Source organism: Azomonas macrocytogenes (assembly GCF_014191985.1).
GTDB lineage: Bacteria > Pseudomonadota > Gammaproteobacteria > Pseudomonadales > Pseudomonadaceae > Azomonas > Azomonas macrocytogenes.
In genome coordinates this window covers 228,037-342,678 of sequence record NZ_JACHXI010000001.1, presented here as the reverse complement: position 1 = coordinate 342,678, position 114,642 = coordinate 228,037, and the positions used below count along the sequence as shown (strand labels likewise).

Here is a 114,642-nt window from a genome sequence, read left to right as displayed (position 1 = left end):
TTGATCCCCTCGAGAACACCGTCGTGGATACAGGCAATGTCAGTCGACACAGCACGCTGCACAGCCTTTACCTTGATCATCGCCTGTGGCTGCATGGCTGGCTCAGGCGCCGGCTCGGCTGCTCCTACAATGCCGACGACCTGACCCAGGATACCTTCGTCAAGGCCATGAGCGCCCGGGACCTGCTCCAGCTCGACGAGCCGCGGGCCTTCCTGACCACCATCGCCAAACGGTTGCTGTTCAACCACTATCGCCGCCAGGATATCGAGCGGGCCTACCTGCAAACCCTGGCGAGCCTCCCCGAAGCGCATCTGCCCAGCGAGGAAACCCGCGCCATCGCGCTGGAAACCCTGATGGAACTGGCCCAGGCACTGGAAGACCTGCCGGCTCCGGTCAGGCAGGCGTTCCTCTATGCCCAACTCGACGGCCTGCCGTATGCGGAAATCGCCAGGCGTCTCGATATATCTCTTGCCACTGTCAAGCGCCATATCGTCAGGGCGGCCCAGCATTGCTATTTCGGCGAACTGTCCGCCGGGGTGGTGGAATAATGACCAATCCTGTTTCCGAACACATTGCCCGGCAGGCCATACAGTGGCTCATCGAGCTACAGACCGACGCCGACGAGGAGCAGAGGCGCAACTGGCAACGTTGGCGCGAAGCCGATCCCGAACACGAGCGTGCCTGGCAGCGCATCGAAAGCGTCAACCAGCGATTGCGCGGACTTTCGCCACAGGCGACCCGCATCGCGCTCGCCAGCCGGTCGCCACAAGGGCGGCGGCAGGTGTTGAAACTGCTGGGCCTGATTGCCATTGCCGCACCGACTGGCTGGCTGGGCTATCGGCAGGCACGGCCCTGGCTGGCCGACTATCGAACTGCGCTCGGCGAGCATCGGAATATCACGCTGATCGATGGCAGCGAACTGAGCCTGAATACCGACAGCGCGGTGGATGTGACCTTCGAGGCCGGGTTGCGCCTGCTCAGGCTGGTGCGTGGCGAAATCCAGTTGCAAGTGGCGGCCCGCGACCAACCCTTCCTGATCGATACCACCCAGGGTCGGCTGCTCACCAAACAGGCCCATTTCAACCTGCGCCAATACCCCGATCACTGCCAGCTCAGCGTATTGGCCGGAACGGTGCAGGTGCGCTGTGCCGCACACCCGGAACGGCAGGCGAGTATCACGGCCGGGCAGCAGATGCGTTTCGCTGCCCACCAACTCGGGGCGCCGCAGCCGTTCGAGGCGAGCCTGACTGCCTGGCGCAGGGGGATGCTGGTTGCCGTCAACATGCGTCTGGCGGACTTTCTCGATGAACTGGGCCGCTACCATCGCGGCTGGCTGGAATGCGACCCCCGCGTCGCTGACTTGAGACTGTCCGGCACTTATCCTTTGGCTAACAGCCAAGCGATCATCAAACTGTTGGAAAGCACGCTGCCAGTCGCGATAAGCTGGCGCACCCGCTACTGGGTGAAAATTTTGCCGAAACAGGCTTAATGATAATTTTTTAGATTAGCATGAGCTTTTTTACTGCCCCGCGTGACATGGAAAGTAGAACCCACTTTCCCAGAGATAAGTCATGCCATTTGCTCCAGCCTTCAGACTCAATCCTTTCAGTTCTACCCTGATCCTCAGTGCCGCCATTGCCCTGGCTCACCTCCCGGTGGCCATGGCTCAAGGCGCATCAAGCTCATCTGTCAGTGCTCGCCAAGTCTATGTGATCGAGCCTGGTCCGCTGGAAACCACTCTTTACCAATTCGGTCAGCAGGCGGGCGTGCTAATTGCCTTCGCTCCAGAACTTGTAGCAAGGCGACAAAGCCCCGGGTTGCACGGTGAGTACAGTAACCAGGAAGGACTTGACCAGTTACTCGCTGGCAGTGGCTTACAAGCTGTAAGCCAAGACGAAGGTTTTATCCTGCAACGAGAACCTGCAGCCGGCTCAACAACAGCCACGACTGCTGTCGAGTTGGAAACAGCGGTGGTCGGTGATTGGCTTGGCGAAGGCGAACAGCAAGATGTTTTCAATCACCCCGGCGCACGAGATGTAGTACGCCGCGAACAATTCGAACGTTTCGGTGCCAGTAGCGCACGAGAAGTCCTGAATCGTATTCCCGGTGTTAATGCGCCGGAAAACAATGGCACTGGCAGTCACGATATGGCACTCAACTTCGGTATCCGTGGGCTCAACCCACGTCTGGCGGCCCGTTCGACCGTACTCATGGACGGCATCCCGGTACCTTTCGCCCCCTACGGTCAACCACAGCTCTCCCTGGCTCCTATTTCGATAGGCAACATGGACGCCGTAGATGTGGTACGAGGTGGTGGTGCCGTCCGCTACGGTCCGCAGAACGTTGGAGGCATCGTCAACTTCGTAACCCGTGCAATTCCAGACGAATTTACCGCCAAGGGCAGCGTACAGACCGAGATCAGTCCGGATTCCAACCAGAATGGCTTTAAGAAAACAGCCAATATGCTGATTGGTGGAACCTCCGATAACGGCTTGGGCGGCGCCATTCTTTATTCGGGTGTACGCGGTAGCGACTATCGCAAGCATAGCGATACTCGTATAGACGATGTGATCTTTAAAGGCCGTTACCAGATAAACGATGCTCATACACTGCGCGGTATCGTCCAATATTACGACGGCGAGGCGGATATGCCGGGTGGTTTGAGCAAAAAAGCCTTTGATCGCAACCCTTATCAATCGACTCGTCCGGTCGATGAATTCTGGGGGCGGCGAACTTTGGCCGGCTTGTCTTATGACTATGCTAAAGAGGCCAGTAAGTTCACGATCAATACTTTCTTCACCCGAACGTTGCGCAGTGGCTATCTGGATCAAGGCAGTTTCGTGTCTCTGTCGCCACGCTATTACTGGGTACGTGGTATCGAAACCCGTTTTCCCAAGGGTTCGCTCTGGGCAATAGCTGGCATGAGTTGGGTATCGGCCATCGCTTTATCAGCGAAGCATCCCATGAACTGCGTTATCGTGAAGGTATTGGTAAGGGCATGCCCACCACTGGTAGCCGTAATGACCGCGATACTCGCGGCTATACTCACGCCAATGCCTTCTTCATCGATGACCGTATCGATATCGGTAAATGGACATTCACGCCTGGCTTACGTCTGGAACGCATTCGCTCCAACCAAACCAATGAGCTCACCGGTGAGAAATATAATGCGAACTACAACACTTCCCTGCCCGCGCTCAATATCCTTTATCACTTCAACGACAGTTTGAACCTGTATTTCAATACCGAAGAATCCTTTGGCTCGGTCCAGTACAGCCAGATGCCCAACCGAGCGATGGTCAACAAGATTGGACCGGAAAAGGCACGAACCTGGGAAGTCGGGGCCCGTTATGACGACGGTGTGCTGAAAGCCGAATTGGGTACCTTTCTAATCAACTTTGACAAGCAATATGAAAGCAATCAGACCAACAACAGCGTTATCGCTCGAGGCAAAACACGTCATCGCGGCGTCGAAGGCAGTTTTTCCTACGAATTGGGTGAGTTCAATCCAGTTCTCACCGGCTTAAATTTTCATGCCAACTACGCTTTTGTCGATGCCACCATTCGTGAAAACGGGCCAAACAAAGGCAACCGCGTACCTTTCTCGTCTCGCCACAAAGGTACGTTAGGCCTTGGCTATACCCATAGCAGAGTGAGGCTTGATCTGGACAGCACTTTTCAGTCCAGCCAGTACGCTGATAACGAAAATACCGATCCAGGAAGTGCCGACGGTAGTACGGGCCGCATTCCTGGTCATGTCACCTGGAACGGTAGGGCTGCCTATAAGTTCGGTCCTGGAGACAACGACCTGAGTGTTGCGGTCGGGGTAAAGAACCTATTCGATACCGATTATTACACCCGTTCCTACGACGATAACAACAAGGGTAAATACCTTGGTCAGCCACGCACCGTCTATTTCCAGGCATCGATGGGGTTTTGATGAACTAGGAAGTGAACAAGGATTGTTAGTGCCGTCAGCTAATTCACTGAGGTAACCCCCCGGCTCCGTGGAAGGCTCAGCAAGGTTGGACCATTCCGATAGTCAACTTCACTCGCGCGGTATTTGGCGTTTGATTTTGATTGATAGCAGGCCCCTTTGAGAGGCCTGCTATCGTAACGCTCCGGTTTTTCCGGAAGGTACTTACCCAATGAACTGACGAGGTGCTCGGGTGGAGCCCATATGTTGGTGGCTTGGGTGCCGTTACCTATAAAGACGAACGAACGCGGAAAAGGCGCCATCCCTTTACGACTTTTTTACATGACCGCCCCATCACAAGACCGAACTCAATCTTGGGTCTGGAATACCGCCTCCGGCGTCGCTGCATCCACCAGGCGGTGCGCCCAGTTCGTAGGGTAGAAAACCCGCGTAGCGGTTTTCTACCGGGGAGGTCCGGGCCATTTGCTGCCGGTTCGTTCGGTGGACAAGCCTTCGGCGTTGTCCACCCTACGCCGGGGGAAATCCGCATCGCAGCTTTTCACAAGTAACAGGTGCATCTCGAAGATATTGAAAGGTATGGAGTTGGTATCCAAGTTCAGCCCGTTCACCAGCGCGCGGCTCGCTGCCGGTCGCCGGGCTTGGCGTCGATCCAGGCGCTGCCGCCATCACGGCGGTGCACTTTCTTCCACAGCGGAATCCGCGATTTCAGCGCGTCCATGAGGAATTCGCAGGCGGCGAAGGCTTCGGCGCGGTGGGCGCTGCTGATGCCGACCCAGACGATCGGCTGGCCCAGTTCGATCCGCCCGACGCGATGTACCAGCAGGGCCTGGTCTAGCGTCCAGCGTTGCCGCGCCTCGTCGACCAGCGCCCGCATGGCCTGTTCGGTCATGCCGGGGTAGTGCTCCAGTTCCAGGGCCACTACGTCGCCGTCGTCGCGCACGGTGCCGCAGAAGGTCACCGCCGCGCCGATGCGGCCGTCCGGGCTGTCGAGTCGCTGTTGCAGGGCGTTGAGGTCGAGCGGTTCGCGTTGCAGGTGGATCATTTCAGCCTCCGGTCACCAGGGGGAAGAAGGCCACTTCGCGGGCGCCGTCGAGCGGGGTGCCGTCGTGGGCCAGTTCCTGGTCGACGGCGCTCATGCGGGCATAGCTGGCGAAGGCCTGCTGCCATTGGGGGGATTGCGCCATCAGTTGCCGGCGCAGGTCGGCGAGGGTCTGGCCGGGGCTGGCCGGCCAGTCCAGTTCGGCGGTTCCCAGGGCGTCCCTGAGGGCGGCGAAAAACAGGATCTTCATCGTCGGGTACTCCGGAAAGTGTCTATGCCTGACGCTGGATAATGCCGCTGGCGGCTTATCCAGCGTCAGGCATCGGTGGAAAACGCTGCGCGGGTTTTCCACCCTACGTGGGGTGTCGGGTGGGGTAGGGTGGACAACGCCGAAGGCTTGTCCACCGAACAGAGGCTGTGAGGCAGAGGTTTTCGGTCCATTTCAGTCGGTCTGGCTGGTCAGCGCCGGGTGTCGCCAGTGGCCGGTCTTGCCGCCGAGCTTTTCGCACACCCGCAACTGTTCGATGGTCATGGCCGGGTCGACCGCCTTGCACATGTCGTACAGCGTCAGGGCGGCCACGGTGGCGGCGGTCAGGGCTTCCATTTCCACCCCGGTCTTGCCCTCAAGGCGGCAGCGGGCCTGGATGTGCACGCGCCGGTGTTGCGGCTCGGCGGTCAGTTCGACCTGCACCTGGTCGAGCATCAGCGGGTGGCAGAGGGGGATCAGTTCGGCGGTGCGCTTGGCGGCCTGGATGCCGGCGATGCGGGCGACGGTGAACACGTCACCCTTTTCGAAGCCGCCGTCCAGGATCCGCTGCAGCGTCTCGGCCTGCATGTGTACCCAGGCTTCGGCCACGGCTTGCCGGCGGCTGGCGGCCTTGTCGCCGACGTCCACCATGCGCGCCTTGCCCTGGGCGTCGAGGTGAGTGAGGGTCATCGGGCCTCCCGGGAGGGGCACGGGGCGGCCGGCGCCAGATGCGGAACGAAGTTGCAGGGTTTGGTGCGGGCATCCAACTGGTTGGCGATGATTTCGTCCCAGCCGGTTTGGCAGGCGTTGTTACTGCCCGGCAGGCAGAGGATCAGGGTGCCGTTGGCGAAGCCGGCCAGGGCCCGGCTTTGCAAGGTGGAGGGGCCGACCTGGGTGAGGGAGACCTGGCGGAACAGTTCGCCGAAGCCTTCGATGTGCTTGTCGAACAGCACGCCCAGCGCCTCCGGGGTGCTGTCGCGGCCGGAGAAGCCGGTGCCGCCGGTGCTGATGACGACCTGGATGGACGGGTCGGCGATCCAGGCCGAGACCCGCGCGCGCAGGCGGTAGACGTCGTCCTTTTCGATGGCGCGGGTGGCCAGTGTGTGGCCGGCTTCGGTCAGCCGGGCCACCAGCAGGTCGCCGGAGCTGTCGGTTTCCGGCGTGCGGGTGTCGGAAACGGTCAGCACGGCGATGGCCAGTGGCACGAAGTTCTGGGTGGCATGGGATGACATCAGGCTTCTCCTCGGTTCAGGCGACGAGCCAGGGCCAGGCAGTGCTGGTACTGCTCGGGGGTATTGGTGTTGAGTAGGCGCTCCGGTTGCGCGCAGGGTAGCTCATGGCTATCCAGCCGTTGCAGCAGGGCACGCAGGTTGCGGTTGCGTGGCTGCGGATCGGCCAGTAGCTGCTCCAGTAGTTCGGGCAGGTCGGCGCGTGCGGGAATCCGGCAGGGCAGCACATGCTCCTGATAACAGCAGGCGCCGGGCTGTTCGGCAAGGGCTTGCAGCAGTTCGGTGCCCAGCAGCGGCATGTCCACCGGGCAGACCAGCAGGGCCTGGCCTGGAGCCTGGCGGGCGGCGGCGAGGATGCCGGCCAGCGGGCCGAGGCCGGGCCGATGGTCCGGGCAGCCGGCGCTGCCGGCATGCAGCACCTGCCGGCAGCCGGCCGCGCGCAGGCAGTCGGCCATGTGCTGCCGCAGGGGCGTGCCGAACCAGTCGAGATCGGCTTTGTCCCGCCCCATGCGGCTGGACGCGCCGCCAGTCAGCAGTACGCCGATCACATTAGGGCGTGTCATCAATTGCCACCCCGTTGCGACGGAGCCGTATTTTGCGCAGGGCAAGGCGTGAGGAGAGACGTTTGGTCATTCCAAATGAACGACGAGCAACGCAGCACTGCGCAAAATACGGCCCGTCCCTTCGGGTTGCGCCTGAAAACGGACCATGCCGCGTTGCAGTCCTTGGCAATAGAACCACTATTGCCTGCGGACTGCGCCTTGCCTGGCCCGTTTTCAGGCGGCAACGCAATCGGGAGGGCAATTGATAACACGCCCTAGCCCCCGATCGCCGCGAAGTGGCGGTTGCCGCCGCTCTGTTCGGCCAGCAGCGGGTGGTGTTCGCCTTTGTTTTCGAGCAGGCGCTGCAGGCGCGCGCAGAGTTCGTCCTGCTGGTCGTCGTGCTGGAGCAGGTCGCGCAGGCTGTAGCCCTGTTCGGTGAACAGGCACAGGTGCAGGTCGCCACGGGCCGAGACGCGCAGGCGGTTGCAACTGGCGCAGAAGTGGGAGGCATAGGGCAGGATGAAACCGATGCGCCCGGCATAGTCCGGATGACGGAACTCCCGCGCCGGACCGGCGTCCTCCTTGCGCTCCAGCTCTTCCCAGCCCTGCTGGACCAGTTGCCGCAGCCAGGTTTCGCCGCGCAGGTGGTGGCGCTGGTAGTAGTCGGCGTTATCGTTGGTGCGCATCAGTTCGATGAAGCGCAGGGTCAGCGGCCGCTCGCGCAGCCAGTGCAGGAAGGCGGGCAGTTCGCGGTCGTTCTGCCCGCGGATCAGCACCGCATTGACTTTCAGCCGCCAGTTGTCGGCAAGGGCCTGGTCGATGTCCTGGAGGATTTGCTGCAACCGGTCGTGGCCGGTGATCAGGGCGAAATTGCCGGGTGTCAGGCTGTCGACGGACACATTGATCTGATCCAGGCCAGCCTCGCGCCAAGACTCCAGGTGTCGGCCCAGTTTCAGCCCGTTGGTGGTGACGGCGACGGTTTCGATGCCCGGCAGCTGCTTGCCGCGCCGGATGATCTCCGGCAGGTCCCGGCGCAGTGTCGGCTCGCCGCCGGTCAGGCGCAGCTTGCGGGTGCCCAGGCGGGCGAAGGCCGCGACCAGCCGGACCGCCTCGGCGGTGTCGAGGAAGCTGTCGTCATGGGTACGCTGGTAACCGTCCGGCAGGCAGTAGTCGCAGCGCATGTTGCAGACGTCGGTCAGGGACAGCCGTAGATAACGGAACTGCCGACCCCAGTTATCGTGAAGAATCAAGCGTAGCTCCTTTCCAGGGTCGGAGGCGGGGCGGTTGTCCGCCGCCGCCCGAAAAAACCAGCGATTCGGACGGTTGTCAGGCGATCCGGGCGCTTTGATGAGGTTCCAGGACTACTGCGATGCTTTTCGAGGTCGGCGTGTTGCTGTAATCGCCAACGCTGGTCAGCGGTACCAGTGGGTTAGTTTCCGGGTAGTAGGCGGCGACGTTGCCGGCCGGGATGCTGTAGGGCACCAGTTTGAAGCCGTCGACGCGACGCTCCTGGCCGTCGTTCCAGACCGAGCGGATGCTCACTTCCTGACCCTCGCTGAACCCCAGGCGCTCCAGGTCGGCGGGGTTGATGAAGACCACCTTGCGTTCGTTCTTGATACCGCGATAGCGGTCGTTCAGGCCGTAGATGGTGGTGTTGTATTGATCGTGGGAGCGCAGGGTCTGCATGATCAGCGTGGCATCGGTCAGGTGCTCGGCTGCGGCATCGTGGAGGATGTGCCGGGGCAGCTCATGGCTATGCATGATCGCCTTGCTGGCCGGAGTGTTCCAGCGGTGCTCGCGGGCGCTGTTGCCGAGGTAGAAGCCGCCGGGCTGGGCGATCTGCTGGTTGAAATCGGTAAAGCCGGGAATCACTTCGGCGATCAGGTCGCGGATGCGATCGTAATCCTCGATCAACTCCATCCAGTTCACCGGGTGGTTGCCCAGGGTCGCCTTGGCCATGCCGGCGATGATCGCCGGTTCCGAGCGCATTTCCAGGGAGAGCGGCTCCAGCACGCCGCTGGAGGCGTGCACCATGCTGAAAGAGTCCTCGACCGTTACGTGTTGCGAGCCAGTGGCCTGCATGTCGATGTCGGTGCGGCCCAGGCAGGGCAGGATCAGCGCGTTCTTGCCGGTGACCAGGTGCGAGCGGTTCAGCTTGGTGCTGATCTGCACGGTGAGGTCGCAATTGCGCAGCGCTTGCTCGGTAGCGGGGGTATCGGGTGTCGCTGCGGCGAAGTTGCCGCCGAGGCCGATGAAGACCCGACTTTTGCCTTCCAGCATGGCGTGGATCGCCGGCACCACCGCATGGCCGTGGTTGCGCGGCGGCTCGAAGCCGAAGCGTTCGGCGAGCTTGTCCAGCAGGGCAGCGGCGGGTTTCTCGTTGATCCCCATGGTACGGTCGCCCTGCACGTTGCTGTGGCCGCGCACCGGGCAGGCGCCGGCGCCGGGCTTGCCGAGGTTGCCGCGCAGCAGCAGCAGGTTGACGATCTCGTGGACGGTGGGCACGGAGTGCTTGTGCTGGGTGACGCCCATCGCCCAGGTGCAGATCACGCTGTCGGCCTTGGCATAGACTTGGGCGGCACTGACGATTTCCTCGCGGGTGAGGCCGGACTGTTCGAGGATCTTTTCCCAGGAGGTGGCTTTCACCTGGGCAAGGTAGTCGTCCATGCCCTGGGTGTGTTCGGCGATGAAGGCATGGTCGAACACCTGTTCGCCACGTTGCTGGGCTTCTTCCTCGAGTGCGATCAGCACCTTGACGATGCCGCGCACCGCCGCCATGTCGCCGCCGAGCTTGGGGGTGAAGTAGGCGGTGTTGAGCGGGGTGAAGCCGTTGGTCAGCATCTCCAGCGGGTTCTGCGGGTGCTGGAAGCGCTCCAGGCCACGCTCTTTGAGGGTGTTGAAGCAGAGCACCTGCTTGCCGTGCTTGATCACGTCGCGCAGGGTGTCGAGCATGCGCGGGTGGTTGGTGCCGGGGTTCTGGCCGAACACGAACACTGCGTCGGCTTGTTCGAAGTCGTCGATGGAGACGGTGCCCTTGCCGATGCCGATGCTGCTGATCAAGCCGTAGCCGCTCGCTTCATGGCACATGTTGGAACAGTCGGGAAAGTTGTTGGTACCGTAGGCGCGGGCGAACAACTGATAAAGGAAGGCCGCTTCGTTGCTGGCGCGTCCCGAAGTGTAGAACTCCACCTGGTCGGGCGAATCGAGCCCGCGCAGGGTCTCGCCGATCAGCGCGAAGGCGTCGTCCCAGGCGATCGGTTCGTAGTGATCGGTATTCGGGTTGTAGCGCATCGGTTCGGTGAGGCGACCTTGGTATTCCAGGAAGTAGTCGCTCTGCGCGTAGAGCGCGCTGACGCTGTGCTTGGCGAAGAAGGCCGCATCCACGGTGCGGCCGGTGGCTTCCCAGTTGACCGCCTTGGCGCCGTTCTCGCAAAAACGCACCATGCCAGGCTTGTGCTGCTCGCCCCAGGCGCAGCCCGGGCAGTCGAAGCCGTGCGGCTGGTTGGTGTTGAGCAGAGTGCGGACGTTGCGGGTGGCGTTGCCGCTGCTCAGCCAGAAGTGCTGGGTCGATTTGAGCGCGCCCCAGCCGCCCGCCGGGCCGTCGTAGGGTTTGTAGTAGGCGTCGGTTGCGTGTTTTTCGCTCATGGGGTCTCCTTGTGCGCGCAGGGCGCCGTGTCGAGCGCGGCGCCGGCGTAGAGGCGTGGTCCGCTGTGTCTGGGCAGGTGGATCAGGTTCAGGCCTTGCCGGCGCGCCAGTTGCACGGCCAGCACGCTCGGCGAGGCGAGATGGATCAGGGTCGAGAGGCCGGCGCGCAGTGCCTTCTGGATCAGTTCGGTGCTGCAGCGGCTGCTCATCACGGCGGCATGGCCGCGCAGGTCGCGCCGTGCCCGCAGGCTCGCGCCGATCAGTTTGTCCAGCGCGTTGTGCCGGCCGATATCCTCGCGGCAGGCCAACAATTGGCCGTCGGGGTCCAGCAGCGCCGCCGCATGGATCGCCCCGGCCTGGCCACCGAGTGTTTGTTGGCTGAACAGGTAGTCGCGCAGCGGTTCAAGCTGGCTGAGTGGCGGCGGCGGGCTGGCCTCCAGTCTGGGCAGTGGCGGCATCGCCTCGTCGAGCGATTCGATGCCGCAGATACCGCAGCCGGTGGCGCCCTGGCGGCGCTTGCGGGTTTGCTTGAGGCTGTCCAGCACACGGGGACTGAGGTGGATGTCGGCGGCAAGCGCGGTGGCCGCAGATGTATCCAGATGGCAGGAAAGGGGCGCTGCCTCGATGGACCAGTCGCGGATCTCATCGGCGCTGTTTATCACGCCTTCGCTCAGGGAGAAGCCGAACAGGAAGTCTTCCAGATCCCGGGGGGTCACCATCATCACGGCGTGACCGAGGCCGTTGTAGCTGATCGCCAGCGGCATCTCTTCGATCAGTTGGGCACTGGCCTGCTGCCGGGTATGCATGTCCAGATAGTCGCTGCTTGCCATTCCGTCATAGTGCAAGGTTTCGCTTGGTTCTGCGGTGGCTGGTGGAATATTGATTGAGATCATGGACAGACTTGGCTGAATGCTATAGGGCTCTTGCAGTAAAGCCTAAGTCCTGCCTGTGCTGTGCGTCCAATCGCCAGTGTTGATCCGGTGATCGACGCTATCTATGAAGGGTGCGAGGTGTCACTCGGAAAATATCGAGCAGAAGACATCCGGCAGGACCTGTGTCTTGAAGTTTTGCGCATTGATCCACTGCTCGGCTTGCTGCATCAGGGCGCGGGTCAGGGGGTTGAGCTCGCTGCTGCGGCAGATCAGCGCCAGTGGTAATTGGTTCAAGGCGACCGCGAGTGGTTCGACGCGGAGTTGGTCGAACAGGGGAGAGGTAGGGGCTGGCAGGGGGATGAGCGTGCAGCACAATCCGGTGTTTACGCACTCAATGAGGTGGTCGACGGCGTCGGATTCGATCACTGGCTGTAGTACAACACCATGCGCCGCGGCACTGCTGTCGATCCCCTGGCGGAAACGCATCGATGTGCTCAGCAGTCCCAGTGGCACCTCGGCGATACGATTCCAGTCGAGTGGGCCGTCACCCTCGGTAAACTCGAACAGTGCCGGATGGTAAAGCAGGCCGATGGCGGGACTGCCCAATGGCAGGATGCGGCAGCGGTCGGTCTCGATCTGCGGCAGGTAGGTGAGCCCCACATCGAGGGTGTTGTTGTCGATCCGTTCGAGAATACTGCCGGAGCTCAGTGCATGCAGTTGATAGCGCACCTGCGGCGCTTGTTCACGCAGCAGTTTGAGCAGCGGCAGCAGGCAGACATGGCTGAGTGGCACCATGCCGATGCGCAAGGTGCCGACCAGTGTGCCCTTGAGGCGATTGGCCTCGGTTTTCATCCCGTCGTAGGCGTTGACCACCTGGCGCGCCCAGGCCAGCAGGCGCTTGCCTTCGGGCGTGAAGCCCTCGAAGCGCTGGTTGCGCAGCACCAGCGGCACGCCCAGCTCTTCTTCAAGGCGCTTGAGGCGCATTGACAGAGTCGGCTGGGTTACATGACAGGCATCGGCCGCATGGCTGAAGTGACCGTAGTGATCGAGTGCGCAGAGAAACTGTAGTTGTTTGATATCCATGCTTCTTGCCCGATTTGGCCAGTTTCAGCGCGCCATGCTAGCCATACCCTGTTTTGCTCCAGGTTCTGTAGGGATGGCCGATGCGGCAGGTTGTTGCCCTGAAACGCCCGATACCCCGGCGAGCGGGGTATCGGGCGTAGCGGCGAGTATCGCTTATTTGTTTCGTTTATGCGCTTTGGCTTTCGCCTGCGTTGACAGATGAGGTCAAGGATGTTTCATGTGGTGGGATTGACAAAGGGCTCTTGTGGTGCAGCGCGGTGGTTGCCGTGGTGATGGCTGCCGTGGCGGCGCTGGCCTGTGGTTTATAGGCCAGGTAATACGCGAGGCCGACGAACAGGGCACCGCCTGCGGCATTGCCGAGAAACACGGAGACAAAGTTGGGCAGATATTGGCTCCAGGTTACCGCGCCGGCAAAGATTGCGGCCGGAACGACAAACATATTGGCGACGACGTGCTGGAAACCGATCGCGACGAACGCCATTACCGGGAACCAGATACCGAGAACCTTGCCGGCAACATCCTTGCTGGCGTAGCCGAGCCATACGCCCAGGCAGACCAGCCAGTTACAGCCGATACCGGAAATGAACGCATGCATGAAGCTGTCGTTGACCTTGGCCTGTGCGATGCCGACGGTCTTGGCCAGGAAGGCGCCTTCGGTCAGGCCCAGGACATGACCGAAGAAGTAGGCCACGGCAATGGCGCCGGCGAAGTTGGCGAGCGTGATCACTCCCCAGTTTCGGATCACGGCGCCAACGACGATGCGGCGGGCAAACAGGGCCATCGGCAAGGTCATCATGTTGCCGGTCAGTAGTTCACCGCCGGCGATGATCGTCAGGATCAGACCGACCGGAAACACCGCAGCGCCAAGAAAGGCCGAGAACGAACCCCATTCGGTGGGTAAGGTGCCAATGACGCGAATATCGAGTAGAAAGCCGATGGCAATGAATGCGCCAGCCAGGAAGCCCAGGATGAGCATCGGCAGGAGGAGCATGCGGCTTTTCTTCTCGCCTGCACTAATGGCCAGTTCGGCAATTTCGGGTGGAGAGTAAAGGGACATGGGCGTCGATCCAGAAGATGAAGTGTTGATCGGGGTCATGGACAAATTTTTCTGAATTCTATATGGCACTTGTGGTCAAGCCTAAGTGCAGCCTGCGCTGCATGTCCAATCGCCAGTGTTGATCTGGTAATCGATGCCGTCTATGGGCGTGCTGGCCATCATCCGGAAGCTGTTTTCAGATAACCGGTTTCTCTGCAGCAGAGATTTTTGCAGGGCCTTGGCGGCGCATTATCGAGCCAAGCCAAGCCAACCTCCCGTGAGTCCTCTTTCCAGTTCCAGACAATGCGTAGCGCAATCTCCTCTGGCGTGGATGCCTGTCCGATTGCCCTTTTTGAATTTCACTATCGACAGCGGGTTTAAAAACATGGCGCTTTTTATGATAAAACCACGCACCTGTTTCTCTGCTTGACTATGACTGGCAACACATCTGGAGCGGTATGACAGATTTTGATGCAGCGCTCTATCAAACACCGTTGCTAGGTGTCGTCGCTTACAGTGGCACCGGCAAAACCACCCTGATCGAGGGGCTGTTGCCATTGCTGGTACAAAAAGGCTTGAGAGTAGCGGTCATCAAACATGCTCATCATCAGTTCGATGTCGATACGGCGGGCAAGGACAGCTACCGTTTCCGCCAGGCGGGAGCCGCCCCGACCATCGTTGCGTCGCAACACCGTTTTGCCGTCATGATGGAAACCCCAGGGCAACATGACTTGAATCTGTCCGTCTTGATCGAGTATGCGCTGTTGTCGGCGCCAGACATGATCCTGATCGAGGGATTCAAGTCGTGGCCCTTGCCCAAGCTTGAACTTCATCGCCCGGTTCTCGGACATCCACTTCACGCCAGGGCGGATGGCTGGATTCGAGCCGTGGCTTCGAATGAGGACATTGAGCTTCCGCCGGATGTGGAGCGTTTGCCGCTGGATGATCTGGAGGTTCTTTCGCGCTGGGTGTCAGCCTGGCCGGCTCGCTGGGAGAATATGCGGCACAGCCCTCGGTCCTGTGGGGACTTGAACGCCGATACTTCCACGTAATGAGCGGGTTTGCCAGGATAGGGCGGGCAGGGTTGCAACGCTGAGCGTGGCTTTGAGCGGGGAAACCGGAATGCACATGTGCACTCCGGTTTGAGGATGGCTCCGCGGCCTGGACTCAAATAGAAGGGTAAGCACCTGTTTTCAAATGAAATTTTTCCGATTTCTAAAATCTTTATCCCTACGGTTATCCTAATTAAGCCCTGATTCTATGCGAACTCTTTGGATCCCCATGAGCACGGCAGTTGCGTCCGTCCCGTCTACCGATCAGTGCAGTAGTTCGTTCCTCGTGATCACTGTGTCCGTCCGAAACGGACTTTAGTTGGGTAGTTTAGGTATTGAGAAAGACGTCCTGAATTTCGACAGGTTTTGATTCGTAGTTTGCATTCCTACCGGCCAATCAATGGCATTGATGCTGACCATCTTTTGCATCCGGCTTGACCGATACTCGTAGAGAAGGTGATCGGCAGTGAGCAACCCGGACTGGTCAGTCGTGACAGGCAGCAATCGGCCCAAAAGCAGTCAGTCGGTCTAGTCTCGGCTTGTGATAGTCGCGCATGAGCGAGTAGTCGTGCGCATTGATCGTCAGCTTGATCTAATTGTGCAGGATTTTGCCGGTAATAGCCCGAAACGTTGGCGTTTCACGCTCGCAGTGGCCACACGCAGTGTCAACGGTCTGGGGATTATTAGGACGATCCGAACAGCGTTTTATGCGAAAGGCTCATTGAGCGGCGTGAAGCTGGAATACAAGTCCTCCCCTTCGGGAGGCTTGCAAATTTGAGAGTTGCTACAGAGTCGGGCTGACTCTAAATAACGGCGGTTGATTCTTGTATTGACATATCGGTAAATCTCGATGTGATCAGGTTATGGAATTGATCGAAATATTCAAAGCCCTCTCAAACCCTACACGCCTTGAAATCTTGAAAGGCTTGAAGGACCCCGTAAAGAACTTCCCTCCGCAGGATGAAGGTGACGTTCTCACGGTGGGGGTCTGCGTCAGTAGTATTCAAGAAGGTATCGGGCTGTCGCAGTCAACGGTGTCTGGTTATCTGCAACTCTGCAACGAGTGGGCTTGGTCGAAGTCAGGCGCATCGGTCAGTGGACCTACTACAAGCGCAATGAAGCAACCATCAGTGCGCTTGCCGAGATCATAGGGAAAGGTCTGTAATTTTTTTACTGCATTATATCGATATATCCCGATATCCATTTTTGTCGATACGAGGATTTTTAATGAAAGCGATAATGCTTAAATCATTTGGCGGCCCGGAATCGTTCGAACTCTGCGACGTGCCCAAGCCAGTGCCGCGTGCGGGACAAGTCCTGGTGCGAGTACACGCAACCTCCATCAACCCCTTGGATTATCAGGTTCGACGTGGCGATTATCCCGACTTGGTGCAACTGCCGGCCATTACCGGACACGACGTATCGGGCGTTATCGAAGAAGTTGGACCGGGTGTGACGACCTTCGCTCCGGGAGACGAAGTCTGGTACACCCCGCAAATATTTGACGGACCAGGAAGTTATGCCGAGTACCACGTTGCTGCCGAAAGCATTATCGGGAAGAAGCCTCCGGCGCTGAGCCATCTCGAGGCGGCCAGCCTGACCCTGGTTGGCGGGACAGCGTGGGAAGCATTGGTCGTGCGTGCGGCGCTCAGAGTGGGGGAGAGCATCCTGGTGCATGGCGGCGCGGGAGGCGTCGGTCATGTGGCGATCCAGTTGGCAAAAGCCATGGGCGCCAGGGTGTTCACCACCGTGCGCGAAGCAAACTTCGAGTTCGCACGGAGTCTGGGTGCCGATGTGGTCATCGACTACAAGAAAGAGGATTACGTCGACGCCATCCTGCGGGAAACCGGTGGCCACGGCGTCGATGTGGTGTTCGACACCATCGGCGGCAACACATTGTCGCGTAGCGCCGACGCGCTCGCACAACTTGGTCGCGTGGTCTCGATTGTGGACATTGCCCAGCCACAAAACCTCGTGCAGGCCTGGGGTAAGAACGCCAGTTATCACTTCGTTTTCACCAGACAGAACCGCGGCAAGCTTGATGAACTGAGCGCATTGGTAGCGCGCGGTCAGCTGCGGCCACATGTTGGCGCGGTCTACTCGCTTGCCGACATTGCGCTCGCCCATGCCCGGTTGGAGAGTCCCAACAATGGCATTCAAGGAAAAATCGCGATTGCAGTCGAGCCATCGCTCATCTCGTAAGTGCGTACTTTTAACCGTTTAAGTCATATCAGAGGAGTGCGCGACATAAGGGTAATCCCTTTTATCGAACTGATCTTTATCCCAAACTCTACCCTTAAAATTGCTAGCACCCACCAGAATTCGACAGAACGCCAAAACGAAAAAACCCGCCAGAAGGCGGGTTTTTCGGGGGTTTCAGAGATTTTGGAAGCCTTCTCTGGAACCTTGTCTGGCTCCGCGACCTGGACTCGAACCAGGGACCCAGTGATTAACAGTCACTTGCTCTACCGACTGAGCTATCGCGGAACAGCGGACGGTATCCTACTGTTTCTTAAACGGAAGTCAACCCTTGTCGACCAAGAACCTGAACGATGGCATCGGTAACGTAGTCCAGGTTCCGAGTGTTGAGCGCTGCCGCGCAGATACGTCCGGTACCGACGATATAGACGCCGTAATCGTTACGTAGTTGATCCACCTGATCGATATTGAGGCCTGAAAACGAGAACATGCCGCGTTGGCGGCTGACAAAGCTGAAATCCTGCTGCACGCCCTTGGCAGCCAGCTGCCTGACCATTTCGAGGCGTATACGGTGAATGCGCTGGCGCATCTCGGCCAGTTCGACTTCCCAGATTGCTCTCAGCTCAGAGCTGTTGAGTACGCTGGAGACGATACTGGCACCATGGATTGGTGGGTTGGAATAATTGGTGCGGATCACGCGTTTGATTTGCGAAAGTACCCGGGCGGACTCGTCGCGATTCTGGGTTACCAGAGAGATCGCGCCGACCCGCTCGCCATACAGCGAGAAGGATTTGGAGAATGAGCTGGAAATCACGAAGCTCATGCCTGACTCGGCAAATAGCCGGACGGCGAGGGCATCTTCTTCGATACCGTCACCAAAGCCCTGGTAGGCGATGTCCACGAAGGGAACATGATCCCGGGCCTTGAGCACATCGATGATCTTTTTCCAGTCCTCCGGGGCCAGGTCGACACCGGTCGGGTTGTGGCAACAGGCATGTAGCACGACGATCGAGCGCGGCGGGAGCTCGTTCAGATCGGCGAGCATGCCGGTTCGGTCGACATCGTGGCTGCTGGCGTCATAGTAGCGATAGTTTTTTACCGGATAGCCGGCGGATTGGAACAGGGCGCGATGATTTTCCCAACTGGGGTCGCTGATGGCGACAGTCGCATCCGGCAACAGGCGCTTGAGAAAATCGGCACCGACCTTGAGTGCACCGGTACCACCCAGGGATTGTGCGGTGACCACTCGTCCTTCTTCGAGCAGGGAAGAGTTCTGGCCGAATAACAATTTCTGCACAACGGTAGAATAGGCAGCGATACCATCGACTGGTAGATAGCCGCGTGGTGCCTGGATTTCGAGACGGGATTTCTCGACATCGGCTACCGCGCGCAGTAGAGGAATCCGCCCCTCCTCGTTGTAGTACACGCCTACCCCAAGATTGACCTTGTTCGGCCGGGGGTCGGCGTTGAAGGCTTCGGTCAGGCCCAGGATCGGGTCGCGGGGCGCCATTTCGACAGCAGAAAACAAACTCATGATAAGAGCTCGGAGTTGAAGAAGGGAGTGAGTGGTGCATCACCCTTGCTTGATCGGATATCAGGGCGATGTGCAAATGGTCGGCAGTATAACGGCCATATCCGGTTACTGCGATAATGCCGGAGTTCATTTGTGGGCATTCGGTCCGGAACTTTGGTATGAGATTCCCGGCAGGGAATGAAACCATCGAGCTGCCATCTGGCGCGCCGGCTTGAAATCCACAGGCGAAATTTCATGTAGTAGCTGTTTTACGCTGCTCCGTCTTTTCCGAGCGCCGAAAACTCAAGAGGTTGATATGTCCGAATTCCAACTGATCACGCGTTTCGCACCAGCCGGCGATCAACCGGAAGCCATTCGCCAGATGGTCGAAGGGCTCGAGGCAGGTCTCTCTCACCAGACCCTGCTGGGGGTAACCGGTTCGGGCAAGACCTTCAGCATCGCCAATGTCATTTCCCGGATGCAGCGGCCGACCCTGGTGCTGGCACCGAACAAGACCCTGGCCGCGCAGCTCTACGGCGAGTTCAAATCGTTCTTTCCGCACAACGCGGTGGAGTACTTCGTTTCCTACTACGACTACTACCAGCCGGAAGCCTATGTACCGTCCTCGGATACCTACATCGAGAAAGACGCCTCGATCAACGATCACATTGAACAGATGCGCCTCTCGGCGACCAAGGCACTGATGGAGCGCCCGGATGCGATCATCGTCGCCACCGTTTCCTCCATCTATGGCCTGGGCGATCCGGCCAGCTACCTGAAGATGGTCCTGCACCTGGATCGCGGCGACCGCATCGACCAGCGTGCCTTGTTGCGCCGCCTGGCGGAGTTGCAGTACACCCGCAACGATATGGATTTCGCCCGCGCCAGCTTCCGCGTGCGCGGTGATGTGATCGACATCTATCCGGCCGAATCCGAACTGGAAGCGATCCGCGTCGAGTTGTTCGACGACGAGGTGGAAAACATTGCTGCCTTCGATCCGCTGACCGGCGAGGTGATTCGCAAGTTGCCGCGCTTCACCTTCTATCCTAAAAGCCACTACGTGACGCCACGGGAGACGATCCTGGAGGCCATCGAGCAGATCAAGGCAGAGCTGCGAGAACGTCTGGAGAGCCTGCGCGCAAAGGGTAAATTGCTGGAGGCACAGCGGCTGGAGCAGCGCACGCGTTTCGATCTGGAAATGATGCTAGAGCTGGGTTACTGCAACGGTATCGAGAACTACTCCCGCTATCTTTCCGGTCGGGCACCAGGCCTGCCGCCACCGACGCTCTACGACTACTTGCCAGCCCAGGCGCTGCTGGTGATCGACGAATCTCATGTCACCGTGCCGCAGATAGGTGCCATGTACAAGGGTGACCGATCGCGCAAGGAAACCCTGGTGGAATATGGCTTTCGCTTGCCCTCAGCACTGGACAACCGGCCGATGCGCTTTGAGGAGTGGGAGGCGGTCGTCCCGCAAACCATTTTTGTTTCCGCGACACCCGGCCCTTACGAGGCTGAGCATGCTGGCCGAGTGATCGAGCAGGTAGTCCGACCGACCGGCCTGGTCGATCCACAGATCGAAGTGCGCCCGGCCAGGACTCAGGTAGACGATCTGCTATCGGAAATCCACAAACGTGTCGCCGTTGCAGAACGGGTGCTGGTGACCACACTGACCAAGCGCATGGCCGAGGATCTGACCGATTATCTGAGCGACCACGATGTGCGGGTGCGTTACCTGCATTCGGATATCGACACCGTCGAGCGAGTCGAGATCATTCGCGATTTGCGTACGGGGGCCTTTGATGTGTTGGTGGGCATCAACCTGCTGCGCGAGGGGTTGGATATGCCCGAAGTATCGTTGGTGGCGATCCTCGATGCTGATAAAGAAGGTTTTCTGCGTTCCGAACGTTCGCTGATTCAGACTATCGGCCGTGCCGCCCGCAACCTCAACGGCCGGGCGATTCTCTATGCCGATGACATCACCGGTTCGATGCGGCGTGCTATCGACGAAACAGAGCGGCGGCGTACCAGGCAACTGGCTTTCAACCAGGAACATGGCATCGTGCCGCGCGGCGTAAAGAAGGATATCCGCGATATTCTCGAAGGAGCCATCGCGCCCGGTTCGCGCAGCGGCAAGCGCAAGGCACAGGCCAAGGCGGCGGAAGAAGCTGGCAAGTACGCCCAGGAGCTGCGTTCGTCCAGCGAAATTACCAAACGCATCCGGGTGCTGGAGGAAAAAATGCTGGAACTAGCCCGCGACCTGGAATTCGAAGCCGCCGCGCAGGTACGCGACCAGATACAGGCATTGCGCGGACGGTTATTGGAGGTATGAAAAAGCAGCGGACTACAGGTTTTAGGTAAAACAAGCGGGAAAAGCTTGACAGGGCAAAGCATACAGCTTGGTGTACCATCCCGCCTTTCGTTTCAGTCGTTTCGAGATTCCCGATGACCACCGTTCGTACCCGCATTGCTCCGTCTCCCACCGGTGATCCGCACGTCGGCACTGCTTATATAGCGTTGTTCAATCTGTGTTTTGCCCGCCTGCATGGTGGTCAGTTCATCCTGCGCATCGAAGATACTGACCAGTTGCGCTCGACTCGCGAGTCGGAGCAGCAGATTTTCGATGCCTTGCGCTGGCTGGGCCTGGAATGGGATGAGGGGCCGGATGTGGGTGGTCCGCATGGCCCCTATCGGCAGAGCGAGCGTGGCGATATCTATAAGAAGTATTCGGACGAACTGGTTACCAAAGGCCATGCGTTTCCCTGTTTCTGTTCTGCCGAGCGCCTGGAGCGGATGCGTGCGCAACAGATGGCCAAGAAGGAAACGCCGCGCTACGACGGACATTGCATGCATCTTGCGCCCGACGAGGCGCTGCGCCGTATCGCTGCCGGTGAGTCGTATGTGACGCGTATGAAAGTGCCGAGCGAAGGTATCTGCGTGGTACCGGACATGCTGCGTGGCGACGTAGAGATTCCCTGGGATCGCATGGACATGCAGGTGTTGATGAAGGCCGACGGCCTGCCCACCTATTTTCTTGCCAACGTGGTTGACGACCACCTGATGGGTATCACCCATGTGCTGCGTGGTGAAGAGTGGCTGCCCTCGGCACCCAAGCTGATCAAACTCTACGAGTATTTCGGCTGGGAGCAGCCTGCCCTGTGCTATATGCCGCTACTGCGCAACCCAGACAAGAGCAAGCTCTCCAAGCGCAAAAACCCCACCTCCATCACTTTTTACCAGCGCATGGGGTTTTTGCCCGAGGCGATGCTGAATTATCTGGGGCGCATGGGCTGGTCCATGCCGGACGAGCGGGAAAAATTTACCCTCCGAGAGATGATCGAGCACTTCGATATCCAGCGCGTATCGCTGGGCGGACCGATCTTCGATATGGAAAAGCTGTCCTGGCTCAATGGTCAATGGATTCGGGAATTGAGTGTCGATGCTTTCGCAACGCAAGTGCAAAAGTGGGCGCTCAATCACGAATATCTGATGAAAATTACGCCACATGTGCAGGGTAGGGTAGAGACTTTCAGCCAGATCGAGCCTCTAGCCGGATTCTTCTTTCGTGGAGCGCTCGATCTCGATCCGGCGTTATTCGTTCACAAGAAACTGGATGCAGATCAGGTTCGGCAGTTGCTGCAATTGATTCTGTGGAAGCTGGAAGCCTTGCGCCAGTGGGAAAAAGATCGCATCACTGGCTGCATCCAAAGCGTATCCGAGCATTTGGGACTCAAACTGCGCGATGCCATGCCTTTGATGTTCGCTGCGATTACCGGTCAGGCGAGTTCGGTATCGGTTTTGGATGCCATGGAGATCCTAGGCCCGGATCTGACCCGTTTCCGCCTGCGCCAAGCGCTTGAGTTGCTGGGTGGGGCTTCCAAGAAAGAAACCAATGAATGGGAAAAGCTGCTGGCTTCGATAGCGTAGGAAACTTTTTTCGACTGTTTGGGGGGGGCAAGCGCACCCTGATAAGATGAGGTTGGCATGGTGCTGTGTCGTTTGTTTGGTGCAGCCAAGCCTCTCCCCGCGCCTTGCTTTGCGCCAGAACGGGTCCCGTCGCAACGTGGAAACGGCGGATGACTGGCTCTGGCCTCGATACGAATTTTGACTACCGCCTAAGTCTTTGTTCTTGAGTTGAAAAGCTAGGTGAGTAAGGAATAATTCTATTGACAGTACCAAGGCTCGCCCATAATATGCGCCCCGTCCTTGAGATGGGGCTATAGCTCAGCTGGGAGAGCGCTTGCATGGCATGCAAGAGGTCGACGGTTCGATCCCGTCTAGCTCCACCAATCTCGTGACATATGCCTGTATTCAGCATTATGTTGAATAGGCGTGTGCAGAAGGGTTTGCGTCCCCTTCGTCTAGTGGCCTAGGACACCGCCCTTTCACGGCGGTAACAGGGGTTCGAGTCCCCTAGGGGACGCCAGTTTGAAGTCACAGCAGTTCGTCTGTGCCGTCGCGAGACGCAAAATCGGGGCTATAGCTCAGCTGGGAGAGCGCTTGCATGGCATGCAAGAGGTCGACGGTTCGATCCCGTCTAGCTCCACCAATTCCACGATAGGTCAGTCGCTGTACTGGCCTTTTCCTTCGAAGGTCATGTCCCCTTCGTCTAGTGGCCTAGGACACCGCCCTTTCACGGCGGTAACAGGGGTTCGAGTCCCCTAGGGGACGCCAGTTTTACCCGCTTTGGGTATCAAAGGGTTGCTCATCTGGAGCAACCCTTTTTGTTATTCAGACTTGTGTTGAATCGTCCACCTGTCCGCATGGATACTGAGTAATCAGCTGTCAAACTACCAATTGACTTGTTTGGCTGGTTGAATGGGGCGAGACGAAAGCGGGCCAGTTTCGAATCATCACCCTGCTTTCCCCGATGTAAAACGCCATCGAGCAACTAGCCAGGCACCAGCCAATTGGCGAGGGAGGTTTCCTATGCTTTGGGACAGGCCCGACCCCTTCACTATCGATGTCCAGGTCGAAAGCGAGCACATCGATAGTTTGGGGCATGTCAACAATGTGATTTATGTAACTTGGCTGGAGCGTTGTGCCTGGATGCATTCCTCCAGTCTGGGCCTGGATATCCGCGATTATCGTTTCCTGGACCGGGCCATGGCGGTTCTACGCCATGAAATCGATTACTTGGCCAGCGCCTACCTGGGTGATCGCTTGAAGCTGGCGACCTGGATCGTCGATTCGGACCGGCGCTTGAAAATGCGGCGCCAGTTCCAACTGGTCAGGCCGAGGGATGGTATTACCTTGCTGCGTGCCTTGACGACGTTTGTTTGCATCGAATTGTCCAGTGGCAAACCGAAGCGCATGCCCCCTGAGTTCATTCAGGGGTATGGCAAGGCTTTGGTTATGCCTTCATCAGATTGATGGAGGCTTTTGTGATCGATAGTGACTCTGAATCGATCGAAACCGGGCTTTATTGTCATGGCTTTTGCTAGATATCAGCCTTTGCGATACTTTCTCTCGTTTTCAGGTATTTTGCCTGGCAGGTGGCGTAGACTTTCTTATTGGGGTAGCGCTTGACCGCGGATTCCATGGTCTGCATGCTTGCGCCGCCTCGGATGTGCTCAGGCAGGCCTGTGCAATGCGTAAATGGTTGCCATGGAGTTTTCGGCTGGCCGGCCTGTTCAGCTGTCGCTGGCGATTTGATTGGCTCTGCGAATAATGCCGCAAAAAAGGATCTGCCATGGCTGCGTACGACATACTCATTGCTGATGATCACCCGCTGTTCAGAAGCGCCTTGCACCAAGCCTTGACGCTGGGATTCGGTTCAAACATGCACCTGGTCGAGGCGGCCAGCATTGCCGAGCTGGAGAGTCGCCTGAATGAGCGCTCGGACTGGGATTTGGTGCTGCTGGATCTGAACATGCCTGGCGCTTACGGTTTTTCCGGTCTGGTTCTACTGCGTGGCCAGTATCCTCATCTTCCCGTAGTGATGATTTCCGCTCAGGAGGAGCCAGCCGTGGTTTCGCGTGCGCGCGAATTCGGTGCCAGTGGATTCATTCCTAAATCCAGCCCCTTGGAAACCATTCAGGAGGCTGTGCGTAGCGTGCTCGACGGTGATCTATGGTGGCCGACGAAGATTCTCGAAACAGCGCAGATTACCGATGAAGTGAAAGCTGTCACGGCTGGTCTCTCCAGTCTTACCCCGCAGCAATTCCGTGTTCTGACGATGGTCTGCGATGGCCTGCTGAATAAACAGATCGCTTATGAGTTGAATGTCTCGGAAGCGACTATCAAGGCTCACGTTACAGCGATTTTCCGCAAGCTTGGTGTTCGTACCCGTACCCAGGCGGCATTGCTGCTGCAGCAGATGGAGTCTATTCCTTCTTGAGTATTCTTCTCGCAGTGCTGGCGGCCGCAGGATTTCGGCGCTACGCCTGACGCCAGCGGTCATGTTCTGGCATTGTTCCGCAAATTCGTCTTCGTGGACGATCCAGGGCCGTTTCGCAAAGCTGCTCAGGATGCTTCTGCTCTGATGACCGCCTGCGACAGGAGTAGATATTCGATGGTGCGGGAAAGGTTTTTCTGCCAGATGACGGCACCTAATATCTGCAGTTACCTGCGAGGAAATACATATTCATATGACAGATAAGTCATATCTTTATTAGCTGATTTAGAGATAAGTTTAGCGGCTGTAGAATCCTGTGCGGCACTGTCATCTGCCAGACACGAATCAACGAGGAAACACTTGCATGAGCAATCTGAACGTCGAGCGAGTGCTCAGCGTGCATCATTGGAACGACACGCTGTTCAGCTTCAAGACGACCCGCAATCAAAGTCTGCGTTTCGAGAATGGCCAGTTCGTGATGATCGGGTTGGAAGTCGATGGAAAACCCCTAATGCGTGCCTACAGCATCGCCAGCCCCAACTACGAAGAGCACCTGGAGTTCTTCAGTATCAAGGTGCCGAATGGTCCGCTGACTTCACGTCTGCAGCATCTGAAGGAAGGCGATGAGCTGAAAGTCAGCCGCAAGCCCACTGGGACCCTGATTCTGGGTGATCTCCTGCCTGGCAAGCATCTCTATCTGCTCAGTACCGGAACTGGCCTGGCGCCGTTCATGAGTCTGATTCAGGATCCGGATGTCTACGAGCGTTTCGAAAAAGTGGTCCTGATCCATGGTGTTCGCTATGTGAGCGAAGTGGCCTATCGCGATTTCATCACTCAGCATCTGCCGGAAAACGAATTCTTCGGTGAAGCGGTACGGGAAAAATTGATTTATTATCCGACGGTTACTCGTGAGCCCTTCGAAAACCAGGGGCGTTTGACCGATCTGATGCGCAGCGGCAAGCTGTTCGACGATATCGGACTGCCGCCAATCAATTCGCAGGACGATCGCGCCATGATTTGCGGCAGCCCGAGCATGTTGGACGAAACCAGCGAAGTGCTCGACGGCTTTGGCCTGAAGGTTTCGCCGCGCATGGGCGAGCCTGGTGATTATCTGATCGAGCGCGCCTTCGTCGAAAAATAAGGCCTGCACTGCAAGCCGGAAATGTCGGACGCCAAGCAACCGCTAGGCAAAGTCAGGAAGAGATGAGCACTTGTGATGCGAGGTCTCTTTCTTCCTGTCTCCTATTGTGTGGCAGCTACAAATAACCCGAACAGCACTTCTTGAATTTCAGGCCGCTACCACAAGGGCATGCATCATTACGCCCGGTTTTTAGTGGCACGGTCGGGTCGATGAAATACCAGCGGCCGTCGTTCTGTACGAACGAAGAGCGTTCATGATGTACCTGAGTTCCGTTATGGTCGTGCCAGCGGGCAGTAAAGACGATCAAGGCATGCTCGGGTTTGCCGCCGAATACCTGGCTGTCCTCGATTTCCAGCCCCAGCCAGGTGCTTGCCGTGCTCCACTGACGTATCGACTCCAGATCCAGTCCCGACTGTTGGGCGGGGAGAGTGGTTTCTTTCAGATAATCGATCAACCCAAGCACATAAGCGCTATAGCGTGAGCGCATCAAGCTCTCGGCACAGGGTGCGGGTTGTCCTGAGTGATAACGGCCGCAACATTGATCCAGCAGGTTGGTACTGCCGCATGGGCAACTGGGAGATGTATGGGGCATCGTTACCACCAGAATTTTCCGAACAAATGGGGATTGGCCCAGAATTTAGCGTTCAGCCAGTCAGGCACCTGCTTGTAGTCGAGTAAATCATAAGTGAACAACGTGAGTACCTGTCCGTCACGCTGGAAACGCTGGTTTACCTTCAGGGCTAGGGCATAGAAATCGGTCAGCTGCCAGTCTGCCGCCTGCAGGTCGATAAGTACGGCCAGGCGATTAGCGTTGAGATTGCGCAAGCCTCCCAGTAATTCCAGACCGGTGCGTTTGGGCAGGTGTTCCAGGCAATCTGCGATGATGGCCATGTCGTAGCGCTGCCCGGCCAGTGCTTGCGGAAGCGGTGCGCCTTCGGCCTGGTCGAGATGGCAGGCATGGGACTGGCAGTAGGCTTCGAGCGCAGGAAGGCTGCTGCTTCCGACACTTAGCAGGCGTACCGGTGCGTGGTGTTCAAGCAAAGCCGCCAAGGCTTGTTGCGGGGATTGTAAACTGTCTGTCACTCGCGAATCCTCGTTTTGGGATGGAGAGACTAACGCGGAGCGATTGGTTGGCCTAGTGGTCTCTGTAAGGCGTCAAGGAGCGCAACGCGCTGGCTGGCTTTGTCGGTATCCGCTTTACCATCATCGGTTGTACTGGTCGCCCGGGCTCTGCTACTTACAATCAGCAGCTTGCCAAACGTCGGGTTGATTACCTGGCCCTTGCCTGCGCCTTGCGCAGCAGTATGTTGCGGCTGATCGGCGCAGTTGAAAGCCAGTTGTTGACAGGTAACATGATCGAGCTCGCTGAACCTTTGCCTCAAAGTTGATGTGCAGTGTTTGTTGAAAGCCCTGGACGTATCAGAAATACGGTCTTGCCGCCGCCAGGGCGACTGTCAATAAGCCGAGCGACAGATTGACGCCTACCAGATGGCGAATCCTGCCAAGGATATTGCCTCCATTCGGCCAGTCCTCGCTGTTTACTGCCTGTTCGAGCCGTGGAAATAGCTGCAGTGCTATTCTCAAAAACACTGCCAGCATCATCAGATAGAGTCCAGCCATGATGTGTACGTAACCTGGTGCACCGACGAATCCGGCAAAACGCATATGCCAGATTCCCATGCCGCTCATCGGTAAGACCAACACTGCGAGCCAGACCCATAGAAAAAATCGGCGAAAGACGGTCACCCATAGCTTCAGGCGTTCTGGTGGCTGCAGTATGGCGGCGGCACTGGGGCGCAGCACCATCCAGGCGAAGAACATACCACCAACCCAGAGCATTGCTGCCAATACGTGGAGGCTGTAGAGCAGAGAGTAAAGTGTCATGGAAAGGGAAATCTCTTCTGTCGGCTGAAAGGGCTCGCGGTATGATAGCGCCTTCTGTGCGACACGATTAGCTCGTGTTGTGCTTGGTTGGTAGCTGGCCTGTCCACCAAAATCCTTTTTAATCAAAGGGTTGAACGGCGACAAACAGCATATTAATGATACAGTCAGAGCCGTATGGCTACTTTATTGACCCGCTTGCGGGGGTGCGAAACTTCCGTTTACGGGAGAGGTACGCCTCAAAAAATGACCAGAAATGGTCAAGTTATGATCAATATCCTGTTAAGGATCGGTCTCTCACGAAGAGATTGTGTAACAAAATATTACGCGCCCTGAGGGTTCCAGTCCCTCAGGGACGCCAAAACCTTCAGGTCTGATCCTACAGACCCACACCGACCCCAAAAGGGCCGGGTTCTTTCCTGTATCCAATTATCCAATCAGGCACCAGAGCGGTAGCTCTGGACCGCATTGCTCAACCTCGCTGATACAGGAGGTACCGAGCCTGGCGTGTACCCGCCAGTTCACTAAGTCGGCATGCAATCGGGGCCAACCCGGCTGTGTGAAGCCCGACCAACAATGCTCCTCTCCGTAAGGACTACCTAACCCGGTAACGGATAAGGTATCGCCGCCGAGTTGCACGGAGGCAGAGGAGCTAGTGACCCAACCCGCATGGCTAACCTAGGTGAACCATCGTCTGAACCCTCGTAACTATCGACGGGCCTACGGCAACTATTGGCCCCAGCCAAACTGGCAAAGTAGTCGGTTATTACAGTGGAAGGTCGTAATACGGTACCAAACGACTACCGGGGGAGAGATGGAGCCTAAACGGGGAATCGATGCGATCCGGGGAACGTGGCAACCCCGACCACCCGCCAGACTAGCGTCATCGGTCTGGCAGGCGAACCGCAAGGAACGCTGAGGGGTGTGGGGGATGGGAGGAGGTAAGAAGCGAATGACTGCCTGTAATGGGCGGTATACCGGCTGAAACATGACTGGCAGGGGCAACCCTGGCTGACGTACCTCTGGTCTACCGGCGCAACGAAACTGCTGATTCCAGCAAGAGAAAACTAAAACCCGAAGGGTGGATGACCCTTCGGGGAGCAATCCGCCCCAAGGGTTCCAACTATTCTTGGGAGGATTGTATGAAAACGGAACCGGCATCGGTTACGTCTGCGTCCCCAAACGGGCAACTGGACTGGCACAGTCTCGACTGGGCCAACATCCAGACTTCCGTTCGGAAAACGCAGCTCAGAATTGCGCAGGCAACGAGGGAAGAGGACTGGCGCAGGGTTAAACGCCTGCAACGGTTACTCACCCACTCGCTCTACGGTCGCTGTCTGGCCGTACGACGAGTCACGGAGAACCGGGGCCGCAAGACCCCGGGCGTGGATGGAGAGAAATGGGGGACCCCTCAACTCAAAATCCGGGCCGTGCACCGTCTGTCAAAAAAACGGGGCTACCGGCCACAACCGCTTCGGCGGGTGTGGATACCGAAGCCCGGTAAACAGGAAAGGCGCCCGCTGGGCATCCCGACGATGTTGGATCGGGCCATGCAAGCGCTCCACCTTCTCGCTCTAGAGCCGGTCATTGAAACCACCAGCGACCCGAAAAGTTACGGCTTCCGCCCCGACCGATCGACCGCTGATGCCATGGTTGAACTTTTCCACCTGCTGTCGCCCCAAGTGGCGCCAGTCTGGATACTGGAGGGTGACATCAAGGGGTTCTTTGACCACATCAACCACGAGTGGCTGTGTCACCACGTTCCGATGGACAAAGTGACATTACGCAAATGGTTAAAGGCCGGTGTCATAGACAGACGACAATTCACGGCCACGGAAACCGGGACGCCACAGGGCGGGATCATCTCCCCCTGCCTGGCAAACGCCACCCTGAATGGCTTGGAAACCCAACTAAAGGACCATCTGGCCCAGACGCTGGGGAAAACCAAAGCCAAGAAGACCAAGGTGCAAGTCGTGCGGTATGCGGACGATTTCGTAGTGCTGGCAGACTCGAAAAAACTGCTGGAACAGGAAATCAAACCCTGGATAGAAACCTTCCTGTCCATACGAGGGGTGGAGCTATCCCAGGAAAAGACGCAAATCACACACATCCACCAAGGCTTCGACTTTCTGGGCTGGAACTTCAGGAAGTACGTACCGAAATCGCCCTACAGACAGGCCAAGCTGCTGATCAAGCCCTCGAAGAAAAACGCCTCGGCGTTCTATCAGAAAGTGGCGGAAATCATCAAAAGCAGCGGAGCCCAGACGCAGGAAGCGCTGATCGGACAACTGAACCCGGTGCTACGGGGGTGGGCGCACTACCACGCCCCAGTCGTAGCAAAAGAGACCTTCAGCACACTGGATCACCTGATCCACTGGCGCCTTTGGAGGTGGGCGAAACGCCGGCATCCAAAGAAATCCGACACATGGATTCGGAAAAAATACTTCCACTCCATCGGCGGACAAAACTGGGTGTTTACGTATCCCTATAAGAGCAAGACAGAAACGAGGCACCGTCGGCTATATGTGCTGGCTGACACCGCCATCGTGCGTCACAAACGTCTACCGGGCGGCTACCAGCCCTACGACGCGGCGCAGGAACTGACGTGGGAAAAACTGAGGATTCAACGGATGCAGCACAAGCTGCGCTATCGCGGACAAATCCTTTGGCTCTTCCGACGGCAGCAGGGCAAGTGCGCCCTGTGCGGGCAGGCGATCAGCAAGGAAACCGGCTGGCACGACCACCACGTCATCAGACGGGTGGACGGCGGGCCGGACAAACTGAGTAATCGTGTGCTGCTCCACCCCAACTGTCATGCACTGGTCCACAGCCAGAAGAAACAGGTAGTACTGCTCCACAGCGGCCTATAGTGGTATGGTTGCGCGCTACACTCCGTGTGTTGCTGGCCAGGACATCTGGTTTCAGGCAGACTTGAGCCGTGTGCGGTGAAAGTCGCACGCACGGTTCTTAGGGGGGGATGGGCCAGTAATGGCCTGTCCCTACCCGACCCGAATACTGAAGATTTGTCCAGTCTGCGTCTATGCTCACTCCTGAACTCAAGTCCCAGATCCAGGGCGCTTATTCTCGTTTCCTCGAAGCTAAGGAATTGAAGCCGCGTTACGGCCAGCGTCTGATGATCGCTGAAGTGGCCAAGGTGCTAGGGGACATCGCGACCGATGAGGACGGTCGGCGCAACGGCGGTCCGGCTGTGGTCGCGGTAGAGGCTGGAACCGGGACTGGAAAGACCGTTGCCTACAGCCTGGCAGCGGTTCCGATTGCCAAGGCTGCTGGCAAGCGTCTGGTGATTGCCACGGCGACGGTGGCTTTGCAGGAGCAGATCGTCAACAAGGATCTGCCCGATTTGATGCGCAACAGCGGTCTTTCCTTCAGCTTCGCCTTGGCCAAGGGGCGTGGACGTTATCTTTGCCTGTCCAGACTGGATCTGTTGTTGCAAGAAGGACACGCGCAGAACGCTACGGCCCAGTTGTTCGAAGAAGAAGGCTTCAAGATCGCTATTGACGAAACCAGTTTGAAACTGTTCACCAGCATGGTGGAAAAACTCGCTGGCAATCGCTGGGACGGTGATCGCGATGCCTGGCCTCAGGCTATCGAGGATGTGGATTGGTCGCGTCTGACCACCGATCACAGTCAGTGCACTGGCCGGCATTGTCCGAATATCCAGCAATGCGCCTTCTATCGTGCCCGCGAAGGCATGACCAAGGTTGATGTGATTATCACCAACCACGATATGGTCTTGGCCGATCTGGCGTTGGGCGGTGGCGTCGTGTTGCCGGATCCGCGTGACACGCTTTATGTGTTCGATGAAGGCCACCACCTGCCGGATAAAGCCATCGGCCATTTCGCTCATTTCACGCGACTACGCTCAACCGCCGACTGGCTTGCGCAGATAGACAAGAATCTGACCCGGTTGCTCGCCCAGCATTCGATTCCCGGTGAGCTGGGACGCTTGATCGAGAATGTTCCAGCCTTGGCGCGCGATCTGCGTACGCAGCAGCAGTTCATGTCCAACGCCTGCGAGCAGTTGGCTGATTTCCGTCCTGGGGAAGATATCGAAGGTCGCGAGCGGCCACGCCATCGTTTTGCTGGTGGAGTGATTCCGGAGGATTTGTGTGAGTTGGGGCTGGCGCTGAAAAAAGGTTTCGCCCAACTGGTGGATCTCTTCACTCGTATTGCCGATATCCTCAAGGAGGCCATGGACGATGGTGCCAGCGGCCCCATTCCAAGCCACCAGGCGGAAGAGTGGTATCCGTTGTTCGGCAGCCTCCTGGCACGTGCTCAAGGTAACTGGGACCTGTGGACCGCTTTCACGCTGGTAGATGCAGCGGAGGGCGCCCCCATGGCGCGCTGGCTGACACTGGCGGAAAGTGGTTCGCTGCAGGATATCGAAGTCAACGCCAGCCCGATCCTGGCTGCCGAAACCCTGCGGCGCAATCTGTGGAATGTCGCTTATGGCGCGTTGATCACGTCAGCGACCTTGACTGCGCTTAACAGCTTCGATCGTTTTCGCATGCGTTCCGGCCTGCCAAAAGAGGCGGTTACCGCCATCGTACCCAGCCCGTTCCAGCATGCGCAGGCCGGGGTCTTGCGCGTGCCGAATATCAAGGCCGATCCTCGTGATACCACCGCACACACTGCTGCGATCTTGCGTGTCCTGCCTGAGTTGGTTGCGGACGCGCGCGGTTCTCTGGTGCTGTTTTCCTCGCGGCGACAGATGCAGGAGGTTTTCGATGGATTGGAGCGTGACTGGCGACGACGTGTGCTGATCCAGGGAAATCTATCCAAGCAGGAAACCTTGAACCGGCACAAGGCGCGGGTAGACTCTGGCGAGCAGAGTGTACTGTTTGGCTTGGCGAGCTTCGCTGAAGGTGTGGATCTGCCGGGCGCCTATTGCGAACACGTGGTGATCGCCAAGATTCCTTTTGCCGTGCCGGATGATCCGGTCGAGGCGGCTCTGGCCGAGTGGATCGAGGCGCGTGGCGGTAATCCGTTCATGGAAATTGCCGTGCCGGACGCTTCGTTGCGCTTGATCCAGGCTTGCGGTCGGCTGCTGCGTACCGAGCAGGACCGTGGCAGCATCACGTTATTGGATCGGCGTCTCGTCAGTCAACGCTATGGCAAGGCGATCCTTGAGGCGTTGCCGCCGTTTCGCCGGGAAATCGAATAATCGAATGGAAGCTGAAAGCCCGAAAAAGCCTTCCATCGCTTTGCCTGCAGCCGGTTTTCAGTTATTGCGGCGTTTCAACTGATCTTTCAGTTGGGTAGGCAACTGACGGATGATCAACATGTCCTTGGCTTCATCGTATTCCACCTGGCTGCCCAGCAGATGCGCTTCGAAGCTGATGGACAGGCCCTCGGCCCGGCCGGTAAAACGGCGAAACTGGTTGAGTGTGCGTTTGTCCGGTGGGATCTCCGGGGACAGTCCGTAGTCCTTGTTGCGGATATGCTCGAAGAAAGCCTTGGGGCGCTCTTCGTCGATCAGGCCGGACAGCTCTTCCAGGGTTATCGGTTCGCCCAGCCGAGCCTGAGAGCTGGCGTAATCCACCAGTGCGCTGGTCTTTTCCTTGGTCTGCTCTTCGGAAAGGTCTTCGCTTTCCACATAGTCGCTGAAGGCTTTCAACAGAGTGCGGGTTTCACTCGGTGCATCCACACCTTCCTGGCAACCAATGAAATCACGGAAATATTCCGAGACTTTTTTCCCATTCTTGCCCTTGATGAACGAAATGTACTGTTTCGACTGCTTGTTGTTTCGCCATTCGGACAGATTGATACGTGCGGCCAGATGCAATTGGGCAAGATCGAGGTGCTTGGCTGGAGCCAGTTCCAGCGTATCGGTCACTGCGACGCCCTCGCTATGGTGAAGCAGGGCGATGGCCAGGTAGTCGGTCATGCCTTGCTGGTAATGCGCGAACAATATGTGGCCGCCAGCAGAGAGATTGGATTCTTCCATCAGTTTTTTCAGATGCTCGACGGCCAGGCGGCTAAAGGCAGTGAAATCCTGATCATGCTCCAGGTAACGGTTCAGCCAGCCGCTGAAGGGATAAGCACCGGATTCTTCGTGAAACAGTCCCCAGGCCTTGCCCTGCTTGGCGTTATAGCTCTCGTTGAGATCAGCCAGAAGGTTTTCGATGGCTGTCGACTCAGCCAATTCCGCATCGCGCGCATGCAATACGGCAGGGCTGCCGTCGGGTTTCTTTTCGATCAGATGGACGATGCAGTGGCGGATCGGCATGGAACTCCCGTTCGACGAAAAATGGCTCCAGTGCGTCAGTTTAACTGAGCTCGCTGTGCTCGATGGCACGCATTCTTGCCAGGAATCGGTTTCCTGCGCTTTGTGCCCGAGCGATCAATACATCGATTGCATGCGTTGACTGCGGAATCAATTTCGCAGCTATAGATCAAAACGTGCATCCAGTCTTGCGGCCGATGCTTTTGAATGCTTGTCGCAGAACCGTAACCAATGAGCTGTAAAAGGTTGCGCTACGTTGTTTTCGGAGTTATTTCCATGACCACACTTACCGAATTGGCCGAGCAAATCGCCAAGCTCTATCCGCTTCACGACAAGAAAGCCGACAAACGTTACCGAGTGGTTGGTGAGTTGGCCGGCATGACTGAGCTTGAAGGAACCAATGGCGAACCACGCTATATCCAGACACACGTCTTGAAGGATAAGAAGGTCTGGCATCTGCTGCACTGATACGAACCCCAGGTCAGGCTGGATCATGCTGTGCAAGTTATTTCGAACCAGGCCTGGCGTTCCTTCGCATTACGATAAGTCCATGCAACGAAGCGGCTGCGCTTTTGTCCTTGCCCCATTTCCACGACGCGAATTGCCTGTACTTGCAGCTTCTTTAGCCCAGTTTGCAGGAGAGGGACATTACCAGCTTTGGATACCAGTGTGCTGAACCAACAGATTTGTTGTGCGAATTCTGCACTTTCACGGGCCAAGCGCAGGATAAAGTCGATTTCACCCCCCTCGTACCAGAGCTCGTTGCTCTGCCCGCCAAAATTGAGGACGGGCAGTTTTCGTGAAGGATCAAGCTTGCCCAGGTTGCGCCATTTTCGCTGACTGCCACGGCAAGCCTCTTCCAACGAGGCGTGGAAGGGTGGGTTGCACAGGGTAAGGTCAAAATTCTCTTCTTTATCCAGTAAACCATGCAAAATCTGCCGTGAGTCGTTCTGCTGGCGTAAGGTTATAGCTGATTCGAGCCGATTGGCTCGTACAATTGCCGTGGCTGCAGCCAATGCCGTTGGGTCGATATCGGAGCCGATGAAGCGCCAACCATACTCGCATTGGCCGAGCAGGGGATAAATGCAGTTTGCTCCGGTTCCGATATCCAGTACCCGGACAGCCCTTCCGCGGGGTATGCGGCCCTGGTTATCTATAGCGAGCAGATCAGCCAGACCGTGTATGTAATCGGCCCGGCCCGGAATCGGCGGGCACAGATAACCGGGTGGAATGACCCAGTGGGCGATGCCATAGAACTGCCGCAACAAGGCGCGATTGAATACCTTGACGGCCTCCGGATTGGCGAAATCGATGCTTTGCTTGCCGTAGGGATTGAGAATGACGAAGCGGGCAAGTTCTGGATCAACCTTGATCAGTGCCGGAAAATCGTAGCGGCCCTGGTGGCGATTACGCGGGTGCAGTTTACCTTTGGCAATCCCCACTGTCGGATTGGCTGCAGCTGAGCTGCAAACAATGGGTTTTCGGCCATGGCATTTTATCAATGAAGGCATGCTGAAACTACGGCGCAAGGGAAGGAGGGGTATTTTTCCATACTCATTGGATAAGTATGGCAAAGATCATCTGCAGTTATGTCGGGCCAGTACCTGCTTAAAGTCTTCGCCAGGTCTTGATCGCTGTGCGTAAAGTGATAGATTGCCGCCGCATTGCAACTGGGGACGTTTGCTATGAATGGCAACCCATCTGAAGATCCAGCTACGCAGCCAAAGGCTATAACGACCAAGGCCGGTTGCTTGTGGTTAATGCTCGCCGGGCTTGGTTTCATTGTACTGATGTACGGTAGCTTCATTTTCTTCTTGACTCGTCCGTCAACCGCCGAAAATGAAGCCAACGAGCTGAATGCCATTGAGCGTTGTTGGGAAAACGCTGGCAGCGAAACCAGAACGCTGCCCGGCCGCCAGTTCGCCAATGACAGCTGCAAGGAAATGGAGAAGCAGTTCAAGATCAAATTTGGTCATGAGCCCTAAGCTTTGCCGCTACGGGTACTGTCATCCATGCGAAAATTGACGGATTTTTCCTTGCCGATGGTATTTCGTATGCCTTCCAAGCGCATTGTCGTTATCCTGGTATCGCTGGTCATTGCACTGGTGCTCGCTATTGCGGTTGTGGTCTGGTGGCAGTTCGGGTTCGTTTATCTGCGCTCCTACAATCAGCAGGCTGTATTTTTCACCGGTGATGCCTTACGCCTTCCATCGGAGCTGGCCCAATCCGAATCGATCCGAGTGGTGCATTTCTGGGACCCGCACTGTCCCTGCCATGAGGAAACCGATGCTCATCTTAATTATCTGATAGGCATGTACCGCTTTGCTGACATGGATTTCTACAGCGTCCAGAAACCCGGCAGTGAAGGATCAATCACGCCGTTTCTAGCTGGCAAGTTGCAACCGCTGGCGGGTTTGGAAGGAATGGATTCGGTACCAGCCAGCCCTGCCATAGCTATTTGGGACAAAACTGGAAAATTGGCTTATGCCGGCCCCTATAGTGAGGGAATGGTCTGTAATTCCAGCAACAGCTTCGTCGAACCGGTTCTCGATGCGCTGATCAGCGGGCGTCCGGTTCACGCGACCAATGCCATGGCTCAGGGATGCTATTGCGATTGGGGCGCTGCGCACGAAAAATGAGTTCTACAACTGATCGAAATTGGATTTGTTTCCACTCGAAGCGAACGTTGGCTTTATATTGCCTGGAAAACAGTTGAACCACGTTAATTCAAGGGTCCCATTGAATTAGCTACTCCGTAGTTGCTGCTTTGGTTACCTTTTTGCGAGTAAGTTGAAACTTTCGTCAAAGCTGGTTCAGAGCCTGTTGCCCCATTTGCTCGGAAGCTGCTCATATCGAGTTGCCAGACTCTGACAATGGCTTTTTGGACAGGCTTTAGGAACTTGTTAGGTATCTCAGAATCTTGACTATTTGTGGGAGTTCTCGATTCCCGATCGCCGCATACATGCGGTTTGACTATGGAAAGTCTTGACCATGACCATTCAGCTCTTTGTACCCAAGTTTCGTGTGGACGAATGCCTTGCCGAGATCCGTGAGTGCCTTGAAAGAGGATGGACCGGCATGGGTTTCAAGACGCTTGCCTTTGAACATGCATGGAAAACCTATACAGGTTTGGCTAATGCGCATTTCCTCTCTTCCAATACGGTTGGCCTTCATCTCGCCTTAGAGGTTTATAAAAAGAAATATGGTTGGCAGGATGGTGATGAAGTAATCACCACACCTCTCACCTTTATCTCAAGCAATCACGCTATCGTCTACGCCAACATGAAGCCAGTCTTCGCTGATGTTGACGAAACGCTCTGTCTAGATCCTTTTTCAATAGAACAGCGCATCACATCGCGTACTCGTGCAGTGATATTTGTCGGAATCGGCGGTAATACTGGCCACTATAAAAAAGTACGCGAGCTTTGTACCAGGCAAGGGCTCAAGCTGATTCTTGATGGTGCTCATATGGCGGGCTCTCGCCTAGATGGCAGCCATGTTGGCCAGGATGCAGATGTTTCTGTTTTCAGTTTTCAGGCTGTAAAAAATCTGCCAACTGCTGATTCCGGCATGATCTGTTTTTCAGACGCAGCCGATGATCATATGGCTCGCCAGCTCAGCTGGCTTGGCATCAACAAGGACACTTTTGCCCGTACTGGGTCGCAAGGGGTCTATAAGTGGATGTATGACGTCGAGAATGTCGGCTACAAGTATCATGGCAATTCCATCATGGCGGCCATTGGTCTTGTATCGCTCAAATATCTCGATGAAGACAATGCCTATCGTCGGCAACTGGCAAGCTGGTATGAAGAAGAGTTTACCGGCGCCAGCAACATTCTGTCGGTTCCGATGGGGCCAGGTTGTGAGTCCTCGCGGCATTTGTTCCAAGTTCGCGTAAGTAATAGAGAAGAGCTTCTTCAAGCGCTTAATGAACGTGATATTTATCCGGGGGTACATTATCGCGACAACACGCATTATCAGATGTATGCCGATAGCCATGGCCTGTGTCCGTTTTCGCATGCATTGAGTGAGGAAGTCGTTTCTCTGCCCATGCATATGGGGATCACTCGAGACGACGTGAGAGTGATCGGGGCTGCTGTCCGTGAGCTTGCCGTCTACGATTCGGGCAAGGTCGCAGCCTGATATTCAAGCTGGGGGTACAAACAAGCTTGTACCCCTTCCTGTTTTCGTAAAGGAAGCTATTTTTTATTGATCCAGCAGTGCCACCGCCTTGACCTGTGCCCAGAGCTGCATTCCGGGAACAATCTTCAACTGGTCGCATGAGCGGCGGGTTATCCGGGCAATCAGGGGCGTGTTTCCCAGCTCGAGTTTCACCAGTACATGGGCCGGGGTGTCTGCCTCGACAATCTCTTTTGTCGTGGCTGGTACCAGGTTGGCGATACTGGTGTCTTCGGCACGACTGGTCGCCAGGCTGATATCCCTGGCATGGATTCGAAAGCGTAAAGGCTGGCCGATGGGCTCGGGACGGCGTGCTACCAATACGCTGCCACCGGAAAACTCCAGGCGCGTCAAATGATAGACATCGTCATGCTCTGCAATTCTGGCAGCGATCACCACGCCGGCATTTTCGGTAAAGGCCATGGGTAGATCGAGTCGCGCCATGGTTTCTTGCAATCCTCCTTCGGCAATGACTTTTCCCTGGTCCAGCAGAACGATGTGATCGGCGAGCCGGGCAACCTCATCCGGAGAATGGCTTATATAGAGAATAGGAATGTCGAGCTCATCGTGCAGGCGTTCCAGATAGGGGAGGATTTCGTTTTTGCGTTTAAGGTCGAGCGCGGCAAGCGGTTCGTCCATCAGCAACAATCTGGGACTGGTGAGCAGAGCCCTGGCAATACCGACACGCTGGCGCTCTCCTCCCGAAAGCCGATTTGGCATCCGGTCCAGTAGATGGCTGATTCCCAACAGCTTCATCACTCTATCCCAAGGTACCTTGCGCACATTAGTAGCGACGCGGCGCATTCCATACTCTAGATTGCGTTTTACCGAAAGGTGAGGGAACAGGCTGGCTTCCTGGAATACGTAGCCTAGTGCCCGCTTATGCGTCGGTATGAAAATGCCAGCGGCAGTATCCTGCCATAGCTCTCCGTTGATATCGAGATATCCGTCAGTGGCTTGCTCCAAACCGGCTATACAACGCAAGCACGTCGTCTTGCCGGACCCTGAATGACCGAACAAGGCAGTTATTCCCCGGCCTGGCAGATTCAAATCGACATTGAGTTCGAAGCCGGAGTAGTTCACTTGAAAGCGGGCACGAATACTATCTGCAGGCCCAGTGATAGTGTTCGTGATGGTTTCAGTCACTATGCTCATGTGTGAATCCTTTCAGCTCAGTCCCGGCTTGAGCCGTCGGCTGGAATAAAGTGCAAGCAGTACAAAAAACGAAAAGAACACCATTCCACCTGCAAGCCAGTGTGCTTGTGTAAACTCCATGGCTTCGACGTGGTTGAATATCTGGACAGATATCGTGCGGGTCCTACCGGGAATATTGCCGCCTATCATCAGTACTATTCCAAACTCTCCGACCGTATGGGCAAAGCCCAGGATAGAGGCGGTGATGATTCCCGGACGGGCGAGCGGCAGTACTATGGTGAAAAAGCAATCCCATGCATTGGCGCGCAAAGTGGCAGCAACTTCCAGAGGGCGATCACCAATCGCTTCGAAGGCATTCTGCAGCGGCTGTACCACGAATGGCATGGAGTAGAAGACCGACCCTATGACCAGTCCGGTAAATGTAAAGGGCAAGGTACCCAGCCCCAGCGCTTGGGTCAGTTGTCCGGCTGGACCATTAGGGCCCATGAATACAAGCAGATAAAAACCCAGCACGGTGGGTGGTAACACGAGAGGTAGGGCTACCACGGCACCGATCGGGCCTTTCAAGAATGAGCGCGTGCGGGCTAGCCACCAGGCTATGGGTGTCCCTATGCAAAGTAGGAGAGCGGTAGTCAGCGTCGCAAGTTCAAGCGTCAGCCAGATGGCGGCAACATCGAGTTCGGATAGATGCATTATTGCTGTAGCTCCCCCAGCCGAGCAGTCCTTTTAGGCTGCTCGGCTGGGCTAACGGGAGTATGCCGAGTCAACAATGCTTTTGCAGAAGTTGATGAATTGCTATTTTCTGTGTGTGACTCGGCAATTAGGAAAGGGTTATTTCTTCAGGTCATAGCCATAGGATTTGATAATAGCTGCAGCCTTCGGCCCTTTTATGTATTCGATCAGTTCCTTGGCTGCCTTGCTGTCTTTGCCTTTGTTCAGGATGACGGCATCCTGCAGGATCGGATCATACAAGTCCTGCGGCACTATCCAACTGGAACCGCCAGTGAGCTTGCCGTCTTTATACACCTGGGACAGAGCGACGAAGCCAAGCTCGGCGTTACCGGACGCTACGAATTGGTAGGCTTGAGTAATATTGGAACCTTCGACAATCTTTGGTTTGATCGCATTGAGCTTGAGTTTATCTATGACTTGGGTAGCAGCCAGGCCATAAGGTGCGGTTTTAGGGTTGGCAATGGATATATGCTCGAATGCATTTTTCTTTAATACAGCACCTTTGGAGTCGACATAACCTTCTTTAGGCGACCAGAGAACCAGTTTGCCAATGGCATAGGTAAAGCGTGAGCCAGGAACGATATCGCCTTCTTTTTCAAGTTTGGCTGGCGTGGTGTCGTCGGCCGAGAAAAAGACCTGGAACGGTGCACCATTCTTGATTTGCGTATAAATACCACCAGTTGGACCAGCAGAGGCGATCACTTTGTTGCCAGTATCTTTTTCGAAGCTTGCAGCAATTTCCTGGAGCGGAGCGGTAAAGTTTGCGGCGACAGCAACCTGAACATCTTCAGCATGCGTAGCGCATGCAATAAAGCTGGCACTCAAGGCGATAAACAGGCGGGATAGCGGACGGCTCATGGTTACACTCCTTTGTGGGGGGATTAGATCTATTCGTAAATAGCAAGAATAACGCTGGACGATTTGAAGAAGGCGAAGGCTTCGGCTCCGGGTTTGAGCCCAAGGGCTGCGCAACTGTCAGCCGTTACTACCGAGGTGACGCTACGACCTGATGGCAAGGCCAGCGTCACTTCATTATTAATGGCGCCTTCATGAATAGCGGTCACTTCACCTTGCAGTTTGTTGCGGGCGGTGAGTTTCATGGCAAGATCAGTGGTCAGCATGACGGATGATGACTTCACCATTGCGAACACCTCTTTGCCGATGCTCAGTTCCAGGTCTTCGGCACTGGTTTTGGTGATTGTCGCGATGATTTCGTTTTCGTCATCCAGGCGAATCTGTACCTCGAAATTCACGCCACCCTGGCGAAGCCCGGTGATTGGGCCGGAAAATTGGTTGCGCGCACTGCTTTTCATGCTCATGCGATGCATCAGCTTTTGAAAGGCGCGAATATCGCCTCCGCTAACCTCATCAAGGCGTTCCGAGAGGTGGTCCAGGGTGTGCTGATATTCCATTTCCAAAGCCCGATACATGGCCACGATTCGGCGACCGTATTCGGTCAGCTGAGTGCCACCCCCCTGGCGCCCTCCAGCAACCCGAACCACGAGAGGCTCTGGAGCAAGATTATTGATTGTATCCAACGCATCCCAGGCTGCCTTGTATGAAAGAGGGACGGCCTTGGCTGCTTGATTGATCGATCCCTTGCGATCTATTTCCTCAAGCAACCGTATGCGTGTATCCGAAAGGGTCGTGCCAGCTCCGGTATCCAGAGACATGCGAGCAAGAAATCGAGTTGGTGTCATATTGTCTCGATTGATACGTTTCAATTTATATGTAGTAAGCAATATAGCGTTTGGTGATTTGCTATGGTTCCAGCCTAATAAAAGCTTTAGCTATGATTTTTCTCACAACGGGGTGTAGGGTTACCTACAACTATATGTGTAGTTCGTTACATAGATAATGTTTCGGATTCTACATTAATACTGGAGAAAAGCTCATGAAAATCAGTGCTCGTAATGTATTCAAAGGTAAAATCAGTGCCCTTCAGGCTGGCGCGGTAAATGCCAAGATTGATATCGATCTGGGAGGGGGCGATACACTGGTGGCCGTAGTCACCATGGATAGCGTCAAATCGCTTGATCTAGCTCAGGGCAAGGAAGTAGCTGCCATCGTCAAGGCACCTTGGGTCATGCTGCTGACGGAGGGTAGCGATATACGCCTTTCTGCCCGTAATATTCTGACTGGTACCGTCAAGTCGATTGAGGCTGGTTCGGTCAATACCGAAGTTACCCTGGCCTTGCCGGGCGGTACCGAGGTCACTTCGATCGTGACCAAGGATGCGGTTGCGGAGTTGGGCCTCAAGCCGGGTTCTTCTGCCAGTGCAGTGATCAAGGCTTCGAGCGTAATTCTCGGTGTGCCTGCCTGATTTATCCAACCATAGGTAGCTGAGCTGCTATATGTGCTCGACTGAAACCGTCTAATTCAAGAGGCGGTTTCGGCTTTATGAGAGGACAATGGCAAATGGTTGCATCAAGGTTTTAGTTACTGGCTGTGCGCAACCAGGGTTCTCCAATGATCAAGCAGGTCGGCTAGCGTCTCGTGCAGGTCCACTGTTGGGCTCCAGTCAGTCAGTTGCTGAAGTAGCTGGATATTGCCTGCTGCGAAAGGGATGTCGGATGGGCGCATCCGCGCAGGATCCTTGATCACTTCTATGTGGCATTGGCTCATACCAAGCAATTCATCCAGGATTTCCTGGATTTTGCGTGGGCGACCGGAAGCAATGTTAACGCGCGAAGGATAATCTCTTGGGCGTTCAGCAAGCTCAAGCAACCGTCGATAAGCATTGCACACATCACGAACATCTAAAAAATCTCGACTGGCCTCAAGGTTGCCGACATGTATTTGTGGAGGCTGTTTGCCGGCTTCGATCAAGGCAATTTGCTTGGCAAAGGATGACGTGACGAAGTCAGGAGATTGTTGCGCACCTATATGATTGAATGGTCTGGCAATGACGCCGGGCATTCCCTGGCGGAAATATTCAGCAAAAGCTACCTCTGCGGCCAGTTTGCTTGCAGCATAGGGATTCAATGGCTGGCAGGGGCTGTTTTCGTCAAGAGTAGACCCCTGTTTGAATGTCGCTCCGTATACTTCCGAGGAACTGACAAAAAGCATGAATGCTTTGGGGGCATGGCGACGTACGGCTTCAAGCAAATTGACGCTGCCCATGACATTGGTTTGCCAGGTAGGCAATGGATTCTCGAAGCTGGCAGGGACGTAAGTGATGGCGGCTAGGTGTACGACGTGAGTTGGCGCTGCCTGGGCAACGCGGAATGCGAGTGCTTCAGTATCGCGAATATCGCATTGCAGATGTTCATTTGCCGAAGATGCGGAGCCGGAAGCCTTGCTGCTTAATGCGATGACATGATGGCCAGCTTGCTGCAAGGTTTTGCATAGCGCCTGGCCAACGAAACCGTTTGCTCCGGTTATAAGAGTACGTTGCATTAGCAATATTTCCTTAATCGTAAAGCGCCATCGAGTTAGTGTAGCGGCCGCTATTCTGGCTGGCGAGGATGTCGAGGAACAATGACTAGTTATTGATTGCTTTAAATATGGGCAAAAAGCATGCCTGCTTTCGGTCCGATCTGGTCGGCTTTAGGCAATATTGAAGCGCTCTGGTTCAATGAAAAAATGGATTATATGAGTCGATAACAGCTAAAAGTTAAGCTGATTCAATAAGGTACTGATGATTTTGGCGAGGGGAATAAAGTAAAAAAGGCCAGTCTTCAGATAGAATGCTGACCTTGAAAACTGTCTGTAGCTTAACGTTTAGAAAATAGGCAGTGTGTAGTTGGCAATCAGACGATTTTCGTCTTTGTCTCGTGAACCAGGATTGGTGTCGTTACCGCGCCATACACCATACATCCAGGTGAGTCCCAGTCCTTTGAGCATTCCGTCCTGAAAGACGTAATCAAGTCGTGTGTCTCGCTCCCATTCTTTTTTGTCACTACCAGAATCATCGATATCGTCGCCACTGAGGTAGGTCAAGCTGGCTTTCAATCCAGGCACGCCAATGGCTGCGAAGTCATATGCATATTTTGCTACCCAGGTATTTTCACCGGAGTTGTGAAACTTGTGCATCTGTGCATCGGTGATCAAATACAGAACGCGTCCGCCACCTTGGTTAAGATGTGGGAAGTCACTCTTGCCGGTAATTTTCTGATAGCCCGCGCCGATTTGATGGCCGCCCAGGCTGTAGGTAAACATCGCACTCCAGAGTTTGTTGTCTACTTCATAGCGGTGAGAGTCGCCTGTTCCCCAGTAACCCGCTGCGCGGTAACCTTCGGCCCGCCCGGAGCGGCTGGAGTTTTCCCCATCCGACTCGCTGTAGAAGTAGCGTAGGTCGGTTTTAAGCGAACCTGCTGGCAATGCCAGATCATGAATCAAGCCAAAGAAGTGTTGTTTGTAGAAGTCCTTCAGCTCACCGTAATAATACTGAGCCAACAAGTTCTTCATGGGTTTGTAGTCAAAGCCACCATAATAGAATTCATTACTTTCTTGATGAAGGCTGTTACTGCGATTGTTGGACCCCTCAATAGACAAGCTGTCCCTATTGCTGGAGTTTCGCTCAGATGAGTGTTCAAGCTTACCTGCAATGAAGGTCAAATCCTTGATTTCGTTTACGGTAACTTGACCACCCTCGTAGGTTTGCGGGAGGAGGCGTCCGTCGTTTGCAATCACGACAGGAAGTTTGGGTTTCAAGGTGCCATATTGCACAAGCGTATTAGAGAAGCGCATTTTGGCTGTTACGCCCAGCCTGCCAAAACCTCGTGTTGCCTTGCCATTGCTTTCCAAGGGGAAAACGGAGCCTGGCTGGCGATCTTCGCCTGGCTTGCCGGCGCGACCGCCATCATCCAGGCGGATGCCATACAGGCCCAACAGGTCAAGACCGAAGCCTACCTTGCCTTCGGTGAAGCCCGATCTGTAATCAACCGTGAAGGCCTGACCCCATTCATCGAATCGGGGTGTATTGCTCAGACCGTTCTCGTTGCGAGTGTCCTGATTGTAATAAAAGTTTCTGGTCGAAAGCGACAGCTTGCTGTCTTTCAGAAATTCTGCGCTTGCTTCACCTGACAGCAACTGACCTAAAGCACCAGTAGCCATGGCAAAAGCAGAAAAGGCTTTTTTCATAATGAATTCTCTTTATTAAGGTATATAGCGATCACGAGACGCAAAGTCTTGTAGCAAATGGAAATATAAAATCCAAGGCTTGTCTGCAAAATTTTAGTGGTATTGCAAAAAATGGTTAATTTTTTTGCAATATTTGGATACTGAATATAGGAAGAAATTAGAGATTGGCCCCGTTTTTCAGGGGCTGGGGGACAAAGCTAAAAGCTAGATGTGATGAGACGCAACTGCTCATGCAGCGTGCCTAGTTTTATGGCAGCTTCTGGATGGCGATATTCGAGATGTGAGTAATCGATTGCCTGATGAGTCTCAGCCTTGATCTGTTCGGTTTCAGCGCTGCTCTTTATCTTTAGTTGGTCGAGCCATGATTTCTTCCAGACTCAAGCCGGTCAGGCTGTGTATGGTACGCCAGAGATAATAGAAGATTGCCACCATCATCAATGTGCTTGGGATCGCTATCATTGGATAGCTGAGTAGCGTCATGCGCCCTAGTTCGTTGTTGAATGCCTCGCTTCCTGATGGGCTATGTACGAGCCACTTGGCTAATATGTAGTTCATGGCCGATGAGAAAAAAAATGTGCCACTTAGCCAGTAGGTGGCATACATCAATCGTTTCTCGAACTGCTTTGTATGGCCTCCTCGCTCTAAGTGTTCATGGATTTTTTTAACGTTGAGCACTTTGGGGTTGTAGAGCAAGGTTCGTATCAGCGGGTAGCGAGTCTGGGTAGAGATCAGAATTGCTATGCCTATGATGCCGGGAACGGCTGCTTCCTTTATGGCCAGCCATTGCGTATCCAGACGCAGGAGCCCAATGCTTCCTGTGAGCAATACACTGATCAATCCAAGCAAAGCGATCCAGTTGAATTTGCGATATTTTACCAATTCAAGGAGGCCCCAGCCCAGAGGGAAGGCCAGGGCAAACATGAGGGCCCCGTCGGCGCCGAGATATTGTTCATTGCTTAGCTTCATCATTATCAATGAAGGAAGCAGAACGCTGATCATTACATCTACCAGTGGGCGTGGTTGATGTTCAGGGGTGTGCCGTGTATCTGTCATGGATATCGAGGTCTGGATTGGATGGCGGTGTCATTTTTTTGCACTGTACTTGATTCGGCAGCTTTGACAGCTTTCATTGGTATGTTCAACGAAGGCGTGAATGATCCTATTTTGAGGATCTTTCGATCCATTGGGTAATCTCGAATGCGATGACAACCACAATAGCCAGGGCAAAAGGCAGCAACAGATATAACCCGCGAAAGACGATCAGTGAAGCAAGGACGTCGACTTTCTGCATTTCCGGGAGTGCCGCAAGAAATGTAACTTCGAGTACGCCAAGTCCACCTGGTGCGTGTGAAAGTAAAGCCAGAGAAAATGAAGCAAGAAAGATACCGAGCACTATGAGATAACCAGGATTATTTTGAGCCGGTAAGGCGAAATAGATGATCGCTGCAGCACATAATAATTCAAGAGGGCCAGCAAGAAGCTGTCTTGCCACGATAGGTAGCTTTGGGTAGTCGATGCTTAGACTCCAAAGCTTTAATGGCATCTTTTGGCGAATAGAGCCCAACACGTAAAAGGCAATCAGCGTTAGCAATATGACGGCGATGACTTGGGCAATCCATGGCTCGATGCTAATCAGTCGATTGAGCAGTTCTGGCTTAAAGAGTAAAACTACGCTTGAAGCCAATAGCGTGCCAAGTACGAAGGTCAATGAACAGAAGACAATTAGTATGCCAATTTCTTGAGGCGTCATTCCTTTGCTGCGATACGCTCTATAGCGTACTACTGCGCCGGAAAATACTGAGGCACCTATATTGTGTGCCAAGGCATAGGTAGTGAACGAGCAGAGCGCAATAAACCACCATGAAATTTTCTTGCCCAGATGAGCCATCGCAATGCGATCGTACCAAGCCAGTGCTGCGTAGGCTCCCAGGGTTGAGAGTCCAGCTAGTATCCAGTGTATTACGCTGATGGCTTTAAGACTGTCAGCCAATTCTGTCAAGGATATGGTGCGTATCTCCTTGTAAAGGAGATAACCGGACAGCAGCACCGCCGTGGTTCCGACCACAGTCCAGACGGCATTGCTCCTTTTTATCATTGATTGCTCCTCAAGTGTCGCTGGGTAAGGCGATACGGCCTTGGTTTGGCAGGCTGGGTATCTTGCACGTTGCCAGGACATTCGGCCAGCATTGCTTGGCTTGGCAGTATGGGGAATTTTGCTCGTTTATCGGGAGCTTGGCAAAACGGAGTGCTCCTTGATGCGGGCTCCGGCCCTGATAATTGCACGCTCAATGAGCGTTGGTAGGCCGTCGATATTGAATCCACCTACCAACCCGCATGGTTTTCTCGAGTGTCCCTTTGTGTGGCGCGAAGCATGCCAGTGGCTCCCTTTATGATCAGGATTCACCTTGAAGAATCGCGTGTGATATAGCCAAGTGTCGCACTTGACTATTCGGGTCAAGAAGTATTATCCCAGCAGCGTGTTTAACTCTGCTGCTGCGGTTTGGTGATAACTATTGCTTGGTATCGAAGTGCCACCTTTGATCGGCGTGCCTGAATATTGTTCTAACTCAATGGTAAGTCGATCAATTTTGGCTATGCTTGACAGTCTTTGAGATTTGGCTATCGATTTCGATGCAAGTTCTTCCTGATAAGTATCAAGATAAAATTGTCAGCGCTGGATTAGTTCGTCCGTGTTGATTGACAGTTGCGGTATTAACAATTGTGGTTTTGTCTTCACGCCTTAAAATCCTCGGGCAGCACGATCCCTATCGTTATATATCGCGTTATCTACTTAACATGGTGGGCTGGCATATAGTGGTAAAGCTTTCTGACCATATGGGCGTCGCCTCAAAGAAGCAGCTTGCTTATCCGCTGGGTCAGGCCGAACAACAATCGATGTATGGGATATCACTTTGCTGAAGGGCGTGAAATGAAAGAAAGGAAATATCATCATTATTTTCGAACACTTCTGACGATAGTGGCTGCAGCCTCGTTAAGTGGTTGTAGTTGGGCCCTTTTTGATTCGAAGGGTGAAATTGGTATCCAGGAGCGCAACCTGATCCTGACGGCCATTGGCCTGATGTTGTTGGTGGTGATTCCGGCAATCGTCATGACTGTCATGTTTGCCTGGCGCTACCGAGCCTCCAACAAGGATGCTACCTATGCTCCGGACTGGGCGCATTCCTACAAGATCGAGGCGGTCGTTTGGGGCGTACCGATTCTGATCGTTGCCATCCTGGCTGTCGTCACCTGGAAGACTACCCACTCACTCGATCCCTATAAGCCGATCGAGTCTGATGTGAAGCCGCTGCAGGTCGAAGTAGTGTCGCTGAACTGGAAGTGGTTGTTTATCTATCCGGAGCAGGGTATCGCCACCGTCAATGAGCTGGCTTTCCCGGAAAATACACCGGTGACCTTCCATATCACTTCCGATACGGTCATGAATACTTTCTCCGTTCCTCAACTTGGCGGCATGGTCTATGCCATGGCCGGTCAGCGTACTCAGTTGAATCTGATCGCGAACGAACCGGGTGAGTATTTCGGCCAGTCCGGCAACTATAGCGGAAACGGTTTTTCTGCCATGCGTTTCAAGGCCCACGTAGGTAGCAGCGAAGCTTTCGATAGTTGGGTCGCCAAAGCCAAGGCATCGTCCGATACCCTTGACTTCGATGGTTTCAAGGTGTTGGCCAAGCCGGGAGAAATGGTGAATCACCGTTATCCGATTCATCCCGTTACTTATTATTCCCAAGTCCAACCGGGCTTGTTCAAGCAAGTGATAGACCAGTATGTGGTCGGCATTAATTCCAATAAAACCCTGAGTGCCGCTGCACCTGTCGAAGTTGGTGTGGAGAAAGAATAAATGTTCGGAAAACTTACCTTAGATGCAATTCCGTTCCACGAGCCGATCATCTTCTATACGGTCTGTGTGGTGGCGATATTGGGAGCTGCAATAGTTGCAGCGATAACCTATTTTAAATCCTGGGGCTATCTTTGGAGAGAATGGCTCACTTCGGTAGATCATAAAAAAATCGGCATCATGTACATCATCGTGGCTCTGGTCATGCTGGTTCGCGGCTTTGCCGATGCGATCATGATGCGTACTCACCTGGCGATGTCTCATGGTGACAACGCGGGCATTCTGCCTCCCGAACACTACGACCAGGTTTTTACCGCACACGGTGTGATCATGCTGATTTTCGTGGCCATGCCATTGATCAGCGGTTTGATGAACATCGTAGTGCCGTTACAGATCGGCGCACGCGATGTAGCATTCCCCTTCCTTAACTCGTTGAGCTTCTGGCTATTCCTTGCTGGTGTGGTGTTGGTCAACATTTCCCTGGCGGTTGGCGAGTTTGCCCAGACCGGCTGGGTCGCATACCCACCGTTATCAGGGTTGCAATACAGTCCCGGGGTAGGGGTCGACTACTATATATGGAGTATTCAGATCTCCGGACTGGGCTCTTTGCTTACTGGCGTCAACTTTGTCGTAACCATCCTGAAGATGCGTACGCCAGGCATGACGCTGATGAAGATGCCTATCTTCACGTGGACCGCTTTTTGCTCCAACATCCTGATCTGCGGTGCTTTCCCTATTCTCACTGCCGCACTGGCCTTGCTGTCGCTTGATCGCTACCTGGATTTCCACTTCTTCACCAACGAGCTGGGTGGAAATCCGATGATGTATGTCAACTTGTTCTGGGCCTGGGGTCACCCCGAGGTATATATCCTGATCCTGCCGGCATTCGGTGTCTTTTCGGAAGTTGCAGCGACGTTCTCGCGTAAGCCGCTGTTCGGCTATACCTCGATGGTCATCGCTACCATGGCGATCGCCTTCCTGTCCTTCGTGGTCTGGCTGCACCATTTCTTCACCATGGGCTCCGGCGCTAACGTCAATGCCTTCTTCGGCATTGCAACTATGATCATTGCCGTGCCGACTGGCGTGAAGATCTTCACTTGGCTGTTCACCATGTACCGTGGCCGGCTGGAGATCAACAGCATGACCCTTTACACGCTGGGCTTTTTGATCACCTTTTCCATCGGCGGCATGGCAGGTGTATTGATGGCTGTTCCGGGGGCCGACTTCCTCTTGCACAACAGTTTGTTCCTGGTCGCGCATTTCCATACTGTGATCATCGGTGGTGCCGTCTTCGGTTATCTGGTAGGCATCACCTACTGGTTTCCGAAAGCCACGGGATTCAAGCTCAACGATAAACTTGGCAAATATGCCTTCTGGTTCTGGATCGTTGGTTTCTATGTCGCCTTCTCGCCGATGTACGTGCTTGGTTTCATGGGCATGACCCGTCGCTTGAACCATTACGATAATCCGGACTGGACGATCTGGATGCAGATCGCTGTTGTCGGTGTCGCCTTGATTGCCGTGGGTGTTGCGTTCATCGTTGCACAGCTGGTGGTTAGCTTCATTCAGCGGAAGAAGAATATCGATGTGACGGGCGACCCATGGGATGGCCGTACACTGGAGTGGTCGATCCCGTCGCCGCCGCCTTTCTATAACTTTGCTGTGCTGCCACGTGGCGACAAGCTGGATGCCTTCCACGAGCAGAAGAGGGGTGGACTACCGGCTCCTTCGACAGTCTATGAACCCATTCATATGCCGAAGAATACTGGCATGGCTGTGATCATGTCGGCATTTGCCACTGTATTGGGCTTCGCACTGATCTGGCATATCTGGTGGCTGGCGATTATCGGATTCGTGGGCGCGGTGGCGACTTTCATCATTCGCACCTACGACTACGACATCGACTTCTACGTGCAGCCAGACGAAATCGCTCGCATCGAGCAGGCCCACCTACAAAAAGCTACGCAGGCGTAAACCATGTCCGCTATCGAAACTCCGAATAAACCTATCCACACGGCCCATGGCGAGGGTCATGGACACCACCACGATGCCGGCGAAATAAAGTTGTTCGGGATGTGGGTCTATCTGATGACCGACTGCATCCTGTTCGCCTGTCTTTTTGCAAGCTACGTCGTGCTCAAGGATGCTACTGCCGGGGGAGTAACCGGCAAGGATATCTTTGAGCTACCGTTTGTTCTGGTGGAAACGTTCGTGCTGCTGTTCTCCAGCATCACTTCCGGTCTGGCTACCGTAGCCATGCATCGGGGTGACAAGGCCGAAGTGATGAAGTGGCTGAAGTTCACCTTTCTACTAGGTGCAGTCTTCGTTGGCATGGAGGTCTACGAATTTCATCATCTGATCGCCGAAGGTCATGGTCCGAGCCATAGCGCTTTCCTGTCGGCCTTCTTCACACTGGTGGGTACCCACGGTCTGCACGTGACTGCCGGTTTGCTCTGGATGCTTGTGCTGATGCATCAGATCAATACTCGCGGGTTGAATGACACCAATAAGTCCCGGCTGAATCTGCTTGCGTTGTTCTGGCACTTCCTGGATGTGGTCTGGATCTGCGTTTTCACCGTTGTCTATTTGATGGGAGTTCTATAAATGGAACACGGACATACTCCACCCAGTACTGTTGATGGCAGCCACGGTACCAAGAAGTCTTACATGACGGGCTTTATCCTGGCGGTGATTCTCACGGTGATTCCGTTCGGAGTCGTGATGACATCGGCATTGTCACCAGCAGTCACGATTCTGGTCGTTGCGCTCTTTGCCGTGGCCCAGGTATTTGTGCACCTAGTGTATTTTCTACACTTGAGTCTGGCTCCGTCACAGACCTGGAATGTCGTTTCCCTGCTCTTCTCAGTGTTGGTCATCGTGTTCCTGATTGGCTTGTCCGTCTGGATCATGTGGAGCATGCACTATCACATGATGATCAACTGAAGAGAGCCTGTGATGATCAAGCAATACCTGCTCCTGACTAAGCCAGGTATCGTCTTCGGAAATCTGATTTCCGTTGCCGGTGGTTTTTTTCTGGCTTCACGGGGGAATATCGATCTGGCGCTGTTTGTCGCGACAGCGCTGGGGGTATCCCTGATCATTGCTTCCGGCTGTGTATTCAACAACTACATCGATAGGGATATCGATGAAAAAATGGAACGAACCAGGAATCGTGTTCTGGTCAAGGGCTTGATTTCACCGACCCATGCCATCGTATACGCCTGCACCCTCGGGGTTGCAGGCGTTGCCTTGCTCTATAAAACCACTAATCTTCTGGCCGTAACCCTGGTCCTCATGGGCTTTATTGTCTATGTGGGACTGTACAGTCTGTGGCTGAAGCGTCGTTCGGTTTATGGAACCTTGGTCGGTAGCCTGTCGGGAGCCGTTCCGCCGGTTGTGGGATATTGTGCCGTTAGCAACAGCTTCGATATGGGCGCTGCGATTCTGCTGCTGATCTTCAGCCTCTGGCAGATGCCGCATTCCTATGCGATTGCGATTTTTCGTTTCAATGATTATCAGACCGCCAACATCCCGGTTCTACCGGTGATAAAGGGCATTTCTGCTGCTAAGCGGCATATCGTGCTCTACATCGCCGCGTTCATCGTCGCCACCTTGATGCTGAGCATCAGCGGCTACGCTGGCTACAACTACTTCGTGGTTGCAGCAGTAAGCGGAGCCTATTGGCTATGGATGGGCGTTTCGGGTTATACGGCGGTCGATGACCGCGTCTGGGCGAAGAAGCTATTCGTGTTTTCCATCGTCACTATTACCTCGTTGAGTGTAATGATGTCGGTGGATTTCCAGGCTTCGCACCAGGTGTTGATGACGTCGGTTACACAGCTATGCAACCAACTGATTGATAGCGATGGCGCATTCTGCTCGATGTTCATTTCGCAGATCTGATTACATCACTATAGAAGTTGGACTTGGACGGGCTCTTTTCTTCTATGCTTGATAGTGTGGAAAGAATAGAGCCCGTTGTTCTTTCTAGTTGCTGAAAGCTATAGATCCGAACAATTTTATATCGTCATATCTACATTCGCCCGGAAGCCATTGATTCTGGGCGAGTCTTCTCGCATTTTTTACAGCTTGGCGATCTTCTCGCGCTGCGAGGCCAGCTTGGTCAGGGCTTGTTCGGCTTCAACCAGCTTGGCACGTTCTTTGTCGATCACTTCAGCAGGGGCTTTAGCGACAAAGGATACGTTGGCAAGCTTGCCGCCAACGCGCTTCACTTCGCCTCCAAGACGTTGAATTTCCTTGTCCAGGCGAGCCAGTTCGGCGCTCTTGTCGATCAGGCCAGCCATTGGTACCAGTACCTGCATGTCTCCAACCAGAGCAGTGGCTGACATGGGGGCTTCTTCCGTGCCTGCTAGCACTCGGATCGATTCCAGCTTTGCCAGTTTGGATAGCAACGGCAAGTTCTCGGCGAGACGGCGACGATCTTCGTCACTGCTATTGGCTAGGATCACGTCGATGCGTTTGGCCATGGAAATGTTCATCTCGCCACGGATTTGCCGTATGCCAAGCATGAAGGTCTTCACCCACTCGATATCGTCTACCGCAGCAGCGTCGATCTTCGCTTCATCGGCAATAGGCCAGGGTTGCAGCATCAGAGTGTCTCCAGACTTGCCGGCCTGAATTTTGATGCGTTGCCAGATCTCTTCGGTAATGAACGGCATGAAGGGATGTGCCAGGCGCAGGGAGACTTCCAGAACGCGGATCAGGGTCCGGCGAGTGCCGCGCTGACGCTCTGCAGTGGCATTTTCATCCCATAGAGTCGGCTTCACCAATTCCAGATACCAGGCACAGTATTCGTCCCAAACGAATTCATAAAGCGCCTGGGCCGCCAGGTCGAAGCGAAAGGTTTCGAGCTGGCGGGTAACTTCGGCTTCGGTGCGCTGCAAACGAGAAATGATCCAGCGGTCCACGGAAGACAGCTCGACTGTTTCATCGTTGACGCCGGTATCCTTGCCATCAGTGTTCTCGATAACGAAGTTGGCCGCATTCCAGAGTTTATTGCAGAAGTTGCGATAGCCTTCGACCCGCCCCATGTCGAATTTGATATCGCGGCCAGTAGAAGCCAGCGAGCAGAAGGTGAAGCGCAGGGCATCGGTGCCGTAGCTGGCGATACCTTCTGGAAACTCGGCACGAGTCTGTTTGGTGATTTTTTCCGCCAGCTTAGGCTGCATCATGCCGCTGGTGCGCTTGGCCACCAGTTTTTCCAGTTCGATGCCGTCGACGATATCCAGCGGGTCGAGCACGTTACCCTTGGATTTGGACATCTTCTGGCCTTGGCCATCGCGTACCAGACCGTGCACGTAAACGGTTTTGAAAGGTACCTGCCCGGTCAGGTGCAATGACATCATGATCATCCGGGCGACCCAGAAGAAGATGATGTCGAACCCGGTAACCAGTACGTCGGTCGGATGGAAGGTCTTGAGAAAATCGGTTTGTTCCGGCCAGCCAAGGGTGGAAAAAGTCCATAAGCCAGAGCTGAACCAGGTGTCCAGCACATCGTCATCCTGACGCAGAGCTATATTATCCAGATTGTGCTTGCTACGTACCTCAGCTTCGTTCCGGCCGACGTACACATTGCCTTGATCGTCATACCAGGCGGGAATCCGATGGCCCCACCAGAGTTGGCGGCTGATGCACCAATCCTGGATATCGCGCATCCAGGAGAAATACATATTCTCGTACTGTTTGGGCACGAACTGAATGGCACCGTTTTCCACGGCCGCGATGGCTTTTTCGGCAAGCGGTTTGGTGGCGACATACCACTGATCGGTCAACCAGGGTTCGATCACCGTGCCAGAACGATCACCGCGCGGTACTTTGAGAGCGTGGTCATCGATCTTTTCCAGAAGCCCAGCTTCTTCGAAAGCGGTAACGATTTGCTTGCGTGCCTCGAAGCGATCGAGGCCGGCATAGGTGGATGGCAGGTGTGCGTCTACATCGTCATTCAGGTTGCCATCGAGACGAAATACTTGGGCTGTTGCCAGTACGGCGGCGTTCTGGTCGAAAATATTGATCAGAGGCAAATCGTGGCGTTTACCGACTTCATAGTCATTGAAATCGTGTGCTGGGGTGATCTTGACGCAACCCGTACCAAATTCTCGATCGACATATTCGTCAGCGATAATTGGAATCGGGCGGTTGACCAGTGGCAGCAGTACGTAATGACCGATTAGATTATTGTAGCGTTCATCCTCGGGGTGAACTGCAACTGCTGCGTCGCCCAGCATGGTTTCCGGACGTGTTGTGGCAACTACCAGGTAGCTTTTCCCTTCAGCGGTGAGGGCTCCGTTGGCCAAGGGGTAACGTAGGTTCCACAAATGACCTTTCTCGTCATGATTCTCCACTTCGAGATCGGAAATGGCTGTGTGCAGCTTGGTATCCCAGTTGACCAGGCGTTTACCGCGATAGATCAGCCCATCTTCATGCAGGCGGACAAAGGCTTCCTTGACTGCTTCGGACAGGCCTTCATCCATGGTGAAGCGCTCGCGTGACCAGTCTACCGAAGACCCAAGGCGACGGATTTGCCTGGTGATGGTGCCGCCGGATTCTTCTTTCCAGTGCCAGACTTTTTCCAGGAACTTTTCGCGGCCAAGATCGTGCCGGTTGACGCCTTGGGCGTGCAGTTGACGTTCCACCACCATCTGGGTAGCAATGCCGGCATGGTCAGTCCCGGGTTGCCAAAGGGTGTTGCGCCCCTGCATGCGGCGCCAGCGAATCAATGCATCCATGATCGCGTTGTTGAAGCCATGGCCCATGTGCAGGCTGCCGGTGACGTTCGGCGGTGGAATCATGATGGTGTAGGGTGCGCCCGAACCCTGGGGAGCGAAGTAATGCCTGGTTTCCCATTCGTTGTACCAGTGGGATTCGATGGCATGAGGCTGGTAGGTCTTGTCCATGCGGCGGGACCCTTAGACGGCTGATCGTTGGTAAATAGGAAAGTATAAGGCAAACCCTTGATTGTCGGGTTTACAGCTTTCCTTGCCGATGTCGAGGTGTCCGTTTTTCTCAGGGTTTGTTGCGAGCCTTTATCAATTCATCGAAATGCTGTTCCAGACACTGTTTCAGTTCAGCTTCGATTTTGGGCAGGAGCTGATCGAGAATTCCCTGGATAATTGTTTCGCTGCTCTTCTGAATGACTGTTGGCTCGCTTGGCTTGTCGCGAGGCTCTATTTCAGGGATGGCTGCCGGGGACAGGGTTTGGCTCTGTTCCTCGGGCAAGGTTTCAGAATGCACGATATCCGAAAGTAATGGGATCGCCTGCAGATCCAAGGAATCGCTCATGATCAGGGGGTATTCATCGCCCGGCAGATCATGAATGGATTCCCGCTCGTCCTGCGACTGTCCGAAGTCTGGCAAAGTTTTCGACATGATGAGTCCTGACGTGGTCAGAGTTCCACACGTTGAGGATCATAGCCCTGGCGACGGTAGAGGCGAAAGTTCTCTCGGCAGAGTGCCAGTAACTCGGGTTGCTGGTTGACGATCTCAATGATCCGGGCAAAGCGGGATATATGGTTGGAAAGATCTGGTGCCAGATTGATCAGCAGCCCTTGCGATAAGGCTGGTGTTTCATCAAGCCCCACTACTACAGGGGCTCTGGGGTTTTCTACATGGAGGTTGTGAGGAATGAAGCGCTCTGCACGATAGCTCCACAATAGCTCGTCTACTGCTTTGCACTGGTGCTCGTCCTGGCAGCGAAGAAATACCCGGAAGTCTTGCTGCCACGCCTTGGCTGCCAATCGGCAAGCCGCATGAAGGCGGCTTGTCGGATCGGCATCGGGAAGTACATAGAATTCAACGCGGGTCATGCCGATGGAGTCGTGCCACTCCCACTCTTGCGCTTTCTCGGAGCCGTAGGTTTTTTGGCTTTGGCCGAAGCTGGAGAAGGTGCTTTCTCGTCGATCGGTGCCGCCGCTGTTGGCGTTGCCTGTTTCTGGTTCAGGAGATACTGGACCAGCAGGGGAACCGGGCGGCCGGAAGCGCCTTTTTCCTTGCCTCCACTGATCCAGGCTGTACCGGCAATATCCAGGTGTGCCCAGGGATATTTCTTGGCAAAGCGGGATAGAAAGCAGGCGGCAGTGATGGTGCCTGCTTTGGGGCCGCCAATATTGGCCATGTCGGCGAAGGGGCTGTCCAGTTGTTCCTGATACTCGTCGAACAGCGGCAGTTGCCAGGCACGATCATCGGCCGTCTGGCCGGCTTCCAGCAGTTGCCTGGCTAGTTCGTCGTTGTTGCTCATCAGTCCGGTGGTATGACTACCGAGCGCAACGATACAGGCACCGGTCAGAGTGGCGATGTCGATTACCGAATCCGGTTCGAAGCGTTCGGCGTAGGTCAGGGTATCGCACAGTACCAGACGGCCTTCGGCATCCGTATTGAGAATTTCCACTGTCTGCCCACTCATGGTCGTGACGATATCACCAGGGCGGGTGGCGCGACCGCTAGGCATGTTCTCGGCACAAGCCAGAAGGCCGACGATATTGAGTGGCAGCTGCATTTCCAGTGCCGCCACGAAGACGCCAAAGACTGCTCCGGCACCACTCATGTCGTATTTCATTTCATCCATATTGGGACCGGGTTTGAGGCTGATGCCGCCACTATCAAAAGTGATGCCTTTGCCGACCAGTACATGCGGCTTGTCGGATTTACCGCTGCCGTTGTATTGCAAGACGATCAGGCGTGGTGGTTGATCGCTGCCCTGGCCTACTGCGACAAAAGTGCCAGCTCCCAGCTCCTTGAGCTTTTTCTCATCGAGAATGTCAACTTTGAGATTCTTATATTGTTTGCCCAGTGACTTGGCCCGACCAGCGAGATAGATTGGGTGGCAGACATTCGGTGGTAGGTTGCCGAGATCCCGGGTATAAGCCATGCCGGCGGCAATGGCGGTGGCATGAGCGACAGCCTTTTCGAGATTGTCCTGTTGGGATTTTTCAGTCAGTAAAGTGATCTTGGCAATCGCTCGTGGATCGGATTTCTTGCTTTTGTATTCTTCGAACAGGTATTGACCTGCAGCCAGCACCTCGACCATCAGACGTACACTGGCATAGGCATCGCGTCCTTTGATGCGCACGTCCTGAAAAGCCAGTGTCGCATCGGTACCGTTCAAGCCCTTCAGGCTGCTGTTTATTGCACTGGCAATCTTGCGCCACTGACGAGTGTCGATTTCGTCCGGCTTGCCGATACCAACCAGGAGAACGCGCTCGGCCTTGAGTCCGGGCAGGCTGTGCAGCAGCATGGTCTGCGCCGTCTTGCCTTGAAGATCGCCGCGCTCAAGTATCGCACTGATGGCGCCGTTGGCAGCACTGTCGACGGCTTGGGCGGTTTCTCCCTGCAAGCGTCCTTCGCTTACGGGCAGGATCAGGGTGGCGGTTTTCAATGAGGCGGCGCTGGCGGTTTTGACAACGAATTGCATCTGGCTGAGTCCCCAAGACAAGTATGCGGGTTTACAGGATAATGGCCGTTATTTTTCCGGCGGTTCGTCTTATGGGCGGGCCGGCAATCATGTGGGCTAGTTTGAGCGTAGCCGCCTGAGCCTGACAACCCTGGAGTGTCTGGTTTGATCATCTTTCGTTACCTGTCTCGTGAGCTGTTGATCACGCTTGGCGCTGTCAGTGCAGTGTTATTGCTGATTATCATGAGTGGTCGTTTCATCAAGTATCTGGCCCAGGCCGCGCAAGGGATTCTCGATCCTGGTGTGCTTTTCACGATCATCGGTTTTCGTATGCCGGGCTTTTTGCAGCTGATTCTGCCGCTCGGGCTGTTCCTGGGAATCCTGCTGACTTACGGCCGCCTGTATCTGGAAAGTGAAATGACCGTGCTTTCCGCCACCGGGATGAGCCAGCACCGTCTGCTTGCCTACAGTATGGGCCCTGCTCTGATCGTTGCCCTGGCCGTCGCTTGCCTGAGTCTGTGGTTGTCGCCCAAGGGGTTGGCAGAAGTGGAACGGATTCTCAACGAGCAGGACTCACTGACAGAGTTCGATACCTTGGTCCCGGGGCGTTTTCAAACGCTGAAAGATGGAACCCGAGTGACCTATACCCAGGATCTTTCCAGTGATCGTAGTCAGTTGCAGGGAGTGTTTATTTCGGAAACGGTTGTTTCCCAGCAGGATGGCAAGGCACGTGGCCTGGCTGTTCTGGTAGCTGATGGCGGGCGTCAGTTGATTCAGCCTGATGGAAGTCGCTACCTGATTCTGGAACATGGATTTCGTTATGACGGCCGACCAGGTCAGGCCGACTACCGAGTTGTGCAGTACGATACTTATGGTGTGCAGCTGGCCAGGCCGAATGTGGTTATTGAAGTAGGGGAGATGGAGTCTATCCCTACCGGGCAATTGTTCGGTAATCCCGATCGCCGTTATCAGAGCGAATTGCAGTGGCGGTTGTCGCTGCCGGTACTGGTATTCATCGTTACCTTGCTTGCCGTGCCACTATCCAAAGTCAATCCGCGACAGGGGCGTTATCTGAAGCTATTGCCGGCGATTCTTCTTTATATGGCTTATCTCGCTTCGTTGATTGCTGTTCGGGGGGCTTTGAATAAAGGTAAGTTACCCTTGTCTCTCGGTTTCTGGTGGGTTCATCTGCTGTTCTTGTCGATTGGGCTGATACTTTTCTATTGGGAGTCGATTCGCTGGCGGTTCGGGCAGCGCCGCGTGGTCAAAAAGGAATTGATCAATGGGTAAGCTTGACCGTTATATCGGCCTGCATGTGTTTTTCGCCATTCTGGCTGTGCTTGGCGTCATCGTAGGGCTGGTTTTGTTATTCGCTTTCATTGATGAGCTGGGTGATGTAAAGGGCAGTTATGGCACGCTCGATGCCTTGATCTATGTACTGCTGACAATGCCACGGCGTATATATGAAATGTTGCCGATGGCTGCCTTGATCGGTTGCCTGATTGGCCTAGGTACGCTGGCCAGCAGCAGCGAGCTGACCATCATGCGTGCGGCTGGGGTATCTCTGGGACAGATCGTCTGGGCAGTCATGAAGCCCATGCTGATGCTTATGCTGGTCGGATTTGCAATTGGTGAATATCTGGCACCTTGGAGTGAGGATCTGGCTCAGGCTGGCCGCTCCTTGGCGCAGGGGCGAGGGGAAGCACAAAGCAGCAAGAATGGTCTCTGGCATCGACAAGGTAACGAGTTCATCCATATCAATTCGGTGCAGCCTGGAGGCGTGTTGCTGGGTGTAACCCGTTACGATTTCGATAGTGGTCAGAACCTATTGTCTGCCAGCTTCGCTCGGCAGGCCAACTATCAGCAGGATCATTGGGTGCTGCATGATATTTCCATCACGCACTTCCGGGATGGTTATACCGAGGTGAATGGAGTAGGCGAGCAGCGCTGGGATGTGGAGCTGACACCTAGCCTACTCAGTATAGTCGTACTGGAGCCCGAAGCCCTTTCCATGACGGGGTTATGGAATTACATCCATTATCTGGCCGAGCAAAATCTTAACAATAATCGTTATTGGCTGGCTTTCTGGACCAAGACGTTGCAGCCACTGGTCGTGGTTGCCTTGGTATTGATGGCTATTTCTTTTGTTTTCGGACCGCTGCGTTCGGTAACTCTTGGACAGCGGGTTTTCACGGGGGTAATCGTTGGTTTCGTCTTTCGTATCATTCAGGACTTGCTAGGACCGGCTAGCCAAGTATTCAATTTTTCGCCATTTCTGGCAGTGATCTTGCCAGCAACCAGTTGTGGCTTGGCTGGGTTATGGCTGTTGCGAAAGGCGGGATGATGTATTGAAGAAGCAAATGAGCTGGCTGATGGTTTGCCGTTTTGCTTGTGAAGCGTTGTGACTGGCTCTTGTCTTGGTATTCTCATGATTCGATTTCAAGGGTTATCGAGTCATGACAATAAAAAAACCCTGATTATGGCATCAGGGTTTTCGGAGCGGAGGCTTAGCCCAGAATCTGGACTTGGTCTGCCTGCATACCTTTTTGGCCTTGGACAGCAACAAAGCTGACTTTCTGGCCTTCTTTCAGGCTTTTGAAACCATTGCCTTCAATTGCACGAAAGTGAACGAATAGATCCGGGCCGCTTTCTGGAGTGATGAAGCCGTAGCCTTTCTCGTCGTTAAACCACTTGACAGTGCCGCTCTGACGATTCGACATATCTAATTACCTTGAAACTTATGTTGGAAGACAGCCCACAGATTTGGGCTGGGGACTGTTGCAGAAGGTAAGAAGAAGTCGAGCGGATGAAGCGGATCTGAAGATCTACCGCATCAGGTCACGATTCAACAGCGACCTATGCAAACAGTTGGGTTACTCTACGCTAACTGCAGAGGAAAGCCAACCCCCCCCTCTGTGCACATCGGGAATGGTGTATTTCCGATATTGGGCGTGGCGTCTAGTTGATATCCGAAAAAGGGCGCAGGCCAGCGTTTTGGAATTCTTCTGGTTGCAGATTAGATAAAGAGCAATTTTGAAATGGTGCCCCGGGAGAGACTCGAACTCTCACTCTGTCGCCAGAAACGGATTTTGAATCCGCCGCGTCTACCGATTCCGCCACCGAGGCACAACGGGCGCAAAGTATAGGAGTGTTAAAGGGGGCGGTCAATTGTTTTGCATGGTCAGGCACGCAGGTTTCGGATAAGCTTTGCGCCCTTTGCTGTATAGCTAGGTTTTCCGATGCGCGTCGCAGACTTTTTCTTCGACTTGCCAGAGTCGCTTATTGCAAGGTATCCGCTCGCTGAACGCAGAGCCAGTCGTCTGTTGGTTCTGGATGGCAAGAGCGGAGATCTTCGTCATCGGCATTTTGCTGATATGTTGGAATACCTAAATCCTGGCGATCTGATGGTCTTCAACGATACCCGGGTGATTCCGGCGCGGCTTTTTGGGCGCAAGGAGAGCGGTGGCAAGCTGGAAATATTGGTAGAAAGAGTGATCGACAGCCGTCGCGCCCTGGCTCATGTGCGCTCCAGCAAGTCTCCCAGGCCTGGGAGCAGGATCTTGTTGGACGACGGTTCTGGTGCCGAGATGCTATCCAGGCAGGGTGCTCTGTTCGAACTGCTATTCGATGAAGATATCTTGCCGCTTTTGGAACGCATCGGACATATGCCGTTGCCTCCTTATATAGAGCGCCCTGACGAGGCTGCGGATCGCGAGCGCTATCAGACTGTTTATGCTCGTCATGCGGGTGCAGTGGCTGCACCGACGGCGGGTTTGCATTTCGATGATGAGCTTTTGGCAGCTATCCGTGCCAAGGGTGTGGAAACGGTATTTGTCACTTTGCATGTAGGTGCAGGTACCTTTCAGCCTGTGCGTGTCGAGCAGATAGAGACGCATCGGATGCATCGTGAATGGCTTCAGGTCAGCCAGGATGTTGTCGATGCCGTTGCGGCTTGTCGCGCACGCAGCGGGCGCGTGATCGCTGTGGGAACCACCAGCGTTCGTTCGCTGGAAAGTGCTACGGATGCCAACGGAGTGCTGGTGCCATTCAGCGGTGATACCGAGATATTCCTTTATCCAGGTAAGCCTTTCCATGTCGTCGATGCCCTGGTAACCAATTTTCATTTACCTGAGTCGACATTGATCATGCTGGTTTCGGCTTTCGCCGGTTATACCGAGACTATGGCTGCCTATGCTGAGGCAGTGAAGCAGAAATACCGTTTTTTCAGCTACGGTGATGCCATGTTCATAACCCGTAACCCTTCTCCGTGTGGTCCTGAGAATCGATCATGAGCGGTACTTGCCATATGTCGTTCGAGCTTCTTGCTACAGAAGGCAAAGCTCGCCGTGGGAGACTAAGCTTTCCCAGAGGTGTCGTAGAAACTCCGGCATTCATGCCGGTAGGCACCTACGGTACGGTGAAAGGCATGCTGCCGCGTGATATCGAAGCCATTGGTGCGCAGATCATTCTCGGCAATACCTTTCATCTATGGCTGCGACCTGGCACCGAAGTGATTCGTAAACATGGCGATTTGCATGATTTCATGCAGTGGCAGCGGCCGATCCTGACCGACTCTGGTGGTTTCCAGGTCTTCAGCCTTGGAGCGTTACGCAAGATAAGGGAAGAAGGTGTCTATTTCTCTTCTCCTATTGATGGTGCCAAGGTTTTCATGGGGCCTGAAGAATCGATGCAGGTGCAGCGAGAGCTGGGCTCCGACATTGTGATGATCTTCGACGAATGTACGCCTTACCCGGCAGATGAGGATGTTGCCCTGCGCTCCATGGAGCTGTCGATGCGTTGGGCAAAGCGTTCCAAGACGGCTCATGGAGAAAGTCCAGCGGCCTTGTTCGGCATCGTGCAGGGTGGCATGTACGAGTCACTGCGTATGCGTTCGCTGGATGGCCTGTGTGAAATCGGCTTCGATGGGCTGGCTATTGGCGGGCTTTCGGTAGGTGAACCCAAGGAAGATATGCTCCGAATATTGGATTTCCTGCCGGTGCAGATGCCTGCCGACAAACCGCGTTATTTGATGGGGGTGGGTAAACCTGAAGACTTAGTCGAAGGGGTGCGACGCGGCGTGGATATGTTCGATTGCGTGATGCCAACCCGTAATGCGCGCAACGGCCATCTATTTACCAATAGTGGCGTTATAAAGATTCGCAACGCAATTCACCGATATGATGATTCTCCCTTGGACCCTGCCTGTGACTGCTATACCTGCAGGAATTTCTCTCGCGCTTATTTACATCATTTGGATAAATGCGGCGAAATGCTGGGTAGCATGCTGAATACCATCCACAATTTGCGACATTATCAGGATCTCATGGCCGGTTTACGCGATGCTATCCAACAGGGTAAATTGGCTGCCTTTGTCGATGCGTTCTATACCAGGCGAGGGCAGTCGACCCCGCCGCTTGCATGACTATCAATAAACGATCTATGCAACAGGAGTGGTAAATGAGCTTTTTGATTTCCGCCGCCCATGCCCAAGAGGCTGCGGCACCTGCGGCTCCTCCGGGAGGGGACTTGATGAGCCTGCTGATGCTTGGCGGTTTCGTGGTCATTTTCTATCTGATGATCTGGCGTCCCCAGGCCAAACGCGCCAAAGAGCACAAGAACCTGCTTACCGGTTTGCAGAAAGGCGATGAAGTGGTCACCTCCGGTGGTATCGTCGGCAAGGTCAACAAGGTTGCCGACGACTTCGTGGTGCTGGAAGTATCCGATACCGTGGAACTGAAGATCCAGAAAGTGGCGATTGCCGCTGCATTGCCCAAGGGCACCCTGAAAGCCATCTGAGCCAGCTTTCATTCATTATCACGATACGGGGCGCGCAAGGCGCCTCGCATCATAAGCGGGCTGCGTCATGCTCAACAAATATCCCTTTTGGAAATATCTGCTCATTCTTGCAGTACTTGCGATTGCTTGTATTTACTCTGCTCCTAATCTTTACCCTGATGATCCGGCGATTCAGATCAGTGGCTCCAGTTCTGCAATGCAGATGAACCAGGCCGATCTGGATCGGGCTACCAAGGCGCTACAGGATGCCGGTATCCAAGTCAAGGCTGCCACGCTTGCCGAAAAGGGCTCCAGTGGTCTATTGCGTCTGGTGGATCAGGAAAAGCAGTTGCCGGCTCAGGATGTCGTACGTCGAACGCTCGGTGACGATTATGTAGTTGCTCTCAATCTGGCTTCATCCACGCCCGATTGGTTGCGCAAATTAAGCGCTAGCCCGATGAAGCTGGGCCTTGATTTATCTGGCGGGGTTCATTTCCTGCTCGAGGTGGACATGGACAAGGCGCTGGAAACGCGCATGAATGTCCAGGAAAACGAAATCAAGAGTCTGCTGCGCAAGGAGCGAGTGCGTTATCGCAGTCTGCCCAGGCAAGCTACGAGTATACAGCTGGGGTTCACCGATACTGAAAGCCTGGAGCAGGCTCAAGCCCTTATTCGGCGAGACTTCAAGGATTTTTTGGCAACTACGACCCAACGCAATGAGTTGCAGATATTGCAACTGGCCTATACCGAGGCGCGGGTAGCCGAAATACGCGAATACGCCATCAAGCAGAACCTGACTACGGTACGCAACCGGGTCAATGAGCTGGGTGTTTCCGAACCACTAGTACAGCGCCAGGGGGCCAATCGCATTGTGGTTGAACTGCCGGGCGTACAGGATACGGCGGAAGCCAAACGTATTCTCGGCAAGACAGCGAACCTGGAGTTTCGCTTGGCTGCGACGTCTGATACACCTCGTGCGGCTACAGAAAGTTTTGAATTCAGAGAGCCAGGCCGGCCGGTAGTGGAGCTGGAGCGAAGCGTGATCATTACTGGCGATCAGGTTACCGATGCCCAGGCTGGTTACGATGAAAACGGTCGTCCGCAGGTCAATATCCGCCTTGATGGTCATGGTGGGGATCTGATGAATCGGGCTACGCGCGATAATATCGGTCGCAGCATGGCGGTTCTTTTCATCGAACAAAGACCGGTAACCCGCTATGTGCGGCAGGTGATCGATGGTGTCGAAAAAGAAGAATCGGTTGCAGCTTTCGAAGACGAACGCAAGATCATCAGTCTTGCCACCATCCAGTCTGCCCTGGGTAGTCAGTTTCGCATCACGGGGCTGGACGGGCAGGGTGAATCTTCGGAATTGGCGCTATTGCTGCGTGCGGGTGGTCTGGCTGCGCCGATGTACTTTGCCGAAGAGCGGACCATTGGCCCGAGTCTTGGGGCCGAAAACATCGAACTTGGAATCGATGCTTCGATCTGGGGCTTTGCCTTCGTCGCGTTGTTCATTGTCTCGATCTACAAGTTTTTCGGCATCCTGGCCAGCATTGCATTGATGTTCAACATCATCTGCCTTATAGCGCTCATGTCGATGTTGGGAGCAACGCTTACCTTGCCGGGCATTGCCGGTATCGTGTTGACCATGGGCATGGCCGTGGATGCGAATGTGTTGATCTTTTCCCGGATTCGGGAAGAAATTGCCAACGGCATGCCTGTGCAGCGCGCGATTCATGAAGGCTTCGATCGAGCCTTCTCGGCAATTCTGGATGGCAACCTGACCACTTTGTTGGTCGGTGGTGTGCTTTTCTCTCTTGGTACCGGGCCGATCAAGGGGTTTGCCGTAACTATGTCTCTGGGCATTTTGACTTCGATGTTTACCGCCATCGTCGTGACTCGCGGGATGGTCAACCTGTTCTGCGGTGGGCGCGATATCAAGAAGCTCTGGATCTGAGAGGCAGGCAATAAATGAAACGTACGATCAACTTCATGGGGGCCCGACATGCGGTCCTGGCCGTTACCTTGTTACTGATCCTGGCTTCGCTGGCCAGTCTGCTTTTCAAGGGGTTGAACTATGGGCTGGATTTCACGGGCGGTAGCATGGTGGAGCTTTCCTACAGCAAACCGGTCGATCTGAATACGGTACGCATGCAACTGCAGGAAGCAGGGTTCGAGGGGGCTGTCGTACAAAGCTTCGGTGCTACGACGGATGTGGTAGTACGCATGCCCAGCGAAGATGCACAAATTGGAGTGCAGATCGCCAAGGCTTTGCAGGCAAATGGCGGTGATGCAGCGTTTTCCATTCATCGGGTCGACTTTGTCGGTCCGGCTGTTGGCGAGGAATTACGTGACCAGGGCGGGTTGGGAATGCTGCTGGCGCTGGGTGGTATCCTGATTTACGTAGCTTTCCGCTTTCAATGGAAGTTCGGTTTTGGTGCGGTGCTATCCCTGTTCCATGATGTGATTCTTGTCCTTGGAGTGTTTTCTTTCTTCGAACTCACTTTCGATCTGACGGTGCTTGCTGCTGTGCTGGCTGTCATTGGTTATTCGTTGAATGACACCATCGTGGTATTCGATCGTATCCGTGAGAATTTTCGATTGTTGCGCAAAGCCGATCTTGTGGAAAATATCAATGTCTCCACGACCCAGACGTTGTTGCGGACGCTGGCGACTTCCATCTCGACCTTGCTTGCCGTCGGTGCGTTGATGTTGTTCGGTGGCGAGAATCTCTGGGGCTTTTCTCTCGCTCTCTTCATTGGCATTCTGGTTGGCACTACGTCTTCTATCTACGTAGCAAATGCAACCTTGATCTGGCTGAATCTTGATCGCGAAGATCTTATTCCTCCAGCTTTGGAGGAAGCGAGCAGGCGTTCTTGAGCAGAACCTTATGCATTCTTTTCAGCCCGAGGCGTGGAGTTAGAGTAAAACCTCATAGCTAAGAGGATGTAGCAATGAATAAATCCATGCTGGTCGGTGCTGTTCTGGGTGCAGTCGGTGGGGTCATTGCCGCTTACGTCGCGATGCCTATACGACGACGTAAACCCGCTGCAGTACGCTAACTGAGAGCCGGAAAAAATCGTTGGTTACGAGCTTAAGTACAGTCTGGATGGAAAGGTCAGCCAAACCAGGATGGATCGCGATCCGGGGTCACAGATTCCCGTGCAGAGCGACCAAGTGTTGCTGACTCAGCAGTAATTACGCTTGGTAGGTAATCAGAGACGAAAAACGCCTTTCGAGGCGTTTTTTTCTGCGTCAGAAAAACGCTTGTTAGCGTTTCATGGCAAGTGTCAGGTATGGCTGGATTGCTGTCAGCACGGCTTTGAAGCATTTGGTGTTACCCGCCACGATATTGCCTTTCTCCAGAAACTGATGGCTACCGGTAAAGTCGCTGGTCAGGCCGCCAGCTTCTTGTATCAGCAGGGCACCTGCCGCCATGTCCCATTCGGACAGGCCGAATTCCCAGAAGGCGTCGTAGCGGCCGGCGGCAACGTAGGCCAGGTCCAGACTGGCTGCACCTGCCCGCCGAAGACCTGCGGTCTGGCCTACCAATGCGCGAAACATATCGAGGTAATTTTCCAGGCTATCCAGCTGACTATCCCGAAAAGGAAAGCCTGTACCCAATAATGCTCCATCCAGGCTTTTGCGAGAGCTGACGCGCAAGCGCTTGCCGTTGAGTGCTGCGCCACGTCCACGGCTAGCGGTGAACTCTTCCTGGCGAACTGGGTCGAGAACTACTCCATGCTCCAGCCGTCCGCGATATTTACAGGCGATGCTTACCGCAAAATGCGGCACGCCTCTGATGAAATTAGTAGTCCCATCGAGTGGGTCGATGATCCAGAGATAGTCAGTTCCTTCTCCAGAGCCAGGCGACAGGCCGGTTTCCTCTCCCAAGATACCGTGGTTGGGATAGGCCTTGCGCAGCACATTGATAATGCTCTGTTCAGCAGCACGATCGACTTCGCTGACGTAGTCTTTGGCTTCTTTTTCGTTGATCGAGATAAGGTCCAGGCGTTCGATGGAGCGAATGATCAATTCACCGGCGCTGCGAGCGGCGCGCAGTGCGATATTCAGCATGGGCTGCATGTTTCAGATTACCTGGGCATTAGAGAAAGCGGACAAGTTTATCAGAATACCTACGCACATCCAGAGCTGAGCCAGCTGTAGATGTGTGCAGACGTGCGTAGCTCAGTAGGGAATTGTAAGCTTGTTGCTCTATTCCATGCGGTCGAGGATCGATTTTGCTGCAGAACATTCGCGTGGTACTGGTCAATACCAGCCATCCTGGAAATATAGGCGGTGCTGCCCGAGCCATGAAAACCATGGGGCTTTCCCGGCTCGTTCTGGTTCAACCAGGAGAATTTCCCAGTCCGGTTGCCGTTGCACGGGCTTCCGGAGCTACGGATATTCTCGACTCGGCCGGCGTCGTTGAAACGCTTGAGCAAGCTTTGGCCGGTTGCACTCTGGTCTTTGGAACCAGTGCGCGTGATCGCCGTATTCCCTGGCCGCTGCTGGATCCGCGTGAATGCGGTTCGGCCTGCATCGAACAGGTCAGGCAAGGCGAAGAAGTCGCGTTGGTCTTCGGTCGTGAATATGCGGGGCTGACCAATGACGAACTACAGCGCTGCCAGTATCACGTACATATTCCTTCAGATCCGCAGTTTGGATCGTTGAATCTGGCTGCGGCTGTGCAATTGCTGGCCTACGAGGTTCGTATGAGCTGGCTCGCTATAGAAGGCCGACCGCGCAAGATGCAGAAGCTGGAGGCAACGACTGTGGAAAATGCGCAACCGGCAACCTCGGATGAATTGGAACGGTATTACGAGCATCTTGAGCAAACCTTGGCAGATATCGGCTTTCTCGACCCGGCAAGGCCTCGGCACCTGATGGCCCGTTTGCGCAAGCTCTATGGACGCTGTGGTATCAGCAGGCTCGAGATGAATATTCTTCGAGGTATTTTGACTGAAACCCAAAAAAGGCTACGCAATGTATCGTGTAAGGATCGTGATGATTGATCACTTGGAGCCGCCAAACTTATAGCTTATGTAGTTAGTGGTTTGTCCGGTTCGTTGTAGGAGGTCAATCAGGTCTATAGTTGATAAAAATACTAGGCTATAGCATTATGGGTGTGAACTCGATGCCTTGGTATTCATGATGAGATTGACCACAAAAGGCCGCTATGCCGTGACCGCCATGCTCGACTTGGCATTGCATGCACAGGATGGTCCGGTGTCGCTGGCAGATATTTCCGAGCGGCAAGGGATCTCTCTTTCCTATCTTGAGCAATTGTTTGCCAGGTTGCGGCGCAGTGGTTTGGTAAGCAGTGTGCGTGGCCCGGGTGGCGGTTACCGGCTGTCGCGCCGCATGGATGCTATTCAGGTTGCACAGGTGATCGATGCGGTAAACGAATCGGTGGATGCCACCCGTTGCCAAGGGGGGAGCGATTGTCACTCGGGTGATACTTGCCTGACCCATTATTTATGGTGCGATCTAAGCGAGCGTATCCATGAGTTTCTGAGTGGCATAAGTCTGGCCGATCTGGTCAATCGAAACGATATCCAGTTGCTGGCTCAGACTCAGGGTTTACGTCAAGGTGGCGCAAAGCCTGCACAGCTTGACAAGATCCGGGTATCCGCTGTCGATTGAAAAATTGAAGAGACGGCGACCTGACAGGAGATATTGATGAAATTGCCGATTTACCTCGATTATTCCGCCACTACGCCTTTAGACCCGCGTGTTGCTGCCAAGATGACTGAGTGTCTTGTGCTCGAAGGGAACTTTGGCAATCCGGCCTCGCGCTCTCATGTATTCGGTTGGCGGGCCGAAGAAGCGGTAGAAAACGCACGCCGGCAAGTGGCCGATCTGGTAAATGCCGATCCTCGCGAAATAGTCTGGACATCCGGTGCCACGGAGTCCGATAACCTGGCTATCAAAGGTGTGGCGCATTTTTACGGTTCCAAGGGTAAGCACATCATTACCAGCAAGATCGAGCATAAGGCAGTACTCGATACGTGCCGTCAGCTTGAGCGCGAAGGTTTTGAGGTGACTTACCTCCAGCCGGGAGAAGATGGCCTGATTACGCCGGCCATGGTCGAAGCTGCCCTGCGCGACGACACCATTCTGGTTTCGATCATGCATGTAAATAATGAAATCGGCACCATCAACGATATCGGTGCCATTGGTGACCTGACGCGCTCCAGAGGTGTTCTCTTCCATGTCGATGCTGCCCAGTCCACGGGCAAGGTAGCGATAGACCTGGACACGCTGAAGGTTGACCTGATGTCTTTTTCTGCGCACAAGACCTATGGTCCCAAGGGCATCGGTGCGCTCTATGTGCGGCGCAAGCCCCGGGTGCGACTGGAAGCCCAGATGCATGGTGGAGGACACGAACGAGGTATGCGCTCCGGCACGTTGGCTACGCACCAGATCGTTGGCATGGGTGAAGCATTCCGACTCGCCAAGGAAGAAATGGCCGCCGAAAACGAGCGTATTCGTGCATTGCGGGATCGTTTCTTCAAGCAGGTCGAGCATCTTGAAGAATTGTACGTCAACGGAAGCCTGATCGCCCGAGTGCCGCACAACCTCAACCTCAGCTTCAATTTCGTCGAAGGCGAGTCGTTGATCATGGCGCTCAAGGATCTGGCGGTTTCTTCCGGTTCCGCCTGTACCTCGGCGTCCCTTGAGCCTTCTTACGTGTTACGTGCCCTGGGGCGTAACGACGAACTGGCGCACAGCTCGATCCGTTTTACCTTCGGCCGTTTCACTACCGAAGAGGAAATCGACTACGCCGCCACCAAGGTCTGCGAAGCCGTCAACAAGTTGCGCGAGCTTTCTCCTTTGTGGGATATGTACAAGGACGGTGTCGATATCTCCACAGTGAAGTGGCAAGCCCACTGATCGCAACGGAATCGATAATCTGATGCAGAGAGGATTGCACCATGGCATATAGCGATAAAGTCATCGAGCACTACGAAAATCCGCGCAACGTCGGCAAATTCGACGCTGAAGATCCAGATGTCGGTACCGGTATGGTTGGTGCCCCTGCCTGTGGAGACGTGATGCGTTTACAGATCAAGGTCAATGAACAGGGTGTGATTGAAGATGCCAAGTTCAAGACCTATGGTTGTGGTTCTGCTATCGCCTCCAGTTCCCTGGCCACCGAATGGATGAAGGGCAAGACCCTGGATGAGGCGGAAACCATTAAAAACACCCAACTGGCCGAGGAATTGGCGTTACCACCTGTAAAGATTCACTGTTCGGTACTGGCCGAAGATGCCATCAAGGCTGCCGTGCGTGATTACCGTCAGAAGAAAGGTTTGCTTTAAGGAGAATTCAGGATGGCAATTACCATGACGCCGGCTGCGGCCCAGCATGTACGCCGCTCGCTCGATGCGCGTGGCAAGGGAGCCGGTATTCGCCTTGGCGTGCGTACCTCCGGATGCTCGGGGATGGCCTATGTTCTTGAGTTCGTGGATGACGTGGCTGGCGACGACAAGGTCTTCGAAAACCATGGTGTAAAGGTGATCATCGATCCCAAGAGCTTGGTCTATCTCGACGGCACTGAACTCGATTTTGTTCGCGAAGGCCTGAACGAAGGCTTCAAGTTCAACAACCCCAATTCGCTCGGTGAATGCGGCTGCGGCGAAAGCTTCAATGTTTGAGGGGGCTTGTGAGTAATACCAGTTACTTCGACCTGTTCGACTTGCCGCCGGCTTTCGTGATCGACCTTGAGAAGCTGGCAGCAAACTATCGTGAGCGGGCGCGCAGTGTTCATCCCGACCGCTTCGTGGATGCGTCCGAGCGCGAGCAGCGCCAGGCTTTGGAGCGGTCGGCCAACCTTAACGAATCTTATCGGACACTCAAGAGCCCGACGCAGCGTGCGCGATATCTGTTGGCGCTGCGAGGGCACGATGTCCCGTTGGAGGCCACTGTTCAGGATCCCGAATTTCTATTGCAGCAGATGCAATGGCGAGAGGATCTGGAAGATTTGCAGGAGAGTGGTGAGCACGCGGGTATCGCTTCTTTCAAGGCGCAGCTGAAAAAGGCTCGCCAAGAGTTGGATGATGCCTTCGAGCAGTGTTGGCAGGATGATTCGCGCCTTGCAGAAGCTGAACGCCTGGTGCGCCGCATGCAGTTTGTCGACAAGTTGTCCCAAGAGGTGCGCCAGTTGGAAGAGCGCCTCGACGATTAACCACGAGCAACGCCTGGCGTTGCCGTTCGATCGAAAAGAATTATATGGCCTTACTCCAGATAGCCGAACCAGGACAAAGCCCCCAGCCCCACGAACGCCGTCTGGCGGTGGGTATCGATCTGGGAACCACCAATTCGCTGGTGGCTGCACTGCGTAGCGGTGTGGCCGAACCATTGCCGGATGCTGACGGCAATGTGATCGTTCCTTCTGCCGTGCGTTACTTGGCGGACCATGTCGAAGTCGGTCGGTCTGCCAAGGATGCGGTCCAGGACGATCCGTTCAATACCGTTGTGTCGGTCAAGCGTTTGATGGGGCGAGGACTTGCCGATGTCAAGCAACTTGGCGAGCAGCTACCTTATCGTTTCGTCGCAGGCGAATCGCAAATGCCCTGTATAGAAACAGTGCAGGGAGTGAAAAGCCCGGTGGAGATTTCAGCGGAAATCCTCCGGGTTCTGCGCTTGCGAGCAGAAGCATCTCTTGGCGGCGAACTGGTTGGTGCGGTGATTACCGTTCCGGCTTATTTTGATGATGCCCAGCGGCAGGCGACCAAGGATGCAGCGCGGATCGCCGGTCTGAATGTTCTACGCCTGCTCAACGAGCCTACGGCTGCCGCAGTCGCTTACGGTCTCGATCGCCAGGCCGAAGGGCTGGTGGCGATTTACGATCTGGGTGGCGGAACCTTCGATATCTCGATCCTGCGGCTGACGCGTGGTGTTTTTGAAGTACTGGCTACCGGCGGTGACAGTGCCTTGGGGGGTGATGATTTCGATCATGCGATTGCTGACTGGATTCTCGCCCAGGCCGGCGTATCCAGTGATCTGGCTCCCGGAGCCCAGCGCACCCTGTTGAAAATCGCTTGCGATACCAAGGAAGCGTTGAGCACGACTGAATCCGTCGCACTGGAATATGGCGGATGGCGGGGTAGTCTTGGGCGTGCCGTTTTCGAGGAATTGATCGAGTCCTTGATCGCGCGCAGCTTGAAAGCTTGTCGACGTGCCATTCGGGATGCCGATATCGATGCGCAGGCAATCGGCGCGGTGGTTATGGTTGGTGGCTCCACGCGTGTTCCGCGAGTAAGGCAGGCTGTCGGTGAGCTGTTCGGTCGTCAGCCCCTGACTGATATCGATCCGGATAAGGTCGTTGCCATCGGTGCCGCCATTCAGGCGGATACGCTGGCTGGTAATGGCCGCGATGGCAGCGAGTTGTTACTGCTGGATGTGATTCCGTTATCCCTGGGGCTGGAAACCATGGGGGGATTGATGGAAAAGATCATTCCCCGCAATACGACTATTCCCGTGGCGCGCGCCCAGGATTTCACTACCTACAAGGATGGCCAGACCGCCATGATGGTCCACGTGCTGCAAGGTGAGCGCGAACTGGTGACTGATTGCCGTTCGCTGGCACGCTTCGAATTGCATGGCATTCCCCCGATGGTAGCGGGCGCTGCCAAGATCCGTGTGACCTTTCAGGTGGATGCCGATGGCTTGCTCAATGTAGCTGCGCGCGAATTGGCTTCTGGTATCGAGGCAACTATTCAGGTCAAGCCATCTTACGGTCTGACCGATGGTGAGATTGCCCGCATGCTCGAAGAATCTCTCGACAAGGCTGGCGCAGATAAGGCCATGCGTGCCTTGCGTGAACGCCAGGTAGAAGCGCGACGCCTGCTTGAAGCGGTGGCTGGCGCATTACAGGCAGATGGCGAGCGGTTGCTGGATGCTGAAGAACGGGCTGCCATCGAGTTGCAAATCAGCGAGTTGCAACAAGCACTCGATGGACAGGATGGTGATTTGCTGGCTCGCCGAACCAAGAGCCTTAGCGATATCACCGATGCCTTTGCCGCCCGACGCATGGATGCTTCCGTACAGGCAGCCCTGGCTGGGCGCCGGCTCGATGATATCGAGGAGTGATGAATATGCCGCAGATTATTTTCCTGCCCAACGTCGAGCATTGTCCCGATGGAGCTGTGGTTGATGCCAGCCCCGGTGAAACGATTCTGGACGCAGCCTTGCGCAACGGCATCGAACTGGAGCATGCCTGTGAGAAATCCTGCGCATGCACCACTTGCCATGTAATCGTTCGGGAAGGATTCGACTCGCTGGATACCTCCGACGAACTGGAAGACGACATGCTCGACAAGGCTTGGGGGCTGGAGCCGAATTCGCGGCTATCGTGCCAGGCAGTCGTTGCCGAACACGATCTGGTGGTCGAAATTCCAAAATACACCATCAATCAGGTTTCTGAAGGCCATTGAGCGAGAAACGAACATGAGCCTGAAATGGACAGATGTGCAGGATATTGCTATCGAACTGGCGGAGTGCAAACCGGAAACGGATCCACGCTATGTGAATTTCGTCGATTTGCGCCAGTGGGTCGTTGCATTACCAGAGTTCGATGACGATCCGCAGCATGGCGGGGAAAAGGTGCTCGAAGCGATTCAGACTGCCTGGATCGAAGAAGCGCGATAAGAGCATCCCGTTTGGGAGAATTCTGGCCGCTCCGGCACGCTTTGCTGCGTAGCAGGATATTCTCCCTGCTACGATTTTTAGTGCGACCTGCGTATACTCCGCGGGCTATTTTTTGTCCTCATTATTCGCTTTGGAGCTTTTCATGGCTGTTGAACGCACCCTTTCCATCATCAAGCCGGACGCTGTTGCCAAGAACGTCATCGGTGAAATTCTCACCCGTTTCGAAAAGGCCGGCCTGCGCGTCGTGGCGTCGAAAATGGTGCAACTGTCCGAGCGTGAAGCTGGTGGCTTCTATGCCGAACACAAAGAGCGTCCTTTCTTCAAGGATCTGGTTTCCTTCATGACTTCCGGCCCCGTTGTGGTGCAGGTACTGGAAGGTGAAGGAGCCATTGCCAAGAACCGTGAACTAATGGGCGCGACCGATCCGAAAAAGGCTGAAGCCGGTACCATTCGCGCCGATTTCGCCGTTTCCATTGACGAAAACGCCGTGCATGGCTCGGATTCCGAAGCATCCGCTGCCCGTGAGATTTCTTATTTCTTCGCTTCCACGGAAGTGTGTGCACGCGTTCGCTAAGTTCGAGCGAGGCTGAATCCTGTGACCGCACCGACCAATGATAAAGTGAATCTGCTGGGGATGACCCAGACGCAACTGGAAAGCTTCTTCGAATCCATCGGAGAAAAGCGTTTCCGTGCTGGTCAGGTCATGAAATGGATTCACCACTATGGTGTCGATGATTTCGACGCCATGAGCAATGTGGGCAAAGTGCTTCGCGAAAAACTCAGAGCCCGCGCCGAAATTCGCGGGCCTGAGGTGATCAGTGAAGATATTTCCAGTGATGGTACGCGCAAGTGGGTAATGCGAGTCGCTTCCGGCAGTTATATCGAGACGGTGTACATCCCGCAGAATGGCCGTGGCACGTTGTGCGTATCTTCACAGGCTGGTTGCATTCTGGACTGCAGTTTCTGTTCTACAGGCAAGCAGGGATTCAACAGCAACCTGACGGCGGCAGAAGTCATCGGGCAGGTATGGGTTGCCAATAAATCCTTCGGGACAATTCCTGCCAAGATCGATCGCGCCATCACCAATGTGGTGCTGATGGGCATGGGCGAGCCATTACTGAACTTCGACAATGTCGTTGCTGCCATGACTCTCATGATGGATGACCTTGGTTATGGTATTTCCAAACGCAAGGTTACGCTTTCCACCTCGGGAATCGCGCCCATGATCGACGAGTTGGCGAAGGTCACCGATGTCTCCCTCGCGTTGTCTTTGCATGCGCCGAACGATGAGTTGCGCGACAGCCTGATGCCGATCAATCGGAAATATCCACTCGATATGCTGCTGGATGCCTGTCGTCGTTATGTGTCTCGCCTGGGAGAAAAGCGGGTATTGACCATCGAGTACACGCTGATCAAGGATATCAACGACCAGCCTGTACATGCCGAGCAGATGATCGCATTGCTGGCAGATATCCCCTGCAAGATCAATGTGATTCCTTTCAATCCGTTTCCGCATTCGTCGTACCAGCGGCCCAGTAACAACGCTATTCGGCGTTTCCAGGAAATCCTGCAGAAGATTGGGCATAACGTGACGGTGCGTACCACACGTGGCGATGATATCGATGCAGCTTGTGGCCAACTGGTGGGCAAGGTACAGGATCGGACGCGGCGTAGCGAACGGCATATCGCGGCGCATCAGTTGGATAGCGAGCCAGTCATCCTGAAGCACGTATCGAACGGGGCTTGAGAGCAACTGATGAGCCTGCGCTGGGTACTGCCCTTGATCCTGTGTCTATTCGCCGGTTGTGTATCGAGTGGCGGCGGTGACCCCACCACGACCGAGCGGGGCCGTAACGATGCCCGTGATGCCTATATTCAGCTGGGGAGCGGTTACCTGCACGAAGGCATGACGGCGCGAGCCAAGGTGCCTTTGCGAAAAGCGCTGGAACTGGATCCGAAAAGTGCCGATGCACATGCAGCGTTGGCTCTGGTTTTTCAGACTGAAATGGAGGTGGAGCTGGCCGATCAGGAATATCGCCAAGCACTGTCCTACAGCGATGACGCCAGGATTCTCAATAATTACGGCAGTTTTCTTTATGAACAAGGACGTTATAAAGAGGCTTTCGAGCGCTTTCAGCAGGCATCGAAAGATCCGCTTTACCCCGAGCGGGCAAGGGTTTTCGAGAATATGGGACTGACCGAGTTGAAGTTGGGGCGAACCGGAGACGCGGAAAATTATTTTGTGCGCTCGCTACGCCTCGATAATCGCCGTTCCAGTGCCCTGCTGGAGCTTGCCACGCTTTCCTATAACGCCAAGCAGTATGTGCCTGCCAAACGTTACTACGACAATTTTACCGAATTGTCCGAGCAGAACGCTCGCAGTCTATTGTTGGGAGTCCATCTGGCCGATATCTTCCAGGAGCGCGACAAAAGCGCGAATCTGGTGTTGCGCCTCAAGCGTCTCTATCCGGCTTCGCCGGAGTATAAAACCTACCTATCGGAGCAACGATGAACGCGCCGCAATCCGAAGCCTCGGCACCGGCGGGGCCTGTCAATCCGGGTGAAATTCTGCGCAGTGCTCGTGAGAGCCATGGCGTGGCCTTATCCGTGGTTTCTCTCCAATTGAATATTTCCGAGCGCTTTTTGCGGCAGATCGAAGCTGGGGATTTTTCCCAGTTGCCCGGGCATACCTTTGCACGTGGTTATATCCGTGCCTATGCCAAGCTCATGCAACTCGATCAGGCGCGCCTTGTGCAAGAGTTTGACCGCTATACCGGAACCGACGCCAAAGGTAGCCAGGTACACAGCCTGGGGAATATCGAAGAGCCCGCACGCCTGTCTTCCATTGGCTTGCGACTATTGACCTTTGTCCTGCTGGTGGTTTTGGGCGGCAGTGCCTTCTTCTTGTGGCAGGAAGGAAAATTGACGGGGCAGGGGAGCCAGACTAGTACATCGCTTGGCCATATCGAGGTCGAGGGTGCAGATGGGACTACCCAGATTCATTCTCTCGACGAGCCAGAAGATCAGGCTGTTGCAGAAAACCAGCAGACCCCGTTGCCGTTGAATGCCCCGCCTGACATTCCGGGCCAGGCAAATGACAGTAATGTCGCTACCCAGCAACTACCATCCAGGCCAGTGCTTCCTGCACCGATATCGCCAACTGTTTCCAGTGCGCCTGCTGGCTCGCCACCTTCAGTGTCCGTCCTTGCCAACCCCACTGCTACTCCTGTACTTGGGCAGCACGTACCTCCGGCCCAGGCTGATGGTGCAACGGTTGGACAGACTGCGGCCGAAACATCTGGAGAAGCCCTGCTCGAACTGGTGTATACCGCCGATTGCTGGACTCGGGTCACCGATGCGGATGGGCGTGTTCTGTTGAACGCGCTGGTGCGCGCCGGTGCTTCGCGATCCTTGCAGGGCAAGCCACCGCTGAGTCTGCGTATCGGTTTTGCTCGAGGACTGCAGCTAACCTACAACGGCAATCCTGTGGATCTTACCCCCTACATTCGCGGCGAGACCGCCAGCCTCAAGCTTGGAGAATGAGCATGCATAGTGAATCTCCCATCAAGCGCCGTCGTTCCCGCCAGATCAAGATTGGTGATGTAGCTGTTGGTGGCGATGCACCGATCAGCGTGCAAAGTATGACCAATACGGAAACCTGCGATGTCGAAGCGACCGTTGCGCAGATCCACCGTCTGGAGAATGCCGGAGCGGATATTGTCCGGGTTTCTGTCCCGTCGATGGACGCGGCAGAGGCTTTCGGCAGGATCAAGCAACAGGTCCGGGTGCCGCTGGTGGCCGATATCCATTTCGATTATCAGATTGCCCTGCGTGTAGCCGAGCTTGGTGTCGATTGCCTGCGGATCAACCCCGGTAACATCGGGCGTGAGGATCGAGTTCGAGCAGTCGTCGATGCCGCACGCGATAAAGGCATTCCGATTCGTATCGGTGTCAACGCCGGTTCTCTGGAAAAAGATCTGCAGAAGAAATATGGTGAACCGACGCCTGCGGCACTGGTTGAATCCGCATTGCGCCACGTCGATCACCTCGACCGCCTGAATTTCCCCGATTTCAAGGTGAGTGTGAAGGCTTCTGACATCTTCATGGCTGTCGAGGCTTACCGCCAGTTGGCTACGCAAATCGAGCAGCCGCTGCACCTGGGAATTACCGAAGCGGGTGGGCTGCGCTCCGGTACGGTGAAATCTGCGATAGGTTTGGGCATGCTGCTCACTGAAGGAATTGGCGATACCATCCGTATTTCGCTAGCGGCCGATCCGGTCGAAGAGGTGAAGGTTGGATTCGACATCCTCAAGTCGTTGCGCCTGCGCTCCCGTGGTATCAATTTTATTGCCTGCCCCAGCTGCTCGCGACAGAACTTCGATGTGGTGAAGACCATGAACGAACTGGAATTGCGCCTGGAGGACCTGCTGATCCCGCTGGATGTGGCGGTGATCGGCTGCGTGGTCAACGGCCCTGGCGAGGCGAAAGAGGCCCATATTGGCCTTGCCGGCGGGACCCCCAACAACCTCGTTTATATCGATGGCAAGCCGGTACAGAAACTGGCCAGCGACAACCTGGTGGTCGAGCTGGAGCAACTGATTCGACACAAGGCTGCCGAAAAGGCGCAGGCCGATGCGGCGCTGATCGCCCGCAGCTGATTTAAGGATGCGCATGAGCAAAACCCTGCAAGCCATTCGTGGCATGAACGATATTCTTCCTGGGCAAACACCGGCCTGGCGTTATCTGGAAAGTACTTTCAGCAAACTGTTGCAAAGCTACGGCTACAGCGAGATTCGTCTGCCTCTGGTTGAATTTACCGACATTTTTGCGCGTGCCATTGGCGAGGGCACGGATGTGGTCGACAAGGAGATGTATACCTTTTTCGACCGTAACGAGGAGTCTCTCACCTTGCGCCCGGAAGGAACCGCCGGTTGTGTGCGAGCGGTTCTCGAACATGGCCTCGTTGGGGGCGGGCAGGTACAGAAGCTCTGGTACATGGGGCCGATGTTTCGTTACGAAAAACCGCAGAAGGGCCGTTATCGCCAGTTCCACCAGATTGGTATCGAGGTATTCAACCTGCCCGGGCCAGACATCGATGCCGAACTCATCGTACTGACGGCGCGGCTATGGAAGCAGCTGGGCATGGCCGATGCTGTCACCCTGCAATTGAACAGCCTGGGTTCCGGCGAATCGCGTGCGATCTACCGTGAAGCCCTGGTGGGTTACCTGACCGAGCGCTTCGATCAACTCGACGAAGACAGCCAGCGGCGGCTCTCCACCAACCCGTTGCGGATTCTCGATAGCAAGAATGTCCAGACACAGGCTTTGCTGGTCGAGGCGCCATTGCTTGTCGACTATCTCGATGAAGAATCGCGCCTGCATTTCGATGGCTTGAAAGCTCGACTCGATGCTTTGGGTATCGCTTATGAAATCAACCCTCGTCTGGTTCGCGGGCTGGATTATTACGGTCGTACGGTTTTTGAATGGGTAACCGACAAGCTTGGCGCCCAGGGGACGGTATGCGCTGGTGGCCGCTATGACGGCCTGATCGGTCAGTTCGGTGGCAAGTCGACACCGGCAGTCGGTTTCGGTATGGGTATCGAGCGCCTCGTGCTCTTGTTGGAAACCCTTGGTCTGGTACCTGCGACGCTGGAGCCTGTGCCGCATGCGTATATCTGTGCCTTCGGCGAGACGGCAGAGCTCGCTGCGCTGAAACTGGCCGAACGATTACGCGATGCGCTTCCCGGCTTGCGGCTGCTCGTCAATGCTGGCGGCGGCAGTTTCAAGAGTCAGTTCAAGAAGGCCGACAAGAGTGGAGCCGGCTATGCGCTGATTCTTGGTGAAAATGAAGTGATGGCCCAGGTCGTCGGGGTCAAGCCGCTGCGTCAGGAGGATGAACAGCAAAGCATTGCCTGGAGCGTCCTGGCCGAGCATCTTGCCGATCGTATTTCATCGACCCCATTGAGCACGCTTGATAGAGGCGAATCATTTTCAAGGAGCAACAGGTGACTTCGGAGAACAAAGAAAAGCAGTACGCGCAGATGCAGAGCTGGTGGCAACGCAACGGCAAGCCTCTGCTGATCGGTGGCGTACTCGCACTGGTCGGCGTATTCGCCTGGCAGTACTGGCAGAAGTACACACTCGAGCAAGCGCAAAATGCCTCGGTGCTTTACCAGGAGTTGCTGAATGCGGTGTTGAAGGATGGCGATGTAGACGCTGCGCAAGTCGCGCGCCTGGCTAGTACCTTGAAGAAAGAACATGCCGGTAGCCACTATGCCCAGTATGCCGGCCTGTTCCTGGTCAAGGTAGCGGTCGATGCCGGTCGTCTGGACGATGCCGGCACAGAGCTGCAAGCTATTGTCGATGCACCGGTTGATTCGACACTGGCTGAAATTGCGCGCCAGCGTCTTGCCCGGATATTGGCTGCCCGCAACGAACCCCAGCGTGGGCTCGATCTGCTGCAAGGGGAAACCGATGCGGCTTTCCAGGGCAGTCGCGAAGAACTCAAGGGAGATCTGTTGCTGCAGCTCGGTCGTCAGGATGAAGCCTATGCCGCCTATGGCAGGGCCAAGCAAATGATGACGCCAGATGCGGCGCTGGGTACCTTGCAAATGAAGCTTGATGACCTGGCCCGTAATGGGGAGCATGCAACAGATGCGTAGCAGGATAGCCGCCGTGCTGTTCCTGGCGATGGCTGTCAGTGGCTGTAGCCCCACCAACTTCATCAACGACATGTTCAACAGCTCCAAGGAGGAGCCGCCTGCTCCGCTGCCAGATCTGCAGGCCGAAATCACTCTGGAAGAGCAATGGAGCGCTTCGATCGGTGAAGGCCAGGGTGAAATCTACAACCTGTTGGTGCCAGCGGTTTATGGGAACCAGATCTATGCCGCGGACGACAAAGGGATCGTCGTTTCCCTGGATCGCTTCACCGGAAAAACTGTCTGGCAAGTCAAGCTCAAAGAGCCTGTTTCCGGTGCCGTCAGTGCCGGTTATGGCCTGGTTCTGCTGGGCACGCTGAAAGGTGATGTCATTGCCCTGGATGCCAGCGATGGCAGCGAGAAATGGCGCAGCCAGGTGCATAGCGAAGTGCTGGCACCGCCGGCGATAAACGGCGATATGGTATTGGTCCAGACGATCGATGATCGCCTGATCGCGTTGGAAATTGGTAGCGGCAGCCAGCGCTGGGCGTATGAAAATCCGCCGGCTCTCCTGACCTTGCGTGGTACCGGTGCGCCGATGCTGACCAATCAGTTGGCGATTGCCGGGCTTTCCACCGGCCGGATCGTGGCTCTGGATACCCAGCGTGGGTTACCGATCTGGGAACAGCGCGTAGCTATTCCGCAAGGACGTTCGGAACTCGAGCGTGTTGTCGATATCGATGGCGGCCTGCTGCTTTCCGGCGGTACGCTATATGCGGTGACTTATCAGGGAAATGTGGCAGCTTTCGAGTTGCAGAGTGGGCGACTGCTCTGGCAGCGTGACGCTTCCAGTTATGTCGGTGTGGCGCAAGGCTATGGAAGCGTTTACCTGAGTCTTGCCAATGGCACCGTGCAGGGCATCGACGAGCGTTCCACTACGGTTCTATGGAGCAACGACTCCTTGGCTCGTCGCCAGCTTTCCGCCCCAGCGTCCTTTTCCAGCTACATTGCGGTTGGTGACCTGGAGGGGTATCTGCATCTGCTCAGCCAGATCGATGGGCGTTTCGTCGGAAGAGTGAAGATCGACAGCTCCGGCGTGCGGGCCAGACCGATAGTCGAAGGTGACTGGCTGTATGCTTTTGGAAATGATGGCGATCTGGTTGCGCTAACGCTAGGACATGACGATTGATTGCCTGACCCTATTCGGATTGGCAGTTATCGCAAAAGGTTTGGCCGCTGCTTTCTGGCAGCGGCCTTTGTATTTTCCGAGAGACTAAACTGGAGAGCCGAATGGTTCCCGTGATTGCCCTGGTGGGGCGGCCGAACGTCGGCAAATCCACTCTTTTCAATCGCTTGACCAAGACACGCGATGCCATCGTCGCGGAGTATGCCGGGCTGACCCGGGATCGCCAGTATGGCGAAGCCAAATGGCAGGGACGTACCTATATCGTCATCGATACCGGGGGAATTTCCGGCGATGAAGAGGGCATCGACGCCAAGATGGCCGGGCAGTCCCTGCAGGCAATCGAGGAAGCCGATGCCGTACTGTTCATGGTGGATTCGCGCGCCGGGCTGACTGTCGCCGACCAGATGATCGCCGAACACCTGCGCAAACGAAACAAACGTACCTTCCTGATCGCGAACAAGGTCGATACGGTCGATCCGGAAATCGCTCGAGCCGAATTCAGTCCGCTCGCAATAGGTGATGCATTGCCGATCGCGGCAGCCCATGGGCGTGGCATCCAGGCCATGCTGGAGGCCGCACTGGGAATCTTTCCCAAAGACGGTGATGCAGAACAAGAAGACGAAGAGCCTGTGGTTACGGAGGGCGAGGAGCCCAGGCGAGTTCCCGGACCGAGCGAAAAAGATGGAATCAAGATCGCCATCATTGGCCGCCCGAATGTCGGCAAGTCCACGCTGGTGAACCGCATGCTCGGCGAGGAGCGGGTCATTGTCTACGATCAGGCGGGCACCACGCGCGACAGTATCTATATTCCCTTCGAGCGTAATGAAGAAAAGTACACGCTGATCGATACCGCCGGCGTCCGCCGTCGTGGCAAGATTTTCGAGGCAGTGGAAAAGTTTTCCGTGGTCAAGACCCTGCAGGCGATCCAGGATGCCAACGTGGTCATCTTCGTCATGGATGCCCGGGAAGGCGTGGTCGAACATGATCTCAATCTGCTTGGTTTCGTACTGGAGACTGGTCGTGCGCTGGTCATTGCGCTGAACAAATGGGACGGCATGGAGCCTGGCCAGCGTGATTATGTAAAGACCGAGCTCGAGCGACGGTTGCTTTTCGCCCATTTTGCCGATATTCACTTCATCTCGGCGCTGCACGGCACGGGAGTAGGGCACCTCTACAAATCGGTGCAGGCCGCCTTCGCTTCGGCAGTAACCCGCTGGCCTACCAATCGCCTGACGCAGATACTTGAAGACGCAGTGCAGGAGCACCAGCCACCGCTGGTCAACGGTCGACGAATCAAGCTGCGCTATGCGCACTTGGGTGGTGCCAACCCGCCGCTGATCGTGATTCACGGTAACCAGGTCGATACGGTACCCAAGTCCTATACCCGCTATCTGGAAAACACCTATCGGCGAGTGCTCAAATTGGTCGGTACGCCGATTCGTATCGAGTACAAGGGTGGCGAGAATCCCTATGAAGGCAAGAAGAACACGCTGACGGATCGCCAGGTGAACAAGAAGCGCCGGTTGATGAGCCACCACAAAAAGGCCGAGAAGAAGCGTAGGGACAAGAAGCGCTGAGCCTGGCTCAAACCTGATCTGCAGGTTGTTGTGGCCATGGGCTGCAGGTGAACCCGGGGTCGGCGGCGCGGTACCGTTCGTAGTCTCCGACCATGTCGGGACTCATCACCTTCCGATGACCTGATGAATACCCTGGCGCTGCATTACGACGATCTGGTCGAATACATTCGGCGTCGGTTCAGCGGCAGCCAATTTGCCCATGATGTCGTACACGATGTCTGCGTCCAACTCCTGGAAAAGTCGCCGCAACAACCCATCGCCCAGCCGTTCGCCTTTTTGCGCAGGGTATCCTTCAACCGAGCCATTGATCGTAGCCGCTCGGACTGTGCTCGTAACGCCCGCTTCAAAGGTATGGCGGAGTTGCCGGACAACCGCAGCCACGATTGCGATGGTGCCATGGCACTCGACTTCGAGCAGCAACTGAAGGCACTGCTGGCCATTATCGAAGCCTTGCCAGCGCGCCCGCGCCAGATCTTCCTGCTGCACCGCATCCATGGCATGCCGCAGCGGGAGATTGCCGACGAACTGGGGATCTCGCTCAACATGGTGACCCAGCATTTTAGTCGCGCCATGCGTGCCATCGTCCTTCATTGGGAGCCGGCGCAACGCGCTGTGCGGCCCAGGCAATACTGAGCGTGTCCACCCCCGATTCTCCGCAGCCGCCTACCGGGCGGCATACCCAGCACCACCAGCAATCGACTCCCGATAAGGACGATGCGCTGGCGCCATTTGCCGAAGCTCTGCGAGAGCGCGTCCCTTCGCGCGAGGCACTGCTGGCCGAAGCCAAGGCACAGACCGCCCGCCAGCGTCGACGCGGCAAACAGAGCGCAGCAGGAGGGCTGCTGATGCTGTTGTTGGCGGGTGGCATCTGGATACTCGATCCCGCCTGGCATACCGAGGACATCCACACGGCCATCGGCCAGCGCAGCACGACCCGGCTGGCCGATGGTAGCGACGTGATCCTCAATACCGGCAGCCACCTGCGTATCGAAAGCCGCCTGCGCAGTCGGCGGTTGGAACTGGTGCAGGGCGAAGCCACCTTTACCGTGGTGCACGAGCCCAAGCCGCTCATCGTGCGCAGCCAGGGTGTGCACGTTCGCGACATCGGCACCGTGTTCAATGTACGCAGCGACAGCCGTGGTGTCGTCGTCAGTGTGGTCGAGGGGGCCGTTGAGGTGAGTAACGGGCAAACACCGGCGCGTCTGCTCGAAGCTGGCCAGCAGGTACAGGCCAGCCGCGAGCGCATCAGCACTACTCGCCGCATCGACCCGGACGCAGTGACTGCCTGGCAGCAGGGCAAGCTGCGTTTCGATGGCACCCCCTTGCGCGAAGTGATCGCCGATATCCAGCGCTACCGCCAGGCGCCGATTCGCCTCGACGAAGCCCGCCTCGGCAGCCTGCGCGTTTCCGGCGAATATGACACCAATGCCATCGAATCCTTGATCGACCTGCTACCGGCGATTCTGCCGGTCAGTCTTGCTCGCGGGAGCGATGGGACGGTGGTGGTTCATGGCGTGCGTTAGTCTGTGTGGTTCGTGCTGGCTTTAGAGGTCGGTGGAGGTCAGGCTTTACTAACGACTCTTGAGAAACAAACTTCTACTTCACAAGGATGTGACGCCATGCTGCAACTGCTCGACCCCAAGAACGACTTCGTCTTCAAGCGCCTGTTCGCCGACTCTCCCGAACTACTGGCCGACCTGATCAATGCCGTGCGCAGCGACGAGCCGCCCATCGAAATCGTCGAAGTGCTCAACCCACGCATCGACCCTGCCGAATTGCACGGCAAGTTCATCGTTCTCGACGTGCTGGCGCGCGACGAGCACGGACGTTTCTATAATATCGAGATGCAGGTGCGCCGCCATGCCGACTGGATACCGCGCAGCACCTATTATTTAGCGAGAACCCTGGCCAACCAGTTGAAGACCGGCGACGACTACGGCACCCTCAAGCCGGTGATCGGCATCCATTTGCTGGACTTCGAACTGTACGAGCACACTCAGGCCCACTGGTGCTTCGAACTGCGCGACCGCCTGTGCCCGGAGGTAGCCCTGGGGAACGCCCTGCAACTGCACCTGATCGAACTGCCCAAGGCCGACCGCCTGCATAGTGGGCAGACCCGGCTGGCGAACTGGATCACCTACTTCGAACATTGGCAGGAGGACTCCATCATGAGCAACGTTACCCACGAACCCGTGCGGCAGGCCATGCAGCAACTCGAACAGCTATCGTCCGACGAGGAAGCCAAGCGCCTGGCCTTCGTCCGTGAACGCGCCCTGCGCGACGAAATCAGCGAACTGAAGGCGGCGCGTAAGGAAGGGTTGGAGCAGGGTCTCGAAAAAGGCCGCCAGCAGCTCGTCGCTACCGTGCAGCGCCAGCTCACTCGCCGTTTCGGACCGTTGCCGGAGGTGGTGCAGGAGCGTTTGGCGCAGGCCGATACGGTACAGCTGGAGCGCTGGGCGGATCGGTTGCTGGATGCGGCGAGCCTGGAGGAGGTGTTCCAGGCTTCTTGAGATGCAAAAACCAGGATCTGCTCTCACCCTGATGTGCGTTGCCATCAGCCATTTTCACCTTGTCTGGCCTTAGCTCGCGAGACTTTGAACTGGCTCTGAGATCTCCAGTCACCGTCAAGAGAATAAGAATTCTTTTCAAATAGACCTCAACATTGCCCCTGGCTGAAACGCCAACCCCCTGAGAACACTTTCTCATTTACCGTTCAATTGGGGGAATTCATGGGCAAGATAGTCGCGCAACGACATCCACGACACAGGCGCCTGAGCCTGCTCGCCACCAGCCTGCTGCTGGCTTCCGCTGTGCACGCGCAAGAGGCAGCCTACAGACTCGATATTCCGGCCCAGCCGCTGGACCAGGCCCTCAACGCTTTGGCGGGGCAGACGGGGCGTCGCATCCTGTTCGCCACCGATATCGCCGAAGGCCAGCGCGCCCCGGCACTGCGAGGGTCGCTGACCATCGAGCAGGCCTTGCAGCGCTTGTTGAGCGGCTCGAACCTGACAATGCAGAAAACCGATGACGGCAGTTATACGGTTTCCGCCCAAGGTGGAGGAGGGGCGATGGGTCTGGACATGATGACGGTGGTCGATAACCAGCTCGGGACAATCACAGAAAACACCAAGTCCTATACGCCTGGCGTCATTGCTTCAGCCACCAAGCTAGTACTGACCCCTCGGGAAACCCCGCAAACCGTCACTGTGGTCACCCGGCAGCATATGGATGATTTCAACCTCACCAACGTTGACATGGTGATGGACCAGACACCCGGTATTAGCCGCACCACCTTTAGTCGTGAGCGCAATAGCTACTATGCCCGAGGTTTCCCAATTACTAACTACCAGTACGACGGCATTCCTATCCAGAACAACTCTGCCTACGCTTCAGGCTTCAACACGAGCGACACGATCATGTATGACCGCATCGAGGTCATCAAGGGTGCCAGCGGCTTGACCACTGGCGCGGGTACCCCGGGAGCCACACTGAACTTTGTCCGTAATAAAGCCGACTTATGAATTTTCCGGTCATTTTTCGGGAAATGTAGGCCGCTGGGATAACTACCGTGGCGAAGTGGATGTCGGCGGCCCCTTGAACGAAAGCGGTAGCATTCGGGGTCGGCTGGCGGGATCTTTCCAAGACCAGCAATCCTTCCTGGACCACTACAAGCGCATCAACAAGGCTTATTATGGGATTATGGAGTTCGACCTTTCGCCTCAGGACATGTGGACGATAGGGTTCGATTACAATAAAAGTATACCCACCGGCTCTGGACAGGCCGGTATAGCCATATATGACTCCGAAGGCAACAGGACTCACGCCGGCCGCTCCTTCAATACTGGCGCCAAGTGGAGCGCTCATGAGCAATACAGCCAATCGATTTTTACCCAGTGGGACCGCGATTATGATAATGGCTGGAAGTCACGGGTTTATTATACCTTTCAAGTTAATGGCTATGATTCGGAGGTAGGTACAGCTTATGGTAGGCCCAATGTCAGCGATGGCAACTCAAGCTATTTATCTGCGGGCCAGTTTCGGGGCAAGACGAAAAGCCATGCGGCCGAGGCCTATGCCAGCGGTCCCTTCCAGCTGTTTGGCCGCGAGCATGAACTGGTCCTGGGAGTCAGCTATTACCGCAACCACTGGAAAGGCAAGGACTGGTGGAATTATACGACTTCTGGAACCACTACTATTCCCGACTATTACGCCTGGACTGGTGAAATCCAAAAACCAGATTGGGGCCGGCCCTCTCGCCACGTAGATCAACTTACCCAACAGAGGGCGGGTTATATCACTTTCCGTTTCAAACCCACCGATGATCTAGCGGTGATTGCCGGCACTCGGGTCACCAATTATCACATGACCCGTGACTATAACGTCAGGGATACAGGGGAAATGACGCCCTTCGCCGGTATCGTCTACGACCTCAACGACAATTACTCACTCTATGCTAGCTATACGCGGATTTTTATGCCCACGAACCTTCGGGACCGTAATGATCAAATTCTCAAAGCCGATAGAGGCAACAGCTATGAAGCCGGTCTTAAGGGGGAGTGGTTCAATGGCCGTTTGAATGCCAGCATAGCCTATTTTGAAATTCGGGAAGATGATAGGGCCATATACACCGATTACGATATCACTGCCAATCGAGAGATTTATACAACTGCAAAAGCCAAAACTCGGGGCTTTGAAATGGAACTGTCCGGGGAGCTGTTCCCTCGCTGGAACATTCAAACCGGTTTCACTCATAAAATCAGCAGACAGGACGATACTGGCGAAAAAGTATCCACCTTTGAACCCCAGGATCTGTTTAAGCTTTATACAACCTATCAGCTTTCAGGAAAACTAAATGGTTTGATGATTGGGGGCGGCGCTGAGTACCATGGTTCAACGTGGCAAGCCGTTACCAATCCGATTCAGGGAACAGTACAAAACCATCAGAATCCTTATTGGCTCGCAAGTCTAATGGCACAATACAAGTTTACTGAAAACTTATCCACAACCCTCAATATTACCAATCTATTTGATAAACACTATTTCACCAATATTGGTACCTATAGCACGCAAGAGTATGGCGATCCACGTAATCTCATATTGACTACTCGTTGGAACTTTTAAGCCTTGTAGAGCGGGTGCAACCCGCCATCGATATACCGCTATTACTGATCCGTCACAGCGAATTTCACCCAGTCTGGCATGGCCCGGGGCCCGGTCTACCAGCTTCAACAACGGTCAGATCGGTTAGGGTGGACGACGCTTTGCTCGTCCACCTCGGAGGTGCGAAACGGTGGATGGCTTCGTCCATCCACCCTACAACTTTTTTGCGGTTTCGAAAGGCCTTGCTGTTCATGCTGAAACTATCTGACGGCCGTCGGATGAATACAAGTGAGTTCGCCGGATGCTGAGTGAGGGCACCTGCGAAACGGCTGTGAGCAAACGTCGGGATGGCCACGATCACGGCCGTGTGGCGGTGGTGCCGCAGGCCGGGCAGAAGCGGGCGAAGGTGCTTTTGCGCTGCTGGCAGTGCTCGCAATGATTGAACAGGCAGATACCGCAGTGCGGGCAGTAGTCGATTTGCGGATTGTTCAAGTCGACTGTTCTTTCGCAGCCGGGGCAGACGTTCTTGCCCAGGCGCGCCAGTGCAGTGTCGTAGGGCAGTTCCTGGCGCCGTTCGGCGTCGGGTTTGGTCTCAGCCTGGCGCTGTCGCTCCAGGTAGCGATTCAGCGCGACGATGGCCTGGCGGCCGACCAGCACGGTGATCAGGATGCCCACGGCATGCCGCACATAACCGCCATAGCTCGGCAGGTAGGGCACCAGTTCGACGAAGAAGACAAACAGCGCGAAGAAAATAAATCCCCAGACAAAGGGCCACCAGGTGCTTCTACGCTGGCGGGCGAACAGCCAGCCGGCGGCGACGAGAAAAGGCAAGGTCAGCGCCAGTCGGTAGACAAACACTCGCAGTTCCTGGCGTTGCAGCGCATCCTGTAGCTGTTCATCAGCCTGGCGTTGTAGGGCGTCCAGGCGCTGTTGCGCGCGTCCTTCGGCCTGTTGAGCGTCGAGCAGGCGTTGTCGCTCGGCCTCGACTATGGCCCGTGCGGCGCGTTCGGTGATCTTCAGCTTTTCCAGGGCCTCGGTGCGTTGCATCAGTTCGGCGTCCCTGGCCGATTGTTGCGTGGCGGTGCGGCTGGCCAGCCAGGCGCTCAGGCTGTCGCGGGAAGCCAGGCTGTCCTGGCGGGCCGCTTCCAGTTTCAGTTGCGCCTGATCCAGCGCGTCGCGGATCTCCAGGGCGAGCTGGCGTTGCTGCTGGATCGTCGCGCGTGCCTGCTCGGCGGCGGGACGCTCGATGAAGTCCTCGCTTTGCAGGGTGTGTTCGACCAGCGGCAGGTTTTTCATCAAGGCACCGCCCAGCCCGATCAGGAAGCTGGCGAAGACGATAGCGATGCACCACAGGGCCAGGCGGAACCATTTTTCCGACAGGCGTTGGGCTTTGCTCATGAGGCGTCCTTATCTCGCGAAGGTGTCCGTGTAGCGCACATTGGGTGCGGGTATGCCGTGAGGCTACAGGATAGCCCAGGCGCTCTGCTCGCCGCGCGCTCCAAAGGTGATCACTTCCGCTCATGGATCGGCTATTCTCGGGATTCCGCCCGTCGCGTGTCCGTGAAGCCCGAAGCCATGATCCAGAGCAAACTGCCCAACGTCGGCACCACTATCTTCACCACCATGTCCCAGCTCGCCGCGCAGAGCGGGGCGATCAACCTGTCCCAGGGCTTCCCGGATTTCGACGGGCCGCAGGCGTTGCGCGAGGCGGTCGGCCGTCACGTGATGGCCGGACACAATCAGTACGCACCGATGACCGGACTGCCGGCGCTGCGCGAGCAGGTCGCGGCGAAGATCGCCCGCAGCTATGGCCGTCAGGTTGATATGGACAGTGAGGTAACCATTACCCCCGGTGCCACCGAGGCGATCTTCTGTGCGGTGCAGGCGCTGGTCCGCCCAGGCGACGAGGTGATCGTTCTCGATCCCTGCTACGACAGCTACGAGCCCTCGGTAGAGCTGGCCGGCGGGCGCTGCGTGCATGTACCGCTGGCCCTGCCGGATTTCTCCATCGACTGGCAACGCCTGGCCGACGCCGTCGGTCCGCGCACTCGGCTGATCATGCTCAATAGCCCGCACAACCCCAGCGGCGCACTGATTTCCCGCGCCGAGCTTGACCAATTGGCCGCGCTAATCCGCGGCTTCGACATCTACCTGATCGCGGACGAGGTCTACGAGCACCTGGTCTACGATGGCGTGTGCCACGCCAGCGTGCTGGCCCACGAGGAGCTCTACGCACGCGCCTATGTGGTCAGTTCGTTCGGCAAGACCTACCACGTTACCGGCTGGAAGACCGGCTACGTAGTGGCGCCACCGCTACTTTCCGCCGAATTGCGTAAGGCTCACCAATTCGTCACCTTCTGCGGTATCACGCCGTTGCAGTGGGCGCTGGCCGATTACATGGCCGCGTATCCCGAACACGTCGACGAGCTGCCAGCGTTCTATCAAGCCAAGCGCGATCTGTTCTGCGACCGGTTGGCTGAGTCCCGCTTCACTTTTACCCGGGCTGCCGGTACCTACTTCCAACTGGCCGACTATTCGGCGATCCGCCCCGATCTCGATGATGTGGCGATGGCCGAATGGCTGACTCGTGAGCATGGCGTGGCCTGTATTCCCATCTCGGTGTTTTATCAGCAGCCGCCTGCCGATCTGCGTTTGGTACGCTTCTGCTTTGCCAAACGCGAGGAGACATTGCGTCAGGCTGCCGACAGGCTATATGGAGTATGAAACCCGAGAGACCGTTTCCGGTTGCCTGGGGTTTGCCTTGAAGGGAGATCAACATGCGTGATTTGAGTGCCTTGCCCGATTTGAAACTGGCTTTGGTGCAGACCAGCATGGTCTGGCAGGACGTACAAGCCAACCATACCCATTTCGCCAGCTTGCTGGATCGAGTGCAGGATGCGGATCTGGTGATCCTGCCGGAAATGTTCACTACCGGTTTTTCCATGGATGCTGCCACGCTGGCCGAAGCTGAAGATGGCCCTAGCCGCCATTGGATGCAGGATCAGGCGAAGCGCCTGAGTGCCGTGGTCGTGGGCAGCCTGATTATCCGGACCGGCGATGGCAGCTACCGTAACCGGCTGTACTGGGTGCGCCCGGATGGCAGCTTCACTTATTACGACAAGCGTCATTTGTTCCGTATGGCTGGCGAGCACAAGCACTATGCCGCTGGCGAGCGGCGTGTCCTGCTCGACGTCAAGGGTTGGCATGTGCGCCCGTTGGTTTGTTACGACTTGCGTTTCCCGGTCTGGAGCCGCGATCCCTATGATACCGATCTGCTGATCTATGTCGCCTGCTGGCCGGCTGCCCGACGCAATGCCTGGAACCGCCTGCTGCCGGCGCGAGCCATCGAAAATCTCTGTTATGTCGCAGCGGTAAACCGCATAGGCAGCGATGGCAATGAGTATCCTTACAGCGGCGATAGCCAGGTGCTGGATTTTCATGGCGATCCTTTGGTCGCACCCGGCGATGCCGACGGAGTCTTTCATGTCACGCTCAAAGGCGCCGATCTGGCAGCGTTCCGTCAACGCTTTCCGGCCTATCAGGATGCGGATGCCTTCGAACTGAAATTCTGAGTCGCGATGTGCAGCTCTGAGCGGAATCGCCCGGTGCTGCCCGCTGATTGTTTGTGAATACATCGGGCTAAAGCGTTCGAAAAATAAGGGGCGGCGATAGGAGTTTCGCCGCGATCCTTGGAATGGATTCCGGGAGTCGTTATGCGCACAGGGATGTTGGCGCTGGCTGCAGGGTTGGCCTTGCTGCGGTTGTTGCCTGGTTTGCCACCTGTCTGGATGCTGTTGCTGGTGGCAGCGGGAATGGGGGTTTTGCTGTTTTTCGATCGGCTTCGGCCTTTGGGGCTGCTGGGGCTGGGCTTCTGCTGGGCCTGCCTGAGCGCTCACTGGGCACTGGACGATACTCTGGCCGATGAGCTTTCAGGTAGAACATTCTGGCTGGAAGGTCGGGTGACAGGCCTGCCGGACAGGCGTGATGGTGTCGTTCGCTTCGAGCTTGACAGTGTGACTTCCCGGCATCCAGGGTTGCCGACGCGTCTGCGTCTGGCCTGGTATGACGGTCCGCCGGTCGCTGCCGGCGAGCGCTGGCGTTTGGCCGCTCGGCTCAAAAGCCCGCATGGCCTGGTCAATCCGGCCTCTTTCGATTACGAAGCCTGGTTGCTGGCGCGCCGTATCGGTGCCACCGGAACGGTCAAGGCTGGAGAGTTGCTCGAGGCGGCTGGAGCGATCGAGGGCTTGCGTGATGGATTACGCACCAGGTTGATGAAGGTAGAGGCCCATGGTCGGGAAGGCGCCCTGGCTGCCTTGGTGGTTGGCGACGACTCCGGCCTGTCCAGCCTGGACTGGCGAGTCTTGCAGGAGACCGGCACGGTGCACCTGATGGTCATTTCCGGTCAGCATGTCAGTATGCTGGCTGGCTTGATTTTCCTGGTCGTCATGGCTTTTGTCCGGCGCGGACTCTGGCCGCAGCAGCTGCCCTGGCTACCCTGGGCCTGTGCGTTGGCGCTGGCTGGGGCGCTGGCTTATGGCTGGTTGGCCGGGTTCGAGGTTCCGGTCCGGCGAGCCTGTGTCATGGTCGCGATTGTCTTGCTCTGGCGGTTGCGTTTTCGCCATCTGGGGATCTGGTTGCCGCTGCTGGCCGCGTTGGATCTGGTTCTATTGTTCGAGCCGCTGGCCAGTTTGCAGCCGGGCTTCTGGCTGTCTTTCGGTGCGGTCGCGCTGTTGGCCCTGACCCTGGCTGGGCGTCTTGGAAGCTGGCGCTGGTGGCAAGGTCTGCCACGCGCCCAGTGGGCCACATCGCTGGGATTGTTGCCTTTGCTGCTGGGGCTGGGGTTGCCAGTGAGTCTGACAGGGCCGTTGGCCAATTTGCTGGCTGTGCCTTGGGTTGGTTTTCTGGTCGTGCCCTTGGCGTTGATGGGAACAGTGCTCTTGCCCATACCCGGCCTGGGCGAATCCCTGTTATGGCTTGCCGGCCTGTTCTCGGCCTGGCTGTTCGATCTCTTACAGCAGATTGCCAACTGGCAACCGGCCTGGCTAGCGCCGAGCCTCTCATTATTGGAATGGTTGCTGCTCGCATGTGGCGTGCTGATGCTGCTGCTTCCAGCTGGTCTGCCATTGCGCAGCCTGGGCCTCGTCTTGTGCTTGCCACTATTCTTTGCTGATCGACATTTGCCTGCTGACGGAAACGCACAGGTCTGGGTGTTGGATGTGGGGCAGGGATTGTCCGTGCTGATACGCACCCGCGAGCATGCATTGCTTTACGATGCTGGGCCGCGCCATGGCGATTTCGATATAGGCGAGCGCGTGGTTGCACCGTCCTTGTATTCATTGGGGGTCGACGGTCTGGACATGCTGCTGCTGAGCCACGCCGATATGGATCATGCCGGTGGTGCCGAAGCGGTTGCCAGGTCGATGCCGATACGCGCGGTTATCAGTGGTGAGGTAGAGCGATTGCCTCCATCTTTGCACGCGCGAAATTGTGAGTCCGGCGCCCGTTGGGAATGGAACAGGGTCCGCTTTACGCTCTGGCGTTGGCGTGATTTCAAAAACAGTAATCAAGCATCCTGTGTGCTGATGGTCGAGGCCAAGGGTGAGCGCCTGTTGCTGACTGGCGATATCGATCGGCCAGCCGAGGCAGCGCTGCTGGCGTCGGGTCTGGATCTGACTTCGCGTTGGCTGTTACTGGCACATCATGGCAGTCGCAGCGCTTCTTCCGCTGTGTTCCTGGCTGCCGTTGCCGCCGAGAAAGGTTTGATTTCCCGTGGCTTGCATAACAATTTCGGCCACCCTCATCCCGATGTACTCAAGCGCGCCACGGCGGCTGGCATGCAGCTTTATGACACGGCGCAAAAAGGTGCCCTGACCTTCGAATTGGGGGAGTTCGATGAGTTGCACGGCTTGCGTGAAAGCGCGCGATTCTGGCGTAGAAACTGAGACAGAGTCCGTCGGTATTGCGTGGCCTCTATGCTAGAGTTGCGCAATTTTCTCGGGGAGTTCGTCTTGTGTGGGAACTGGTCAAAGCGGGCGGCTGGATCATGCTGCCGATCATCCTTTGCTCCATCGCAGCCACGGCTATCATTGCCGAGCGTTTGTGGGTGTTGCGTAGCAGCCGGGTAGCGCCACCTCAATTGCTGGAGCAAGTCTGGAAAAGAATCCAGAACAAGAAGCTGACCAGTACTTTTCTGCAGGAGCTGCGTGCCGATTCTCCCTTGGGCGAGCTGTTCGCCGTCGGGTTGAGTAATGCCAGGCATGGGCGGGAAATCATGAAAGAGTGCATCGAGGAAGCCGCGGCACGGGTCATTCATAGCCTCGAACGCTACCTCAATGCCCTGGGAACCATCGCCGCCATGGCTCCCTTGCTGGGATTGCTGGGTACCGTCCTGGGCATGATCGAGATTTTCAGCTCGTTCGTCGGTTCAAGCATGTCCAACGCATCCATGCTCGCCAGTGGTATTTCCAAGGCGCTTATCACCACGGCGGCTGGTTTGTTCGTTGCAATTCCGGCCCTGTTTTTCCATCGCTATCTGCAGCGGCGAGTGGATGAACTGGTGATCGGTATGGAGCAGGAGGCCATCAAACTGGTGGAAATGACCCAGGGCGAGCGGGAAATCGATATGAACGAGGAGCGGGCGTGAAGTTCCGGCGCAGACCTCGGGATCAGGTCGAGATCAATCTGGCTTCATTGATCGATGTGGTATTCATCCTGCTGCTGTTTTTCGTAGTCAGCACCACGTTTAACCGGGAAACTCAACTGAAGGTCGAACTGCCGGAAGCCGCCAGTGGCTCGCCGCCAGACCAGGCCGAACCCAGGCAACTGGAGATTCTGGTCGACGCCCAGGGAAACTTTTCACTGAATGGCAATGCGCTGCTCAGCAATGATCTGAATACGCTTGTCGGTGCCTTGAGCAAAGAATCCGGTGGCGACAATAGCCTGCCACTGGTGATCAGTGCCGACGGCAAGACCCCGCACCAGTCAGTGGTCATGGCGATGGATGCTGCCGGTAAACTGGGCTTTGCCCATCTGCGCATTACCACGACCGAAGCTGAGGCCGAGGCAACTCCCTGATGTCGCTTGCCGAGCGTCTGCAGCATGCCTGGTATCGAGGACATCCCTTGCTGGCCCTGCTGTTTCCCCTGGAGCGTCTGTATCGCTGGATTGCGAATGGCAGGCGCCGGCGTTTTCTCGCAGGGAAGGGCGAAATCTATCGAGCCCCGGTGCCGGTCATTGTCGTGGGCAATATCACACTTGGCGGAACCGGCAAGACGCCATTGATCCTGTGGCTGATCGAACATTGTCGAAATCGCGGTCTGAAGGTCGGTGTGGTCAGTCGCGGTTATGGTGCCAGCCCACCAGCGCTGCCCTGGCGCGTCCTTGAGGGGCAAGCGGCCGACCAGGCTGGAGATGAACCTCTGCTGATCGTCGAGCGTACAGGCGTTCCGCTGATGATCGATCCTGATCGACCAAGAGCGGTACAAGCCTTGCTGGCTGCCGAATCGCTCGATCTGATCCTTTGCGATGATGGATTACAGCATTACCGCCTGGCGCGGGATCTAGAGTTGGTGCTAATCGATGCCACGCGTGGCCTGGGCAATGCTCGCTGCCTGCCTGCGGGGCCTTTGCGGGAGCCGGCGGAGCGGCTGCAAAGCGTCGATGCGGTTCTGCTGAATGGTCAGGCTGCCGATTCCGCTGCCGGCTACGCCTTTCTTTTACGCCCTTCGGCACTGGTCGCCATGGTGTCCGGCGCGGCTCTGCCGCTCGACCATTTTCCTCCGGGACAGCAAGTACATGCCGTTGCCGGTATCGGCAACCCGCAGCGTTTCTTCGCTACGCTTGAAGGGTTACACTGGCGCCCCATTGCGCATCCCTTCGCCGATCATGCCGCGTACTATCCGGAACAGTTGAATTTTGGCTCTGAACTCCCGTTGGTCATGACTGAAAAGGATGCGGTCAAATGCCGGGGATTCGCTGCTCCGAACTGGTATTTCCTGCAAGTGGATGCAGCACCTTCGCTTGCGTTTGTCGCCCGGCTCGATAGCTGCCTGGCCCGCTTGTTACCCTCTCACCTATAGTTAGTTGCCCGACCTACCTGCCTGGTCGGTTATTCCAAGGATTGCCCATGGACACCAAACTGCTCGATATCCTGGCCTGCCCTCTTTGCAAGGGGCCGCTGAAGCTGACCAGTGACAAGACCGAACTCATTTGCAAGGCTGACGGACTGGCTTTTCCCGTGCGGGCGGGAATACCGGTAATGCTGGAAACCGAGGCCCGTACTCTCGATGTAGATGAGCGTCTGGATAAATGAACCCAGCCGCCTATACCGTTGTGATTCCTGCGCGTTATGCATCCAGTCGGTTGCCGGGGAAACCGTTGCTGGATATTGCCGGCAAACCGATGATTCAACACGTCTGGGCCCGGGCCTGCGAGAGCGGAGCAGAGCGGGTGGTGGTTGCTACCGATGATCGGCGCATTCTGGATGCCTGTATGAGCTTTGGCGCCGAAACCTTGATGACGCGCAGCGATCACGAATCCGGAACCGATCGGCTGGCGGAGGTAGCCGAGCGCCTTGGTTTGGCGGACGATGCCATCGTAGTCAACGTACAAGGCGACGAGCCACTGATTCCGCCGCAGGTCATCGACCAGGTCGCACGCAATTTGGCTGAGCATTCTGAGGCGGCGATCGCAACCCTGGCCGAGCCGTTACCGGATGCCGTTGCCTTGTTCAACCCCAATGTGGTCAAAGTGCTCAGCGATATGAATGGCCTGGCACTTACTTTCAGTCGGGCACCGCTGCCGTGGGCACGGGATTGCTTTGCTGCGAGTCGCGACAGCTTGCCGGAGAATATTCCTTATCGCAGGCATATCGGAATCTACGCTTATCGCGCAGGCTTTCTCGCTGACTTCGTTGCCTGGGGGCCTTGCTGGCTGGAAGCGACCGAATGCCTCGAGCAACTCCGGGCGCTTTGGCATGGCAAGCGTATTCATGTGGCCGACTCCCTGGTGGCGCTGGCACCTGGCGTCGATACTGCGCAAGACCTCGAGCGGGTCAGATGCCTGTTGGGAGCATGATGCGTATTCTTTTCGTCTGTCTGGGAAATATCTGTCGTTCACCCACGGCCGAAGGCGTATTTCGCCAGAAAGTGCTGGATGCCGGGTTGCAACAGCATGTCGAGATAGATTCAGCCGGTACGGGGCCTTGGCATATCGGCAAGGCACCGGATGTCCGCGCTTGCCGGGCGGCGCTCGAGCGTGGTTACGATTTGAGCAGGTTGCGGGCTCGCCAGGTTGCTCTCGACGATTTTCGCCGTTTCGATCTGATTCTTGCCATGGATGAAAGCAATCTGGGTGATCTCCGGCAGTTGGATGCGGGAAAGGGAAGTGCCGAGATTGACCTCTATCTACGTCGCTATGGATTGCATATGGATGAAGTCCCTGACCCTTATTATGGTGACGGGATAGGGTTCGAACTGGTGCTTGATTTGCTCGAGCAGGCTAGTCTGACGCTGCTCGATGAAATCAGGAGACGCTTGTGACCCTTGAGCTGCGTGAAAGAATAAGCTTGCGTCCCTATAACACCTTGGGCGTAGAAGCCTGCGCTCGCTGGTTTGCTGAAGCGCGTGATGATCGGGATGTGTTCGCGGCCGATCAGGCTGCTTCTCACTTGGGCCTGCCCGTCATGGCTTTGGGCGGCGGCAGCAACTTGCTGTTGACTCGGGATGTCGAGGCATTGGTTCTGCACGTATGCAGTAGCGGCGTCCGGGTTTTGAGCGACGATGGCGAGCAGGTGTTGATCGAGGCCGAGGCCGGCGAGGTCTGGCATCCCTTCGTGATGCAGACCCTTCAGATGGGGCTTGCCGGCCTGGAAAACCTGAGCCTGATTCCCGGTACTGTCGGTGCCGCTCCCGTGCAGAATATCGGTGCCTATGGCGTCGAGTTCAGCAATGTTTGTGCTGGATTGACCGCACTGGACCGAAACAGTGGTCGCTTGCACGATTTCACGCCTGGCGAGTGCGAGTTTGCCTATCGTGACAGCCGTTTCAAGCATGAGCCTGGGCGCTGGTTGATTTTGCGCGTACGGTTCTCTTTGCAGCGTACTTTCCACTCTCGTCTGGAATATGGGCCCTTGCGCCAGCGGTTGGCTATGCAGGGAATCGAGCGGCCGACGCCTTTGGATGTCAGTCAGGCTATCTGTGCTATCCGTAGCGAAAAACTACCCGATCCAAAGGTGCTTGGTAATGCCGGCAGTTTTTTCAAGAATCCGGTGGTTTCTGTTGCCGAGGCTGGGCGGCTGAGCCGGGAGCATCCTGGCTTGATGGCTTATCCCCAGGTCGATGGGCGGGTAAAACTCGCTGCCGGGTGGTTGATAGAGCGAGCCGGTTGGAAAGGTTTCCGTGAGGGCGATGCTGGCGTACACCAGATGCAGGCCTTGGTGCTGGTCAATCATGGACAGGCCACTGGATCCCAGTTATTGCGACTGGCAAAGCTTATCGAGGCTGATATCGTTGAGCGTTTTGGAATTCATCTGGAGATGGAGCCGATTCTGGTTTGATTCAAACCTGAACGAGCAAGCTCTTTGTCCAATGCTCAACTGTTGGCTCTCTTCAAGCGGAGAGATGGGTGTTGTTTTAGCGAAACTATCTTAACCAGCCTGGTAAGGTGGAGTTTGTCTTCTGTGTAAAAAAGGGATGCCGAAGCATCCCTTTTTCAATGAGCTAATCTCATTCCTTTGGAGACTTGTTTTTATCCTTGTCCTTGGGCTCGCGCCGAGATGAGCGGGTTTTGGACTGCCCGGTTTTTTCGGGTGTCTCAGGCTTGCCTGGCTCGGCTGGAAACGCTATCGGCTCTTCAGAAATGGGCTCTGCCTGCTCCGGTTTTTCTTCGGTTTCTGGCTGGATTTCCTTGCTGATTTCCAGATCAGCCGGGGCATCGTCGATGATTGCGGGAGCTTCTGTTATCACAGGTGGTTGCTCGACGATTACCTCTTTTACCGGTTCGCTTATCACGATTTCCGGGATTTCCGGGCTGGCCAGCGGCTCTTCTGCTGCAGGTGCTGCAGGTGCTGCAGGCTCCTGCTCCTGTTCCTCTACGTGAACATTCAGTTTGGCTTGTTGCTCGGCCTCTTCTTTAGCTGTGGCCTCTTTCAAGGCTGCAGCTTCGGCTTCTTTCAAGGCGGTGGCTTCGGCTTCCTTTTGCCGGGCTGCACTTTCTGCTTCTTCCTTGGCCTGACGTTCTAGTTCGCGCTGGCGACGGCGCACTTCCCGAGGATCATTGGCGGCCCGGCCGGTATTTCGAACCGGTGCCGGAGTCGGCGGTGTCTCGACTACTTCAGGTTCGGCAATGGGAGCTTGCTCTACTGTTGGTTCTACAGGAGTTGGCACATAGGTAGAAGGCTCGGAATCACGCGATTCTGGCTCTACAGAAGCGGCTATCGGCAGCGGGTTTTCCGGTTCGTTGATTATTTGGTGAATAACCTCGGCAGCCGGAGTAACAACCTGGACCTCTGGCTCATTCGGCTGAATGGTATTGTCGTAGCCTGTCTCGACGTTGCTTTGTGCCACTATGGATGATTCGGAAATATCCGGATTTGCCGCCAGGGCCGCAACTGACGCAGCAATAGCAATGTGCTCGGATTTTACCGGAGGCATCGTTTCTTCTACTGCATTTACTGCATCGCTTTCGCTATTGACTCCTTCGGCTTCTGTTTCGCTACCGTCTCGCTGGCGGTCGCGGCGATTGCTCCGGCGACGCTGGCCACGCGAACGACGACGAGGGCGCTCTTCTTCGCCGGCATGCTGATTTTCCTCGATTGCAGGTATTTCGTCCTGGTCAAAACTTTCCTTTGCTATTGGTTCTTCTTCGATACGAGGCCTACGCTCTTCGCGAACTGGCCGGCTTCTTTTTTCGCTGTCCTCTTCGCGTACAAGGGGCTGTACATTCAGAGGTTCTTGATCGTCGAGTGCTGGACGAAGCTCGCGTCTGCGCTCTTCGCGGGCAGGACGCTCATCCCGGATAACGCGTTCGCGACGTGGTTGCAGCACCTCTCCTGTGTCGCTTTGCTCGCGCGGCTTTCTGTCCTCGCGCGGCGGGCGCTGCGGACGATCTTCGCGCGGTTTGTATTCCTCGTTGCGGCTAACTTCTCGCTCACGATTGTCGCGCCGGCGGCTCTGTTGGCGACCACCGCGACGTTCCTCGATAGGGCGAGCTGTCCGCTCGGAGAGCGGCGGCTTGGTGACGATTTCCGTCTCTTCCTGTCGGGTTGCAAACAGGCTGACCAGCGATTTGACGAGGCCCTTGAACAAATTGGGCTGGGGAAATTGCGGAAGTGTTACCGGGAGCCTGGGTGTTTCCACCTCTGGAGCGGCCGTGCGCGGCGGAACGGTCTTAACTGCTGCTTCTTGGCGAACCAGGGTGCGTGTCGAGCTGATTGGCTGAGCTTCTTCCTCATCGGCTTGACTCATTTCATAGCTGAGCTGGCCGGTCACGATATCCGGGTTGTCGTCACGCAGGCGCTGAACTTCGAAATGCGGTGTTTCCAAGTGATCGTCGGGCAGGATGAAGATGCGGACGCGAGTGCGCAGTTCGATCTTGGTGATGGCATTGCGTTTTTCGTTCAGCAGGAAGGCGGCTACCTGGAAAGGAACACGGGCTCGCACTTCCGCTGTACGGTCTTTTAGCGCTTCTTCTTCGATCAAGCGCAGGATGGCCAGCGACAGGGATTCCACATCGCGGATGATGCCTTGGCCCCGGCAGCGTGGACAGACGATACCACTGCTCTCGCCGAGGGATGGACGCAGGCGCTGGCGGGACATTTCCAGCAGGCCGAAACGGGAAATGCGACCAACCTGGACTCGGGCACGATCCGCTTCAAGGGCTTCACGAACTTTTTCCTCGACGGCCCGTTGGTTTTTTACCGGTGTCATATCGATGAAATCGATGACGATCAAGCCACCGATATCACGCAAGCGCAGCTGACGGGCGATTTCCTCGGCTGCCTCGAGATTGGTCTGCAAGGCTGTTTCCTCAATATCACCGCCCTTGGTTGCGCGAGCAGAGTTGATATCGATGGAAACCAGCGCTTCGGTTGGATCGATAACGATGGAGCCGCCGGAAGGAAGCTTTACTTCCCGTTGGAAGGCGGTTTCTATCTGGCTTTCTATCTGGAAGCGGTTGAACAACGGCACGCTATCTTCGTATAGCCTGATCTTGCTGGCGTATTGCGGCATGACTTGACGGATGAAGCTAAGGGCTTCTTCCTGAGCTTCAACGCTGTCGATCAGTACTTCGCCGATATCCTGGCGTAGATAGTCGCGGATGGCGCGGATTATGACGTTAGATTCCTGGTAGATCAGGAAAGGAGCACTGCGCTCGGCCGAGGCTTCCTTGATCGCGTTCCACAGCTGTAGCAGGTAATCCAGATCCCATTGCAACTCTTCGCCGCTACGGCCAAGGCCAGCAGTACGGACTATCAAGCCCATGTCAGTCGGTACATCAAGGCCGTTGAGTGCTTCGCGCAGCTCGTTGCGCTCTTCCCCTTCGATACGGCGCGAGATACCGCCGGCACGAGGGTTGTTTGGCATCAACACCAGATAGCGACCGGCCAGGCTGATAAAAGAAGTCAGGGCGGCGCCCTTGTTCCCGCGCTCTTCCTTTTCGACTTGAACGATGATTTCCTGGCCTTCGGACAGAACCTCCTTGATGTTTATCCGGCCTTCAGGAGCTTTTTTGAAATATTCGCGGGAAATTTCCTTGAGCGGAAGAAATCCGTGGCGTTCGGCTCCAAAATCGACGAAGGCGGCTTCAAGGCTAGGCTCGATACGGGTTATCCGGCCTTTGTATATATTGGCCTTCTTCTGCTCGCGTGAGCCCGATTCGATATCAAGGTCGAACAGGCGTTGGCCGTCGACAAGTGCAACACGCAACTCTTCGGGTTGAGTTGCATTTATTAACATTCTTTTCATGTAGTACCAATCTGGTTTCCGGGCTTCCGGAAAAGGCAATTGGCACGCACGACTCTCGTGGTCGGTGTCTGGTGCGTATCGGCGACGTCCATGGGACTGCACCGTGTCCAGCGGTATCCGGTCGAGCCGGGCCGCGACTACGTCTCCTGCTTTCTGTATATAGGACAGAAGCACTTGTCAGGAAGAGGAATCAGCTTCGGTAGCGGACGGAATAACTCGTCTTGAAAAGCCTGCGCTACGCAGTCCGAAGACTGTGCATCTCCACCTTACACTCATACTCGGAAAATCGGGTGCCGCTTGCTGAATCTGGAAGCGGTTGGCTTGTTTTGCAATGCTCCGGCGGAGTATTGCAATATGTCTTTCAAGGCTTTTTTCTAAGCTTCATCTTTATTCGATTTGCTTGAAAGAAGCGTTTTCGTCTGGCCTTTCGTATTGTCCGAGCGAATACTCGTTCGGTCAGGGGTGGCACGATTGCCGGATATTACGCATGTCTAAGCCGCTTTTGGCGGCGGTCCGAATATATCAGCAACCTTCGAGTGCTTCAAATACATGAAATTGCTAAGATGTCGCAATGACTAATACCTCTACTCAGAGCCTTGGCGTACAGATGCTTGTCGTCGCGCCGGAGCTTGCTGGCCAGCGTATCGACAACTTTCTTCGTAATCAGCTCAAGGGAGTCCCTAAAACCCTCATCTATCGAATTCTGCGCAAAGGTGAAGTGCGGGTTAATAAAGGTCGTATCAAACCTGAGTATAGGTTGCAGGTCGGAGATATCGTGCGAGTCCCGCCTTTGCGCCTCGCTGAACGTGATGAGCCCGTACTCGTTTCCACAGGGCTGCTCGAACGGCTCGAGTCAGCCATTCTGCACGAAGACAAGGTGCTGATCGTGTTGGATAAACCGGCGGGAATTGCCGTGCATGGCGGTAGCGGGCTTAGTTTCGGGGTGATCGAGGCACTACGGCAGTTGCGCCCGGAAGCCCGCGAATTGGAGCTGGTCCACCGATTGGATCGTGATACCTCCGGGCTTCTTATGATTGCCAAGAAACGCAGCATGTTGCGTCATCTGCATGAAGCCTTGCGCGGTGATGGTGTGGACAAGCGTTACCTGGCGCTTGTTCGTGGGTACTGGGAAAGTAGCAAAAAACAGGTAAGCGCCCCGTTGCTCAAGAATACTTTGCGCTCGGGTGAGCGGGTAGTGGAAGTGAACCCGGAGGGCAAGGATGCGTTGACCCTGTTCCGCGTCATACGTCGTTTCGGTAATTTTGCTACCTTGATTGAGGCGCGTCCGGTAACCGGGCGTACTCATCAGATTCGGGTGCACGCCAGGCATGCCGGTCATCCTATTGCTGGGGACGGCAAGTATGGTGATGACGATTTTACCCAGGCTATACGAGAACTGGGCGGCAAGCGTCTATTTCTGCATGCTTGCTCGCTAACGGTTCCGTTGCTGGAGGGCGGCGAGCTGGTCTTGGATGCTCCGGTTGAGGAGCTTTGGGCCCGGACCTTGGAGAAATTAGGTGCGTAAATACGATTTATTGATTTTCGATTGGGACGGTACGTTGGTAGATTCCATAGACCGTATCGTTCAGTCTGTCTGGATGGCTGCCAAAATCTGCAATCTGCCGCAGCGCGATGAGTCGGCTGTCAAAGGTATCATTGGCTTGGCTATGCCGCAGGCAATCAAGGTGCTTTATCCGCACTTGACCGAGCAAGCCCAGATCGCGCATTTTCTACGAGTTTACGCCGAGCATTACCTGGCGTTCGAAGAAACGCCATCTCCTTTCTATCCTGGAGTGGCTACCACCCTGGAGCTGTTGCGTGATCAAGGGTATCGACTTGCGGTTGCAACAGGAAAGACCAGGCGTGGCTTGAATCTGGTTATGGGAGGGCATGGTTGGACAGATTTTTTCGACGCCACTCGTTGCGCCGACGAAACAGCCAGCAAGCCTGACCCCTTGATGCTCAACGAGATCCTTGTGCAGTGTGACGTCGAACCTGCAAAAGCAATCATGGTTGGTGATTCAATATTCGATCTGCAGATGGCCGAGCAAGCTGGAATTGATGCGGTTGCCGTCAGCTATGGCGCCCAGGATTCCGATAGGCTGCAGTCTTGTCGTTTCACTTTGATGATTGATCGATTCGAGCAATTGGCTATTTGGCTTGCTTCTGGCAAATGTTGAGGTCTTGATGCATGGCAGATGAATGGAAGGCACCTGAGGACGGCGGGGACGCTAAAAGCTGGAAGTTATTGGAAAAGACCCTGCTAGCCAGTGTGCAGGAGCAGCGGCGATCACGACGCTGGGGGATTTTTTTCAAGTTGCTGACTTTTGCATACCTGTTTGGTGTGCTGATTCTTTTCTTCCCGGGGCTCAAGTTGGATCAGGCTTCGACTTCCGAGAGCCATACAGCCGTGGTTGAAATAAAAGGGATGATCGCCGATCAGGAGGAAGCCAGTGCCGACAACATAGTTGGTGCGTTGCGTACAGCCTTCGAAAATGCCAATACCAAGGGCGTTATCCTACGTATCAATAGCCCAGGTGGCAGTCCGGTGCAATCAGGCTATATCTATGATGAAATCCGACGCCTGCGTGGCGCATATCCGAATACCAAGCTTTATGCCGTGATCGCCGATTTAGGTGCTTCCGGGGCTTACTATATCGCCAGTGCGGCTGATGAAATCTATGCTGACAAGGCTAGTCTGGTCGGTTCTATCGGGGTCACTGCGGCTACTTTCGGTTTCGTCGACGCAATGCAGAAAGTCGGTGTGGAGCGGCGTGTCTATACCGCAGGGGAACATAAGGCTTTCCTTGATCCCTTCCAACCGGAGAAACGCGAGGAAACCCAATTCTGGCGCAGCGTGCTGGCGGTTACTCACCGTCAGTTCATTGAGAGTGTGAAGCAGGGGCGCGGTGAGCGCCTGCAGGCGGCTTCTCATCCCGAATTGTTTTCTGGGTTGGTCTGGTCCGGTGAACAGGCGCTGGAGTTGGGGCTGATTGATGGCTTGGGTAGTACCAGCTATGTGGCGAGAGAGATTGTCGGCGAGCCGGAAATTGTCGATTTTACGATAAAACAGTCTCCTTTTGATCGCTTTGCCCAGAAGCTCGGGACCAGTGTCGCAGAGCATCTAGCGATGTTTGCCGGCTTGCAGGGGCCAGTCTTGAAGTAGGTTGGCTACTTTGCGGCGATAAGCCCTCACCTCTGGGTCAAGGTATTTCCAGGCCTTCCTGTGCCAGCATTTCCACCAGTCTTATCAAGGGTAGTCCGATCAGGCTGGTGGGGTCTTCCCCTTCAGTCGCTCGAAAAAGACTGATTCCCAATCCTTCTGCCTTGAAGCTACCTGCACAGTCATAAGGCTGTTCTGCATGCAGGTAGCGTTCGATCTGCTCGTTGCTCAAACGACGGAAATGCACGGTAAATTGCACGCAATCCAATTGTAATCGACCGCTTTTACTATCTAGCAAGGCTAAGCCAGTCAAAAAATGAACGCTTGTTCCGCTCGCTTCGAGAAGCTGTTCCCTGGCTTGTTCGAAGTCATGTGGCTTGCCAAGAATCCGGTTGTTCAGTGTGGCAACTTGATCGGAGCCGATAATCAGGTGGTCATGGTAGGTTTGGGCAAGGCGCTCGGCCTTGCTCCGGGCAAGGCGGCAAACCAAGGCTGCGGCTGGCTCACTGGCGATGGGTGATTCGTCGATATCCGGAGCTTTCCAACAGAATGGTAGATGCAGGCGGGATAGCAATTCCCGGCGATAGGGAGAGCTGGATGCTAATAGCAGTTGACGCATTGTTCTTCCATTTAACGAATTCAACAGCGTGATGGGTTGCTTTGACTTTATCTACCAACAGGGCGATAGTCTTGAATTATCTTTGACAGCCTTTCGGTGGCTAAATAGAATGCCGCGCTTATGTTGAATGGACCGATACCCTCGCACATTGATCCGCGCAAATTAGCTGATCGGGCTGCCATCTTGGAAGGTGAGCTTGGCTTGACAAAATTTGAGCGGCTGTCCGCATCCCTTGTGAGCGACGAAAGCACTGCATCTGCCATGGTGCGCGCCAGGTTCGTTTTCAAACGTGATGAACAGCGAACAGTGGTATTCCATAGTGAACTCGATGTCGAAGTTTCCATGGTCTGCCAGCGATGCCTGGAGTTGGTCCGTTTGCCTATTCACAGTGAATGTGATTATGCGGTTGTGAACGAGGGTGCAAACTCCCAGCATCTGCCTAAGGGATATGATGTGCTGGAAGTGGGAGAGGATCCGCTGGATCTGTTGGCTCTGGTAGAGGATGAGTTATTGCTCGCTCTGCCCATTGTTCCACTCCACGACCCCAATGATTGCCAGGCGCCCGGTTCCGGCGAATCTGCTATGGATCGGGACGAAGTTGATCGTTCCAATCCTTTTAGCGTCCTGGCGCAGTTAAAGCGTGACCCAAACGTTTAGGAGTTGATTCAATGGCTGTTCAGCAGAACAAAAAATCCCGTTCCGCTCGTGATATGCGTCGTTCTCATGATGCTCTGGAGTCGAATGCCCTTTCTGTAGAGAAAAGCACAGGTGAGGTACACCTGCGCCATCATGTATCTCCGGATGGTTTCTATCGGGGACGCAAGGTCATCGACAAGGGTTCCGACGAGTAATCTTGTCCGCCGCGGTCATTGCCGTCGATGCGATGGGCGGGGATTTCGGTCCCCGTTGTATCGTTCCGGCTAGTCTCGATTGTCTTTCCGCATTTCCTTCGTTGCGACTTCTTTTGGTCGGTCAATCTTGTGTGCTTGAGCAGCATGTCTCTGCGTATAAAAAAGAGATTGATCATTCGCGATTAGCCATCGTCGAAGCTGAGGATGTGGTTGGTATGGACGAACGTCCTACCTTGGTTTTGCGTGGCAAACCGCGATCTTCGTTGCATGTGGCGTTGGAGATGGTGCGTGATGGACAGGCTCAGGCTTGTGTGAGTGCAGGAAATTCCGGAGCTTTGATGGCGATCTCCAGACATGTTCTGAAAACACTGCCCGGAGTCGACCGCCCTGCAATGTGTGCAACCATTCCAGCCGGCCGCAGGCCTTTTCTGTTACTGGATCTTGGTGCGAATGTTGATTGCACGGCAGAGCATCTTTATCAATTTGCAGTGATGGGATCCATGGCAGCCCAGCTTCAGGGTATCGAGCAACCTAGAATTGCCCTGCTGAATGTGGGAGCCGAAGATATAAAAGGTAATCAGCAAGTCAGGTTGGCTGCCGACAAATTGCTGCTGGCCGATGATTTGAACTACCAAGGCTTCATCGAAGGCGATGGTTTATTTCGAGGTGAAGCTGATGTTGCCGTTTGTGATGGTTTTGTTGGCAATATCCTGCTCAAGTCCAGCGAAGAACTGGCGCGTACGATAGGTAGTAAGATCGAGGCTTTATTTCATCGCCGTTGGTACTTGCGCGTAATTGGTGTCCTGGCTTATCCGGTTTTGCGTCAGTTGCGTCGCGAGTTGATGCCTGAGCAATACAATGGTGCCAGCTTTCTTGGCTTGCAGGGTGTGGTGGTAAAAAGCCATGGCAATGCAGGACAGAAAGCCTTCAGTGCAGCGATTCGACGTGCGGTGCTGGATGTAGAGCAGGACTTGCCGCAACGATTGGGTGCCAGGTTGGCACCTTTGCTTTAGTCGCTTTGGACGCTGGTGCTCAATCCGATTGCTGTTGTTATTAATTCGAGTCAGCAGGCCTGGTTTCGGGCTCCGCTGGTAGTTTGCCAAAAGAGATCATGTCACATGACCGCATCCCTTGCGTTCGTCTTCCCCGGTCAGGGCTCCCAATCGCTGGGAATGCTTGGTGAATCGGGTGCCCGGTTTCCTTTGATTATTGATACGTTCAAAGAGGCTTCGGAGGCTCTGGGGTATGATCTGTGGGCTCTGACCCAATCGGGACCGGAGGAGCATCTAAACCAAACCGACAAGACTCAGCCGGCGATTCTTGCCGCCTCGGTCGCATTATGGCGGCTATGGCTTGCCAAAAGTGAATGTCGCCCGGCATTCGTGACCGGGCACAGCCTGGGAGAGTACTCAGCGCTGGTTGCTGCTGAATGCCTGCCATTTGTCGAGGCGATCAAGTTGGTTGAATTGCGTGGCCAGTTGATGCAGCAGGCCGTCCCGGCAGGAATGGGAGGCATGGCCGCCATCCTGGGATTGGGCGATGCCGAGGTTAGGGCTGCCTGTCTCGAAGCAGCAAACGGTGAGGTAGTCAGCGCAGTGAATTACAACGCCCCTGGTCAGGTGGTCATTGCCGGCAGTGCCTCTGCCGTGGGGCGTGCCATCGAATCCTGCAAAGCGCGGGGTGCCAAGCGTGCCATGCCGTTGCCGGTGAGTGTGCCTTCGCATTGTGACCTGATGCGTCCTGCTGCCGAGCATTTTGCCGAAGCCGTTAGCGGGGTGACTTGGCAAAATCCGCAGATTCCTGTGGTGCAGAATGTCAGTGCAGCAATTGCGCGGGATCTCGAAACCCTCCGGCAGGATTTGCTGGCTCAGCTCTACAGTCCGGTACGCTGGGTCGAATCGATCGTTGCATTGAATGCTCTGGGTGTCACTGATTTGGTGGAATGCGGTCCCGGCAAAGTGCTTTCCGGCCTTAACAAGCGCTGTGTCAAAGGTGTCAATACCTATAATCTGGATACACCAGAGGCTTTTGCTGCTACGTGTGCAGCATTGGCTTGAACAAGGAGAACACTATGAGTCTGCAGGGCAGGGTTGCGTTGGTGACCGGTGCAAGCCGTGGAATCGGCCAGGCTATTGCGCTGGAGCTAGGTCGCCGTGGCGCTATCGTCATTGGTACTGCAACGACGGATTCGGGAGCCGGGCGTATTGCGGAGATGCTGACGGACAACGGCGTTCAGGGTGCCGGGCTGTTGTTGGATGTTGGTAGCGATGAATCCGTTGCCAAGACACTTGAACATATCCAGCAGCATCTGGGGCAGCCGGCTATTCTGGTCAATAATGCTGGCATTACACGCGACAACCTCATGCTGAGAATGAAGGATGACGAGTGGCATGACGTTATCAATACCAATCTCAATAGTCTTTATCGGCTATCCAAGGCGGTTTTGCGTGGGATGACCAAGGCACGCTGGGGGCGAATCATCAATATCGGATCGGTGGTCGGTGCCATGGGCAATGCCGGGCAGGTCAATTATGCTACTGCCAAGGCTGGCCTCGAAGGTTTCGGTCGAGCATTGGCACGAGAGGTTGGATCGCGTGGTATTACGGTCAATGCCGTAGCCCCTGGTTTTATCGATACCGATATGACTCGCGAGTTACCGGAAGCGCAGCGTGAAGCGTTGTTGGGGCAAATTCCGCTGGGGCGTTTGGGGCAAGCTCAGGAAATTGCCAATGTTGTCGCTTTTCTGGCTTCAGAAGACGCATCCTATATCACTGGGGCGACTATTCCGGTAAATGGCGGCATGTATATGTAAAGCCAGGCGATTTCCGGAAACTCTCGAAATATTCGAGATTTGTCGGAAGATCATTGCTGGTTTTTATGAATTATTGATTGAATGCGGTTTCCCAGCGGACTGCTTTCAGCTTGAAATGCGGAAAAAGCTTTCTATAAACTACCGCGCGAACCAGCTGGCTGGATTTTTCATAGGAGTTTAAACAAGGTTATGAGCACCATCGAAGAACGCGTCAAGAAAATCGTTTCCGAGCAACTTGGCGTCAAAGAAGAGGAAGTGACCAATAGTGCTTCCTTTGTCGAAGACCTGGGTGCCGACTCTCTTGATACCGTCGAGCTGGTTATGGCTCTGGAAGAAGAATTCGAGACCGAGATTCCGGACGAGCAAGCCGAGAAGATCACTACCGTTCAGGAAGCAATTGATTACATTACTGCCAACGCTCAGTAAGACGCGCAGTCAGCTGTAATCCGCTTCACTCGAAAAGCCGCACGGCCTTGAAGGAGGTCGTGCGGCTTTTCCGTGATGATATTTGCGGAAACATATTGGGCTAGAGATCGGTACGGTTGATTGATTTACTCGCCATTGGAGCGAGTTTCCGGATCTTCGAAGCGAAAGTTCGGTCGCAATATGGTCAAATCCACAGCCCGACGCTAGCTCTCGAATTTTGTACCTGAATCGGCTTGAGTCGATTTGGTATCTGCCGGGCTTTTCCAGTAGCTATATCGACTGTCGCCTCGTTTTGCACGCGACATCGCCGATCATGACGAATACAAGGAGAATAGCTGTGTCGCGTAGACGCGTCGTAGTCACCGGGATGGGCATGGTATCGCCACTGGGCAACGATGTGCCGAGCAGCTGGCAGGGGATTCTGGCCGGTCGGAGCGGTATTGCTCCGATCGAGCATTTGGATCTATCCACCTTCTCTACACGCTTTGGCGGCTCGGTAAAGAATTTCGAAATAGATCCGTACCTGCCAGCTAAGGAAGCTCGCAAGCTTGATCTGTTCATTCAGTACGGTCTTGCTGCCTGTATTCAGGCAGTCAGGAATTCTGGCCTGGAAATCACCGATTCGAATCGGGAGCGTATCGGGGTGGCCGTTGGTTCTGGAATCGGCGGATTGACCAATATCCAGAGCAATTGCGTTGCTCTGATGGAGCAGGGACCACGACGGATTTCACCCTTTTTCGTCCCCGGCTCGATTATCAACATGGTATCCGGGTTTCTCTCGATCCAGCTGCGGCTGGAAGGCCCCAACTATGCGATTGCCACGGCCTGTACGTCAGGTACCCACTGCATTGGTATGGCGGCTCGCAATATTTCCTATGGCGAAGCCGATGTAATGGTTGCCGGCGGTGCTGAAATGGCTGCCTGTGGCTTGGGGATCGGTGGTTTTGCGGCTGCCCGGGCATTGTCTACACGAAACGATGACCCTGCCGCTGCCAGTCGTCCTTGGGACAGGACTCGTGATGGTTTTGTCCTTGGTGATGGCGCTGGTGCCTTGATTCTGGAGGAGCTCGAGCATGCGAAAGCACGGGGCGCCACGATTTATGCCGAGCTGATCGGCTTTGGAATGAGCTCCGATGCTTTCCACATGACGGCTCCGCCGGAAGATGGTGCCGGTGCAGCCCGCTGCATGCGCAACGCCATGCAGGATGCCGGACTGAATCCGAGCGATGTGCAGTATGTGAATGCCCATGGAACCTCGACGCCTGCCGGGGACAAGGCGGAAGCTGCTGCGCTGAAGAAAATCTTTGGCGATCACGCCTACGAGCTATCGGTCAGTTCGACCAAGTCCATGACCGGCCACTTGCTCGGTGCTGCCGGAGCAATCGAGGCTATCTTCACTATCCTGGCGATACAAGATCAGATCGCCCCGCCAACCATCAACCTGGACGATCCCGATGACGGGTGCGATCTGGATTTTGTGCCGCATCAGGCCAAGTCGCGGTTCATTGAAATCGCTTTGTCCAACTCCTTTGGTTTCGGTGGTACCAACGGTTCGTTGTTATTCCGTCGCTTCGTCAGGTGAACTTGATCTGGCTGGACGGTCGCCTGTCTGAAGGGATAGCCGCCAATGATCGGGGGCTTGCCTATGGTGATGGTCTGTTCGAGACGATCAGAGTTAGCGATGGCCAGCCCCGCCTGTTCGAGCGCCATCTGCAGCGCTTGGCCGAAGGGTGTCGTCGTTTGCAGATTCCCTGTGACATGGCGGGCTTGCGTTATGAGGTACAGGTATTTGCCTCCACTCTGGGAGAGGGTGTTTGCAAGCTGATTCTTACCCGAGGAAGTGGGTTGCGCGGTTATGCGCCACCCCAACCTTGCCAGCCCAGACGCTTGTTGATCGGTTCGGCGGTGCCTTTATATTCTGCTGATCGGGCACGTACCGGGATTTGCCTGTTTCCTTGCATAACTCGTCTTGCAGAGCAGCCGCTGTTGGCTGGGCTCAAGCATCTCAATCGGTTGGAGCAGGTGTTGGCGCGCGCTGAATGGCAGGACTCCGTCCATGCCGAGGGGTTGATGCGAGATACCTCCGGGCGCATTGTCGAAGCGGTATTCAGTAATATTTTCCTGGTGCGAAGCGGACGGCTATTCACACCAGAGCTTGCCCGCTGCGGTGTCGCGGGTGTCATGCGGGCCGAGATTATCGAACGGGCCCGAGAGGCAAAAATACCAGTCGATATTCGAGATATCTCATTTAGCGAATTGCTACAAGCCGATGAGGTCTTCTTATGCAACAGCCAATATGGTGTCTGGCCTGTTAAGGCGATGCAGGAGCATACCTGGCCAGTTGGTCCGTTAACGTTCGAGTTGCAGGGGCTGCTATCGGATTTGATGGGAATCACATGATTCGCAAAGTACTGTTTTTCATTCTGGCTTTTGTGCTGGCAGCACTGCTGGGATTGGGGTTGGCGATGTGGAAACAGCATTCCGCTCTACAGCAGCCGCTGGTGCTGAACGAAGCTTTGTTGCTTGATGTGCAACCTGGCGATACACCGGGTGGAGTTTTTCGTCGCCTGGAAGCCGAAGGTGTGCTGAAGGATGCTTTTTGGCTCCGACTTTACTGGCGCCTGAAGCTCTCGCACGAAACCTTATTCAGTGGGGAATATCGGCTGCTGCCCGGTATGCGGGTCGAGGAGATGATAGGGCTCTGGCGGCGCCGAGAGGTGGTGCAATACAGCCTGACGTTGGTGGAAGGCTGGAACTTCCGCCAGCTACGTCGTGCCATGCAGGCGCAGCCGAAACTGACCCAGACCTTGCAGGGGCTGGATGATGCTCAATTAATGGAACGCCTGGGGCATCCGGGACTGCATCCGGAAGGCCGATTCTTCCCGGATACCTATCTTTATACGCGTGGTTACAGCGATCTGGAGTTGCTGAAAAAAGCTTTTGCCAGGCTGGAAACCGTATTGAGCGAAGAGTGGGAAGCTCGGGCCGATAATTTGCCCTATCGAGATGCCTATCAGGCCTTGATCATGGCGTCGATCATCGAAAAAGAAACCGGTGTACCCAGCGAGCGTGGCGAAATCGCTGGGGTATTCGTGCGGCGCCTGGCGCGCAATATGTTGCTGCAAACCGATCCGACGGTGATCTATGGGCTGGGTGAGGATTATGCGGGCCGTATCACTCGCGCTCATTTACTCCAGGCGACGCCATACAATACCTACATCAAGCCTGGCCTGCCGCCGACGCCGATTGCCTTGGTTGGACGCAAGGCCATTCATGCGGCGTTACACCCAGCCGAGGGAGAGAGTCTGTATTTCGTTGCTCGAGGTGATGGCAGCCATGAGTTCAGCGATACTCTGGAAGAGCATAACCGCGCGGTGCGCCAGTATCAGCTCAACCGTCGGGATGATTATCGTTCCAGCCCCGCTCCTGTCCCTCAAACTGCTCCAGCACCAACACCAGCAC

The 114,642-nt window shown here is 55.6% G+C and carries 104 protein-coding genes, 6 tRNA genes and 5 pseudogenes (1 of these 115 only partly in view); 80 read left to right on the top strand and 35 right to left on the bottom strand.

All coding sequences use genetic code 11. The features are described 5' to 3' along the window. Positions 1-23 precede the first annotated feature (23 nt). The 3 genes and pseudogenes from FHR87_RS01645 (at position 24) to fecA (ending at position 3,940) form a co-directional block, all read left to right on the top strand. Positions 24-548, top strand: coding sequence for a sigma-70 family RNA polymerase sigma factor (locus FHR87_RS01645; protein ID WP_183164936.1), 525 nt, complete (start codon positions 24-26; stop codon positions 546-548). Then, positions 548-1,489, top strand: coding sequence for a FecR domain-containing protein (locus FHR87_RS01640; protein ID WP_183164935.1), 942 nt, complete (start codon positions 548-550; stop codon positions 1,487-1,489). Before FHR87_RS01645 ends, FHR87_RS01640 begins: the two co-directional genes overlap by 1 nt. Before the next feature lie 82 nt (positions 1,490-1,571). After that, a pseudogene (gene fecA, locus FHR87_RS19535) lies at positions 1,572-3,940 on the top strand (TonB-dependent Fe(3+) dicitrate receptor FecA). Between the two features lie 601 nt (positions 3,941-4,541). On the opposite strand, the gene FHR87_RS01630 reads toward fecA, so the two are convergent. The 10 genes from FHR87_RS01630 to FHR87_RS01585 form a co-directional block, all read right to left on the bottom strand. Then, positions 4,542-4,979 carry a molybdenum cofactor biosynthesis protein MoaE gene (locus FHR87_RS01630; RefSeq protein WP_183164934.1) on the bottom strand — a complete coding sequence of 146 codons (438 nt, stop codon included), beginning with the start codon at positions 4,977-4,979 and terminating at the stop codon, positions 4,542-4,544. 1 nt (position 4,980) lies between these two features. Continuing rightward, on the bottom strand, positions 4,981-5,226 hold the full coding sequence (locus tag FHR87_RS01625) for a MoaD/ThiS family protein (RefSeq protein WP_183164933.1): 246 nt from the start codon (positions 5,224-5,226) through the stop codon (positions 4,981-4,983). 192 nt (positions 5,227-5,418) lie between these two features. Beyond that, complete coding sequence (gene moaC / locus FHR87_RS01620) at positions 5,419-5,913, bottom strand: cyclic pyranopterin monophosphate synthase MoaC (protein WP_183164932.1); 495 nt, start codon at positions 5,911-5,913, stop codon at positions 5,419-5,421. After that, positions 5,910-6,455, bottom strand: a complete 546-nt coding sequence (gene moaB, locus FHR87_RS01615) for a molybdenum cofactor biosynthesis protein B (RefSeq protein WP_183164931.1) — start codon at positions 6,453-6,455, stop codon at positions 5,910-5,912. Before moaB ends, moaC begins: the two co-directional genes overlap by 4 nt. Continuing rightward, the gene (gene mobA / locus FHR87_RS01610) at positions 6,455-7,015 is read right to left on the bottom strand and encodes a molybdenum cofactor guanylyltransferase (RefSeq protein ID WP_183164930.1); all 561 of its coding nucleotides are present in this window, start codon (positions 7,013-7,015) and stop codon (positions 6,455-6,457) included. Before mobA ends, moaB begins: the two co-directional genes overlap by 1 nt. Positions 7,016-7,269: 254 nt before the next feature. Further along, the gene (moaA, locus tag FHR87_RS01605; protein WP_183164929.1) at positions 7,270-8,244 is read right to left on the bottom strand and encodes a GTP 3',8-cyclase MoaA; all 975 of its coding nucleotides are present in this window, start codon (positions 8,242-8,244) and stop codon (positions 7,270-7,272) included. 76 nt (positions 8,245-8,320) lie between these two features. Continuing rightward, positions 8,321-10,639: an FdhF/YdeP family oxidoreductase gene (locus FHR87_RS01600; RefSeq protein WP_183164928.1), complete on the bottom strand. Its 2,319-nt coding sequence runs from the start codon at positions 10,637-10,639 to the stop codon at positions 8,321-8,323. Continuing rightward, positions 10,636-11,532 carry a formate dehydrogenase accessory sulfurtransferase FdhD gene (gene fdhD / locus FHR87_RS01595; RefSeq protein ID WP_183164927.1) on the bottom strand — a complete coding sequence of 299 codons (897 nt, stop codon included), beginning with the start codon at positions 11,530-11,532 and terminating at the stop codon, positions 10,636-10,638. The genes FHR87_RS01600 and fdhD overlap by 4 nt, the downstream gene beginning before the upstream one ends. 120 nt (positions 11,533-11,652) lie before the next feature. Further along, the gene (locus FHR87_RS01590) at positions 11,653-12,594 is read right to left on the bottom strand and encodes a LysR family transcriptional regulator (protein WP_183164926.1); all 942 of its coding nucleotides are present in this window, start codon (positions 12,592-12,594) and stop codon (positions 11,653-11,655) included. 166 nt (positions 12,595-12,760) lie between these two features. Beyond that, the gene (locus FHR87_RS01585) at positions 12,761-13,651 is read right to left on the bottom strand and encodes a formate/nitrite transporter family protein (protein ID WP_183164925.1); all 891 of its coding nucleotides are present in this window, start codon (positions 13,649-13,651) and stop codon (positions 12,761-12,763) included. Between the two features lie 437 nt (positions 13,652-14,088). Here FHR87_RS01585 and mobB point away from each other — a divergent pair, with 437 nt between their 5' ends. The 4 genes and pseudogenes from mobB to FHR87_RS01565 all read left to right on the top strand — a co-directional run bounded on the left by mobB (position 14,089) and on the right by FHR87_RS01565 (position 16,884). Further along, positions 14,089-14,682: a molybdopterin-guanine dinucleotide biosynthesis protein B gene (gene mobB, locus FHR87_RS01580; RefSeq protein ID WP_183164924.1), complete on the top strand. Its 594-nt coding sequence runs from the start codon at positions 14,089-14,091 to the stop codon at positions 14,680-14,682. Between the two features lie 568 nt (positions 14,683-15,250). Further along, positions 15,251-15,460: a hypothetical protein gene (locus FHR87_RS01575; RefSeq protein ID WP_183164923.1), complete on the top strand. Its 210-nt coding sequence runs from the start codon at positions 15,251-15,253 to the stop codon at positions 15,458-15,460. Between the two features lie 85 nt (positions 15,461-15,545). Beyond that, positions 15,546-15,847 (top strand): annotated as a pseudogene (locus FHR87_RS01570) (ArsR/SmtB family transcription factor). 62 nt (positions 15,848-15,909) lie between these two features. Continuing rightward, entirely contained in the window at positions 15,910-16,884 is a 975-nt protein-coding gene (locus FHR87_RS01565; RefSeq protein ID WP_183164922.1) for a zinc-dependent alcohol dehydrogenase family protein, read from the top strand. A gap of 209 nt (positions 16,885-17,093) precedes the next feature. On the opposite strand, the gene FHR87_RS01560 is transcribed toward FHR87_RS01565, so the two are convergent. Together FHR87_RS01560 and FHR87_RS01555 are read right to left on the bottom strand one after the other, a co-directional pair. Then, positions 17,094-17,169 (bottom strand) — tRNA-Asn (locus tag FHR87_RS01560). A 25-nt stretch (positions 17,170-17,194) separates the two neighbouring features. After that, positions 17,195-18,415: an amino acid aminotransferase gene (locus FHR87_RS01555; RefSeq protein ID WP_183164921.1), complete on the bottom strand. Its 1,221-nt coding sequence runs from the start codon at positions 18,413-18,415 to the stop codon at positions 17,195-17,197. Positions 18,416-18,710: 295 nt separating this feature from the next. Here FHR87_RS01555 and uvrB point away from each other — a divergent pair, with 295 nt between their 5' ends. From uvrB to fpr, 9 genes are all read left to right on the top strand, one after another. Beyond that, positions 18,711-20,726 (top strand): excinuclease ABC subunit UvrB, encoded by a 2,016-nt coding sequence (gene uvrB, locus FHR87_RS01550; protein WP_183164920.1) that lies wholly within the window; start codon positions 18,711-18,713, stop codon positions 20,724-20,726. A gap of 113 nt (positions 20,727-20,839) precedes the next feature. Next, positions 20,840-22,321, top strand: a complete 1,482-nt coding sequence (gene gltX, locus FHR87_RS01545; RefSeq protein WP_183164919.1) for a glutamate--tRNA ligase — start codon at positions 20,840-20,842, stop codon at positions 22,319-22,321. Positions 22,322-22,607: 286 nt separating this feature from the next. Beyond that, a tRNA-Ala gene (locus FHR87_RS01540) sits at positions 22,608-22,683 on the top strand. Positions 22,684-22,744: 61 nt separating this feature from the next. Beyond that, positions 22,745-22,820: transfer RNA gene (locus FHR87_RS01535), tRNA-Glu, on the top strand. Between the two features lie 47 nt (positions 22,821-22,867). Continuing rightward, positions 22,868-22,943: transfer RNA gene (locus FHR87_RS01530), tRNA-Ala, on the top strand. A 49-nt stretch (positions 22,944-22,992) separates the two neighbouring features. After that, positions 22,993-23,068, top strand: a tRNA-Glu gene (locus FHR87_RS01525). A 255-nt stretch (positions 23,069-23,323) separates the two neighbouring features. Next, entirely contained in the window at positions 23,324-23,767 is a 444-nt protein-coding gene (locus FHR87_RS01520; protein WP_183164918.1) for an acyl-CoA thioesterase, read from the top strand. 319 nt (positions 23,768-24,086) lie between these two features. Next, positions 24,087-24,734 (top strand): response regulator transcription factor ErdR, encoded by a 648-nt coding sequence (gene erdR, locus FHR87_RS01515; protein WP_183164917.1) that lies wholly within the window; start codon positions 24,087-24,089, stop codon positions 24,732-24,734. A gap of 361 nt (positions 24,735-25,095) precedes the next feature. Further along, positions 25,096-25,872 carry a ferredoxin-NADP reductase gene (fpr, locus tag FHR87_RS01510; RefSeq protein ID WP_183164916.1) on the top strand — a complete coding sequence of 259 codons (777 nt, stop codon included), beginning with the start codon at positions 25,096-25,098 and terminating at the stop codon, positions 25,870-25,872. 115 nt (positions 25,873-25,987) lie between these two features. Here fpr and FHR87_RS01505 read toward each other — a convergent pair whose 3' ends face one another. From FHR87_RS01505 to FHR87_RS01495, 3 genes are all read right to left on the bottom strand, one after another. Continuing rightward, positions 25,988-26,464 (bottom strand): YchJ family protein, encoded by a 477-nt coding sequence (locus FHR87_RS01505; protein WP_183164915.1) that lies wholly within the window; start codon positions 26,462-26,464, stop codon positions 25,988-25,990. A gap of 2 nt (positions 26,465-26,466) precedes the next feature. Then, positions 26,467-26,955 carry a DUF6231 family protein gene (locus tag FHR87_RS01500; RefSeq protein ID WP_183164914.1) on the bottom strand — a complete coding sequence of 163 codons (489 nt, stop codon included), beginning with the start codon at positions 26,953-26,955 and terminating at the stop codon, positions 26,467-26,469. Between the two features lie 336 nt (positions 26,956-27,291). Further along, positions 27,292-27,756, bottom strand: a complete 465-nt coding sequence (locus FHR87_RS01495) for a CopD family protein (RefSeq protein ID WP_183164913.1) — start codon at positions 27,754-27,756, stop codon at positions 27,292-27,294. 1,139 nt (positions 27,757-28,895) lie between these two features. Between FHR87_RS01495 and ltrA the strand changes: the two genes are divergently transcribed. Next, a complete protein-coding gene (gene ltrA, locus FHR87_RS01490; protein WP_183164912.1) occupies positions 28,896-30,623 on the top strand; it encodes a group II intron reverse transcriptase/maturase in 1,728 nt (575 codons plus the stop codon). 170 nt (positions 30,624-30,793) lie between these two features. Next, positions 30,794-32,938, top strand: coding sequence for an ATP-dependent DNA helicase DinG (gene dinG / locus FHR87_RS01485; RefSeq protein ID WP_183164911.1), 2,145 nt, complete (start codon positions 30,794-30,796; stop codon positions 32,936-32,938). A gap of 57 nt (positions 32,939-32,995) precedes the next feature. On the opposite strand, the gene yejK is transcribed toward dinG, so the two are convergent. Further along, positions 32,996-34,003 (bottom strand): nucleoid-associated protein YejK, encoded by a 1,008-nt coding sequence (gene yejK, locus FHR87_RS01480; RefSeq protein WP_183164910.1) that lies wholly within the window; start codon positions 34,001-34,003, stop codon positions 32,996-32,998. Between the two features lie 273 nt (positions 34,004-34,276). Between yejK and FHR87_RS01475 the strand changes: the two genes are divergently transcribed. Beyond that, a complete protein-coding gene (locus tag FHR87_RS01475; protein WP_183164909.1) occupies positions 34,277-34,468 on the top strand; it encodes a hypothetical protein in 192 nt (63 codons plus the stop codon). Positions 34,469-34,491: 23 nt separating this feature from the next. On the opposite strand, the gene rlmF is transcribed toward FHR87_RS01475, so the two are convergent. Beyond that, entirely contained in the window at positions 34,492-35,511 is a 1,020-nt protein-coding gene (gene rlmF / locus FHR87_RS01470) for a 23S rRNA (adenine(1618)-N(6))-methyltransferase RlmF (protein WP_183164908.1), read from the bottom strand. 174 nt (positions 35,512-35,685) lie between these two features. On the opposite strand from rlmF, the gene FHR87_RS01465 reads away from it, so the two are divergent. From FHR87_RS01465 to FHR87_RS01455, 3 genes are all read left to right on the top strand, one after another. Beyond that, a complete protein-coding gene (locus FHR87_RS01465; protein ID WP_183164907.1) occupies positions 35,686-35,985 on the top strand; it encodes a hypothetical protein in 300 nt (99 codons plus the stop codon). Between the two features lie 69 nt (positions 35,986-36,054). After that, entirely contained in the window at positions 36,055-36,639 is a 585-nt protein-coding gene (locus tag FHR87_RS01460) for a DUF6436 domain-containing protein (protein WP_183164906.1), read from the top strand. Between the two features lie 352 nt (positions 36,640-36,991). Beyond that, entirely contained in the window at positions 36,992-38,143 is a 1,152-nt protein-coding gene (locus FHR87_RS01455) for a DegT/DnrJ/EryC1/StrS family aminotransferase (protein ID WP_183164905.1), read from the top strand. A 63-nt stretch (positions 38,144-38,206) separates the two neighbouring features. Here FHR87_RS01455 and modC read toward each other — a convergent pair whose 3' ends face one another. The 4 genes from modC to FHR87_RS01435 form a co-directional block, all read right to left on the bottom strand. Next, positions 38,207-39,334 (bottom strand): molybdenum ABC transporter ATP-binding protein, encoded by a 1,128-nt coding sequence (gene modC, locus FHR87_RS01450; protein WP_183164904.1) that lies wholly within the window; start codon positions 39,332-39,334, stop codon positions 38,207-38,209. A 12-nt stretch (positions 39,335-39,346) separates the two neighbouring features. After that, positions 39,347-40,027: a molybdate ABC transporter permease subunit gene (gene modB / locus FHR87_RS01445; protein WP_183164903.1), complete on the bottom strand. Its 681-nt coding sequence runs from the start codon at positions 40,025-40,027 to the stop codon at positions 39,347-39,349. Between the two features lie 138 nt (positions 40,028-40,165). Then, a complete protein-coding gene (gene modA, locus FHR87_RS01440) occupies positions 40,166-40,924 on the bottom strand; it encodes a molybdate ABC transporter substrate-binding protein (RefSeq protein ID WP_183164902.1) in 759 nt (252 codons plus the stop codon). 29 nt (positions 40,925-40,953) lie between these two features. Beyond that, positions 40,954-41,766: a TOBE domain-containing protein gene (locus tag FHR87_RS01435; protein ID WP_183164901.1), complete on the bottom strand. Its 813-nt coding sequence runs from the start codon at positions 41,764-41,766 to the stop codon at positions 40,954-40,956. Positions 41,767-41,960: 194 nt separating this feature from the next. On the opposite strand from FHR87_RS01435, the gene FHR87_RS01430 reads away from it, so the two are divergent. Beyond that, entirely contained in the window at positions 41,961-42,389 is a 429-nt protein-coding gene (locus tag FHR87_RS01430; RefSeq protein WP_183164900.1) for a TOBE domain-containing protein, read from the top strand. Between the two features lie 116 nt (positions 42,390-42,505). On the opposite strand, the gene FHR87_RS01425 is transcribed toward FHR87_RS01430, so the two are convergent. From FHR87_RS01425 to FHR87_RS01410, 4 genes are all read right to left on the bottom strand, one after another. Continuing rightward, a complete protein-coding gene (locus FHR87_RS01425) occupies positions 42,506-43,465 on the bottom strand; it encodes a GDP-mannose 4,6-dehydratase (protein WP_183165134.1) in 960 nt (319 codons plus the stop codon). 324 nt (positions 43,466-43,789) lie between these two features. Then, positions 43,790-45,151, bottom strand: a complete 1,362-nt coding sequence (locus tag FHR87_RS01420; RefSeq protein WP_183164899.1) for an OprD family outer membrane porin — start codon at positions 45,149-45,151, stop codon at positions 43,790-43,792. 327 nt (positions 45,152-45,478) lie between these two features. Beyond that, the gene (locus FHR87_RS01415; RefSeq protein ID WP_183164898.1) at positions 45,479-46,204 is read right to left on the bottom strand and encodes a VC0807 family protein; all 726 of its coding nucleotides are present in this window, start codon (positions 46,202-46,204) and stop codon (positions 45,479-45,481) included. Between the two features lie 106 nt (positions 46,205-46,310). Continuing rightward, positions 46,311-47,246: a lysylphosphatidylglycerol synthase transmembrane domain-containing protein gene (locus tag FHR87_RS01410; protein ID WP_183165133.1), complete on the bottom strand. Its 936-nt coding sequence runs from the start codon at positions 47,244-47,246 to the stop codon at positions 46,311-46,313. 834 nt (positions 47,247-48,080) lie between these two features. On the opposite strand from FHR87_RS01410, the gene cyoA reads away from it, so the two are divergent. The 5 genes from cyoA to cyoE are packed head-to-tail and all read left to right on the top strand — an operon-like array spanning position 48,081 to position 52,910. After that, positions 48,081-49,010, top strand: a complete 930-nt coding sequence (cyoA, locus tag FHR87_RS01405; RefSeq protein ID WP_183164897.1) for a ubiquinol oxidase subunit II — start codon at positions 48,081-48,083, stop codon at positions 49,008-49,010. After that, entirely contained in the window at positions 49,011-50,981 is a 1,971-nt protein-coding gene (gene cyoB / locus FHR87_RS01400; RefSeq protein WP_183164896.1) for a cytochrome o ubiquinol oxidase subunit I, read from the top strand. A gap of 3 nt (positions 50,982-50,984) precedes the next feature. After that, positions 50,985-51,611 (top strand): cytochrome o ubiquinol oxidase subunit III, encoded by a 627-nt coding sequence (gene cyoC / locus FHR87_RS01395; protein ID WP_183164895.1) that lies wholly within the window; start codon positions 50,985-50,987, stop codon positions 51,609-51,611. Next, entirely contained in the window at positions 51,612-51,950 is a 339-nt protein-coding gene (gene cyoD / locus FHR87_RS01390) for a cytochrome o ubiquinol oxidase subunit IV (RefSeq protein ID WP_183164894.1), read from the top strand. 12 nt (positions 51,951-51,962) lie between these two features. Continuing rightward, complete coding sequence (gene cyoE / locus FHR87_RS01385; RefSeq protein ID WP_183164893.1) at positions 51,963-52,910, top strand: heme o synthase; 948 nt, start codon at positions 51,963-51,965, stop codon at positions 52,908-52,910. A gap of 179 nt (positions 52,911-53,089) precedes the next feature. Here cyoE and FHR87_RS01380 read toward each other — a convergent pair whose 3' ends face one another. The 4 genes and pseudogenes from FHR87_RS01380 to FHR87_RS01365 form a co-directional block, all read right to left on the bottom strand. Then, positions 53,090-55,921: a valine--tRNA ligase gene (locus FHR87_RS01380; protein ID WP_183164892.1), complete on the bottom strand. Its 2,832-nt coding sequence runs from the start codon at positions 55,919-55,921 to the stop codon at positions 53,090-53,092. A gap of 109 nt (positions 55,922-56,030) precedes the next feature. Beyond that, positions 56,031-56,393: a hypothetical protein gene (locus FHR87_RS01375; RefSeq protein WP_183164891.1), complete on the bottom strand. Its 363-nt coding sequence runs from the start codon at positions 56,391-56,393 to the stop codon at positions 56,031-56,033. Positions 56,394-56,410: 17 nt separating this feature from the next. Next, entirely contained in the window at positions 56,411-56,830 is a 420-nt protein-coding gene (locus tag FHR87_RS01370) for a DNA polymerase III subunit chi (protein WP_183164890.1), read from the bottom strand. 125 nt (positions 56,831-56,955) lie between these two features. After that, positions 56,956-58,434 (bottom strand): annotated as a pseudogene (locus FHR87_RS01365) (leucyl aminopeptidase); the annotation flags it as partial. Between the two features lie 144 nt (positions 58,435-58,578). Here FHR87_RS01365 and lptF point away from each other — a divergent pair. Beyond that, entirely contained in the window at positions 58,579-59,703 is a 1,125-nt protein-coding gene (gene lptF, locus FHR87_RS01360) for an LPS export ABC transporter permease LptF (protein ID WP_183164888.1), read from the top strand. Next, a complete protein-coding gene (gene lptG, locus FHR87_RS01355; RefSeq protein ID WP_183164887.1) occupies positions 59,696-60,757 on the top strand; it encodes an LPS export ABC transporter permease LptG in 1,062 nt (353 codons plus the stop codon). The genes lptF and lptG overlap by 8 nt, the downstream gene beginning before the upstream one ends. 163 nt (positions 60,758-60,920) lie before the next feature. On the opposite strand, the gene FHR87_RS01350 is transcribed toward lptG, so the two are convergent. Both FHR87_RS01350 and FHR87_RS01345 read right to left on the bottom strand, forming a co-directional pair. Continuing rightward, positions 60,921-61,133, bottom strand: a complete 213-nt coding sequence (locus tag FHR87_RS01350) for a cold-shock protein (RefSeq protein ID WP_183164886.1) — start codon at positions 61,131-61,133, stop codon at positions 60,921-60,923. 319 nt (positions 61,134-61,452) lie between these two features. Then, positions 61,453-61,539, bottom strand: a tRNA-Leu gene (locus FHR87_RS01345). Positions 61,540-61,652: 113 nt separating this feature from the next. Here FHR87_RS01345 and queA point away from each other — a divergent pair. The 6 genes and pseudogenes from queA to FHR87_RS19725 all read left to right on the top strand — a co-directional run. Further along, a complete protein-coding gene (gene queA, locus FHR87_RS01340; RefSeq protein ID WP_183164885.1) occupies positions 61,653-62,705 on the top strand; it encodes a tRNA preQ1(34) S-adenosylmethionine ribosyltransferase-isomerase QueA in 1,053 nt (350 codons plus the stop codon). Between the two features lie 14 nt (positions 62,706-62,719). Beyond that, positions 62,720-63,835: a tRNA guanosine(34) transglycosylase Tgt gene (tgt, locus tag FHR87_RS01335; RefSeq protein WP_183165131.1), complete on the top strand. Its 1,116-nt coding sequence runs from the start codon at positions 62,720-62,722 to the stop codon at positions 63,833-63,835. A 35-nt stretch (positions 63,836-63,870) separates the two neighbouring features. Then, on the top strand, positions 63,871-64,209 hold the full coding sequence (gene yajC, locus FHR87_RS01330; protein WP_183164884.1) for a preprotein translocase subunit YajC: 339 nt from the start codon (positions 63,871-63,873) through the stop codon (positions 64,207-64,209). Positions 64,210-64,276: 67 nt separating this feature from the next. Further along, positions 64,277-66,145 (top strand): protein translocase subunit SecD, encoded by a 1,869-nt coding sequence (gene secD / locus FHR87_RS01325; protein WP_183164883.1) that lies wholly within the window; start codon positions 64,277-64,279, stop codon positions 66,143-66,145. A 14-nt stretch (positions 66,146-66,159) separates the two neighbouring features. Beyond that, positions 66,160-67,068 (top strand): protein translocase subunit SecF, encoded by a 909-nt coding sequence (gene secF, locus FHR87_RS01320; protein WP_183164882.1) that lies wholly within the window; start codon positions 66,160-66,162, stop codon positions 67,066-67,068. Between the two features lie 148 nt (positions 67,069-67,216). Then, positions 67,217-67,386: pseudogene (locus FHR87_RS19725) on the top strand (glycine zipper 2TM domain-containing protein); the annotation flags it as partial. A gap of 72 nt (positions 67,387-67,458) precedes the next feature. Here FHR87_RS19725 and suhB read toward each other — a convergent pair. Continuing rightward, the gene (gene suhB / locus FHR87_RS01315) at positions 67,459-68,274 is read right to left on the bottom strand and encodes a type III secretion system regulator SuhB (protein ID WP_183164881.1); all 816 of its coding nucleotides are present in this window, start codon (positions 68,272-68,274) and stop codon (positions 67,459-67,461) included. Positions 68,275-68,426: 152 nt separating this feature from the next. Between suhB and trmJ the strand changes: the two genes are divergently transcribed. From trmJ to FHR87_RS01205, 22 genes and pseudogenes are all read left to right on the top strand, one after another. After that, positions 68,427-69,203, top strand: a complete 777-nt coding sequence (trmJ, locus tag FHR87_RS01310) for a tRNA (cytosine(32)/uridine(32)-2'-O)-methyltransferase TrmJ (protein ID WP_183165130.1) — start codon at positions 68,427-68,429, stop codon at positions 69,201-69,203. Positions 69,204-69,342: 139 nt separating this feature from the next. Beyond that, entirely contained in the window at positions 69,343-69,834 is a 492-nt protein-coding gene (gene iscR, locus FHR87_RS01305) for a Fe-S cluster assembly transcriptional regulator IscR (protein ID WP_183165129.1), read from the top strand. A gap of 36 nt (positions 69,835-69,870) precedes the next feature. Next, positions 69,871-71,085, top strand: a complete 1,215-nt coding sequence (locus FHR87_RS01300; protein ID WP_183164880.1) for an IscS subfamily cysteine desulfurase — start codon at positions 69,871-69,873, stop codon at positions 71,083-71,085. Between the two features lie 41 nt (positions 71,086-71,126). Next, the gene (gene iscU, locus FHR87_RS01295; RefSeq protein ID WP_183164879.1) at positions 71,127-71,513 is read left to right on the top strand and encodes a Fe-S cluster assembly scaffold IscU; all 387 of its coding nucleotides are present in this window, start codon (positions 71,127-71,129) and stop codon (positions 71,511-71,513) included. A gap of 12 nt (positions 71,514-71,525) precedes the next feature. Further along, positions 71,526-71,849: an iron-sulfur cluster assembly protein IscA gene (gene iscA, locus FHR87_RS01290; RefSeq protein WP_183164878.1), complete on the top strand. Its 324-nt coding sequence runs from the start codon at positions 71,526-71,528 to the stop codon at positions 71,847-71,849. Between the two features lie 8 nt (positions 71,850-71,857). Next, positions 71,858-72,379, top strand: a complete 522-nt coding sequence (gene hscB / locus FHR87_RS01285; RefSeq protein WP_338021211.1) for a co-chaperone HscB — start codon at positions 71,858-71,860, stop codon at positions 72,377-72,379. 44 nt (positions 72,380-72,423) lie between these two features. Beyond that, the gene (hscA, locus tag FHR87_RS01280; RefSeq protein ID WP_183164876.1) at positions 72,424-74,286 is read left to right on the top strand and encodes a Fe-S protein assembly chaperone HscA; all 1,863 of its coding nucleotides are present in this window, start codon (positions 72,424-72,426) and stop codon (positions 74,284-74,286) included. Between the two features lie 5 nt (positions 74,287-74,291). Next, positions 74,292-74,630, top strand: coding sequence for an ISC system 2Fe-2S type ferredoxin (gene fdx / locus FHR87_RS01275; protein ID WP_183164875.1), 339 nt, complete (start codon positions 74,292-74,294; stop codon positions 74,628-74,630). Between the two features lie 13 nt (positions 74,631-74,643). Then, positions 74,644-74,844 (top strand): Fe-S cluster assembly protein IscX, encoded by a 201-nt coding sequence (gene iscX, locus FHR87_RS01270; RefSeq protein ID WP_183164874.1) that lies wholly within the window; start codon positions 74,644-74,646, stop codon positions 74,842-74,844. A gap of 142 nt (positions 74,845-74,986) precedes the next feature. After that, positions 74,987-75,418, top strand: a complete 432-nt coding sequence (ndk, locus tag FHR87_RS01265; RefSeq protein WP_183164873.1) for a nucleoside-diphosphate kinase — start codon at positions 74,987-74,989, stop codon at positions 75,416-75,418. 21 nt (positions 75,419-75,439) lie between these two features. Further along, on the top strand, positions 75,440-76,591 hold the full coding sequence (rlmN, locus tag FHR87_RS01260; protein WP_338021210.1) for a dual-specificity RNA methyltransferase RlmN: 1,152 nt from the start codon (positions 75,440-75,442) through the stop codon (positions 76,589-76,591). Between the two features lie 9 nt (positions 76,592-76,600). Further along, positions 76,601-77,356, top strand: a complete 756-nt coding sequence (pilW, locus tag FHR87_RS01255; RefSeq protein ID WP_183164872.1) for a type IV pilus biogenesis/stability protein PilW — start codon at positions 76,601-76,603, stop codon at positions 77,354-77,356. After that, entirely contained in the window at positions 77,353-78,387 is a 1,035-nt protein-coding gene (locus FHR87_RS01250) for a RodZ domain-containing protein (RefSeq protein WP_183164871.1), read from the top strand. Before pilW ends, FHR87_RS01250 begins: the two co-directional genes overlap by 4 nt. A 2-nt stretch (positions 78,388-78,389) precedes the next feature. Beyond that, positions 78,390-79,502 carry a flavodoxin-dependent (E)-4-hydroxy-3-methylbut-2-enyl-diphosphate synthase gene (gene ispG, locus FHR87_RS01245; protein ID WP_183164870.1) on the top strand — a complete coding sequence of 371 codons (1,113 nt, stop codon included), beginning with the start codon at positions 78,390-78,392 and terminating at the stop codon, positions 79,500-79,502. 13 nt (positions 79,503-79,515) lie between these two features. Further along, on the top strand, positions 79,516-80,853 hold the full coding sequence (gene hisS, locus FHR87_RS01240) for a histidine--tRNA ligase (protein WP_183164869.1): 1,338 nt from the start codon (positions 79,516-79,518) through the stop codon (positions 80,851-80,853). 32 nt (positions 80,854-80,885) lie between these two features. After that, on the top strand, positions 80,886-81,506 hold the full coding sequence (locus FHR87_RS01235; protein WP_183165126.1) for a tetratricopeptide repeat protein: 621 nt from the start codon (positions 80,886-80,888) through the stop codon (positions 81,504-81,506). Next, positions 81,499-82,671 (top strand): outer membrane protein assembly factor BamB, encoded by a 1,173-nt coding sequence (gene bamB / locus FHR87_RS01230; RefSeq protein ID WP_183165125.1) that lies wholly within the window; start codon positions 81,499-81,501, stop codon positions 82,669-82,671. Before FHR87_RS01235 ends, bamB begins: the two co-directional genes overlap by 8 nt. Before the next feature lie 101 nt (positions 82,672-82,772). Further along, the gene (der, locus tag FHR87_RS01225; RefSeq protein ID WP_183164868.1) at positions 82,773-84,245 is read left to right on the top strand and encodes a ribosome biogenesis GTPase Der; all 1,473 of its coding nucleotides are present in this window, start codon (positions 82,773-82,775) and stop codon (positions 84,243-84,245) included. 123 nt (positions 84,246-84,368) lie between these two features. Further along, complete coding sequence (locus FHR87_RS01220; RefSeq protein WP_183164867.1) at positions 84,369-84,878, top strand: RNA polymerase sigma factor; 510 nt, start codon at positions 84,369-84,371, stop codon at positions 84,876-84,878. A gap of 86 nt (positions 84,879-84,964) precedes the next feature. Beyond that, a complete protein-coding gene (locus tag FHR87_RS01215; RefSeq protein WP_183165123.1) occupies positions 84,965-85,768 on the top strand; it encodes a FecR family protein in 804 nt (267 codons plus the stop codon). Between the two features lie 96 nt (positions 85,769-85,864). Continuing rightward, positions 85,865-86,755, top strand: a complete 891-nt coding sequence (locus tag FHR87_RS01210; protein ID WP_183164866.1) for an Rpn family recombination-promoting nuclease/putative transposase — start codon at positions 85,865-85,867, stop codon at positions 86,753-86,755. Between the two features lie 219 nt (positions 86,756-86,974). Continuing rightward, positions 86,975-89,366, top strand: a pseudogene (locus FHR87_RS01205) (TonB-dependent siderophore receptor). Between the two features lie 336 nt (positions 89,367-89,702). Here the strand turns inward: FHR87_RS01205 and FHR87_RS01200 are convergent. Further along, on the bottom strand, positions 89,703-90,743 hold the full coding sequence (locus FHR87_RS01200) for a zinc ribbon domain-containing protein (protein ID WP_183164865.1): 1,041 nt from the start codon (positions 90,741-90,743) through the stop codon (positions 89,703-89,705). Positions 90,744-90,920: 177 nt separating this feature from the next. Here FHR87_RS01200 and FHR87_RS01195 point away from each other — a divergent pair, with 177 nt between their 5' ends. The 10 genes from FHR87_RS01195 (at position 90,921) to murB (ending at position 99,900) form a co-directional block, all read left to right on the top strand. Then, complete coding sequence (locus FHR87_RS01195; protein ID WP_183165121.1) at positions 90,921-92,069, top strand: pyridoxal phosphate-dependent aminotransferase; 1,149 nt, start codon at positions 90,921-90,923, stop codon at positions 92,067-92,069. 53 nt (positions 92,070-92,122) lie between these two features. After that, complete coding sequence (locus tag FHR87_RS01190) at positions 92,123-92,917, top strand: amidohydrolase (protein WP_183164864.1); 795 nt, start codon at positions 92,123-92,125, stop codon at positions 92,915-92,917. Between the two features lie 141 nt (positions 92,918-93,058). Beyond that, complete coding sequence (locus FHR87_RS01185; RefSeq protein WP_183164863.1) at positions 93,059-95,287, top strand: DNA internalization-related competence protein ComEC/Rec2; 2,229 nt, start codon at positions 93,059-93,061, stop codon at positions 95,285-95,287. A 68-nt stretch (positions 95,288-95,355) separates the two neighbouring features. After that, entirely contained in the window at positions 95,356-95,988 is a 633-nt protein-coding gene (locus FHR87_RS01180) for a MotA/TolQ/ExbB proton channel family protein (protein ID WP_183164862.1), read from the top strand. Next, positions 95,985-96,419 (top strand): biopolymer transporter ExbD, encoded by a 435-nt coding sequence (locus FHR87_RS01175; protein ID WP_183164861.1) that lies wholly within the window; start codon positions 95,985-95,987, stop codon positions 96,417-96,419. The genes FHR87_RS01180 and FHR87_RS01175 overlap by 4 nt, the downstream gene beginning before the upstream one ends. After that, entirely contained in the window at positions 96,419-97,423 is a 1,005-nt protein-coding gene (gene lpxK / locus FHR87_RS01170) for a tetraacyldisaccharide 4'-kinase (protein WP_183164860.1), read from the top strand. The genes FHR87_RS01175 and lpxK overlap by 1 nt, the downstream gene beginning before the upstream one ends. 47 nt (positions 97,424-97,470) lie before the next feature. Next, positions 97,471-97,656, top strand: a complete 186-nt coding sequence (locus FHR87_RS01165; protein ID WP_183164859.1) for a Trm112 family protein — start codon at positions 97,471-97,473, stop codon at positions 97,654-97,656. After that, positions 97,653-98,420, top strand: coding sequence for a 3-deoxy-manno-octulosonate cytidylyltransferase (gene kdsB, locus FHR87_RS01160; protein WP_183164858.1), 768 nt, complete (start codon positions 97,653-97,655; stop codon positions 98,418-98,420). Before FHR87_RS01165 ends, kdsB begins: the two co-directional genes overlap by 4 nt. Continuing rightward, positions 98,420-98,884 (top strand): low molecular weight protein-tyrosine-phosphatase, encoded by a 465-nt coding sequence (locus FHR87_RS01155; RefSeq protein WP_183165120.1) that lies wholly within the window; start codon positions 98,420-98,422, stop codon positions 98,882-98,884. The genes kdsB and FHR87_RS01155 overlap by 1 nt, the downstream gene beginning before the upstream one ends. Further along, positions 98,881-99,900, top strand: coding sequence for a UDP-N-acetylmuramate dehydrogenase (murB, locus tag FHR87_RS01150; RefSeq protein WP_183164857.1), 1,020 nt, complete (start codon positions 98,881-98,883; stop codon positions 99,898-99,900). The genes FHR87_RS01155 and murB overlap by 4 nt, the downstream gene beginning before the upstream one ends. 169 nt (positions 99,901-100,069) lie before the next feature. On the opposite strand, the gene rne is transcribed toward murB, so the two are convergent. Continuing rightward, on the bottom strand, positions 100,070-103,309 hold the full coding sequence (gene rne / locus FHR87_RS01145) for a ribonuclease E (RefSeq protein ID WP_183164856.1): 3,240 nt from the start codon (positions 103,307-103,309) through the stop codon (positions 100,070-100,072). A 571-nt stretch (positions 103,310-103,880) separates the two neighbouring features. Here rne and rluC point away from each other — a divergent pair. From rluC to FHR87_RS01130, 3 genes are read left to right on the top strand one after another with little or no spacing between them, the layout of a single operon-like run. Next, complete coding sequence (gene rluC / locus FHR87_RS01140; RefSeq protein WP_183164855.1) at positions 103,881-104,834, top strand: 23S rRNA pseudouridine(955/2504/2580) synthase RluC; 954 nt, start codon at positions 103,881-103,883, stop codon at positions 104,832-104,834. Next, positions 104,827-105,489 carry an HAD-IA family hydrolase gene (locus FHR87_RS01135; RefSeq protein WP_183164854.1) on the top strand — a complete coding sequence of 221 codons (663 nt, stop codon included), beginning with the start codon at positions 104,827-104,829 and terminating at the stop codon, positions 105,487-105,489. Before rluC ends, FHR87_RS01135 begins: the two co-directional genes overlap by 8 nt. A gap of 11 nt (positions 105,490-105,500) precedes the next feature. Further along, the gene (locus FHR87_RS01130; protein WP_183164853.1) at positions 105,501-106,475 is read left to right on the top strand and encodes a S49 family peptidase; all 975 of its coding nucleotides are present in this window, start codon (positions 105,501-105,503) and stop codon (positions 106,473-106,475) included. Between the two features lie 37 nt (positions 106,476-106,512). Here FHR87_RS01130 and FHR87_RS01125 read toward each other — a convergent pair whose 3' ends face one another. Continuing rightward, positions 106,513-107,091: a Maf family protein gene (locus FHR87_RS01125; protein WP_183164852.1), complete on the bottom strand. Its 579-nt coding sequence runs from the start codon at positions 107,089-107,091 to the stop codon at positions 106,513-106,515. A 120-nt stretch (positions 107,092-107,211) separates the two neighbouring features. Between FHR87_RS01125 and FHR87_RS01120 the strand changes: the two genes are divergently transcribed. The 9 genes from FHR87_RS01120 to mltG form a co-directional block, all read left to right on the top strand. Further along, complete coding sequence (locus tag FHR87_RS01120) at positions 107,212-107,748, top strand: YceD family protein (protein ID WP_183164851.1); 537 nt, start codon at positions 107,212-107,214, stop codon at positions 107,746-107,748. Between the two features lie 11 nt (positions 107,749-107,759). Further along, positions 107,760-107,942, top strand: a complete 183-nt coding sequence (rpmF, locus tag FHR87_RS01115; protein ID WP_183164850.1) for a 50S ribosomal protein L32 — start codon at positions 107,760-107,762, stop codon at positions 107,940-107,942. A gap of 2 nt (positions 107,943-107,944) precedes the next feature. After that, positions 107,945-108,955 carry a phosphate acyltransferase PlsX gene (gene plsX, locus FHR87_RS01110; RefSeq protein WP_183164849.1) on the top strand — a complete coding sequence of 337 codons (1,011 nt, stop codon included), beginning with the start codon at positions 107,945-107,947 and terminating at the stop codon, positions 108,953-108,955. A gap of 105 nt (positions 108,956-109,060) precedes the next feature. Continuing rightward, on the top strand, positions 109,061-109,999 hold the full coding sequence (gene fabD / locus FHR87_RS01105; protein WP_183164848.1) for an ACP S-malonyltransferase: 939 nt from the start codon (positions 109,061-109,063) through the stop codon (positions 109,997-109,999). 14 nt (positions 110,000-110,013) lie between these two features. Continuing rightward, the gene (gene fabG / locus FHR87_RS01100; RefSeq protein ID WP_183164847.1) at positions 110,014-110,754 is read left to right on the top strand and encodes a 3-oxoacyl-ACP reductase FabG; all 741 of its coding nucleotides are present in this window, start codon (positions 110,014-110,016) and stop codon (positions 110,752-110,754) included. Between the two features lie 189 nt (positions 110,755-110,943). Beyond that, a complete protein-coding gene (gene acpP / locus FHR87_RS01095) occupies positions 110,944-111,180 on the top strand; it encodes an acyl carrier protein (protein WP_183164846.1) in 237 nt (78 codons plus the stop codon). A gap of 337 nt (positions 111,181-111,517) precedes the next feature. Next, positions 111,518-112,762, top strand: coding sequence for a beta-ketoacyl-ACP synthase II (fabF, locus tag FHR87_RS01090; RefSeq protein WP_183164845.1), 1,245 nt, complete (start codon positions 111,518-111,520; stop codon positions 112,760-112,762). A 2-nt stretch (positions 112,763-112,764) separates the two neighbouring features. After that, complete coding sequence (pabC, locus tag FHR87_RS01085) at positions 112,765-113,580, top strand: aminodeoxychorismate lyase (RefSeq protein ID WP_183165119.1); 816 nt, start codon at positions 112,765-112,767, stop codon at positions 113,578-113,580. Beyond that, positions 113,577-114,642 carry the 5' portion of an endolytic transglycosylase MltG gene (gene mltG, locus FHR87_RS01080; RefSeq protein WP_183164844.1) on the top strand. 20 nt of this gene lie beyond the right edge of the window, so the window shows 1,066 of its 1,086 coding nt (coding positions 1-1,066); it begins with the start codon at positions 113,577-113,579; the stop codon falls past the right edge of the window. Before pabC ends, mltG begins: the two co-directional genes overlap by 4 nt.

What these genes read in the sequence shown, in the direction of transcription:
- FHR87_RS01125 (WP_183164852.1), bottom strand. Translation starts at nt 107,091, where the DNA reads ATGCGTCAACTGCTATTAGCATCCAGCTCTCCCTATCGCCGGGAATTG.
- FHR87_RS01120 (WP_183164851.1), top strand. Translation starts at nt 107,212, where the DNA reads ATGTTGAATGGACCGATACCCTCGCACATTGATCCGCGCAAATTAGCT.
- FHR87_RS01250 (WP_183164871.1), top strand. Translation starts at nt 77,353, where the DNA reads ATGAACGCGCCGCAATCCGAAGCCTCGGCACCGGCGGGGCCTGTCAAT.
- FHR87_RS01200 (WP_183164865.1), bottom strand. Translation starts at nt 90,743, where the DNA reads ATGAGCAAAGCCCAACGCCTGTCGGAAAAATGGTTCCGCCTGGCCCTG.
- moaB (WP_183164931.1), bottom strand. Translation starts at nt 6,455, where the DNA reads ATGTCATCCCATGCCACCCAGAACTTCGTGCCACTGGCCATCGCCGTG.
- FHR87_RS01430 (WP_183164900.1), top strand. Translation starts at nt 41,961, where the DNA reads ATGAAAATCAGTGCTCGTAATGTATTCAAAGGTAAAATCAGTGCCCTT.
- rne (WP_183164856.1), bottom strand. Translation starts at nt 103,309, where the DNA reads ATGAAAAGAATGTTAATAAATGCAACTCAACCCGAAGAGTTGCGTGTT.
- fdx (WP_183164875.1), top strand. Translation starts at nt 74,292, where the DNA reads ATGCCGCAGATTATTTTCCTGCCCAACGTCGAGCATTGTCCCGATGGA.
- FHR87_RS01190 (WP_183164864.1), top strand. Translation starts at nt 92,123, where the DNA reads ATGCGTGATTTGAGTGCCTTGCCCGATTTGAAACTGGCTTTGGTGCAG.
- FHR87_RS01640 (WP_183164935.1), top strand. Translation starts at nt 548, where the DNA reads ATGACCAATCCTGTTTCCGAACACATTGCCCGGCAGGCCATACAGTGG.
- yajC (WP_183164884.1), top strand. Translation starts at nt 63,871, where the DNA reads ATGAGCTTTTTGATTTCCGCCGCCCATGCCCAAGAGGCTGCGGCACCT.
- uvrB (WP_183164920.1), top strand. Translation starts at nt 18,711, where the DNA reads ATGTCCGAATTCCAACTGATCACGCGTTTCGCACCAGCCGGCGATCAA.
- FHR87_RS01600 (WP_183164928.1), bottom strand. Translation starts at nt 10,639, where the DNA reads ATGAGCGAAAAACACGCAACCGACGCCTACTACAAACCCTACGACGGC.
- modB (WP_183164903.1), bottom strand. Translation starts at nt 40,027, where the DNA reads ATGCATCTATCCGAACTCGATGTTGCCGCCATCTGGCTGACGCTTGAA.
- FHR87_RS01165 (WP_183164859.1), top strand. Translation starts at nt 97,471, where the DNA reads ATGGACACCAAACTGCTCGATATCCTGGCCTGCCCTCTTTGCAAGGGG.
- fdhD (WP_183164927.1), bottom strand. Translation starts at nt 11,532, where the DNA reads ATGATCTCAATCAATATTCCACCAGCCACCGCAGAACCAAGCGAAACC.
- FHR87_RS01475 (WP_183164909.1), top strand. Translation starts at nt 34,277, where the DNA reads ATGACCACACTTACCGAATTGGCCGAGCAAATCGCCAAGCTCTATCCG.
- ltrA (WP_183164912.1), top strand. Translation starts at nt 28,896, where the DNA reads ATGAAAACGGAACCGGCATCGGTTACGTCTGCGTCCCCAAACGGGCAA.
- FHR87_RS01415 (WP_183164898.1), bottom strand. Translation starts at nt 46,204, where the DNA reads ATGACAGATACACGGCACACCCCTGAACATCAACCACGCCCACTGGTA.
- FHR87_RS01235 (WP_183165126.1), top strand. Translation starts at nt 80,886, where the DNA reads ATGCAGAGCTGGTGGCAACGCAACGGCAAGCCTCTGCTGATCGGTGGC.
- FHR87_RS01425 (WP_183165134.1), bottom strand. Translation starts at nt 43,465, where the DNA reads ATGCAACGTACTCTTATAACCGGAGCAAACGGTTTCGTTGGCCAGGCG.
- bamB (WP_183165125.1), top strand. Translation starts at nt 81,499, where the DNA reads ATGCGTAGCAGGATAGCCGCCGTGCTGTTCCTGGCGATGGCTGTCAGT.
- FHR87_RS01455 (WP_183164905.1), top strand. Translation starts at nt 36,992, where the DNA reads ATGACCATTCAGCTCTTTGTACCCAAGTTTCGTGTGGACGAATGCCTT.
- tgt (WP_183165131.1), top strand. Translation starts at nt 62,720, where the DNA reads ATGTCGTTCGAGCTTCTTGCTACAGAAGGCAAAGCTCGCCGTGGGAGA.
- modC (WP_183164904.1), bottom strand. Translation starts at nt 39,334, where the DNA reads ATGAGCATAGTGACTGAAACCATCACGAACACTATCACTGGGCCTGCA.
- rlmF (WP_183164908.1), bottom strand. Translation starts at nt 35,511, where the DNA reads ATGCCTTCATTGATAAAATGCCATGGCCGAAAACCCATTGTTTGCAGC.
- FHR87_RS01630 (WP_183164934.1), bottom strand. Translation starts at nt 4,979, where the DNA reads ATGATCCACCTGCAACGCGAACCGCTCGACCTCAACGCCCTGCAACAG.
- lptG (WP_183164887.1), top strand. Translation starts at nt 59,696, where the DNA reads ATGGGTAAGCTTGACCGTTATATCGGCCTGCATGTGTTTTTCGCCATT.
- fpr (WP_183164916.1), top strand. Translation starts at nt 25,096, where the DNA reads ATGAGCAATCTGAACGTCGAGCGAGTGCTCAGCGTGCATCATTGGAAC.
- secD (WP_183164883.1), top strand. Translation starts at nt 64,277, where the DNA reads ATGCTCAACAAATATCCCTTTTGGAAATATCTGCTCATTCTTGCAGTA.
- dinG (WP_183164911.1), top strand. Translation starts at nt 30,794, where the DNA reads ATGCTCACTCCTGAACTCAAGTCCCAGATCCAGGGCGCTTATTCTCGT.
- mobA (WP_183164930.1), bottom strand. Translation starts at nt 7,015, where the DNA reads ATGACACGCCCTAATGTGATCGGCGTACTGCTGACTGGCGGCGCGTCC.
- FHR87_RS01410 (WP_183165133.1), bottom strand. Translation starts at nt 47,246, where the DNA reads ATGATAAAAAGGAGCAATGCCGTCTGGACTGTGGTCGGAACCACGGCG.
- ispG (WP_183164870.1), top strand. Translation starts at nt 78,390, where the DNA reads ATGCATAGTGAATCTCCCATCAAGCGCCGTCGTTCCCGCCAGATCAAG.
- FHR87_RS01565 (WP_183164922.1), top strand. Translation starts at nt 15,910, where the DNA reads ATGAAAGCGATAATGCTTAAATCATTTGGCGGCCCGGAATCGTTCGAA.
- rluC (WP_183164855.1), top strand. Translation starts at nt 103,881, where the DNA reads ATGACTAATACCTCTACTCAGAGCCTTGGCGTACAGATGCTTGTCGTC.
- FHR87_RS01380 (WP_183164892.1), bottom strand. Translation starts at nt 55,921, where the DNA reads ATGGACAAGACCTACCAGCCTCATGCCATCGAATCCCACTGGTACAAC.
- FHR87_RS01590 (WP_183164926.1), bottom strand. Translation starts at nt 12,594, where the DNA reads ATGGATATCAAACAACTACAGTTTCTCTGCGCACTCGATCACTACGGT.
- fabG (WP_183164847.1), top strand. Translation starts at nt 110,014, where the DNA reads ATGAGTCTGCAGGGCAGGGTTGCGTTGGTGACCGGTGCAAGCCGTGGA.
- FHR87_RS01220 (WP_183164867.1), top strand. Translation starts at nt 84,369, where the DNA reads ATGAATACCCTGGCGCTGCATTACGACGATCTGGTCGAATACATTCGG.
- hisS (WP_183164869.1), top strand. Translation starts at nt 79,516, where the DNA reads ATGAGCAAAACCCTGCAAGCCATTCGTGGCATGAACGATATTCTTCCT.
- FHR87_RS01300 (WP_183164880.1), top strand. Translation starts at nt 69,871, where the DNA reads ATGAAATTGCCGATTTACCTCGATTATTCCGCCACTACGCCTTTAGAC.
- FHR87_RS01420 (WP_183164899.1), bottom strand. Translation starts at nt 45,151, where the DNA reads ATGAAAAAAGCCTTTTCTGCTTTTGCCATGGCTACTGGTGCTTTAGGT.
- FHR87_RS01460 (WP_183164906.1), top strand. Translation starts at nt 36,055, where the DNA reads ATGCCTTCCAAGCGCATTGTCGTTATCCTGGTATCGCTGGTCATTGCA.
- cyoD (WP_183164894.1), top strand. Translation starts at nt 51,612, where the DNA reads ATGGAACACGGACATACTCCACCCAGTACTGTTGATGGCAGCCACGGT.
- iscR (WP_183165129.1), top strand. Translation starts at nt 69,343, where the DNA reads ATGAGATTGACCACAAAAGGCCGCTATGCCGTGACCGCCATGCTCGAC.
- iscX (WP_183164874.1), top strand. Translation starts at nt 74,644, where the DNA reads ATGAGCCTGAAATGGACAGATGTGCAGGATATTGCTATCGAACTGGCG.
- ndk (WP_183164873.1), top strand. Translation starts at nt 74,987, where the DNA reads ATGGCTGTTGAACGCACCCTTTCCATCATCAAGCCGGACGCTGTTGCC.
- FHR87_RS01375 (WP_183164891.1), bottom strand. Translation starts at nt 56,393, where the DNA reads ATGTCGAAAACTTTGCCAGACTTCGGACAGTCGCAGGACGAGCGGGAA.
- rpmF (WP_183164850.1), top strand. Translation starts at nt 107,760, where the DNA reads ATGGCTGTTCAGCAGAACAAAAAATCCCGTTCCGCTCGTGATATGCGT.
- hscA (WP_183164876.1), top strand. Translation starts at nt 72,424, where the DNA reads ATGGCCTTACTCCAGATAGCCGAACCAGGACAAAGCCCCCAGCCCCAC.
- der (WP_183164868.1), top strand. Translation starts at nt 82,773, where the DNA reads ATGGTTCCCGTGATTGCCCTGGTGGGGCGGCCGAACGTCGGCAAATCC.
- FHR87_RS01555 (WP_183164921.1), bottom strand. Translation starts at nt 18,415, where the DNA reads ATGAGTTTGTTTTCTGCTGTCGAAATGGCGCCCCGCGACCCGATCCTG.
- cyoB (WP_183164896.1), top strand. Translation starts at nt 49,011, where the DNA reads ATGTTCGGAAAACTTACCTTAGATGCAATTCCGTTCCACGAGCCGATC.
- gltX (WP_183164919.1), top strand. Translation starts at nt 20,840, where the DNA reads ATGACCACCGTTCGTACCCGCATTGCTCCGTCTCCCACCGGTGATCCG.
- iscU (WP_183164879.1), top strand. Translation starts at nt 71,127, where the DNA reads ATGGCATATAGCGATAAAGTCATCGAGCACTACGAAAATCCGCGCAAC.
- FHR87_RS01210 (WP_183164866.1), top strand. Translation starts at nt 85,865, where the DNA reads ATGCTGCAACTGCTCGACCCCAAGAACGACTTCGTCTTCAAGCGCCTG.
- FHR87_RS01520 (WP_183164918.1), top strand. Translation starts at nt 23,324, where the DNA reads ATGCTTTGGGACAGGCCCGACCCCTTCACTATCGATGTCCAGGTCGAA.
- queA (WP_183164885.1), top strand. Translation starts at nt 61,653, where the DNA reads ATGCGCGTCGCAGACTTTTTCTTCGACTTGCCAGAGTCGCTTATTGCA.
- FHR87_RS01465 (WP_183164907.1), top strand. Translation starts at nt 35,686, where the DNA reads ATGAATGGCAACCCATCTGAAGATCCAGCTACGCAGCCAAAGGCTATA.
- pilW (WP_183164872.1), top strand. Translation starts at nt 76,601, where the DNA reads ATGAGCCTGCGCTGGGTACTGCCCTTGATCCTGTGTCTATTCGCCGGT.
- fabD (WP_183164848.1), top strand. Translation starts at nt 109,061, where the DNA reads ATGACCGCATCCCTTGCGTTCGTCTTCCCCGGTCAGGGCTCCCAATCG.
- FHR87_RS01155 (WP_183165120.1), top strand. Translation starts at nt 98,420, where the DNA reads ATGCGTATTCTTTTCGTCTGTCTGGGAAATATCTGTCGTTCACCCACG.
- suhB (WP_183164881.1), bottom strand. Translation starts at nt 68,274, where the DNA reads ATGCAGCCCATGCTGAATATCGCACTGCGCGCCGCTCGCAGCGCCGGT.
- iscA (WP_183164878.1), top strand. Translation starts at nt 71,526, where the DNA reads ATGGCAATTACCATGACGCCGGCTGCGGCCCAGCATGTACGCCGCTCG.
- moaC (WP_183164932.1), bottom strand. Translation starts at nt 5,913, where the DNA reads ATGACCCTCACTCACCTCGACGCCCAGGGCAAGGCGCGCATGGTGGAC.
- lpxK (WP_183164860.1), top strand. Translation starts at nt 96,419, where the DNA reads ATGTCGCTTGCCGAGCGTCTGCAGCATGCCTGGTATCGAGGACATCCC.
- acpP (WP_183164846.1), top strand. Translation starts at nt 110,944, where the DNA reads ATGAGCACCATCGAAGAACGCGTCAAGAAAATCGTTTCCGAGCAACTT.
- erdR (WP_183164917.1), top strand. Translation starts at nt 24,087, where the DNA reads ATGGCTGCGTACGACATACTCATTGCTGATGATCACCCGCTGTTCAGA.
- cyoC (WP_183164895.1), top strand. Translation starts at nt 50,985, where the DNA reads ATGTCCGCTATCGAAACTCCGAATAAACCTATCCACACGGCCCATGGC.
- cyoE (WP_183164893.1), top strand. Translation starts at nt 51,963, where the DNA reads ATGATCAAGCAATACCTGCTCCTGACTAAGCCAGGTATCGTCTTCGGA.
- FHR87_RS01435 (WP_183164901.1), bottom strand. Translation starts at nt 41,766, where the DNA reads ATGACACCAACTCGATTTCTTGCTCGCATGTCTCTGGATACCGGAGCT.
- FHR87_RS01195 (WP_183165121.1), top strand. Translation starts at nt 90,921, where the DNA reads ATGATCCAGAGCAAACTGCCCAACGTCGGCACCACTATCTTCACCACC.
- FHR87_RS01505 (WP_183164915.1), bottom strand. Translation starts at nt 26,464, where the DNA reads ATGCCCCATACATCTCCCAGTTGCCCATGCGGCAGTACCAACCTGCTG.
- kdsB (WP_183164858.1), top strand. Translation starts at nt 97,653, where the DNA reads ATGAACCCAGCCGCCTATACCGTTGTGATTCCTGCGCGTTATGCATCC.
- modA (WP_183164902.1), bottom strand. Translation starts at nt 40,924, where the DNA reads ATGAGCCGTCCGCTATCCCGCCTGTTTATCGCCTTGAGTGCCAGCTTT.
- FHR87_RS01185 (WP_183164863.1), top strand. Translation starts at nt 93,059, where the DNA reads ATGCGCACAGGGATGTTGGCGCTGGCTGCAGGGTTGGCCTTGCTGCGG.
- secF (WP_183164882.1), top strand. Translation starts at nt 66,160, where the DNA reads ATGAAACGTACGATCAACTTCATGGGGGCCCGACATGCGGTCCTGGCC.
- mobB (WP_183164924.1), top strand. Translation starts at nt 14,089, where the DNA reads ATGACAGATTTTGATGCAGCGCTCTATCAAACACCGTTGCTAGGTGTC.
- FHR87_RS01370 (WP_183164890.1), bottom strand. Translation starts at nt 56,830, where the DNA reads ATGACCCGCGTTGAATTCTATGTACTTCCCGATGCCGATCCGACAAGC.
- FHR87_RS01130 (WP_183164853.1), top strand. Translation starts at nt 105,501, where the DNA reads ATGGCAGATGAATGGAAGGCACCTGAGGACGGCGGGGACGCTAAAAGC.
- FHR87_RS01585 (WP_183164925.1), bottom strand. Translation starts at nt 13,651, where the DNA reads ATGTCCCTTTACTCTCCACCCGAAATTGCCGAACTGGCCATTAGTGCA.
- FHR87_RS01350 (WP_183164886.1), bottom strand. Translation starts at nt 61,133, where the DNA reads ATGTCGAATCGTCAGAGCGGCACTGTCAAGTGGTTTAACGACGAGAAA.
- FHR87_RS01495 (WP_183164913.1), bottom strand. Translation starts at nt 27,756, where the DNA reads ATGACACTTTACTCTCTGCTCTACAGCCTCCACGTATTGGCAGCAATG.
- cyoA (WP_183164897.1), top strand. Translation starts at nt 48,081, where the DNA reads ATGAAAGAAAGGAAATATCATCATTATTTTCGAACACTTCTGACGATA.
- FHR87_RS01625 (WP_183164933.1), bottom strand. Translation starts at nt 5,226, where the DNA reads ATGAAGATCCTGTTTTTCGCCGCCCTCAGGGACGCCCTGGGAACCGCC.
- yejK (WP_183164910.1), bottom strand. Translation starts at nt 34,003, where the DNA reads ATGCCGATCCGCCACTGCATCGTCCATCTGATCGAAAAGAAACCCGAC.